Genomic DNA, 115,343 nt, shown 5'->3' on the forward strand with positions numbered 1-115,343 from the left:
GGCCCGGCCGAGCGCGGCGAGGGCCTCCCGGATCCGGCCGGCGCTGCGGTACGCGTACCCGAGCCACACCTCGCCGAGCTTGCTGGGCTCGGCGCGTACGCCGCGGGCGGCCCAGGTGACGGCGAGGGCGGCCTCGCCGAGGCGCCGGGCCAGCGCCGACGCCGCGCCCAGCAGCAGCGGGTGGCCGGGATGCACGGTGACCGCGTTGCGCGCGAGGGTGAGGTACGGCCGCAACGGGTCGCGCAGCCGGCGCGGAACCGGGTCGGGCACCGCCGCGCACAGCTGCATGAGGATCCGGGCGGTGCGTTCGGGTTCGAGCCGTTCGGGCAGCTCGGGGGAGGTCACCCAGGGCACGCCGGCCCAGTCGGCCGTAGGCGCGTAGCCGGTGGCCGCGGCTAGCAGGTCGAGTCCCTCGGCGGGGTGCCCCGCGGCGGCGAGCAGATGGGCGCGGGCCACCACCGCGCCGACGTAGGCGTGGTGGCTGAGCGGAAAGAGCTCCAGATCGCCGCCGCTGGCCGCGGCCACCCGGGCGAGCGCCTCGTGCACCTCGGGCAGCGTCGGGGCCTGGACGAGGGCGGCGGCGACGTGTCCGGCGGCGTGCGGCAGGTCCCCCTCGGCCAGCGCCAGCCGGGCCAGCGCAAGCTCCTCCGCCGCAGAGAGCGCGGGGTCGTCCTCGGGCACGTCGTCCTTTCGATGGTCGGTCGGGCAAGCCTAGGGGATCATCGGCTCAGCCGCCGATCCACTGCGTACTACTGTTCGTTCCGTTGCTTGTGGAGGTCGAAAGGTGCAAGACTGAGCACCGATCGCGCGGCGATCGCGCAGGAGGGGGTCTTTCGTGACGCGTCCAGGGGCCGGCATGGCCGCCGACATCGCGGAGCAGCCGGCCGGCTACGACCGCCTGCTCTCCGCCGAGCACGCCGGGGCGATCGCCCGGGTCGCGGCGGTGATCGCCGAGCGCCGGCCCCGCCACGTGGTGTTCACCGCCCGGGGCACCTCCGACCACGCGGCGCTCTACGCGGCGTACCTGACCGAGATCCGGCTCGGCCTCTCCGCCGGCCTCGCCTCGCCGAGCACCGTCACCGTCTTCAACGCCCGGCCCGACCTCTCCGGCGCCCTCGTGGTCGGCGTCAGCCAGAGCGGCGGCTCGCCCGACCTGGCCGAGGTGCTGCGGGTGGCCCGCGCCTCCGGCGCGCTCACCCTCGCCGTCACCAACACCCCCGACTCGCCGCTGGCACACACCGCCGAGCTGAGCGTCGACATCGCCGCCGGGCCCGAGCGGGCGGTCGCCGCCACCAAGACGTACACCGCCGAGCTGCTCGCGTTGCTGCTGCTCGTGGAGGGGATACGCGCCGGGGACGGCGAGCTGCCCGCCGAGGAACGGGCCGCCCTCGCCCGCATGCCCGAGCTGGCCGAACGCACCCTGTCCGACGACACCCCGGCACAGCTCGCCCCGCGTTACCGGTTCGCCACCCGACTCGTCACCACCGGCCGGGGGTACGCGTACCCGACCGCCCGGGAGGCGGCGCTGAAGCTGATGGAGACGTCGTACCTGCCGGCGCTCGCCTTCTCCGGCGCTGACCTGCTGCACGGCCCGCTCGCCATGACCGACCCGGACGTCCCGGTGCTCGCCGTGGTCGGGTCCGGCCCCGGTGGGCAGTCGATGCGCGAGGTGCTGCCCCGGCTCGGCGAGCGCCGCGCCGACGTCGTGGTGGTGGGCTCCGCCGAGGTCGAGGCGGCCGCCCGGATGGCCGTCCCCGAGGTGGACGAGCGGTACGCCCCGCTGCTGGACATCCTCCCGCTCCAGCGACTCGCGCTCGCCCTGGCGCTGGCCCGAGGCGAGGACCCGGACGCCCCGCGCGGTTTGAAGAAGGTCACGGCGACGATGTGACGTTCGGCGTGGCACTCTGTTCAGCGTGTCCACGCTGCGCGACCTCGCCGAGGAGCACACCCAGCTCCGGCCGGCCGACATCGACCACCTGCATCGGATCGCCGGCGACTGGCAGATGCTCTCCGACCTGTCCTTCGCCGACCTGCTGCTCTGGGTGCCGGTGGACGGCGAGGGCACGTTCGTCTGCGTGGCCCAGGCGCGCCCGACGACCGCGCCGACCGCGTACCTCGACGACCAGGTCGGCCGGATCGTCGGCGGGCCGGAGGTGGCGCATCTGGAGGTGGCCCACCGGCAGGGCCGGATCTGGCGGGAGGGCGACCCGGTCTGGTATGGCGACGTGCCCGCCCGGCACGAGGCGATCCCGGTGCGGCTACGCACCGCCGACGGGGAGGCCGGCGAGATCATCGCCGTGGTCGGCCGGGACACCAACCTCTCCACCGCGCGGACGCCCAGCCAGCTCGAACTGAACTACCTGACCACCGCCGACGACCTGGCCCAGATGGTCGCCGACGGCACCTTTCCGCCGCCCCGCCACCCGGGCGAGACCACCTCGGCGCCCCGGGTCGGCGACGGTCTCGTGCGGCTCGACGCCAACGGCACGGTCACCTACGCCAGCCCGAACGCGCAGTCCGCGTACCGGCGGTTGGGCTACGCCTCACATCTGGTGGGGGAGGACCTGGCCAAGCTGCACCGACGGCTGGCCAGCGACCCGCTCGAAGGCACCGACGCGGGCAACGCGGTGCTGGCCGCGCTGCGCGGCGAGGCCCCACCCCGGCGGGAGATCGATGCCCGCGGTGCCACCATGCTCACCCGGGCGCTGCCGCTGATGCCGGCCGGTGTGCCGATCGGCGCGCTGGTGCTGGTCCGCGACATCACCGAGGTACGCCGGCGCGACCGGGCCCTGATCACCAAGGACGCCACCATCCGGGAGATCCACCACCGGGTGAAGAACAACCTTCAGACGGTCGCCGCGCTGCTGCGCCTCCAGGCCCGCCGGGTCTCGATGCCGGAGGCCCGGGTCGCCCTGGAGGAGTCCGTACGCCGGGTCGCCTCGATCGCGCTGGTCCACGAGACCCTCTCCATGTCCAGTGACGAGGTGGTCGAGTTCGACGGCATCGTCGACCGGGTGGCCAGCGCGGCGACCGAGGTCGCGGCCACCGAGGTGACGGTCGGCATGCGCCGGCAGGGCAGCTTCGGCGTACTGCCCGCCGAGATCGCCACCTCGCTGGTGATGGTCCTCAACGAGCTGTTGCTCAACGCCGTCGAGCATGGCTTCCCGCTGGACGCCGAGGAGGGCGCGGCCCGTCCGGACGGCGCGGCGAAGCCCGAGGTGGTGGTCTCCGCGCACCGGTTCCGCAAGCAGCTGCACGTCTCCGTGGCGGACAACGGCCGGGGCCTGCCCGAGCAGTTCGACGCCGAACGCGGTGGCAACCTCGGCCTGCAGATCGTCCGGGCCCTGATCACCGGCGAGCTGCGCGGCACCATCGAGCTGCGTAACGGCGCCACCGGCGGCACCGAGGCCGTGCTGGTCGTCCCGCTCGCCCGCGGCACCGCCGACCGCCTGACCCCCTAATGGGCGCCGGCAGGCCCCGGGGCTACTGGGTCAGCCACTGTCGAGCACTCTGTGGGGGAATCGCGAAGAACGTCGCGTTGGTCCAACGGATCGTCTGTCCGGGCTTGTCGATCGGCTCAATCATCCAGCTGTCGACAACGCGCCTGCCGTCGATGTTCACATTGTCGCCCCCTTGGCCGTCCGCGAATTCGATGCCGCGTAGCCATCCGACGCCGTCCGCGTCGCCGCGTTGCCCGGCGGAGAACTCGACGACCAGGTCACCGACGCGCGGTCGCTTCATCCGCTCGCGTAGCTCCACGGTCAGCCGGGGAGCGTTGGGGGTGAGGGTCGAGCACCAGAGCTCGTTACCGAGTACAGCGATCAGTTGCGTCTTGCGGAGGGGCACGGCCGCAAGTATCCCACGTGGGGTATCAGCGCAGGAAAGGGTCTCGCTCCGGCCGGCGTTCGATCTGCGTCTGGGGCGTTGCAGCGAGGGCGAGCGAGATGTCGCGAATATCCGGTCACGACGACTGCGTCGAGGGAACCACGGCCGGCCCGTCGGGCGCCTCGCGCTTGTGGATCACGACGTCGCCGAGGTACCGCTCGACCAGATCATCCCGGACCTGTTGAGTGTGCGGATCGTCCGCCGCGATCGCGCTGCCGTCCGCGTTCGCGATGAGGCAGTACATCAAGTAGTGGCCGCGCGCGTCCCAGGCCAGGTTCGCCGCAGCTCGATCGATGAGATTCGACGTGCCGCCCGCGACCATGCCACTGAACCGGCCCTTGCCCGCGTCGACCGCCGTCTTGATTTCGGCCGACGCCTTGGCGGCCTTCTCGTCGGTTTCGAGGTTGAAGATCCCAGCCGTGATGACCAGGGCGCCGTCGGGCGACATCAGCGTGGCCCGGACCACCTGCGTGCAGCCAGCCGTCGTCAGCGCCTTGACGATGGCACCGCCGGCCGCGGTGTCGCAGTCGGCGGACGCTTGCGTCTTGAGGACCTTGTACGCCCCGTCGCCTGTCGCAGCGGGAATCGTCGCGGAGCCGAACACCTCGGTCGCGGTCAGCGGGGCGGGGTCGACCGTCTGGTCCGCGACCCTGCGTTCCTGCTCGGTAGGAGGCAGATTGGCCGAGCCCCGCAGGTAATACCAGCCGGCACCGCCGCCGATCACCAGTATCACGAGGATGATCGTGAAGACGAGAGGCTTGCGGGACCGGCGCGCGGCCTTCGGCCCTGCGTCCGCCCTTCGGGGCTCGTCGAAGGTCGCTTGGGACTGGTAGTGAGCCGCTCCGTACTGCTCCGCCCCACGATTCGGACCGGCGGCCGGTTCGTCGTACTGGCCGTCGTACATGGCAGCGGTGCCGCTCTGGCTCGGATAGCGGCCGTACTGCCCCGGAACGTCGTGGTCGCCGGGCGTGCCGTACGGGCCGGCGTTGCCGTGCTGGTTGAGGGTGCGGTGCTCGCCGCTTCGATACGGACCGGTCCGCTGCGCCGCGTCACCGCGCACCGCCGGGTGCTGTCGCGGCGTTCTGAAGCCGGTCGCCGGGTGCGCCTGGCCCCCTTGCGGCGTCCGTGGTTCGCCATAACCCGCGGGGTACGGGCGGCTGCCGTACTGGCCCTCGCCGGCTCGTTGCGGATGCGGCTCGTACGAGGGCTGCTGCGGCCAAGCGTTGCTGGGCGGGGCAGCCTCAACGTCAGCCGGATCGTTACGCTGATCCCAGAACTGACCCTGACCACGTGGGGGTGCGCCCTCGCCGTAGTCGTAGGTCATGGCGCACACGCTAGCGGAAGTGCGCGGGAAAGAGGACACCAGGGCCTCGCCGAGGGTCCCTCCATTGTGGGCTGACCAGGGGCAGCGCCGGCCCGTCGCCTACGTGTACGATGTCGCGGGCTGCCACGGGCGACCAACCCCATGACGAAAGCTAGGTTCGTGTGCCTTCCCACTTCGGGTTGTTCGAAATACTCCTCGCCGCGTTCTCCGTCGTGGCGATCTTCGCGTTGGGCGTGCGCCTCTTCTGGCGACGCGGGATGAGGCCGTGACGAAGGCCGCCAAAACCGCACGGTGGGTTCCCGGCCGAGCCCTCCCTGCCGTGGTCCTCATGCTCGGCGTCTCGTCGCTGTGGCTCTACCGTCACGTGACCCGGTTTGAGGACTTTGACGCTGGCGTGTCCGCGTTTGAGGTAGTTTACGCGTTCGCCTTCCTCATGTACTTCATGCACCTGCTTCTCGCGACCTTCGATCGCCCCAGGCGGACCACTCCCCGGCGGGCTGCGGCGTTGGCGAAATTGCGGGTGGTGGCGGTCATCCCGCTGTACAACGAGGACGTCGATGCGGTAATCGCGACCATTCGTGGCCTTCTCGGGCAGACCCGCCTTCCGGACGTGATCTTCGTCCGCGATGACGGATCGAACAAGGTGGACTACCTGCCCACCGAGCTGTGGGCGATCGAAGCCGCGAACGCGGTGGGCGTTCCGCTGGTGTGGGTGCGCGACCGGAATCGGGGCAAGCGAGCCACTCACATCGCCGCGTCCCTGCGCTTCGCCGGCTGGGCCGACGCCTACCTCACGATCGACTCCGACTCGGCGCTCGCGCCGGACGCGCTCGAGAACCTGATGAAGCCGCTCGCCGACCCCAAGGTCATGTCGGTCGCCGGAGTGTTCCTGACCTACAACTTGAACGGACCGGTCGCCCGGGCGGTGGATCTGATCACCACGGCGTCGCAGTTGACCGACAGATCCGCCACGTCGGCGCTGGGGTCGGTGCTCGTCAACTCGGGCGGGATTTCGCTCTACCGCGCAAGCGTCATCGACGAGTGCCGCCATGGTTACGCGAATGAGGAGTTCTTCGGGCGTCGCGTCGAATTCTCCGACGACTCCTACCTGACGCTTCAGGCGCTGCTCCGGGGCAAGACCGTCCAGCAGCCGAATGCCTTTGCGTTCTGTGTCATGCCGGAACGCCTCTCAAACCACCGGCGGCAGTTCATGCGCTGGTTGCGTGGATCATTTATCCGCTCCTTCTGGCGTTTCAAGTACCTGCCGCTGTACCGGATCGCCTACTGGCTGCACCTGCTGAAGTGGGTGCAGGCCGTCGCGGCGACCATCGTGGTGTCCTGGCTGGTCGTGATAAAGCCGGTGCTTGATGCCGTCACCTGGCTGCGCGGCGGGGGGAGCGATGCGTTGGTAACGGACGCGAAGCTGCTTCCGCTGACGCTTGGGATGCTGGTCGTGTTCGGCTACGTCCAACTGTTGCGGGTCTTCACGGTTCGACGTTCCGACCAGACGCTCCTGGCACAAATAGGTTGGTTCCTTCTCCTTGCGCCGGTCGCGACCCTGTGGCAGTGGTCGGTACTGCGGGTGTGGCGGCTCTGGGCCATTGCCTCCTGCATGCGCTTCAAGTGGGGCACCCGGCAGCAAATTGAGGTTGCGATTGGAGGTGACCATGAAGAAGTACTTGCTGGTGCTTCCGCTGCTGCTACTGGCTGGATGCGCGATGAAACCGTCATCTTCTTTCCAGGGCCGGCAGTCCGCGGTGAGCGCGACAGATCCGACTTTACGCGCTAACGCGATTCATGCCACCGTCTCCATGCTCCGGGCGGACAAGCCTGTCTTTGGCATCACGTCGGAGAAGGACGCCGCGAAAGACTCTGATCAGACTGCGAAAGAGACCGGATGCCGGCCGATGTGGCGAGGCGTCTACGCGTCCCTTGGCGGCGCGTTCGAGTTGTCGAGACTGACCGATACCGCAGGTATCCCGTTCCTGACGTTGCAGCCGAAAGACCTGGGCTCGGTCGTGGAACAGAAGTCCTGGTCGCTCTCGGCGACCATCGCGGGCAAACACGATTCCCGGCTGCGTGCCGTCGCGGACATCGTTGTGGAATACGGCGACCTGGTAGTGATCCGGTATGCGCCCGAGATGAATGGGAACTGGTCGCCGTGGGCGGCCGACGTCAACGGCAATACCCCAGCCCAGTACGTCAAGGCCTGGCAGCACGTGGTGACTCTCTTCCGAGAGGCGGGCGCGACCAACGTCCTGTGGCTCTGGGCGCCGAACATTTCTCGCGGTGCGACCGTGCGGGGCATCTCCCAGTTCTGGCCGGGCGACAGTTGGGTCGATCTGGTCGGCTTCACCGGTTACGGGGTCGGGAGTTCCATCTACGGTTTCGAGTCGTCGGCGGGCCAGACCTTCGATCCCACCATGAAGCTTCTCGCCCCATACTCGAAGAAGCCGGTTGTCCTTGCCGAGACCGGCGTGGCCGGGATCTACAAGTCCCAATGGATCACTAGTTTGGGGCCCTGGTTGCGCGCCCACCCGAACGTCATCGGGCTGATCTGGACCGGTGCGCCGCCGCCGTACTCCAACGCGGACTGGCGTTTCAACGACACTCCCCGCAACCTCAGCGCCTTCAAGAAGTCGCTCGTCCCGTACCTGGCCTGCGCTCCTGGCGGCTAGGTCGGATCGGGTCGCGGGCGTTGTGCTGAGCGCCCCGCGACTCTGCGGCAGTAGTTGGATTTGGTACGACCATTCTCGGCTCGGGCGTAATCGCTCGAGACCCGGCTGGGCATACGGGGCCTAGTCACCCAGCAAAGGAGCGAGCGACCGTGGCTGTCGACGTAGTCATTCTTGGACTCGGATACGTGGGGCTTCCGCTTGCCCGCGAAGCGACGTTGGCGGGCATGTCCGTGATCGGCTTCGACGTGAACACGGCGTTGGTGAAGTCTCTCAACGCCGGCCGGTCCCATGTCGATGATCTTTCCGACAGCGACATCGCCAACATGACAGCGCGTGGTTTCCGGGCAACGTCTGACGAACGCGAGATCGCCGCGGCCAAGGCGGCAATCATCTGCGTCCCGACGCCGCTGTTCGAGGAGGGCGGCCCCGATCTCGGTGCGGTCCAGTCGGCCACGGAGGCCGTCGCGCGTCATCTCCACCCCGGGATGCTCGTCGTCCTCGAATCAACCACGTATCCCGGCACCACCGACGAGCTGGTGCGTCCCATCCTGGAGGCCGGTGGCCTCATCGCCGGCAAGGACTTCCACCTGGCGTTCTCGCCGGAACGCATCGATCCGGGCAACAAGGATTTCGGCCCCCGCAACACGCCCAAGGTCGTCGGCGGCCACACGCCGGCCTGCACAGAAGCCGCGGCGGCCCTGTACGGGCGTTTCATCGACACGGTGGTGCGTACCAAGGGCACCAGGGAGGCCGAGACGGCCAAGCTGCTCGAGAACACCTACCGGCACGTCAACATCGCGCTCGTCAACGAGATGGCCAAGTTCTGCCACCGGCTCGGGATTGACCTGTGGGACGTCATCCGCGCCGCGTCGAGCAAGCCCTTCGGGTTCCAGGCCTTCTACCCGGGGCCGGGCGTAGGCGGTCACTGCATTCCGATCGACCCGAACTACCTGAGCCACAACGTGCGCGTACGACTGGGCTATCCGTTCCGGTTCGTCGAACTGGCGGAGGAGATCAACGCCACGATGCCGGCCTATGTGGCCAGGCGGGCCCAGAACATCCTCAACGAAGCCGGACTGGCGACAACCGGCGCGAACATCCTGCTGCTGGGCGTCACGTACAAGGCGAACATCGCAGATGAGCGCGAGTCTCCGGCCGTCCCGCTGGCCCGTGACCTGAACAGTCTCGGTGCGAAGATCAGCTATCACGATCCGTTCGTCGAGGAGTGGCAGCCGGGCGTCGGTGTCCTGCGGGTTGACGATCTGGAGGCCGCGGTGGCGTCGGCCGACCTCGTGATCCTCGTCCAGAACCATCGTGAGTACGACGCTGACCTGCTTGCCGGGGCCGCGAAGCGCTTCTTCGACACGCGCGGCGTCACGCGCACTGACGACGCGATTCGCCTTTAACGAGGCTTCCCACTCGCGGAGATCACGGCTCGCCGTGCGCGGGCGTCAGCGGGCGAGGAGGGCGACGGTGATGCCGGCGCGCGGCCAGACCTGTTGAACGGTGAAGCCGTCCCGCAGGGCCATGCCCTTCACGCCGGGCACGCCGGCCGGCGGGTCGCTCCGCCGGCCGGCGACCACCAGCCAGAGCCGCTCCACCCCGACCAGACAGTCCGCGGGGTGGGCGCACTCGCTCGCCCAGAGGTCGGAGCGCTGCCGCTCGTCCCGGACCATCAGCACGTCGCGCGGCTTCCGCGACCCCAGTTGGTACGCGACGCCGAGGTCGAGGAAGAGCCAGCTGTCCCTGGGGGAATAGCCGATCGCGTCGCCCGGCTGCTGGTGCTCGGCGATGATCTCAGCCGCGCCCCGGTAGTCGACCGGGGCGGTACGCGGCCACTCGTGGGTGCGGCGCAGCGCCGCCTGGTCGGGCCCGCCGAGCACCCCGGCCAGCACCACCACGGCGAGCGCCGGCGCCAGGCGTACGCCGGCCAGCGCTGCCCCGGCCAGCAGGCAGGCGAACGGCACGGTGAAGACCAGATAGCGGGTCACCCAGAGCGGCACGACCGTCCCGGCGGCGAAGAGCAGCAGTACGGGTAGAACGACGGCGGCACCGGGCAGCAGCGACTGCCGGCCGAGCCGCCCCGCGCCGAGCGCGGCGAGGCCGACCAGCAGCCCGCCGACCACCCCGCTCTGGGCCACCCCGCCGGGCAGCGCCGCCAGATCCGCCGGGCGTGCGAGGTGCACCCAGTCGAGCTGCCGGGACCGCTGCGACCCGGCGAGCAGCACCAGCGGTGTGACCAGCAGCGCGGCCGGCAGCAGTGCGACCAGCCACCGCCAGACCAGCCCGGCACCCGATCCGCCGGCCGCCCGGCCGCCCACCCCGCCGATCGCCCGGTCACCGGTGGCGGTGAGTAGCACCACGAGCCCGTGCGCGGCGAGCAGGGTGAGGGCGATCAGGTGAGCCAGGCCGAGGGCGGCGACGGCCAGGGCGTACCCGGTCCAGCGTCGCCACGTCGGCCGGCGCAGCACCCCAGTCAGCAGCAGGGTGGCGAGCATGGCGAACAGCGTGGCCAGGGCGTACGGGCGGGCCTCCTGGCCGTACCGGGAGGTGCTCGGGAGGACGGCGAAGAGCAGCCCGGTGAGCAGCCCGACCCGGGGGGTGACCAGCCGTCCGCCGAGCTGGGCGGTGAGCGCGGCGGCCACGGCCATGGCGAGCGCGGACGGCAGCCGCAGCGCGGTCGGTGAGGTCCCGGCCAACGCGGTCCAGCCGTGCATCAGGAGGTAGTACGGCCCGGTCGCGGCATCGATGGTGCAGGCCAGCCGGATCAGGTCACCGACCGGGCGGGTGGCGGCGCTCCAGGTCGCCAGCTCGTCCCGCCACGGCTGCGCGTGCCCGATCCCGATGAGGGTGACCACCAGCGTGAGCAGTGCCGGCGGGGACCAGAACCGCCAGCCCGAACGGGCACCGGTCCTCCCGGCCGGTCCGGGTTCCAAGGCTGCGGTCACAACCCGCAGCGTCACACAGCGCCACCGCCCGGACGAGCCGGTCCGCGGATCCGGCGGGGTGGACCGGCCCGAGCATCGCGGGGTGATGGGTCACCGTCGATGGACGTGGGTGGCTCGTGATGTGGGATCACGGCTCGCCTTGGTGGTCAGCACCCGATCGGTGTGGGAGCATATGCCCATGACCGCCGCTGTCGTCCGCCGCTTCGTGGCCCGTCGCCACGTCGATTACGGCCGCATGCGCAGCGCGCTCTGTCCGGCTCACTGACGCCGCCCGACCCATCGTCTCGGGCGCGCTCCGCGCCGGCCGTCATCGACATCGCCGTCCGCGGCCCTCCCCCAGGGCCGGCCGTCGCGTCCGCGTACCCGTGGCACAGCAGACAACGGAGGACGCCGCGATGGCGGTCAGCAGCACACCCACCCGGTCCGAGAACCCGCCCGCCGCACGGGCGCCCCGCCGTCCCCGCGGCGAGGGTCAGTGGGCGCTCGGGCATCGCGAGCCGCTCAACGCCAACGAGCGGATCAAGAAGGACGACGATCCGCTGAACGTGCGCGCCCGGATCGAAACCATCTACGCCCATCGGGGTTTCGCCTCCATCGACCCGCAGGACCTGCGCGGCCGGTTCCGCTGGTGGGGGCTCTACACCCAGCGCAAGGCGGGTATCGACGGCGGCCGGACGGCCGTGCTGGAGCCGCACGAGCTGGAGGACGAGTTCTTCATGCTCCGGGTCCGGGTGGACGGTGGCCAGCTCAACCTGACCCAGCTCCGGGTCATCGCGGAGATCTCCCGGGAGTTCGCCCGGGACACCGCCGACATCACCGACCGGCAGAACATCCAGTTCCATTGGATCCGGGTCGAGGACGTGCCGGAGATCTGGCGCCGGCTGGAGGAGGTCGGCCTGCAGACCACCGAGGCGTGCGGCGACTGCCCCCGGATCGTGCTCGGCAGCCCGGTCGCCGGAGTGGCCCGGGACGAGGTGGTCGACCCGACTCCGGCGATCGACGAGATCGTCCGCCGGTACGTCGGTGACAAGAGCTTCTCCAACCTGCCCCGCAAGTTCAAGACCTCGATCTCCTGGCTGGTGGACACCCCGTACGAGGCGAACGACATCGCCTTCCTCGGCGTCGAGCATCCGGAGCACGGCCCGGGCTTCGACCTCTGGGTCGGCGGCGGCCTGTCGACCAACCCGATGCTGGCCAAGCGTCTCGGCGTCTGGGTGCCGCTGCACGAGGTGCCGGACGTCTGGGCCGGTGTGGTCGGCATCTTCCGCGACTACGGCTACCGCCGCCTGCGTAACCGGGCTCGGTTGAAGTTCCTGGTCGCCGACTGGGGCGTGGAGCGCTTCCGCGAGGTGCTGGAGAAGGAATACCTGGGGCGCACGCTGCTCGACGGCCCGTCCCCGCAGCTGCCGAGCAGGCCGATCGACCACATCGGCGTGCACCCGCAGCGCGACGGCCGCAACTACGTCGGTGCCGCCCCGGTGGTGGGCCGGGTCTCCGGTGCGCAGCTCGCCCGGCTCGCCGACGTGGTCGAGGCGCACGGCAGCGACCGGGTGCGGCTCACCCCCTACCAGAAGCTGCTGGTGCCGGATGTGGCACCGGAGCGGACCGACTCGCTGGTGGCGGCGCTGCGCCGGATCGGCCTGGAGGCCCAGCCGTCGGCCTGGCGGCGCGGCACCATGGCCTGCACCGGCATCGAGTTCTGCAAGCTGGCCATCGTCGAGACCAAGCGGCGCGGCGAGGAGCTGGTGGCCCGGCTGGAGGAGCGGCTGCGTGACTTCGACGCCGACATCTCCATCCACCTCAACGGCTGCCCGAACGCCTGCGCCCGTACCCAGGTCGCCGACATCGGGCTCAAGGGCCAGTTGGTGGTCGGCCCGGACGGCCGGCAGGTGGAGGGCTTCCAGGTGCACCTCGGCGGCGGCCTCGGCATGGCGCAGGGGCAGACCGCCGGCTTCGGCCGCAAGCTGCGCGGCCTGAAGACCACCGCCGAGGAGCTTCCGGCGTACGTGGAGCGCGTGGTCCGCCGCTATCTGGCCGGCCGGACCGGGGACGAGACCTTCGCCAACTGGGTGATCAGGGCCGACGAGGAGGAACTCCGATGAGCGAGCGTAGCGAGCGAATCAGCCAGCTCAGTGCGTTGGTGCCTCATCGTGGCGCCGAGCGTAGCGAGGTGACGCGATGAGCGAGACCCGGTCCGCGCCGCTGTACTGCCCGTACTGCGGCGAGGAGGACCTGCGACCGAGCGAGGCCGGGCACGGCGCCTGGGAGTGCCACGCCTGCGCGCGGGTCTTCACCGTGAAGTTCACCGGTCTGCTCGGCCGGGCGGTGGCGCGATGAACCTGGCTTCCGCCGCCGACCTGGGCCTGGTAGGGGTCGGCGGACCGGTCCCCGCCGACCCGGTGCGGCGCGACCCGCAGGAACTGCGCGCGCTTGCCGAGGAGGCCGGCCGGAAGCTGGCGGACGCTCCCGCGCTGGAGATCGCCCGCTGGGCCGCCGAGACCTTCGGTGACCGGTTCTGCGTGACGAGCTCGATGGCCGACGGGTTGCTGGCCCACCTGGTCTCCCGAGTCGCGCCGGGCGTCGACGTGATCTTCCTGGACACCGGGCTGCATTTTCCGGAGACGCTGCGGGTGCGGGACGAGGTGGCCCGGCGGCTGCCGGTGAACGTGCGGTCGATCCGGCCCCGGATGACCGTCGGGCAGCAGGACGGCCAGTACGGCCCCCGCCTGTTCAACAGGTCCCCGGACGACTGCTGCCAGCTGCGCAAGGTCGAGCCGCTGGAGCGGGCGCTGACCGGGTACGACGCCTGGGCCGCCGGGCTGCGCCGGGACGAGTCGCCGACCCGGGCCAACACCCCGGTGGTGGCCTTCGACGCCCGGCGCGGGAAGGTCAAGGTGAACCCGATCGCCGCCTGGACCCAGCGGGACGTGGACGCCTACATCGCCCGCCACGACATTCCGGTCAACGAGCTGTTCGGCCGCGGCTACGGGTCGATCGGCTGCTGGCCCTGTACCCGCCGGACGAGGGCGGGGGAGGACCCGCGGGCGGGCCGGTGGGCCATGTTTGAGAAGACCGAGTGCGGTCTGCACACCTGACCCAGGGGCCGCCGGTGGTGCTGGTCGCGCACGGCAGTCGCGATCCGCGGGCGGCCGAGGCGACCCGGGCGCTGGCCCGGGCCGTGGCGGCCGTCCGCCCCGGCGCCACCGTGCTGCCGAGCTGGCTGGACCACACCGACCCCGGGCCGACCGTCGTGCTGCGAGAGCTCGCCGCCGCCGGTCACCGCCGGGCGGTGCTGGTGCCGCTGCTGCTGACCGCCGCGTACCACCGGCGGGTCGACATCCCCGCGGCCGTGGCCGCCGCCGCCGAGGGTGGGCCGTCGATCGAGGTACGGATCGCCGACGTGCTCGGGCCGGCCGACGGGGCGGTGGATGGCGCGCTGCTGGCCGGGTTGCGCCGTCGACTGGCCGAGGCGGCACCCGACGGGTACGACGCCCTGGTGCTGGCCGCGGCGGGCACCAGGGATCCCCGGGCGCGCGGCTCGGTGGGCCGGGTCGCGGCGGCGCTCGGCACCGAACTGGGTGTGCCCTGCCGGGTGTCGTACGCCTCGGCGGCGCCTCCGGCAGCCGGCGTCGCGGTGGCGAAGCTGCGTGCTCGCGGGGCGCGCCGGGTGGCGGTGGCCGCCTACTTCCTGGCTCCGGGCCTGTTCCACGACGCCGTGCGCGCCGCCGCCCGGGACGCCGGTGCGGTGGCGGTCGCCGCGCCGCTCACGGACGCCCCCGACCTGGCCGACCTGGTCCTCCGCCGCGCCACCCACCCCACCCCCGCCCCAGCCCGGTGATCATGAGGTTGGCGGCGGTCGGCGCGATCCACATCGCCGCCAACCTCATGATCGACGCCGAGCGGCTGGGGTAGCCGGGGGCGGACAGCAGCACGCCCCGGCGGGTGGACCGGCCGGGGCGTGCAGTTAGCTGTGGTGCGATCAGGCGGAGTGAGCGCGCAGCACCCGGAGACCGCCGCGGCGCTTCACCGCGCGGCGCTCCTCCTCGCTCATCCCGCCCCAGACGCCGGCGTCCTGACCGGACTCCAGCGCCCACTGCAGGCAGTGGTCGGTCACCGGGCAGCGCCGGCAGACGGCCTTGGCCTGCTCCACCTGCAGGAGGGCCGGGCCGGACGTCCCGATCGGGAAGAACAGCTCCGGGTCCTCGTCGCGGCAGACGGCATCGTGGCGCCAGTCCATGGCGGCAACACTCCTCATTCTTTAGTGGGTGACCAGATAACGCTTCGTTGCTTTTCCGTATGCATCCGCATTGCCGATCAGTGACGGTCAGCATCCATCAATTCGGCGCTGCGTGAGCAGGCTGCAGGCCTCGGGGCCTGCTGGAACAGCTCAACCTGCCGAGCATATCCAGACATTGTCCCGGTAACGCGAGTTCGCTTGTGAATACTTTCACGAACTGTCGCAATGTCAAGGGTGACGCTCGGAAAAACTCCGAGCAGTGAGCGGACTCACCACCCTTTTGTCCGGAATCCAGAGCGCTCTGGTTACCCGGCGTGCCACAGTCGGGGATCAATATAGTACGGTCTGCGTGACGTTGCTGACATTTCCGGCATCCTTTCGTCGGTGTGGCTCCGACACGCCGCGACCTGGAGCCGTCGCCCACCGCTGGGGGGCGGTGGATCGCGCGTCAACCGACGGGAGTACCCGAGACCTAGCAGATTACTCTCAGTGCAGCCGGAACGGATGCAAATCTGACTTTCTCCCGCTCGCCCAGGTAGTCCCCGTCGAGTTGGAAGCCGAGCGGACGGGCCGAGAGCAGGGTGAACTCCGACACGTCGTGCAGCCGGAGCACCTGCCGGCCGTGCGGATCGGGCTGGCTGGAGAAGAACTGCGTCACCGTACGCGTCGTGCTGCCCACCCGGAGTTGCCGCATCGCGAGCACGTCCAGCCCGAGGTCGAACGAGGCCTCCGGGTTCGGGTTGATCTCCCGCTCACCGAGGTAGGTCCAGGGCGCGGTGTTCTGAATGATGACGGTGGCCAGTTCGGCCTCCGCGACCTCGCCCGGGCGCTCGATCGAGATCGAGGGGTGCCGACGGTCCGAGGCGAGGAAGTACTGGCTCACCGTCGACCGCAGGTAGAGCGCCGGTGTGGAGACCCGGCCCTGCCTGCGGGCCTGCTCGACCCGGTGGATCACCGCGGCGTCGATGCCGAAGCCGGCGCAGAAGGTGAAGTAGCGGTCGTCCGCCCGCCCCAGGCCGATGGTGCGGGACCGGCCCAGGCGCAGCCCCTCAAGGATCATGCTGGTCCCGTCGGGCCACTCCCGCGGCAGGCCGAGCGCCCGGGCGAAGACATTGGTCGAGCCCCCGGGAACGGTGGCCAGCGCCGGTAGCCGCTCCGCCGGGCTCTCCCCGGTGCGGAAGGTCGGCGGCTCGGCGGTCATCAGACCGTTGACCACCTCGTTGACCGTGCCGTCGCCACCCAGGGTGACCACCAGGTCGACGCCCTCCTCGGCGGCCTCCCGGGCCAGGTCCGTGGCGTGGCCCCGCCGGCGGGTGTACCGCACCGACAGGTCGACTTCGCTACGCAGCGCCCGGACCAGGACGTCCCGGCTGCGTTCGCTGGTGGTGGTGGCCTTCGGATTGACCACCAGGACGGCCCGCATGGGCGGCACTGTACCGCGCCTACCCACGGGTATCGTGGCGCCCGTGACGATCGACTCCGACCCGGTTCCCGCCCCGCTCCGTTGGGCGGTCTGGCTGCTGCGCGCCGAGGCGGTGGCGCTCGGCCTGGTCGCGGCTTGGCTGATCTGGTCCGACCTGACCACGCACAGCACCGACCTGACGTCGGCGCTGCTGGTGACCGCGTTCGCGGTGGCCGGGGCGGCGGCGCTCTGGGCCCTCAGCGGTGCGCTGCTGCGCCGTCGGTCGGGTGCCCGGGCGCCGGCCATCGTGCTGGAACTCATGCTGCTGCCGGTCGGCTGGTACATGATCCAGGGCGGGCTGAGCTGGCTGGGACTCCCGCTGATGGCGCTCGGCCTCGGGGTCAGCGGGCTGCTGGTCAGTTCGCCGACCAACCGCGCGCTCGGCTTCGACTGACCGGGCCGCCCCCGGGCACCGGCCGCGGACGCCTAACGGCGGCTACGTCAGTAGCCGGAGGCGCGGCGGGTGAGCAGGGAGATGGTGGCCCGTCCGTCGGCGGCCCGGGCTGACGCCGCGGTGGTCAGCGCGGTGAGCACCTTCCACGCGAAGGACGACTCGGCGGGCAGGGTGGCCCCCCGGACGGTCGGCACGGTCACCTCCACGGTGAGCGCGTCCTCGGTGACTTGGAACCGGCAGTCCAACTCGGCGTTACGGGTGGCGATCGCGAGCAGCATCGCGCACGCCTCGTCGACCGCGATGCGCAGGTCCTCGATCTCGTCGAGGGCGAACTGGAGCCGGGCCGCGAGGCCGGCCGTGGCGGTGCGGAGCACGCCGAGGTAGCCGCCGTCGGCCGGCACGGTGAGGTGCACGACATCGTCGTCGATCGTCGGCTGGCCTGTTAGTTGAGTCACGCCTCATCCCCCCGGTGCGGGACTCTACCCGCTCAGGCGTCCGGGTGCCCGGGCGCGGCGGACGCCCGCGCCGCGAGGTCGTGCAGGGCCGCCCCGCTGAGCCGGTACGGCACCCACTCGTCCATCGGCTTCGCCCCGATGGTCGCGTAGAAGCGGGCCGCCGGGTTCCAGTCGATCATCCACCACTCCAGCCGCCGGTAGCCGCGTTCGACGCAGATCGCGGCCAGGGTGGCGAGCAGCCGGCGGCCCACGCCGGTGCCCCGGGCGGCCGGGCGGACGTAGAGGTCCTCCAGGTAGATGCCGTGCACGCCCTCCCAGGTGGAGAAGTTGAGGAACCAGAGGGCGAAGGCCAGCGGCTGGTCCGTCGCGTCCACCGCGACGTGCCCGAAGAGCGCGGGCGCGGGACTCCGACTACTCCAGCTCGGCGCGTCTGACGCCGCGCCGCGACCTGGAGCAGTCGTGAACAGCGCGGCGGCGAGTTGTTCCTCGGTGAGGTGGCACTGCTCGGGGGCCCGCTCGTAGTCGGCGAGTTCGTGCACCATCGCAACGACGGCCGGCACGTCCTCGGGACGCGCCGGCCGGATCGTCGGTGCCGGTTCGAACCGGGTCACGCCTGCTTGGTCTCCCAGAAGATCTTCGAGATCTCGTCGATCTTGGAGAGCAGCTCGTCGGCCTTGGCCGGGTCGGTGGCGCCCTTGGCGCCGGCGGCGCCGGCCATCTTGGTGGCCTCGTTGAAGAGCTGGTGCAGGTGCGGGTACTTCTCGAAGTGGGCCGGCTTGAAGTAGTCGGTCCAGAGCACCCAGAGGTGGTGCTTGACCAGCTCGGCGCGCTGCTCCTTGATCAGGATGGCCCGGGTGCGGAACTCCGGGTCGGTGTTCGCCTGGTACTTCTCGCAGATCATTTTGACCGACTCGGCCTCGATCCGGGCCTGTGCCGGGTCATAAACGCCGCACGGCAGGTCGCAGTGGGCGCTTACGGTCACCCGGGGCGTGAGGATGCGGGGAAGGCGCATCAGGATCCTCCATGGGATGTTTGCAATGATCCAGGCCGACATTACTCCTGGACATGCTCCCTGGCGGGCGGGAGGTGAAACCCGGTGGGTATCCCGGACGGTTCCCCGGCACCCGTGCTGCGCGGTCCGCTGGCGGCCGTGCTGGTCACCGGCCCCTCCATGGCCCCGACGTTGCGGCACGGGGACGCGGTGCTGGTGCTTACCGGGGGTCGGCCGGTACGCCCGGGCGACGTGGTGGTCGCGGTCTTCCGCAGCCGCCCCGACCTGCTCGTGGTCAAGCGGGCGGTCCGTCCGCAGGCCGGCGGTTGGTGGGTACGCGGCGACAACGACCTGGTCACCGACGACTCCCGGGCCTACGGGGTGGCCGACGTGCGGGGCCGGGTGGTGGCCCGGTACTGGCCGCGCCCGGGGCTGGTCACGGGTCGACGGCGCCGGATATGACCCCGGTCACACCCGAGTGACGGGTGCCTGACTATGCTCGGGAGTGCCCGGGTGACCCCCCGCACCGCCGCCCCGCTGGCCGCTGACCATCGCGCGCCGAGCCGGCCGGTCCGTCTGCACGACAGATCCTGGAGTCACCATGCCTACGTCCACCCCGGACCCTGCTGATCCCGTCTTCCGGCTGCACGCCGGCGGCAAGATGGCCGTCGCCTCGACCGTTCCGCTCGCCAGCCGGGAGGACCTCTCCCTCGCGTACACCCCGGGGGTGGCCCGGGTGTGCGAGGCGATCGCCGCCGATCCCGACCTCGCCGACGACTACACCTGGGTGTCGCACACCGTCGCCGTGGTCACCGACGGCTCCGCCGTGCTCGGCCTGGGCAACATCGGCCCGCGCGCGGCGCTGCCGGTGATGGAGGGCAAGGCGGTGCTGTTCAAGCAGTTCGCGGGCGTGGACGCGGTACCGATCTGCCTGGACACGCAGGACGTGGACGAGATCGTCGCAGCGGTCCGGGCGCTCGCCCCCTCGTTCGGCGGGATCAACCTGGAGGACATCAGCGCCCCGCGCTGCTTCGAGGTGGAACGTCGGCTGGACGAGGCGCTGCCGATCCCGGTCTTCCACGACGACCAGCACGGCACGGCGATCGTGGTGCTGGCCGCGCTGCGTAACGCGGCGACCCTGCTCAACCGCAAGCTCGGAGATCTGCGGGTGACGGTCAGCGGGGCCGGCGCGGCCGGTGTCGCGGTGACGAAGATGCTGATCGCCGGGGGAGTGAACCCGGACCAGGTGGTCGTCTGCGACTCCAAGGGCATCATCGGTCGGCACCGCGAGCTGACCGGCGCCAAGGCCGAACTGGCGGAGACCACCAACGCCGACGGCCGGCAGGGCGACGTCACCGAGGCGCTGCGCGGCGCGGACGTGCTGGTCGGCGTCTCCGGCGGGCAGATCCCCGAGGAGGCGGTGGCCGGGATGGCCCCGGGCGGCATCGTCTTCGCGCTGGCCAACCCCACCCCCGAGGTGCATCCCGAGGTGGCTGCCCGGCACGTCGCGGTGGTCGCCACCGGGCGCAGCGACTACCCCAACCAGATCAACAACGTGCTCGCCTTCCCCGGTGTGTTCCGCGGCGCGCTGGACGCCGGGGCCACCCGGATCACCGACGGGATGAAGGTGGCCGCGGCCGACGCCATCGCCAACGTCGTCGCCGAGTCGCTCACCGCCGAGGCGATCGTCCCCTCGCCGCTCGACCCGCGGGTCGCCCCGGCGGTCGCCGAGGCTGTCGCCGAGGCCGCCCGCCGCGAAGGGGTCGCCCGCCGCTGAGGTGTAAGGAAGGGCCCCTTCTTATCGCATTTCGCATGGGCGGGGCCCCTTCTTAACGCCTGCTCGGCTTGTTACGGTGCGGATCATGCGTGCCGCCTATGCCTCCGCCCTGGACGCCGACAACCCGCTCACCGCGCTGACCGTCGGCGACCGCCCCGAGCCGACCCATCCCGATCCGGACTGGGTCACCGTGCAGGTGCGGGCGAGCTCGCTCAACCACCACGACCTCTGGTCGCTGCGCGGGGTGGGGCTCACCGGCGACCAGCTCCCGATGATCCTCGGCTGCGACGCGGTCGGCACCGACCCGGACGGCAACGAGGTGGTCATCTACCCGGTGGTGCCCACCCCGGGCGACCCGCGCGGGGTCTCCATCCTCTCCGAGCACTTCTCTGGCACCTTTGCCGAGCGGGTGGCCGTACCCCGGATGAACCTGCTGCCGCTGCCGGACGGCCTGTCGGCGACCGACGCGGCCTGCCTGCCCACGGCCTGGCTCACCGCGTGGCGGATGCTCACCACCAAGGGCCGGGTGGCCGAGGGCGAGTCGGTGCTGGTGCAGGGAGCCGGCGGGGGCGTGGCCACCGCGGCCGTCGCGCTGGGTGTCGCGCTCGGCAAGCGGGTGTACGCGACCAGCCGGGACGCGGCGAAGCGGGAACGGATCGCCGAGCTGGGCGCGACCGCGCTGGCACCGGGCGCCCGGCTGCCCGAGCGGGTCGACGTGGTGATCGAGACGGTCGGGGCGGCCACCTTCGATCACTCGCTGAAGTCGGCGGCGCCGATGGCCCGGATCGTGGTCTCCGGCGCCACCACCGGTCACGAGCCCAAGGTCAACCTGCGCCGGGTCTTCGCCATGCAGCTGGAGATCCTCGGCACCTCGATGGGCACCCCGGGCGAGCTGACCGAGCTGCTCGCGTTCTGTGCCGAGCACCGGGTGCGCCCGGTGCTCGACAGCGTGGTGCCGTTCAGCCGGATCGAGGACGCGTTCGCCCGGCTCGCCTCGGGCGACGTCTTCGGCAAGGTCGTCATCGACCACACCGCCTGACGCCCCAAGATCCCGCCGCGTACCCACCTGGTCAGGGGGGAAGGCGGTTGGTGAGGGTGGTGACGCCGGGAAGTTGGGCGTCGGCGGGGAGGCGGTGCAGGGCGGCCCGGTCGTCGTAGAGGGTCCACCGGAGGAAGTCGGTGGTGGTGGCGAGGATCTGGGCGAAGCCGGAATGGCCGGGCGTCAGGTACGCGCCGTGGTTCTGGCCGGTCAGGCTCAGGAAGGCGGCCGGTCCGGGCGCGTGGGCGTACGCGGCGCGGCCGACCGACTCCGGCACGGTCGGGTCGGCGCTGCCGTGCACGAACAGCAGCGGCGCCACCGGGCCGGCGAAGCTGCCGGGCAGCTCACCGCCGGCGAGCACGATCCCGGAGCGCAGCCGGGCCGAGTGCCCCGAGGTGAACATGCCGGCCGTGGTGTAGCCACCAGCGGAGTGACCGGCCGCGGCGATCCGGTCTACGTCCAGATGCCCGGCGAGCGGGTCGCCCCGGTGGGCGTCGAGGCGTACCAGCTCGCGGATCAGCCGCCAGCAGTCGGCGGGCTGGTTGCGGACGTCATCCCGGGTGAAGTCCCGGGCCCGCAGGTTGGTACGCGGAAACGTCGGCGCGGCCACCACAAAGCCGGCGGCGGCCCAGCGGGTGATCAGCGGCGCGTGCATCTCGGGAAGAGCGCGCAGCCCGTGGCTGTAGATCACCACCGGGAACCGCCCGGCGGCCACCGGCGCGCCCGGCCGGACGACGGGCGCGTCCTGAGCGGCCGGCGGGGCCGTGGACGCCGCCGGCGGGGTGGCCGGGACGGGTGCCGTCGCCGGCGCGGGCAGCGTGGCGGGCACGACGGCCGGATACCAGACGGTGACCGGTAGCGGTCGGGGGCCGTCCGGGTCGACGACGAAGTGCTGCACGCCGACGGGGTACGCCCGCTGCGGGGTGTGCCGGACGGCGGACGGGTCCGGATCGCCGGTCGTGACGGTGGCCGGCCCACAACCCGCCAGCAGCGCCGTCACCAGCGCGGCGACCAGCCGCTGAACCTTCACGTCTTCACCGTAGGCGGCCAGCCGGTCGGTGCGGCCCGGACGTCCGGACCAGGCGCCGCCACCACCTGGCCGACGTGCCTGGGCCGTGCGGACCGTTGTTGTCGGCACCGGCACGGCGGGACACCGTCCGGGCGGACGACCTTCGCTAAGGTCACGCACATGGCTGAGAACTACACCGACCAGAGCGGCAACACGGCCCAGTTTCGCGCCTTCGTCGATTCACCCGACGCGACGGCGACGGCGGAGGCTCCGTCCCGGCTGCCGTTGATCGCCGGCCTCGGCGTCGTCGTCGTGGTGATCGCCATCGTCGCCTGGTTGGCGCTCAGCTGATCCCCCGGCCGGCAAGCCGGCGGCTCAGCCGCGCGAGGCGAGCACCTTCCGGGTCTCCCGGGCGATTTCGCGCTCCTCGTCCGTGTTGACCACGCAGACCGCGACCTCGGCGCCGTCCGGGGAGATCACCCGGTCGCCGCTGCCGTCGTTGCGGACCGGGTCGACGGAGATCCCGAGCCGCTCCAGGCCGGCCAGCGACGCGGCCCGGACCGGCGCGGCGTGCTCGCCGACGCCGGCGGTGAAGGTGACCGCGTCGAGCCGCCCGAGCAGGGCGTAGTACGCGCCCACGTACCCGGTGATCCGGCGGCGGTAGACGTCGAAGGCGAGCGCGGCAGCCGGGTCGCCGGCGTCCCGCCGGGCCAGCACCTCGCGCATGTCGTTGACCCCGGTCAGGCCGAGCAGGCCGCTGCGGTGGTTGAGCAGGTCGTCGATCTCGTCCACCCCCATCCCGGCCTCGCGCCGCAGGTGGAAGATGACCGTCGGATCCAGGTCGCCGCTGCGGGTGCCCATGACCAGGCCCTCCAGCGGGGACATGCCCATCGAGGTAGCCACGCTCCGCCCACCGCGGACCGCGCAGGCGCTCGCCCCGTTGCCCAGGTGCAGGGTGATCGTGTTCAGCTCCGCGTACGGCCGGTCCAGCAGCTCTGCGGTGCGGCGCGAGACGTACGCGTGCGACGTGCCGTGGAAGCCGTACCGGCGGATGCCCCACCGCTCGGCGGTGTCCCGGTCGATCGCGTAGGTGGCGGCGGCCTCGGGCAGCGTGTGGTGGAACGCCGTGTCGAAGACGGCGGTCTGTGGGATGCCCGGCAGCGCTTCCCGGGCCACCCGGATGCCGGCCAGGTTCGCCGGGTTGTGCAGCGGCGCGAGCGGCACCAGGTCCTCGATCGCGGCGATGACGGCGTCGTCGATCAACACCGGCTCGCTGAACTTGCGCCCGCCGTGCACCACCCGGTGCCCGACCCCGGTCAGCCCGCCGAGGTCGAGCCGGTCGATGATCTCCCGTACCGCGCTCTCGTGGTCGACCGGCCCGCCGCCCGGCTCGCCGATCCGTTCGACGGTGCCCTTGTCGCGGACCTCCTCCCCGTCGTAGAGCCGGTATTTGACCGACGACGAACCGCAGTTGAGGACCAGGATTCGGTCGCTCACGGGGCCTCCTTAAGACGACGTGGCGGCCTGGATGGCGGTGATCGCCACCGTGTTGACGATGTCCGGCACGGTGGCACCCCGGGACAGGTCGTTGACCGGGCGCCGCAGGCCCTGCATGACCGGGCCGACCGCCACCGCGCCGGCCGAGCGCTGCACCGCCTTGTACGTGTTGTTGCCGGTGTTCAAATCCGGAAAGATGAACACGGTCGCCCGCCCCGCCACCGGGCTGGCGGGCAGTTTGGTGGCCGCGACCTGCGGGTCGATCGCCGCGTCGTACTGGATCGGGCCCTCCACCAGCAGCTCAGGCCGGCGCTGGCGGACCAGCTTGGTGGCCGCCGCGACCCGCTCCACGTCCGCGCCGAAGCCGGAGTCGCCGGTCGAGTACGACAGCATCGCCACCCGCGGCTCAATGCCGAACCGGGCCGCCGTGTCGGCCGACGAGATGGCGATGTCGGCGAGCTGGGCGGCGTCCGGGTCCGGGTTGACCGCGCAGTCGCCGTAGACCAGCACCCGGTCGGCGAGCAGCATGAAGAAGACGCTGGAGGCGACGGAGACGCCCGGCACGGTCCGGATGATCTCGAAGGCCGGCCGGATCGTGGCCGCGGTGGTGTGCGTGGCGCCCGACACCATGCCGTCGGCCCGCCCGCAGTGCACCATCATCGTGCCGAAGTAGTTGGGCTGCGCCACCATGTCGTGCGCCAACTCGACCGTGACGCCCCGGTGCGCGCGGAGCTTGGCGTACTCGGCGGCGAACTCGTCCCGCCACTCGCTGCCGGCCGGGTCGACCACCTGCGCGTCGCTGATGTCCACGCCCAGCTCCCGGGTACGCCGGGCGACCTCCGCCGGTCGCCCCAGCAGGGTGAGGTCGGCGACGCCCCGGCGCAGCAGGATCTCCGCCGCGCGCAGGATGCGCTCCTCCGCGCCCTCCGGCAGCACGAGCCGCCGGCGCCGCGCCCGGGCCCGGTCGATCAGGTCGTTCTCGAACATCAGCGGGGTGACCCGCCCGGAACGGCTGACCCGCAGCCGGCCGGCCAGGTCGACGGTGTCCACGCAGCGTTCGAAGGCGCCGAGCGCCGCCTCCACCTTGCGTGGGTTCGCCGTGCTGGGGCGACCCTCGATCCGGCTGGACGCCGAGACCGTGTCGTAGCTGTCGCTGGGCACCGAGAGCACGGCCAGCCCGGTGTTCAGCCGCTCGACCAGCCGCATCGCCCGCGGGTCGGGCTGTTCGCCGAGGGTGAGCACCAGGCCGGCCAGGGAGACCTGCCCGGCCACGTGCGCGGCGCCGGCCGCCACCAGCAGGTCGGCCCGGTCACCGGGGGTGATCATCAACGCCCCGTCGGTGAGGTGGTCGAGCAGGGTGGGCACGTGCGCCGCGCCCACCACGTAGTCGAGCACGTCCCGCTCCAGCGCGGTGTCGTCACCGGAGAGCAGGGTGGCGCCGAGCGCCGCAGCCACCTCGGCCACCGTCGGCGCCGACACGGCCGGCACCTCCGGGATGGCGTACGCGGGCACGGGCAGCTCGGGCAGGGTCATCGGCCCGGGTACCCGGTTGGCCACCACGGCCACCACGGTCGCGCCCAGGTCCTCCAGATCGTGGTACGCCCCGCGTACCGCCGCCGCGATCGCCTCGGGCTGCTGGCCGAACCCGTCGACCACCGGCACCACCACGCTGCCGAACTCGGTGGCCAGCCGAGCGTTGAAGGCCAGTTCGCGGGGGCCGGCGCCGTCCCCGTCGGCGAAGTCGCTGCCCACCACGACCACCGCCGGGCAGCGCCGTTCGACCTCGCGGTAGCGGGCGACGATCCGGGAGATCAGCTCCTCCCGCCGGCCGTCGGCGACCAGCGCGGTGGCCTCCGCGTACGTCGAGCCGTGCAGCTCGGAAACCGGCAGCTCCACGCGGTAGCGCTCGGTGAGCAGGGCGAGGATGTGATCGGGGCCGGTGCCGGGCACCAGCGGCCGGAACGCGCCGATCCGCTCGACCTGCCGGGACAGCAGCTCGGCCAGCCCGAGGGCGACCATCGACTTGCCACCGCCCGACCCCACGCCGGTCAGGTACACGCTGCGCGCCACGACCTCACGCTACAAGATCGCGCGGCCCCTCGCCCGGGTCCTTGTGCCCGTCGGCCGTCGGCCCGCTCCAGCGTCAGGGCGTCGTCGGCGCGACCGGCCGAGGGTCCGGGCCCGCGCCGACCTCGTCGACCGACTCCGCGGCCCGCAACAGCGCGTCGCTCTTCGCCACCCAGCCCGCCCCGAACGCGAACACGGCGACCGCCTCGCACCACAGCAGCGGCCTGAGCGTCCGCTGTACGTCCGCGGGGAGTTGCGTGCTCACCAGCGCGAGCGCGACCGCCGCCAGGATGAGCCCGCCGCAGACGCGGTAGAACCGGACGGCCGACCGGGAAGGCGGCACCCCGACCCGGTCGGGGCGGGTGAAGAGAACGAGGCAGAAGGCCGCGAGGAGCACGAAGAGCGCCGCGGCGGCGACCTGGTGCACCATGCCGACCATCCGGTCGTCGTGGCTGGTGACACCCGCCGGCCCGCTCGCCGTGGTGGGGAAGAGGGCCACCGTGATCGCCAGCAACCCGGCGACGGTGCCCAGCGCGTCGTCCGGCCGGCGGTACCGGTAGGCGATCAGGAACACCCCGATGGCGCACAGCGAGCCGACGAACACGTTGCGCATCTCGGTGTAGTAGTAGGCGCTGAGCGAGTCGAGCAGGGTGAGCCGGCGGACCGCGACCAGGTGACCGACCACCAGCACGACCGGCAGTGCGATGCCCACGGATCCGATGCCGAGGCGCAGGTGGCGTACCGTCACCGCGTCCTGCGGCGGCTTGTGGGGTTCAGGATTCATCTCCGCCTCCCTGGCGTCGGGCGGCGTGTGGTCCGGCGCGTCCTCGTCGGACCCTGGACGCTGCCTTCCAGTTGACGCCAGGGAACGGCCCGCCGTCAACCCGTCACGTTCAGTCCTCGTCCTCGTCGTCGAGGCGGGCCAGCCAGGTGGCGAAGCGCTCGATCGGGGTCTCGAACTCGGGGTTGAGGTCGACGAAGTCGCGCAGCCGCTCGCCCAGCCACTCCAGGCTGACCTGCTCGTCGCCCCGGCGCTCGACCAGCTCCTCGATGCCACGGTCGGTGAAGTACATGTGCGTCCTCTCGGAAAGGGAAGGGCCGCCACGCGAGCGGGGCAGCGGCCGTCGTACGGTCGCTGCCCCGGTGCTCGCGGTGCGGTCAGGTCACGGGCGGGGGAGGGCCGCCTCGATCAGCGCCGACTGCTCGACCTCGTGCATCTTCGCCGAGCCGACCGCCGGAGCGGCGGCGGCCGGGCGGGAGATGCGCCGCAGCCGGACGTCGCTCAGGTGCTCCAGCAGGTTGAGCGCGACGAACGACCAGGCACCCTGGTTGGCCGGCTCCTCCTGGACCCAGGCGAAGTCCTCGGCGTTCGGGTACTGCGCCAGGGCGGCCCGGATCTCCTCGACGGGCAGCGGGTAGAGCTGCTCCATCCGGATGATCGCGGTGTCCGTGACGCCGCGCTCCTGTCGGGCCTGGAACAGGTCGTAGTAGACCTTGCCCGAGCAGAGCAGCACCCGCTTGACCTGCTCCGGGGCCGGGGAGGCGGGGTCCAGCAGGACCGGCTGGAAGGTGCCCGAGGTGAAGTCCTCCACCGGCGACACGCAGAGCTTGTGCCGCAGCAGCGACTTCGGCGTGAACACCACCAGCGGCTTGCGCTTCGGCGACAGGGCCTGGCGACGCAGCAGGTGGAAGTAGTTCGCCGGGGTGGTCGGAATGGACACCCGCATGTTGTCCTCGGCGCAGAGCTGGAGGAACCGCTCCGGGCGGCCGGAGGTGTGGTCCGGACCCTGGCCCTCGTGGCCGTGCGGCAGCAGCAGGGTGACCGCGGAGCGCTGGCCCCACTTCACCTCGCCGGAGGAGATGAACTCGTCGATCACCGACTGCGCGCCGTTGACGAAGTCACCGAACTGGGCCTCCCAGCAGACCAGCGCGTTGACGTTCTCCACCGAGTAGCCGTACTCGAAGCCCATCGCGGCGTACTCGGACAGCAGCGAGTCGTGCACGAAGAAGCGGGACCGCTCGCCGTCGCCGGTGAGCGAGTTCAGCGGGACGTGGTCCTCGCCCGTCTTCGAGTCGACGATCGAGGCGTGCCGCTGGACGAAGGTGCCCCGGCGGGAGTCCTGCCCGGCGAGCCGGACGGTGACCCCGTCGTGCAGCAGCGCGCCGAACGCGATGATCTCGCCGAAGCCCCAGTCGATGCCGCCCTCGACCGACATCTTCGCCCGCCGGTCCAGCAGCTGCTGGATCCGCTTGTGCGGGTTGAAGCCCTCCGGCAGGTTGACGTGGGCCTCGCCGATCGCCTTGACGACGGCGGCGTCGGTCGCGGTGTCGACCTGCGGCTCCGGCTCCTCCTCGCGGTGCGGCCGGCTGAGCTGGCGCGGCGTGGTGGCCGCGTCCCGGGTGGCCTTGAACACCCGCTCCAGCTGCGCCTGGTAGTCGCGCAGCAGCTCCTCCGCGTCCTCCACGGTGATGTCGCCCCGCCCGATGAGCTCCTCGGTGTAGAGCTTCCGGACCGACCGCTTCGAGTCGATGATCTTGTACATCTGCGGGTTGGACATCGACGGGTCGTCGCCCTCGTTGTGCCCGCGCCGGCGGTAGCAGACCATGTCGATCACGACGTCCTTGTTGAACGTCCGCCGGTATTCGAAGGCCAGCCGGGCCACCCGGACGACGGCCTCCGGGTCGTCGCCGTTGACGTGGAAGATCGGCGCCTGGATCATCCGGGCCACGTCGGTGCTGTAGAGGCTGGAGCGGCTGTATTCCGGGGCGGTGGTGAAGCCGACCTGGTTGTTGACCACCACATGCACCGTGCCGCCGGTGCGGTAGCCGCGCAGCTGGGAGAGGTTGAGCGTCTCGGCGACCACGCCCTGACCGGCGAAGGCGGCGTCACCGTGCACCGCCAGCGGCAGCACGGTGTAGCCCTCCAGCTTGAGGTCTATGCGGTCCTGCTTGGCGCGGACTATGCCCTCCAGCACCGGGTCCACGGCCTCCAGGTGGGACGGGTTCGCCACCACCGAGACCTTGACCGCGTGGTCGCCGCTCGGCGTGGTGAACTTGCCGTTCTGGCCGAGGTGGTACTTCACGTCGCCCGAGCCCTGCGTGGAGCGCGGGTCGAGGTGACCCTCGAACTCGGAGAAGATCTTCTCGTACGGCTTGCCGACGATGTTGGCCAGCACGTTGAGCCGGCCGCGGTGGGCCATGCCGATCACTACCTCGTCCAGCCCGGCCTCGGCCGAGCACTCCAGCACCTCGCCGAGGAGCGGGATCAGCGACTCGCCGCCCTCCAGCGAGAAGCGCTTCTGGCCGACATACTTGGTCTGCAGGAAGGTCTCGAACGCCTCGGCGGCGTTGAGCCGGTTGAGCACGTGCTTCTGCTCGTCCGGGGACGGCTTCTCGTACCTGCGCTCGATCCGCTCCTGGATCCAGCGTCGCTCCTCCGGATCCTGGACGTGCATGTACTCGATGCCGACCCGGCGGCAGTACGAGTCGCGCAGCACGCCGAGGATCTGGCGCAGCTTCATCCGCTGCTTGCCGGCGAAGCCGTTGACCGGGAAGACCCGGTCCAGGTCCCACAGGGTCAGCCCGTGCTGGAGGACGTCCAGGTCCGGGTGCTTGCGGATTTTGAATTCCAGCGGGTCGGTGTCGGCCATCAGGTGGCCGCGCACCCGGTACGCGTGGATCAGCTCGTGCACCCGCGCGGTCTTGTTGATCTGGCCCTCGGAGTTGACGGCCACGTCCTGCACCCAGCGCACCGGCTCGTACGGGATGCGCAGCGAGGTGAAGACCTGGTCGTAGAAGCCGTGCTCGCCGAGCAGCAGCTCGTGCATCACCTTGAGGAACTCGCCGGACTGCGCGCCCTGGATGATCCGGTGGTCGTACGTGCTGGTCAGCGTGATGACCTTGCTGACCGCCAGCTCGGCCAGGGTGGCCTCGCTCATGCCCTGGTACGGCGCCGGGTATTCCATCGCGCCGACGCCGATGATGGCGCTCTGGCCCTGCATCAGGCGCGGGATCGAGTGGACCGTGCCGATGCCGCCCGGGTTGGTCAGCGAGATGGTGGTGCCGGAGTAGTCATCCATGGTCAGCTCGTTGCGGCGGGCGCGCCGGACCACGTCCTCGTACGCCTGCCAGAACTGCCGGAAGTCCATCTGCTCGCACGCCTTGATGGACGGGACCACCAGGGCGCGGGTGCCGTCCGGCTTGGCCAGGTCGATGGCGATGCCCAGGTTGACGTGCTCCGGGCGGACCAGCGCTGGCTTGCCGTCGACCTCGGCGTAGGAGTTGTTCATCTCCGGGTGCTCGACCAGCGCCCGGACCATCGCATAGCCGATGAGGTGGGTGAAGCTCACCTTGCCGCCGCGACCGCGGGCGAGGTGGTTGTTGATGACGATGCGGTTGTCCACCAGCAGCTTCGCGGGGACCGCGCGGACGCTCGTCGCGGTCGGCACGGCAAGCGAGGCGTCCATGTTCTGCACGATCTTGGCGGCGACCCCGCGCAGCGGGGTGGTGCCGGCAGCGGTCGCGGTCGGGGCCTTGGCAACCGGCTTCGGCGCGGCAGCCGGCTTGGCGGCCGGCTTCGGGGGGGCGGGCTTGGCGGCGGGGGCCGGCGGCTGGGCCACGCGGGCCACGGCCTCCTGCTGCTCACCCGGCTCCGGCCGGGCGGCCGGCGTGGCCTTGCCTTCGGGGCGCGGGGTGGCCGCGCCCGGGGCCGGCCGGTAGTCGGCGAAGAAGTCGTGCCACGCCGGGTCCACGCTCGAGGGGTCGGTGAGGTAACGCTGGTACATCTCCTCGACGATCCACTCGTTCGGGCCGAAACCCGCCAGTGGGTTGTCCTGCGAAGTTTGCTGGGTCGACACGGCCGCTGATCGCCTCTTTCACGCCGGTTCGTTTGCACGCGGTGTCCGCCGGTGCCCGCAAATGGGCGCACGGACGGCTCCCAGGCTACGCCGTACGAATCGCGGGGGCATTTCCGCCTCCGGCTGGTGGCGGGTTTCACAGAAGATGGCAGAAGTTCGGCAAACGCTGCGTGTTCCGCCGACTCCTGTTAAGGCGGACGGCCCGGCAGGCGGCATGGTCGCCGCCCGCCGGGCCGGTTCAGGGTTCGTTCAGGAGATGTCGCGACGCCGGATGGTCATTACGCCGATCACGCCGGCCACGATGGCGTACCCGATCAACACCGCGGCTCCCGCCCAGCGTGGCGGGTTGCCCGGGATCTCGGCCCCGCTCACCATCAGGCCCGACGCCAGAGAGGGGACCAGCAACTGGAGTTTGTTGATCCAGTCGCCGAACCGCTGCGCTAGCAGGCCGATGGCGATGATGCCGCCGATGGTGCCACCCAGGTAGAGCAGGATGCTGGTCACCGTGGCACCGATCTGGCTCCGGATCAGCACGCCGATCCCGACCCCCAGCATCGACCAGAGTAGGTACGCCAGCCCGTTGAGGGCCACCGCCCGCCAGACGGCGTCGTTGCCGAACTGGGAGCCGACGCCCACCCCGTTCAGCACCAGTGGGGCGACGACCAGGTTGAGCAGGGTGGTGCCCAGCCAGAACAGCAGCGCCAGCACGCTCGCCGCGGCCAGCTTGGCCAGCATCACCGCGGTGCGGTGCGGCGCGGTAAGGAAGGTGGTGGTCACCGTCTGGTGGAAGAACTCGCTGGTCACCACGACGATGCCGAGCAGCATCACGATGAGCAGGCCGAAGAATTGGCCGCTGGTGTAGAGGTTGGCGGCCAGGCTGTCCACGCTGGCGACCGCCTGCACCTGGTCGGCCTGGTCGGCCGGCACGTCGCCGATGTTTCCGCTGGTCAGGGCGTCGGCCTGCAACCAGTTGAAGAACACGGCGAGGGCCCAGAGCGGCAGGGTGATCAGCCCGAAGATCCACCAGGTGCTGGTGGTACGGATCTTGAGCAGCTCGGATCGGACCAGGTTCATCGGATGCCTGCCTTTCCGGCCGTCAGTTCCAGGAACACGCCCTCCAGGTCGGGCCGTTCCGTGGTCAGTTCGTGCAGCTCCACCTTGGCTGCGAGCGCGATCCGGCCGACCGTCGGGGCGTCCACCCCGCTGACCACCAGCGCGCCGTGCTCGTCGGTGTCGACGGTGGCCGCCTCCTCGCGCAGCGCGGCGACCAACTCGTTCGCCTGGGGGGTGCGGACCCGTACCCGCGTGCCGTGCGCCATCGAGCCGATCACCTGGTCCACCGGCCCCTGCCGGACCAGCCGGCCGGCCGCGATGATCACCACGTCGTCGGCGAGCAGCTGCATCTCGGAGAGGAGGTGGCTGGAGACCAGCACGGTACGTCCCTCGGCGGCCAGCCCCTTGAGGAAGCCGCGCATCCAGCGGATGCCCTCCGGGTCGAGGCCGTTGGCCGGCTCGTCGAGGATCAGCACCTGCGGGTTGCCGAGCATCGCCGCCGCGATGCCGAGCCGCTGCTTCATGCCCAGCGAGTAGCCCTTGAACTTGCGCTTCGCCGCCGGGGTCAACCCCACCAGCTCGAGCGCCTCGTCGGCCCGCTCGCGGGGCAGGCCGGCCGCCGCGCAGATCACCCGGAGGTGGTTGATGCCGGTACGGCCCTTGTGCGCGCTGGACGCCTCCAGCACCGCACCCACCGAGCGCAGCGGATCGGCCAGGTCGGCGTACCGGTGGCCGCCGATGCTCGCCTGGCCGGCGGTCGGGGTGACCAGGTTGAGCAGCATGCGCAGGGTGGTCGTCTTGCCGGCGCCGTTCGGGCCGAGGAAGCCGGTCACCCGGCCCGGCTCGACGGTGAAGGACAGGTTGTCGACCGCCCGGACGTTCTTGTACTGCTTGGTGAGTCCGGACACCACGATCTGGCCGGTCCCGGCGCTGGGCCTTGACTGCCCGTCAGACATCATTCTCCTCTCCTGACACGGCGCGCGGACGCGCCGGTGGGGCGCGGTTGCGGGAAGCGCCGTGGCACAGCCTGGCAACCTCACGCAACCGGGTCAATCAGGCGCGATGCGTACCACCTCCCTCCGTCGCGGGCAGGAGGTGATCATCCTCAGGGATGACAGGTCAGGTCGACGGCAGTGCGATCCAGGTGGCCCGGGCGTAGCCGAGGAGGGCGCCGTCGGGGCCGTAGAGGCTGGAGTGCACCTCGGCCTTGCGCCCCTCGCCGCCGACCATCGCGCCGGTCACCACGCACTCGTCGCCGGGACGCGGCAGCGCCGCGACCACCGCGGCGATCCGACCCAGGACGTACGGGCGGCCGGGCGCGATCACCGCCCAGCCGCCGGGGCAGTCCAGGGCCGCCCAGACCGTCGCCGGCACCACGTCGGCCGGGGCGCGGAACGGTGCGGCGGTCCGCCCGTCCGGCAGCCGGCCCGGGAAGATCCGCAGTCCGTCCGGACTCTCCGGGCCGCACACGTAGCAGCCGGGGAAGGGATGGGCGGTCAGCCCCGGGTACGCCTTGGCGGCGGCTTCGGCCGTCGGCCGGTCCACCGGCGGGACCACGGCGGTGAACTCCTCGACCCGGCGTACCTGCGCGATCACGTGGCCGTCCGGGTCGCGTACCTCGCCGTCGGCGGCGGTCAGCGGGGTCTCCAGCGGGGGCGGCTTGCGCAGGGTGACCTCCACCGGCCCCCGATCATCGATCGCCGCCGCGAAGATGCCGGCGCTCCAGCCGCCGTTGCCCGAGCCGAAGGGTCCGTGAAACCGGGACTCAATGATCATGTACGTCCTCCGACGTGCTCCGGGCCGCCTGTTCCGCCCGCCCCGCCCCGCAGCCTCCCACGCGGCGGGGTCACGGGCGGGATCGGACCGCCCGCCGGCGTTCACCGGGTCGACACCCCGTGCCCCTGCGGCCGGCAACCCGAGACATCTACACAGATACCCATGGCTGTTCTACACGCCGCTGGCACACCCCTCACGACCAGCGGCTACACCCTGCTGATCGCCGACGACCCGGCGCTGGTCGCGGCCGCGCAACGCCTGCGCCACGAGGTGTTCGCCACCGAACTCGGCGCGACCCTGCACCTGGGGGCCGCCGGGATCGACACCGACGAGTTCGACGCCCACTGTGATCACCTCATTGTGCTGCGGGAGGGCACCGACGAGGTGGTCGGCACGTACCGGCTGCTTCCGCCGGGGCGTACCGCTCGCTGGTACGCCGAGGGCGAGTTCGAGCTGACCCCGCTGGCTCCGCTCCGGGACGACCTGGTCGAGGCGGGCCGCTCCTGCGTGCACCCGGACCACCGCTCCGGCGCGGTGATCAATTTGATGTGGGCTGGGATCTGCCGCTACCTGCACCTGCGCGGCTCGCGCTGGCTCGGCGGCTGCGCCTCCGTGCCGGTGGCCGACGGCGGCGCCGCGGCCGCCGAGGTCTGGGGGCAGGTCACCGCCCGGCACCTCGCCCCACCGCCGCTGCGGGTCACGCCCCACCGCCCGTGGTTCGCCGAGGCGCCCCCCGCCATCGATCCCGACCTCCTGCTCGGTGATACCAGGTCGCGGCGCGGCGGCCGCGCCGAGCGGGAGTTGCCGGCGGCCGAGCGTCGGGCGCTGGTCCCTCCGCTGCTCCGCGGCTACCTGCGGCTTGGCGCGTGGGTCTGCGGGGAGCCGGCGTACGACCCGGATTTCGGCTGCGCCGACTTCTACGTGCTGTTCTCGCTGGACCGGATGAACCCGCGCTACCTGCGGCACTTCCTCGGCGGGGAACCGTCGTGACCACCGACGAACTGTGGCGGCCCACCTCGGGCTGCGGGCCGTGCTGCCTGCCGGCCGAAACCGGGTCGGCCGTGTCGCTGCCGCGTCGGGTGGGGCGGCTGCTGGGCATGGCCGGGATGCTGCTGGCCGGGATCGGGCTGGTCGTACTGCTGCCGCTGCTACCCGCGCGGCACCGGCGGGCGGCGCTGCGCGGCTGGGCCCGGGGCACCCTGCGTGCCGTGGGCGTGCGGCTGGTGGTCCGGGGCCGGCTGCCGCGCCGGCCTGCTCTGCTGGTCGCCAACCACGTCTCCTGGCTGGACATTCTCGCGGTGCTCGCGGTCGGGCCGGCCCGGCTGGTCGCCAAGCGGGAGGTCCGGGCGTGGCCCGTGGTGGGGCCGCTGGCCGCCGCCGTCGGCACGGTCTTCGTGGACCGGTCCCGGCCGCGTGACCTGCCGACAACGGTCGGCCGGGTGAGCGCCGCGCTGCGTGCCGGGCACTCGGTGGCGGTCTTCCCCGAGGGCACGACCTGGTGTGGCGCGGCGGCCGACTGCCGGCCCGGCCGGGGGTTCCGGCCGGCCGTGTTCCAGGCCGCGGTGGACGCCGGGGCGCCGGCCGTGCCGCTGCGCCTCACCTACCGGTACGCGGGCGTCCCGACCACGCTGGCCGCCTTCCTCGGTGCGGAGACGCTCTGGGCGTCGCTGCGTCGGGTGCTGGCAGCCGGGGACCTGACCGTGTCGGTGGTGGTGGCCGCCGCGCTGCACCCGGACGGGGACGCGGACCGGCGGCTGCTGGCCCGGGCCGCCGAGTCGGCGATCCACCTGATCCCGGTCCGCCCGGTGCCCGCCGGTCGGCCCGCCCCGGTGCGGGCCCTTCCCGCGGACGGCCCCGTTCCCGCCGTGGCGATCGACCGGGAGGCGGTGCTGGAGCTGGCCGCCTGACGCCCACGCGACATATCTCGCGACAGTCTTGTTCAGTCGCGATGTATCGCGTTATGCTTCGCCCATCGCTCGACGCGCCGCCGGCGCGCGTCACCGAGGGGAGGAAGCCATGGCCAGCTGGACGGTCGACAGCCCGCAGCAGATCACCCTGGATGAGCCGGTCACCCGGCTCGACGTCCGGCTGATCAGCGGCCGGCTCAACGTGGTCGCCACCGACGGCCCGGCCCGGGTCGACGTCACCCGGGTCAGCCGCCGCCCGATCCGCGTCGAGCTGCGCGACGGCCGGCTGAGCGTCGGCCACGAACGGCCCCCACGTTGGCCCGGGGTGTTCTGGTGGCTGGGTCAGCTCGGCCGTAATTTCCGGGCCGAGGTCTCCATCGCCGTACCGGCCCACGTGCTGGCCGACCTGCACCTGGTGTCCGGTTCGCTGGTCGCCTCCGGCCTGCGCCGAGACACCCGGGTCGACGTCACCTCCGGCCAGGTCACCCTGATGGGGCTGCGCGGTAGCACCACCGCCAAGGTCACCTCGGGTCCGGTGGAGGCGCTCGGCGTGGGCGGCGACCTCAACCTGGAGACGGTCTCCGGCGAGCTGATCCTCGCCGACAGCGCGCCCGAGCGGGTGCGTGCCCACGCCGTCTCCGGGTCGATCACCTGCGACCTGGACAATCCTCGCGGCAGCGACATCCGGCTCAGCGCCATCTCCGGCAGCATCACCGTGCGGGTCCGCGAGGACAGCGACCTCACCGTCCACCTGCACACCACCTCCGGCCGGATCACCAGCGGCTTTGCTCAGGTGTCCGGCGCCCCGGGGTTCGGCTCGGTGAAGGACAGCCACGGGGTGCTCGGCGCGGGCGAGGGTAAGCTCTGGGCTTCCGCGACGTCCGGCAGCATCGCCCTGCTCGCCCGGCCCGTCGAGGACGCCGACGACGTGGAGGAGCTGCCGTGACCGCCGTGTTCAGTCACGGGCGGCTCCGGCTCTATCTGCTGAAGCTCCTCGACGACGGCCCGAAGCACGGCTACGAGCTGATCCGGCTGCTGGAGGACCGCTTCCTCGGCCTGTACGCGCCGAGCGCCGGCACCATCTACCCCCGGCTGCAGCGCCTGGAGGTCGAGGGGCTGGTCATCCACACCGCGGCCGGCGGTCGCAAGGTCTACGAGATCACCGAGGCGGGCCGCGCGGAGCTGCGGCAGCGCGCCGATGAGCTGGCCACCCTGGAATCGGACATCACCGCCTCCGTCGAGGACCTCTCCGCGCTGGCGAGCGAGATCCGCACCGAGGTACGCGGCTCGGTGCGTGACCTCAAGCGGGAACTGCGCGAGGCGGCCCGGCAGACCCGGCGGGGCCACTGGGAGCCGCCGCCGGTCCGGCCCGCAGCCAACGGTGGCCCGACAGCGCACGCCGAGTCGCCCCTGCTCGCCGAGTTCGACCAGCGGCTGGCTGCGTTCAACGTCGAGGTGGGCGCGCTGGTACGCGCCGGCCGGCTCACCGACACCCAGCTGCGTACGGCCATCCGGCTGCTCGACGGCGCGCTGGACGGGCTGCGTCGACTGCTCCGCTGAGGGCCGGGCGCCCGTCGCCCGGCTCACAGCTTGTTTCCAGGATTCACCCAGCGTGGCCGCAGGCGAGGCGCGGATGATGGGTGACATGGTGGCTACCCAGACCGAGGCTCGCCTGCTCGTCGTCGAGGACGACCCGAACATCCTCGAACTGCTCTCCGCGAGCCTGCGCTTCGCGGGCTTCGACGTCGCCACCGCGACCAGCGGCAGCGCGGCCCTCGCCGCAGCCAAGGACCATCGTCCCGACCTGGTCGTGCTGGACGTGATGCTGCCCGACCTCGACGGCTTCGAGGTCATCCGGATGCTCCGGGAGGGCGGTACGCGTACCCCGGTGGTCTTCCTGACCGCCCGCGACGCCACCGACGACAAGATCCGCGGGCTGACCCTGGGCGGCGACGACTACGTCACCAAGCCGTTCAGCCTGGAGGAGCTGACCGCCCGGATCCGGGCGGTGCTGCGGCGTACCGCCACCGGCGAGCAGTCCCCCTCCCGGCTCACCTTCGCCGACCTGGAGCTGGACGAGGAGACCCACGAGGTGCACCGGGCCGGCCAGCGGGTACAGCTGTCGCCGACCGAGTTCAAGCTGCTGCGCTACCTGATGCTCAACGCCAACCGGGTGCTCTCCAAGGCGCAGATCCTCGACCACGTCTGGAACTACGACTTCCGGGGCGACGACAACATCGTCGAGTCCTACATCTCCTACCTGCGGCGCAAGGTCGACAACACTCAGCCCCGGCTGATCCACACCCTGCGCGGGGTCGGGTACGTGCTGCGTAAGCCGGCGGCGTGAGCGCCGTCCACGACGCGAAGGGCTGGCTGCGCGGGGTCCCGCTACGGGTGAAGCTGGTCGCCGCCGTCCTGGCCCTCGTCACGGCGGCGCTGCTGGTGATCAGCGCAGGGACCACGTACTTCCTGCGCAACTATCTGATCGGCCAGGTGGACGATGAACTGCACGCCGCTAGCGCATACCTTGGCAAGGTGGTCCCGGAGCTAGAGGCCGGGAGGGCGCAATCGGCCAGCTTGCCCACCGACTACGTGGTCGCGCTCGCCGACGATCAGCAGGCCGCCATCATCGGGTACGACCGTAACCTCCGAAGGGACGACCTGCCGCCCATCCCGAGCGACCTGGCGGGCTTCCGCGACCGGGAAGGTGCCCCGTTCACCGTCCGCGCCGAGGACGGTCGACGGTGGCGGATGCTCTACCAGGAACAGCCGGACGGCCGGGTCCTGGCGGTTGGACAGCACATCAACGCCGTGGACCAGGCGGTCAGGCAGCTGATCTGGATTGACCTGCTGGTCGGCGGTTCGGTGCTGATCATTCTGGCGTCGGTGGGCGCGGGGATCGTGCGTACCAGTCTCAAGCCGCTCGTCGAGATAGAGCGGACCGCGGCGGCGATCGCCGGCGGCGACCTCACCCGGCGGGTGCCCGACCCGGAGGAGGGAGTGCCGGTGCCGACCTCCGAGCTGGGCCGGCTCTCCCGGGCATTGAACGCGATGCTCGCCCAGATCGAGGCGGCCTTCACCGCGCGGGCGACGTCCGAGGCGGCGGCCCGCAGCGCGGAGGCCGGCGCCCGGGACGCGGCCGCGCAGGCGCAGGCGTCCGAGGCGCGGGCCCGCCGCTCCGAGGAGCGGATGCGGCAGTTCATCGCGGACGCCTCGCACGAGCTGCGGACCCCGCTGACCACCATCCGGGGCTTCGCGGAGCTCTACCGGCAGGGCGCGGCCCGGCAGCCCGAGCAGACCGCTGGCCTGCTGCGTCGGATCGAGGACGAGGCGGCCCGGATGGGGCTGCTGGTGGAGGACCTGCTGCTGCTCGCCCGGATGGACCGGGAACGGCCGATCGCGTTGGCCCCGGTGGAGCTGCCGGTGCTTGCTTCCGACGCGGTGCAGGCGGCCCGGGCGGTCGACCCGGAGCGCCGGATCGAGCTGGACATCGAGCCCGGTGCCGGGCCGCTGGTGGTGCTTGGCGACGACGCCCGGCTGCGGCAGGTGATCGGCAACCTGATGACCAACGCGCTCACCCACACCCCCTCGGACACGTCGGTGACCCTGCGGCTGCGGTTCGAGCCCGGCGACCTGGCCGTGATCGAGGTGGCGGACACCGGCCCGGGTCTCACGCCGGAGCAGGCCGAGCGGGTCTTCGAGCGGTTCTACCGGGTGGACGCGGCGCGGACCCGGCGGGCCGGCGGGCCGACCAGCACCGGGCTGGGGCTGGCCATCGTGGCCGCGCTGGTGGCGGCGCACCACGGCACGGTCGAGGTGGGCGAAACGCCGGGCGGCGGGGCCACCTTCCGGGTGAAACTGCCGCTGTTGCCCCAGTCACCCGAGCCGGGCGACTGACTTTCAGAAAACATTCAGGCGTATTCCAGGCTGATTGCAGTGCCAGCGGAGAAGGTGGAACCATGACCGACCACGAGACCGACCCCCAGCGGTCGCCGGCTCCAGCCGACGCCGAGCCGTCGCACCCCACCGCCGAGCTGCCCCGCACCGGGAGCGTGCCCTCGGACGCCATCTTCACCCCGGCCGCCGCGCCGGTTCCGGCCGACTCCCCGGCCGCCGGGACCGCCGACGAGGCCGCCTCCGCCGGCCGCACCGAAGCACCGGCCGGCACCGACTTCGGCCGTTCCGAGGCCCCGGCGGGCACCGGCTTCGGCTACGCCGAGGCGCCGGCGGGCACCGGCTTCGGCTACGGCGAGGCCCCGGCGGGTTACGACGCCGGCCGTGCCGAGACGGCGCAGCCGGTCAGCCCGTACGCCCGGCCGACGGAGACCCCGTCCGCGCCGTCGTACCCGGTCTCCGGGCAGCCGCAGCAGCCCGGCTCGTGGTACGGGGGGCAGCAGTCGGGCGGCTGGGCCGCCGACACCACCCACCACGGCGCCGGCGCGCACCACGCCGCTGGCGCGTACCACGGCGCGGGCTACCCGACGGCGGCCGGTGGGCCGGTCCCGCCGTACCAGCAGCACCAGCCCTATCCCGGCGCGCTGCCGCACCAGCCCGGCCAGGCGGTCTCGCCCTGGGGCCCGCCGCAGCCGGCGCGGCCGAGCCGGGCGGGGAAGTTCATCGGTGTGGGGGTGCTGGCCCTGGCGCTGATGCTCGGCTCCGGGGTGGCCGGCGGTGCCCTCGCGCTCGCGGTCGGCGGGCACACCACCATCACCCGTACCTACTCGGCGGCTCCGGTGATCAACAGCGCCGACCTGCCGAAGATCGCGGCCTCCGTCCAGGACAGCATCGTCACGATCATGACGGACAGCGGTGAGGGCTCCGGGGTGATCCTCAGCGCCGACGGGTACGTGCTGACCAACAACCACGTGGTCGCCTCCGCCAGCGGCGACACGGTGAAGGTGGTCTTCGCCGACGGCAAGACCGCCCAGGCGAAGATCATCGGCACCGACCCGAAGACCGACCTCGCGGTGGTCCAGGCCGACGGGGTGAGCGGCTTGAAGGCGGCAACCCTGGGCGACAGCGACGCGATGCAGGTCGGCGACACGGTGCTCGCCCTGGGCAGCCCGCTCGGCCTGCAGGGCTCGGTCACGTCCGGCATCATCAGCGCCCGCGACCGCACCATCCAGGCCGGCGAAGGCGGCCAGCAGATGGACCAGCGGCAGGGGGTCAGCTCGATCTCCGGCCTGCTCCAGACCGACGCCCCGATCAACCCGGGCAACTCCGGTGGCGCGCTGGTCAACACCCGCGGTGAGGTGATCGGCATCAACACCGCCATCGCCACTGCCGGACAGGGCAGCAACGGCAACATCGGCGTCGGCTTCGCCATCCCGAGCAACAAGGCCAAGGACGTCGCCGGGAAGCTCCAGCGCGGCGAGAAGATCAGCCACCCGTCGCTCGGAGTGCAGGTGACGGCCGCCGAGGACGGTGGCGCGATGATCGCCGCGGTCACCCCGGGCAGTGCCGCGGAGAAGGCCGGGCTGCAGCGGGGCGACGTGGTGACCCGGTTCGGCGACAAGGTGATCAAGGACTCGAACGACCTGGTCGGCGCCGTCCAGTCGGGCAAGGTCGGCGACCGGATCGACGTACAGTACAAGCGGAACGGATCGGCCCAGACGGCAACCGTGACGCTCGCCGAGACGGCGTAACGACAAAGACCTGCCTCCTCCCGGGCGGCGGGTGACGGAGCCAAGGGGGTTGGCTCCGTCACCCGCCGCCCCCTTTCGTTTCCACCCGGTTCGGGTGAGCCCGGCTAACCCCGTCCGGCGGGACCCTCGACTCACCGTCGAACCGCACGGGAGGGGCCGCCATGACCACCGCCGCCGTCCGTACCGATCCGGAGATCCAGCGGGAAGTGCTCGCCGAGCTGGACTGGGACGCGCAGACCCGACCGACCGACATCGGGGTGACCGTCGCCGACGGCGTGGTGACGCTCACCGGCCAGGTGGACAGCTACGCCCGGCGCTGGGCGGCCGAGCGCTGCGCGCACCGGGTACGCGGGGTCCGCGCCGTCGCAAGCGATCTCGAGGTACGTCTGCCCGCCACCGAGGAGCGCACCGACGCCGACATCGCGATCGCGGCCAGTCGGGCGCTGGAGTGGGACAGTTTCGTCCCGGCCGAGCGGCTGGACGTGACCGTCGCCGACGGCTGGATCATGCTCCGTGGCGAGGTGGAGTACGGGTTCCAGCGGCGTACGGCCGAGCGGGAGCTGCGCCGCCTGCGCGGCGTACGCGGGGTCACCAACCTGGTCGAGGTCCGGCCACCCGCCCCCTCCACGGACGAACAGACCCGCCATGACCTGCACCGGGTCCTGCTACGGCGGACCGGCACGGACCGGATCCGGGTGGGGGTCAACGGGGACACCGTGGTGCTCGACGGGGTGGTCCGTTCGTGGTGGCAGCGGGAGGAGGCGGAACGGTCCGCCTGGGCCACCCCCGGAATCCGCGAGGTGCACGACCGGATCATGGTGGCCGGCTGAGCCGTCGCACCCCTGCGCCCGTTTACCCCCGGCCAGGCCGGGAAGGCGTCGCCGATCAGCCACGCCGGGACCATCGGGGAGGACTCGTGAAGCACCAGCCGTCGGACCGTACGCGGGACCGGCCGTTGCGGGTCGCCATGGTGGTGCCGCCGTGGCTGTCGGTGCCGCCGCCCGGCTACGGCGGCCTCGAACAGGTGGTGGCCGGGCTGGTGGACGCCCTGGTCGACCGCGGCAACGCGGTGACCGTCTTCGGCGCCGGGCGGGAACACGGCACCAGCGCCGACTTCGTGTCCACCGGTGCGGAACTTCAGTACCCCCGGCTCGGCGAGTCCCTGCCCGAACTGGCCCACCTGGCGCGGGTCAACCATCTGGTCGGGCCCGCCGACTTCGACGTGATCCACGACCACACCACCATCGGGCCGCTGGTCGCCGGCCGTCGGGCGGTGCCCACGGTGGCCACCGTGCACGGCAACCCGGTGGGGGAGTACGGCACGGTGCTCAGCGACACCGACCACGGGGTGGGGCTGGTGGCGATCTCGCACGCCCAGCGCCGGGCGAACCCGGGCCTGCCCTGGGTGGGGACGGTGCACAACGCGATGCCGCTGCGGGGTTTCCCGCGTAAGCGGGCGCCGGGGCACGGGCCGGTGCTCTGGCTCGCCCGATTCAGTCCGGACAAGGGGCCCGACGTGGCGATCCGCGCCTGTCGCCGGGCCGGCCTGCCGCTCACCCTCGCCGGCAAGTGCAACGAGCCGGCCGAACGCCGATACTTCGAGCAGGTGGTCGAGCCGCTGCTCGACGAGGACGTGACCCTGGTGTTGAACGCCGACCGGGAGTCGAGCCTGCGGCTGCTGGTCGACGCCCGGTGCCTGATCATGCCGATCCAGTGGGAGGAACCGTTCGGCATCGTGATGTTGGAGGCGATGGCGACCGGCACGCCGGTGGTGGCGCTGCGTCGGGGCGCTGTGCCGGAGCTGGTCCGCCCCGGGGTGACCGGACTGATCTGCGACCACCCCGGCGAACTCCCGGGGGCGTTGCTCGAGTCGTCCCGCCTGAACCCGGCCGACTGCGTGGCGCACGTCGCGCAGAACTTCTCCGCGGAGCGGATGGCCTACGACTACGAGTCGGTCTACCGCAGCTTCCTCACCACCGGCGCGGCCCGCCCGGGGCGGCGGGAACCCGCGCCGGTCACCCGTTGAGCGATCCGGACCGGGCCGCGGCGAGCTGGGCGGCGGCCGCGTCGAGCCGGGTGGCGTACGCCGAGCTGATGCTGCCCTCGCGCTGCCGCTCACCGATCTTCACGCGGAGCCGCTCCACCGCGCTGCTCAGCGCGTCCTCGCCGGTCGCGTCGGCCACGTGGCGCAGCAGGTTGCGCAGGTCGACGCCGACGTCGTCACGGATCTGGCCGGCCGCCAGCCCCGCCTCGATGAGCCCGTCCACCCGGCTGGCCGCCTCGACCAGGCCGCCGGCAGGCGGCACCGGCACGGCGCTGCTGGTCGCCGGGGCCGGTCGAGTCGGGCTGGGCGGCGGCTCCGTCCGCGCCGGGTCGGGGCTGGACGGCGCAGCGGAGGGGACCACCGCCGGCGCGGTGGTCGGCAGCGCCCCGGGCGACGGCTGCCGCTCCGGAAGCAGGGTGGGTGCCAGCAGCGCGGTGCCGCCGCCGACCACCACGACCACACCGACCACCGCCAGCGGCAGCGACCGCCGGCGTCCGTTCCGCCGCGGCCCGGCCGTCCCCGGTACGTCGCCGTCCGGCCGAGGGGCCGCCGACGCCCCGGCGCCGTCCGCCGTGGCCCCGGCGGCCCCGGCGGCGGCTCCGGCCTTCCCGGCAGCCCCGGCGGCCTCGGCGGCGGGCCGGTGGGCCGAGGCCGGTGGCTCCGGAGGGGTCAGCGCCGGCAGGGTCATCGTCGGGGTAAGCACGGTGGCCGCGCGCGGGTCGGCGGGCAGGAGTTGGTCGCGCAGCGCGACGGCCACCTGGTGCGCGGTGGGCCGCCGCCGTGGGTCGCGGGCCAGGCAGCGCAGGCAGACGTCCGCGACCGGCGGCGGCAGGCCGGGTACGTCCAGCGTCGGCAGCCCGGTCTCGGCGAGCGTCACGCTGAGCTGCTCCCAGGTGTCCGCCGGGTACGGCGGCTGGCCGGTCAGCGTCTCGAAAAGCAGCACGCCCAGCGAGTAGACGTCGGTGGCGGGCTGGGCCGGCGCGCCGTCCAGCCGCTCCGGCGCGACGTACGCCGGGGTGCCGAACGTGCCGCCGTCCTCGTCCTCGTCGGGTGCGCCGACCCGGGTGGCGATGCCGAAGTCGAGCACCTTGGCGCCGACCCGGGTCATCATCACGTTCGCCGGGGTGATGTCCCGGTGCACGATGCCGAGCCGGTGGGCGGCGGCCAGCGCCTCGGCGACCTGGGCCCCGATCTCCACCGCCTCCGACCAGGGCAGCGGACCGTCGATCAGCCGGTGCTCCAACTCCTCGCCGCTGAGCAGCTCCATCACCACGAACGAGGTGATGCTGCCGTCCGGTGCCAGCGCCTCGCCGTAGTCGTGCACGGCGGTGACGTGCGGGTGCACCAGTTGCGCGGCGGAACGGGCCTCCGCGCGCACCATGTCCCGGAACCGGGCGTCGGCGGCGAGCGAGGGGGCGAGCACCTTCAGCGCCACGACCCGGTCCAGCACCTCGTCCCGGGCACGCCAGATCACCGACATGCCGCCGGCCCCGATCTGGTCGATGAGCCGGTACCTGCGGGCCAGCAGCCTGCTGGCGTGCAGTGAGGCCTTCACGTCGCACCTGCCTGGGCTTGGGGGAGGTATCAGGTTGCGGGAATGTGTCCGAGCTGTCAACGGCTGTCCGGTCCTCGGTTGCAAGGTGCACTTCGACAATTGCGCCGGGTGACCGCGAGTGTCGGGCCGGTCGGCTCCGGCGGGCCGTGCTCGGGGTGCGTGCCAGGATGAATGGCATGGCAGGCGGTCCCGTGGCGTTCGTGCTCGGCGGTGGAGGCGTGCTCGGCGCGGTCGAGGTGGGCATGCTCCGCGCCCTGTTCCGGGCCCGGATCCGGCCCGACATGGTGCTCGGGACCTCGATCGGCGCGGTCAACGGCGCCCTGGTCGCCGCCGACCCGACCGAGGCGGTCACCGACCGGCTGGTCCGGCTCTGGGCCTCGCCGGAGGCGAGCGAGGTGTACGGCGACTCGGTCGCCCGGCAACTACGCCGCTTCGCCGCCCGTACCCACCTGCACTCGCCCCGGCCGCTGCGTCGGCTGCTGGAGAACGAGCTGGGCGAGGAGACCACCTTCGCCGACCTGAAGGTGCCGTTCCGCTGCTGCGCCGCGAACATCCAGCGCGCCGCCGAGCACTGGTTCCACAGCGGACGGGTGGTGCCCGCGGTGCTCGCCTCCGCCTCGGTGCCGGGGCTGCTGCCGCCGGCCGAGATCGACGGCCAGCACTACATCGACGGTGGGGTGGTCAACTCCATCCCGGTCGGGGAAGCCGTCGCCGCCGGGGCCACGCAGATCTTCGTCCTTCAGGTGGGGCGGATCGAGCGCGAGCTGAGCCCGCCGCAGCGCCCCTGGGAGATCGCCCAGGTGGCCTTCGAAATCGCGCGGCGGCACCGGTTCGCCCGGGAGATGGCGGCCCTGCCCGACGGGGTGGAGGTGCACGTGCTACCCACCGGGGGGCTGGAGCCGCGCGATGACAGCCCGTGGGCGTACCGCGACCTGGCCGCCGTAGGGCGCCGGATCAGCCGCGCGTACACCGCCTCCCGCCGCTACCTGGACGCCCGGCTGGAGCGCTGATGCCGCTGCCGCCCCGGTGGGCACGCCGGTTAGTGCTGGCCCCGGGCGTGGTGCTGCTCGCGTTCGCCGTGGCGATCACGCTGCCGGTGTGGGCGTTGCTGGCGCTGGCCGCCTCGCCGCTGGTGCCGGGACGGCTGCGACCGCTGCGGGTGCTCTGGATCGGCACGGTCTACCTGGTCTGGGACGCCGCCGCGCTGCTCGCCCTCTTCGCGCTCTGGGTGGCCTCCGGCTTCGGCGCGCGCAAGCGGTCACCGGCGTTCCAACGGGCGCACTACCTGCTCGCCGGCTGGTTCCTTCGGGTGTTGTTCTGGCAGGCCCGCTGGGCGCTGCGGCTGCATATCGACGTGACTGGCACCGATCCGGACGTCGCCCTGCCGGGCCGCCCCGGGTTGGTGATCTGCCGGCACGCCGGGCCCGGCAACTCGTTCATCCTGATCCACGCCCTGGTGAACTGGTTTCACCGGGAACCACGGATCGTGCTCAAGGAGAGCCTCCAGTGGGACCCGGCGATCGACGTCCTGCTCAACCGGCTGCCCAACCGGTTCATCGCGTCCGGGCCGGACGGTCGGGAGACGGTGATCGCGCAGATCGGCCACCTCGCGAGGGAGCTGGACGGCGACGCCGCGTTCGTGATCTTTCCAGAGGGTGGCAACTTCACCCCCAAGCGGCGGCTGCGGGCGATCGCCCGGCTGCGCGCGCTCGGGCTGGACCGGATGGCGTCCCGTGCCGAGCGGATGCGGCACGTGCTCGCCCCGCAACCGGGCGGGCTGCTGGCCGCCCTGGACGCCGCGCCGGAGGCCGGGGCCGTCTTCGTCGCCCACACCGGACTGGATCGGATGCTCACCGTCGCCGACGTGTGGCGGGAGTTGCCGATGGACAAGCGGATCGTGATGCGGTTCTGGTCGGTGCCGCCGGAGGACATCCCCGCCGGGCGGCAGGAGCGAATCGACTGGCTTTTCGACTGGTGGGCGCGGATCGACCACTGGGTCGCGGCGAACCGGGACGAGGCCGCCCCCGACTGACCTCAAAGGGGCCAGCGGACTACCAGGAATTCCACGTATCGTGCGCTCCGTGGAGCAGATCTGCGTGGTGACGACGGTGGTGGACGCCCGCCGGGTCGCGGACGTGCTGGCGGCCGCGGCCGTCGCGGGACGCCTGGCGGCGTGCGCCCAGGTCGGTGGTCAGGTGGACAGCACCTACTGGTGGCAGTCCGCGATCCAGACCACGGGCGAGTGGTCGGTGCAGTTCAAGACCACGCCGGATCGGGTGGACGCCCTCGTCGACCAGATCCGGCTCAACCACCCGTACGAGGTGCCGGAGATCCTGGTGACCCGGGTGGAGTGCGGCAACGCCGACTACGCGTCCTGGGTGCGCGAGCAGACCCGTTCCTAGGTACGGCTACTCTGTGCGGCCGGCCCGCCGGCCACGATGATGGCCGAGTGGAGAACACCGGCTACCCCTGTCCCGGCTGCGGTGCCCCCGCCGATCTCGTCTCCGGCTGCCCCGGCTGCGGTCGCCCGCCGTATCCGCCGGCCGCCGAGGTGATCCGGCTGGACCGGGAGATCGCCACGCTGACCCCGCAGGTCGAGCGCGCCCGGGTCACGTACCAGGAGCTGACGGCCCGACTCGGCGCGGCCCGGCAGCGCCGGACGGAGTTGGCGGCGCGGATCCGGCTGGAGATTCCCGCGCCGCGCCCGCTCGGCTCGATGCCGCCGGCGCATCCGGTCGGATCGCCGCCGCACCCGGTGCCGGCCGCCGCCCCGCAGCCCGGTGGCGCGGAGACCTCGACCCGGACCGTGCAGAGCCTCCTCTTCGTGCTCGGCGGGCTGCTGCTCGGCACCGCGGCGGTGGTCTTTACTGCGGTGGCCTGGGCCGCCTTCGGGGTCGGCGGTCGGGCGCTGATCCTGCTCGGCTTCACCGCGCTCGCTCTCGCCGGGCCGCTGGTCGCGCGCCGGCGCGGACTGCGCGGCACCGCCGAGACGTTCGCCGCGGTGGGGCTGCTGCTCGTGCTCCTCGACGGGTACGCCGCCTGGTCGGTGGACCTGTTCGGGGTGGCCGGCTGGCCGGGAAGCCGGTACGCCGCGCTGGTCGGGGGGGCCAGCGCGGCGGTCGCCGCCGGGTACGGGCGCCTCAGCCGGCTCACCGTGCCGTGGTTCGCGGCGCTGCTGGCCGCGCAGCCCGTGCTGCCGCTGGCCGCAGGCGAGGCGGAGCCGTCGGCCGCCGGATGGGCGCTGGTCCTCACCGGCCTGGCCCTGGGCGACCTCGCGGTGGTGGTGCTCCTGCGCAGCCGGGCCGGTGGCGGGTCGACGGTGTCCGCCGGGCGGGTGCTGGGCTGGGTCGGGCACGGCGTGGCGCTCGCCGCCGCGGCCGGCTGCGCGCTGGTGCCCCTCGTGCTCGGCCGGGCGGCCGGCACCGCGCTGCTGGCCGGTGGTCCGCTGCTGCTCGTGACGCTGGCCCTGTTCGCCGGGGCGCTGGCCGCCGGCGGCCGGGCCTACCGGGCGGTCGCCGCCGGGCTGCTGGTGCCGGTGCTGGCCACCGCGCTGATCCGGCCGGTCGCCGCGCTGCGCCCGGGGTTGCTGCTGCTGGCGGCCGGGCTGGTCGTGGCCGGGTCGGCCGGCGCCGTGCGGACGCTGCCGGCGCGGTTTCGGATCGGGCCGCGGGTGGGCGCGTTCGTGGTGGCGGCCGGGCTGGGCCAGGTCGTCACGATCCTCACCGTGATCGTCGCCGGGGCGGGCGCCCTCGCCGCGTTCCCGGCCTGGCAGGGCGGCAGGACGGTGCCGACCCCGTCCTGGGGCTGGCAGCTGCCGGTCGCCGTGCTGCTCACCGCCGGGGCGGTGGCGTTGCTGCTACCCCGGGCCGCCCGGCTGCTCGTCGGGGTGATCGGTGGGGCGCTGGCCGTGCTGGCCGCGCCGGCCGTCGCGGCCACCCCGTGGCCGCTGGTGTTGACGATCGACCTGGTGGCGGCCAACGCGCTGCTGGTCGGCGCCGTGTTCCGCCCGGCCCGGCGACTGCCGGACGTGCTGGCCTGCGCCCTGGCCGCGGCGGTCCTCTTCGGCCACGCCCTGCTGGTCGGCTGCGCCGAGCCGGCCGGGGCGGCTGCCGCGCTGGCCGTGCTCGCAGCCCTCGGCCCCGCCGTGGCGGCGCGCGGTCGCCGGGGCGAGGGCGAGCAGCGGGGTGTCGCCGGCGTGGCGCTGGCGGCGGCGCTGCTCGCCGTGCCGGCGGGGGTGGCGGTCGCGCTGATCGGGTTCGGCGCGCCGCCCTGGTGGCAGTTGCGCGGCGCGGCCGTCGCCGTCGCGCTGCTGACGGTCGCCGTGCCCGCCGTCCGTCGGCACTGGCCCGACCTGCACGGGTACGCCTCGGCCGGCTTCGCCGTCGTGCTCGCCTCCGTCGGGGTCGCCCCGCTGGTCGTACCCGGCGCGGAACCGGTGTCGCTCTACGCCGCGGCGGGTGTGCTGCTGGCCCTCGCCGCCGGCACGGCGGTTCGGCCCGGTGCCGCGTCGCGGGTGGTCGGTGCCGGGCTGGCCGGGCTGGCGCTGCTCGCCGCCGCCCCGGCGACCCTGCGGGTGCTGGTGGAGCTGCCCGTACCGGTCTGGTCCGGGGTGCCGGCCGTGGCGCCCGTGTCGGGCGCGGCCCGGGCCGCGCTGGCGCTGCTGCTGCTCGGGGTCGCCGCCGGGTCGTACGCCCGGATCGCGACGGCTCCCGGTCGTGGCGCGGTGCCAGGCGCGTCGAGTTGGAGTAGTCGAAGCGGCTGGTGGCTGCCGGCGCTGGCCGCGCTGCCGTTCGGCGCGGTCGCCCTGCCGGTGCTGCTGGCGGCGGTCGGCGCGCCGTGGCCGGTGGTGCCCGCGGTGGCGTACGCGACCGGGCTGGCCGTGCTGCTGGTGGCCGCGCTCGCCGCGCCGCGTCCGCTGCTGGCACCGGTCGCCCTGCCGCTCGGGCTGGTGCTGGGTCTCGCCGGGTTGGGCGGGATGCTTGCCACCCGGGCCGGGACGCTTGCCGGGCTGGGTGCGGTGGTCGTCGCGGCGGCCGTGGCCGGTGTGGCCGGGCGGCACGCGGGCACCCGGCTCGCCGGCTGGCTGCTGGCCCTGGCCGCGGCCACCGGCTTCGCGGTGACCGCGTCGCTGGCCGGTGGGCTGCCGCTGCGTACCGCCGCTTTCACGGTGTTGGCCGTGGCGGTGCCGGTGCTGCACGCCGTGCCGCTGCTGCGGGCCCGGGCGGCCGGTGCGGTGGCGCTGGAGGTGGCTGTGCAGGTGGTCGCCCTGCTGGCGCTGCTGCTCGCCGGCGGCGCGTTGCGGCACGCGGCGGCAATCTGCGCGCTGTGGGGCGCGGCCGTGGCGGTGCGGGTGGTGCGCCGGGGCGAACCGTTGGCCCGGCGCTGGATCTTCGCCGGTGTCGCGGGCGGCAGCGAACTGCTCGGCGGCTGGCTGCTGCTGGCCGCCGGCGGGGTGGCCGTGCTGGAGGCGTACACCGTGCCGGCGGCGGCGCTCGCCCTCGGCGCCGGCCTGCTGGCGCTGCGCACCCGGCCCGGCCTGAACAGTTGGCTGGCGCTCGGACCGGGGCTCGTCGCGGCGCTGCTGCCCAGCCTGGTGTCGGTCCTGGTGGCGGCGGACCCCCAGCCGGGCCGCCGGCTGGCGCTCGGCGTGGCGGCGCTGAGCGCGGTGCTCGGCGGGGCGGCCCGACGCTGGCAGGCGCCCGTCCTGCTGGGCGCGGCCACGCTGGTCCCGCTGGCACTGCACGAGCTGGCCCGGGGCTGGGACCTGCTGCCCCGCTGGATCTTCCTCGGCCTGGGTGGGCTGGCGCTGATCGCGCTCGCCGCCACCTACGAGCGGCGGCGGCGCGACCTGGCCCGGCTGCGCACCATGGTCGGGCGACTGGGGTAGGGAGAACCCCACCCGCAGCTGGGGTGCTGTCTGGATTACCCAGCGCAGCCGATCAAGGCATGCTTGGTTACGGAGAGTTGCGCCGCTGGTGTGACGACCGACCGAGGGGACAGGTATCGGCATGACCTCATCGACGCTGACGGCGCCACCGAACCGGCGGGGCAGCGATTACGCGCGGCTGTCCCGCCAGGTCGCCGAGGCCGGGCTGCTCGCCCGCCGACCGGGCTGGTACGCGGCCCGGATCGGGCTCACCCTCGGCGCCTTCCTGGCCGGTTGGGCGGTGGTGGTCGCGGTCGGCGACTCCTGGACGCAGGTGCTGCTGGCGGCCGCGATGGCGGTGGCCACCACCCAGGTGGCGTTCCTCGGGCACGATGCCGGCCACCGGCAGATGTTCCGTCGACGCGGCCCCAGCGAGCTGGCCGGCCTGGTCGCCGGCAACCTCGCCGTCGGGCTCAGCTACGGCTGGTGGGTGGACAAGCACAACCGGCACCACGCCAACCCGAACCACACCGACGAGGACCCGGACGTCGGGGCGGGCGCGCTCGTCTGGACGTACGAGCAGGCGGCGGCGACCCGGGGGATGGGCCGGTGGCTGGCCCGGCGGCAGGCGTGGTTCTTCTTCCCGCTGCTCCTGCTGGAGGGGCTGGCGCTGCACGTGGCGAGCGTGCAGGCGCTGGCCGGCCGGGAGGGCGGGCGGTGGCGCACCCCGGTACGGCACCGGGCGGTCGAGGCGGTGCTGCTCGTCGCGCACACCGTCGGCTACCTCGGCCTGCTGTTCGCGGTGATGTCGCCCGGGAAGGCCCTGCTCTTCGTCGCCGTCCACCAGGGGCTCTGGGGGCTCTACATGGGCTGCGCGTTCGCCCCGAACCACAAGGGCATGCCGATGCCGACCGGCGACGACGACCTGGACTTCCTGCGCAAGCAGGTGCTCACCTCGCGAAACGTGCGGGGCGGCCGGTTCGTGGACGTGGCGCTGGGCGCGCTGAACTACCAGATCGAGCACCACCTCTTCCCGAACATGCCCCGGGCCAACCTGCGCCGGGCCCGGCCGATCGTCCGGGCGTACTGCGCCGAGCAGGGCATCCCGTACGCGGAGACCGGGCTGGTCGAGTCGTACCGGCAGGCCCTCGCACACTTGCACGAGGTCGGCCGCCCGCTGCGGGCCGGATGACCGACGGCGGCCCCCGGGCCTGTCCGGGCGTGTGCCGGGGCCGGGCCGCGGAAAGCCCGCCCGGTAGGGTCGGCGCATGGCAGACGTGCTGACCGCCGTGGCGGTGCGGGACGCGTCGGGTCGACCGACCCCGACCCGGCGGATCGACGACATCGTCCGGAGCGCCGCATGAGATTCGAGATCAGCAAGGTGCTCGACGCCATCGAGGGACGGGTCTCCACCGACCCCTCGATGGCGCGGGCCGTGGTGGACCTGGCCGAGGTGATCCGCTGGCAGGACCTGGACGGCGGGCGGCCCGCCAGCCTGCTGCGGCTCGGCATGGTGATCGACGCCCTGTCCCGGGAGGTCGAGGAAGACAGTGTCCCGGTCTACGCGATCGTGCACCGGGCGCTGCTCTCCGACGCCGACCTGACCTCCAACGAGCGGATGGTGGTCCGGCGCTGGGCCGACGACGGCCTGGTCGAGGTGCTGGACCACCCGGGCGACCGGATGCTGGAGGTGGCCGACCTGCTCGGGCTGCCGGTGCTCAGCCGGGTCCGCTTCGACGGGCTGGGCGGGCGCTACCCGTGGCTCGGCCAGGCCGGTCGGGTGCTCGCCCCGGTGCCCGGCGCCGGCGGCCCGGTGTTCATCGCGCACGTCGGCGGCGGGCAGAGCCCGGCCTCCGGCAGCCGTTCGCCGGTCGGCGCGAAGCTGCTGGCCCGACAGTGGCGCTGCCCCGAGTCCGGGTGCGCGCTCTTCGGCGGCGGGGGCGGTGGCGCCTTCGCCGACCTGGCCAGGGTGGACCGCGCCCCGGCCGGCCAGCCGCCGCCCTCCCTGCGTAACGGCGTGCCGACCTGCCCACGGCACGGCACCCGGCTCGGCGACGCCGGGCCGCGTCCGCGTACCGAGGTGCTGGCGGTCCGGATCGGCGGGCTGGTCCGGCGGCGGTTCGTGCTGACCGAGGCCCAGCCGGTGCTGGTCGGGCGGGCACCGGACCCCTCGGGCGGGATCGTGCTCGGCCAGTGGCTCAACGACGAGACGCGGCGTTGGATCAGCCGCAGCCACGTCCGGTTCGAGCTGCGGGCGGGTGAGGTCATCGTCACCGACACCAGCACCAACGGCTCGGGCGTGCGGCCCGGCGGCTCGATGGCCGAGCCGGACCGGATCGCGCTGGCCCCGCAGCAGTCCCGGGTGCTGGGCCAGGCCGACATCGTCGAGCTCTACCCGGGTGTGCAGGTCGCCCGCGCCGACGACCTGCACAGCGACGCGAGGTTCAGCCCCAACTCGGTCATGGCCGAGGCCCCCACCATGGCCATGCGCCTGCCGCGTCCCTGACGCCAACGCCCGAGGGCGCCGGGACCGTTGTGGTCCCGGCGCCCTTTACGCGTACGGGGTCAGCCCGCCAGCACGGCGGCGAGCTGGGCCACCGCGTGGTCGATCTCCTCCTCGGTGATCACCAGCGGCGGGGCGAGCCGGATGGTCGAGCCGTGGGTGTCCTTGGCCAGGACGCCGCGCTCCATCAGCCGCTCGCAGGCCTGCCGACCGGTCATCAGCGCCGGGTCGATGTCCAGGCCGGCCCAGAGGCCGCGGCCCCGGACGGCAAGCAGGCCCTTGCCGATCAGGCCGCGCAGGCCGGCGTGCAGCCGCTCGCCCAGCTCGGCCGAGCGCTGCTGGAACTCGCCGGTGGCCAGCAGCCGGACCACCTCGGTGGCGACGGCGCAGGCCAGCGGGTTGCCGCCGAACGTCGAGCCGTGCTGACCCGGCTTGAGCACGCCGAGCACGTCGGCGTTCGCGGCCACCGCGGAGACCGGCACGATGCCGCCGCCGAGCGCCTTGCCCAGCAGGTACATGTCCGGGACGACGCCCTCGTGCTCGCAGGCGAAGGTCGCGCCGGTCCGCCCCAGACCCGACTGGATCTCGTCGGCGATGAAGAGCACGTTCCGCTCGGTGCAGACCCGGCGGACGCCCGGCAGGTAGCCCTCCGGGGGCACCACGACACCCTGCTCGCCCTGGATCGGCTCCAGCAGCACGGCGACGGTGTTCTCGTCGATCGCGGCGGTCAGCGCGTCCAGGTCGCCGTATGGCACGACCGTGAAGCCCGGGGTGTACGGCCCGAAGTCGGCGCGAGCGTCCTCGTCGGTGGAGAAGCTGACGATGGTGGTGGTCCGGCCGTGGAAGTTGCCCTCGGCGACCACGATGTTCGCCTGGCCCGGGGCCACGCCCTTGACCTGGTAGCCCCACTTGCGGGCGACCTTGACGCCGGTCTCCACCGCCTCGGCGCCGGTGTTCATCGGCAGTACCAGGTCCTTGCCGCACAGCTCGGCCAGCTCACGGCAGAAGTCGGCAAACTGGTCGTGGATGAACGCGCGGCTGGTCAGGGTGAGCCGGTCGAGCTGCGCGTGCGCGGCCTCGATCAGCTTCGGGTGCCGGTGACCGAAGTTCAGCGCCGAGTAGCCGGCCAGGCAGTCCAGGTAGCGGCGGCCATCCACGTCGGTCACCCAGGAGCCCTCGGCGGACGAGACCACCACGGGCAGCGGGTGGTAGTTGTGCGCCGTGTGGCGCTCTGCGTCCCGTACCGCGGACGGCGTGCGCAGCATGTCGTCGATGATCACTTGACTGCCTTTCCCTGACGGAGTCGCAACGTGCAGCACTTCGGTCCGCCGCCGGCCTTGCGCAGCTCGGACAGGTCGATCCCGATGGTCTGGTAGCCCCGGTCGCGCAGCTTGGCGGCGAGGTCGGTGGCCTGGGCGGGCAGCACCACGTGGTTGCCGTCGCTGACCGCGTTCAGCCCCAGTACCTCGGCGTCGGCCATGGTCGCGTGGACCGCGTCCGGGAAGAGCCGGCGCAGCACCGCCTGGCTGCCGGGCGAGAACGCCTCCGGCAGGTAGGCCACGGTCCGCTCGTCGAGCACGGTGAGCGCGGTGTCCAGGTGGTAGAAGCGCGGATCCACCAGCTGCATGGTGATCACCGGGTAGCCGAAGACCTCCTGCAACTGCGCGTGCGAGGCGTGCGCGGTGCGGAACCCGGTGCCGGCGAGCAGGTAGTCGCCGACCAGCAGGACGTCGCCCTCGCCCTCGTTGACGTGCTTCGGGTCGTACATCTCGAAGCCGGCCGCCTCGAACCAGTCGCGGTAGGCGGGGGCCTCGTCGGCGCGCTCCGGGTCGCGGAACTGCACCGCCATCGCCTTGCCGTCGATCACCGTGCCGCCGTTGGCAGCGAACACCATGTCCGGCAGCCCGGCGACCGGGTCGATCAGCTCGACCTCGTGGCCCAGGTCGACGTACGTCTGGCGGAGCTGCTCCCACTGCCGGATCGCCAGGTCGGCGTCGACCGACGCGGTGGGGTCCATCCAGGGGTTGATCGCGTAGTCGACGGCGAAGTACGTCGGCCGGCACATCAGGTAGCGCTGGCGGGTGGCCATCGTCATTGTCGTGCTCCCAGGGGTCGGGCGCGCCCGGCCACCGTCGGCCCACGGGCTGGCGCCGTGGTCCAACGGTATGCGGCTCGGGTCGACGACATCCACCGTGAGAAGTTGCGTCCAGCGCTAGATCGTTGCGTCTGAGGCGCTTCCTACGGTGGATCGTTGCGTAGACGCGGGACCGGTCGCTGGAAACACTTCGGGGGCGGCGAACCGCCGCCCCCGACAGAGAGGGTGCCCGGCTGGTGAACCACCAGAGCTGATCGGGCGGGCCGGCGCTGCGCCGGCGAGCGGGACAGTGCCCGTCAGGCCGGACCGGCAAACTGTGAATCAAGCCACCCCCGGAACCGGCCGACCCACTCGCCGTCGGTGGTCGGCCAGTCGAACTGGCCGGTCATCGCCACGACGCCGAGCACCACCGCGGCGAGGCCGACCACCATGCCGATCAGCGCGTCGGTCTTGCCGGCCACGTGCCGGCGGCGGGTGGCGATCAGGCCGAGCACGGCGAGGACCGCGCCGACCGCGCCGAGCCCGATGCCGTACCCGGCGAGCGTGCCGGTCAGCACGAACAGCGCGCCGACCACCGACACGATCAGGCCGAGGGTGGCCAGCAGGCTGGCCCGGGGCTTCGGGCCGAGCGCCATCGGGGCCGTGCGCCCGTCGAGATCGGCGCGGTCCAGCGGCCGGTCCGGCCGGCCGTCCCGGTCCACGTCAACGGTGCGCTCCAGGCTCGGATCCGGGTCGACCGTGGCGCGGTCGCTCCGAGCCTCCGTGCCCGGTGGCCGGTCGGCGACAGCCCTCGCCGCCGCCCGCCGCCGCACGTCGGCCCGGTCCGCCGTTCGGGGGCCGGCCGTGCGGTCCGGCGTACGCGGGTCGGCGTCGGCGCGTGCGACGCCGACCCGGACGTGGCCGCGGTCGTCGTCGATGCCGTCGCCGTTCACGTCCTCATTTCGCGCCGGGCCACTCCGGCGGGACAAGATCTTCATTTCGACACCTCCTGACTTGCTGCGTGGAGGCCGGGGGAGAGCAGTGGCAGCCACGCGTGAAACCCAGGAGGTACCCGGTCACCGGGAAGTCGACACTTATCGACGGCCGCCCGCACTACCGGCGGCCAGCGCAGGACCGCCTTGAGATCTTGGAAGCTTTCGGCCCCTCCAGGGGCCGTTTCGCGCCAAGATCTCAAAGCGATGGGTGCACCGTGTCAGCCGTGGCCACGATCGACAGGGCTGGCCGGGCTACTGCTCAGCGACGAAGGTGCCGCGTGCGTGAACGGTGACGACGAGGCTCCGGTTCCGTAGCTCCTGCGGCACCGGCTGGCCCACCTGCTCGACGCAGCCAGGGCCACCCGCAACGACGCGCGCTGGCGGTAAGGATGTATGCCCGCTCCGCACACCACTGAGAGCGGCTGACTACCCTTGACGTCCGTGCCAGAGGGACACACCATCCATCGCCTCGCGGCCCAACACGCCGAGCTGTTCGCCGGCGACAAGGTGCACGCCGCCAGCCCGCAGGGGCGGTTCGCCGCGGGCGCGGCCCGGCTCAGCGGCAGCGTCCTGGACGGCGCCGAGGCGTACGGCAAGCACCTGCTGCACCACTACGCCGACGAGCTGACCCTGCACGTGCACCTCGGGCTTTACGGCAAGTTCGCCGACGGGCCCGGCGAGCCGCCACCCCCGGTGGGGCAGGTGCGGCTCCGGCTGTGGTCCGACCGGCACTGGCTCGACCTGCGCGGCCCGACCGCGTGCGAGCTGCTCACCCCGCCCGAGGTGGCGGCGCTGCGCGACCGGCTCGGCCCGGACCCGCTGCGCGCCGACGCCGACCCGGACCGGGCGTACGCGCGGATCCGCCGTAGCGGCACCCCGCTGGCGGCGCTGCTGCTGGACCAGTCCGTGGTGGCCGGGACCGGCCTGATCTTCGTGACCGAGGCGCTGTTCCGGGCCGGGCTGCCGCCCACCCTGCCCGGCCGGGAGCTGACCCCGGCCGGCTGGGCGGAGCTCTGGGCGGACCTGGTCGCGCTGATGACCCTCGCCGTGGAGCGCGGCAGGATCGACACCGTACGCCCGGCCCACCTGCCGGAGGCGATGGGCCGCGCGCCCCGGGTCGACCGACACGGCGGCGAGGTGTACGTCTATCGCCGCCCCGGCGCGCCCTGCCACGTCTGCGGCACCGAGATCAGCCGAGGTGACCTGGCCGGCCGCAACCTCTACTGGTGCTCCCGCTGCCAGGGCTCGGGGTGAGCAGCCAGCGGACCACGTCGACGTTTCCGGGGAAAATCTGATCCCCGCCGATGCTCCACGCCACGGTGTGCACGATCGTCCAGCCCCGCACCCGTTCCCGGTCGAGGCCCAGCTCGGCGCTGAGCCGGTCCAGCCGGTAGCGCACCGCCTGCGGCGAGTGCCCCAGCTCCGCGCCGCGCACCAGCGGCACCGGCGCGAACTCCCGCTCGCCGACCAGCGGCTTCGGGTCGATGGCCAGCCACGGCTCCCGGCTCGCCCGGAGCACGTTGCCCGCGTGCAGGTCCTGGTTGACCAGCACCTGCTCGCCCTGGCTGGGCACCAGGTCGGCGATCAGCCCGAGCGCGGTGTCCAGCAGCCGCCGCTCGTACGGCCGGTTGGCCCGTTCCCAGTTGGCCGGGATCCGCTCGGCCCAGCCGGCCGCCTCCTCGGCCAGCGAGGTGAACGGCGAACCGGCCGGCACACCGAGCCGGGGGAGCAGCTCGACCGCCACGTCCAGCGCCGCGTCCAGCGGCAGTTCGTGCAGCGGAGTCCCGGGTACACAGCGTTCGACCAGCAGCGCCCGGCTCGGCGGGTCGTGGGCCAGCAGCCGGATCGCGCCCCGGCCGCCCCATCGGTCGAGCGCGGTCGCCTCGTGCCGGCTGTCGTCGTCCGGGTACTGGATCTTCAGCACCGCCGGGGTGCCGTCCGGCAGCTCGGCCGGCACCGCCAGCGACGCGAACGCGTACGGGTAGGGCGGGCCGACCCGCAGCCCCCACCGCTGCACGCAGTCGGTCAGCCGGTGCGGCAGCTCGGCCAGCCAGTCCCGGCCCGCCGGCATCCGCCGAACCCAACCCAACCCCTCGGGGATCTCCATCCGGCTCAGCGCAGCCGGCGAATGTCGCCGTACGCCCGGTAGAAGCCGCCCCGGCCGGACTCCCGGAGCTCGGTGACCAGGTAGCGGGCGCCCGGTTCCCGGATGCCCTTGGGGAACTGCACCGACCAGTCCCGCTGGTAGCCGTCGGAGAGGACCTGGATGCGCAGCCGACCGCCCTGCTCGACGCACTGCACCACCACGCCGGAGCGGTCGTCGGTGGTCACCTCCACCGTGGTCCAGGCGGCCGGCTCGGGCAGCCGGGCCGGAGCCTTGACGTCCACCACCGCCGGCACGCTGCCCGCCTCGGCGGCCCGGATCGCCGGCTCGCTGGCGTCGATGCAGGCCAGGTGGCCGCTGGTGGTGACCACGTAGAGCCGCTCTTCGTGATACTGCATCGAGTACGCCGAGCCGCAGCCCGTGCCGAGCTTCCACAGCCGGTTGCCGGCCGCGTCGAAGCAGTAGATCGAGGACGCGCTGTCCCCGGCGAAGACATACCGGCCGCCCTCGGCCGTGGCGCACGAGAAGACCGGGGCGTCGCAGCGGTACGTCTGCTCGGCTCGCCCGTCCTTGCGCAGCCGCACCACCTCCCGGGTGCCGGTGCCCGCGAACACGCTGTCCCGCTCCTGCCAACCGAAGAGCACCGCCCCGGTCCGGGTGTGCCACAGCTCCCGCCCGGTACGCCAGTCGTAACCGGTGACCCCTGCGGAGTGGCCGTGGTAGAGAGCGTCGGTGTCGCAGCGCACCATCCAGGCGGAGCGGCCCCGTCCCGGCCGGCGCCAGAGGAACTCGTCCTCGTGGTCGACCGCGGCGATGCCGCCCTCGCCGTCGGAGACGCCCAGCACGCCGTCGTAGATGTCCAGCCAGTAGATGTCGATGTCCGGGGCGATCGTGTACGCCACCCGGGGGACCTTGCCGGAGAGGTCGTAGACGTTGCCGTCGTCGCAGCCGGCGTAGATCCAGGCGTCGTCGGCGACGATGCACTTCACCCCGTCGGGGAGCCGGACCTGGTTGAGCACCCGGGCGTCGTGCCCCAGGGTGGTGATCACCCCGTGCTCGTTGCCGACCATGCAGGTCTGCCCGTCGATGAAGATGCCGAACGCGGGCGCGCCCGAGTCGTACCGCCAGAGGACCGGGGCGGTGCGGGCGGTGGAGCGGCTGCTGACGATCTGCCGGCGGGACACCGACCGCTTCTGGCGTACGCCGCGTACCGCCGGGGCGTACCCCTTGCGGACCTTCTCGCCGATCTTCTTCGCGGCGGCGGCCCGGGCGCGGGCGTTGTCCGGATAGCTGGTCGTCTTCGCCTGGCCCGGGTCGCCGATCCGGCCGTAGCGCACGGTCATCGCGGTGTCCGCCACCACGACCTCGTAGAACTTGTGCGCACCATCCACTTCGGACAGTTCGAGATAGGTCGTCTCCTGCGACATGGTGATGCCTCCGAGGGGAAGGGGGCCGGAGATCGGCACCGCGACAGCGCGCACACGCTAACCCCGCCCCCCGACAAAGAGCGCCCTACCGGCCGGAGTGGGCGAGGGCGTCGACGGCCTTGCGGGCGGCGATCAGCACCGGATCCCAGACCGGGGCGTACGGCGGGGCGTAGCCGAGGTCCAGCGAGGTCATCTCGTCCACCGTCATGCCGTTCCACAGCGCCACGGCCAGCGCGTCGATCCGCTTGGCCGCCTCGGACCAGCCGACGATCTGCGCCCCGAGCAGCCGGCCGCTGGGCCGCTCGGCGATCAGCTTGACCGTCATCGGCCGCGCGCCGGGGTAGTAGCCGGCCCGGCTGGTCGACTCGGCGACCACGGAGACGAACTCGAAGCCGACGGCGCGGGCGTCCTGTTCCCGCAGGCCGGTCCGCCCCACCTCCAGGTCGCAGACCTTGGTCACCGCGGTGCCGATCACCCCGGGAAACGTCGCGTACCCGCCGCCGATGTTGATCCCGGCGACCCGGCCCTGCTTGTTGGCGTGGGTACCCAGGGGAATGTGCACCGGCATGCCGCTGACCCGGTGCAGGGTCTCCACGCAGTCGCCGGCCGCCCAGACCCCGGCCACCCCGGGCACCCGCATCCGCCGATCGGTGCGGACCCCGCCGGTGGGACCGAGCGGCAGGCCGGCGGCCTCGGCGAGCGCGGTGTTCGGGCGTACGCCGAGGCCGAGCACCACGACGTCGGTGGGGATCGGCCCCTCCGGGGTGACCACCGCGGCGACCCGGCCGTCCCGCTCCCGCAGACCGGTGACCGACAGGCCGGTACGGATCCCGACGCCGATCCGGCGCAGCGCGTCGAGGGCCAGCTCGGCCATGTCCGGGTCCATCGTGGGCAACGGCCGGTCGGCCTGCTCGACCAGGTCGACCGAGAGCCCGCGCTGCAGCAGCGCCTCGGCCATCTCCACGCCGATGTAGCCGCCGCCGACCACCACCGCGCGGCGGGGCCGGGGTTCGTGGTCCAGCCAGTTCAGCAGGGCCGAGCCGTCGTCGAGGGTCTGCACGCCGAACACCCCGGCGATGCCGTCGGTCCCCCACTTGGGCCGCACCGGCGTCGCGCCCGTGGCGTACACCAGGGTGTCGTAGCGCTCGCGGACCTGGCCGCCGCCGGCCAGGTCGCGGGCGACCACCTCGCGGCGGTCCGGGTCGATCGCGGTGACCTCGTGCCGCAGCCGGACGTCGATGTCGAATTTCTCCCGGAAGGTGGCCGGGTCGCGGGCGATGAGCTGCTCCCGCTCGGACACCACCCCGCTGACCCAGTACGGGATGCCGCAGGCGGAGTATGAGGTGAAGTGGCCCCGTTCGAAGGCGACGATCTCCAGCTCGGCACGGTCACGGCGGCGCCGGGCCTGGGACGCCGCCGCCATCCCGGCCGCGTCCCCGCCGATGACGACCAGCCGCTCCGCCATGAGGCCCATCCTGGCACGTGGAGATCGACCCTGGGGTCGCTCCCGCCGGACGTGTCCAGGTGGCGCCGACGGGCCTACGATGAGGCCGGTCGACGCCCGTGCGTCGTCGTCGCCGGCAGGCAGGGAGGTTCCATTGACTCCGAGCAGCACGTCGCGGACGGTGACCGAGCCCCGGCGAACCGGCCGGGGCTGGCGACGGCAGGTGCCGCGAGGCTTCGCCACCCTGCTCTGGGCGGTCACGGCCCTCTCCACGGTGGCGGCGCTGAGCAGCGCCCTGCGCACCGGCGTCCAGCCGCTGCGCACCGCGATCGACGCCCTGCTGCTGCCCGCGCCGGCCAACCTGGCGTACGCGGTCTTCCTCGGCACCCTGGCCTCGGCGGTGCTGCGGCGCAAGCGGCTGGCGTACTGGGTGCTGGTGGTGTATTTCAGCCTCACCCTCGTGGTCGGCGTGGTGGCCGGGGTGGTGCTGCTGCTGTTCGGCAGCAACCAGCTCAACGCCGCCGCCGGGCAGCGGCTCTTCACCACGCTGGAGACGGTCGGGGTGTGGGTCGGCATCGCCTTCGCCGCCGGCGCGCTGGCCCTGCTGCTCGCCGCCCGGCGGGAGTTCTACGCCCGGGTACGCAGCGGCAGCTTCTGGCGGGCACTCGGCGTCTTCTTCGGCCTTGCGGCGGTCTCGGTCGGGCTCGGCTACCTGCTGCTGATCTTCGAGCCGGGCAGCCTGCACAGCTGGTCGGACCGGCTCGGGTACGCGGCCGAGAAGGTGTTCGGTGGCGCGATCACGCTCGACGTGACCCGTCGAGGTCAGGCGCCCGGCTGGGTCAACCTGCTGCTCGGCTTCTTCGGCGCGGTCGCCTTCGTCTCCGGTCTGTTCACCCTGGTCCGCTCCCAGCGGGCGAACGCGGTGCTGCACCCCGGCGAGGAGCAGCGGATCCGCGAGCTGCTCGCCCGGCACGGCGAACGGGACTCCCTCGGCTACTTCGCCACCCGGCGGGACAAGGCGGCCGTCTTCTCGCCCAGCGGCAAGGCGGCGATCACCTACCGGGTGGTCAACGGGGTCAGCCTGGCCAGCGGTGACCCGGTCGGCGACCCGGAGGCGTGGGGCCCGGCCATCGAGGCGTGGCTCGGGCAGGCCCGCGCGTACGCCTGGATCCCGGCGGTGATGGGCACCGGCGAGGCCGCGGCCCGGGCGTACCAGCGGTACGGGTTGAAGGTGCTGCACCTGGGCGACGAGGCGGTCCTGCTGACCCGCGAGTTCGACCTGGACGGCCGGGACATGCGGCCGGTGCGCCAGGCGGTGCACCGGGTGGAACGCGGCGGCTACACCGCCCGGGTGCGGCGACACGCCGAGATCCCGCCGGAGGAGATGTCCCGGCTGGCCGAGCTGGCCAGCGCCTGGCGGGACACCGACAACGAGCGGGGCTTCTCGATGGCGCTGGGCCGGCTCGGCGACCCGGCCGACGGCGACTGCGTGCTGGTCGAGGCCCGGGACGCCGAGGGCCGGGTGCGGGCGTTGCTGTCGTTGAGCCCGTGGGGCGCGAACGGGCTGTCGCTGGACCTGATGCGCCGGGACCGAACGGCCGAGAACGGGATCATCGAGTTCATGGTGGCCGCGCTGCTCGGCGCCGCGTCCCGGCTCGGCGTCGAACGGGTGTCGCTGAACTTCGCGGTGTTCCGTTCGGTCTTCGAGCAGGGCGCGCGGATCGGCGCCGGCCCGCTCATCCGGCTCTGGCGGCACGCCCTGCTCTTCTTCTCCCGCTGGTGGCAGCTTGAGTCGCTCTACCTGTCCAACGCGAAATACCAGCCGCACTGGATGCCCCGCTACCTCTGCTTCGCGGAGCGCCGGGAGTTGGCCCGGGTGGGCATCGCGGCGGCGATCGCCGAGGGTTTCCTCGCCCTGCCGGGCGGCCGGCCCACCCCGCTGTACGGGGTGCCGCCGCCCGGTGGCGGGGTGCGCTTCGTCCCGCCGGCCGCCGCGACGGTCCGGGCCGTGCCCCCGGAGCCGACCGAGATCGAGCGGCCGGAGCAGATCCGGATCCGCCTGGCGAAGCTCGACCGGCTCCGCGCCGAGGGGGTCGACCCGTACCCGGTGGGCTATCCGCGCAACGCCGGCTGTGCTTCGGTGCGGGAGCGGCACGCCGGGCTGGCCCCGGACACCGGGACCGGGGAGACGGTAGCGGTCGCCGGCCGGGTGCTGCTGGTCCGGGACCACGGCGGGGTGCTGTTCGCCACCGTCCGGGACGGCACCGGCGACCTTCAGCTGATGCTGGAACACGACCTGGACCGGTGGCGGGCCGGCGTCGACATCGGCGACCACCTCGGCGCCACCGGCGAGGTGTACGCCACGAGGCGCGGCGAGGTGTCGGTCCGGGTCGCCGACTGGCGGCTCACCGCCAAGTGCCTGCGCCCGCTGCCGGACAAGCACCACGGGCTGGCCGACCCGGAGGCCCGGGTCCGGCAGCGCTACCTGGATCTGATCATCAACGCCGACGCGCGGGAGCTGCTGGCGGCGCGCGGGGCGGCCCTGCACAGCCTGCGCTCCTCGCTCGTCGGGCGGGGCTTCCTGGAGGTGGAGACGCCGATCCTGCAGCGGGTGCACGGCGGTGCCAACGCCCGCCCGTTCGTCACCCACAGCAACGCCTACGACCTGCGGCTCAGCCTGCGGATCGCGCCGGAGCTCTACCTCAAGCGGCTGGCCGTGGGCGGGATCGAGCGGGTGTACGAGCTGGGCCGGGCGTTCCGCAACGAGGGCGTCGACAACCGCCACAACCCGGAGTTCACCGTGCTGGAGGCGTATCAGGCGTACGCCGACTACCACGACATGCGGGCGCTGGCCCGGGAGCTGATCGTGGCGGTGGCGGTGGCGGTGCACGGCACGCCGGCGGCCCGTCGCCCCGGCGGCGACCTGGTCGACATCGGCGGCGAGTGGCCGGTGCGGACGGTCAACGAGGCGATCTCCGTCGCGCTGGGTGAGGAGGTCACGGCCGACACCGAGCTGGACACCCTGCGTAAGTTCTGCGACTCGACCGGGGTGCCGTACGACCCGGGCTGGGGGCGCGGCGCGGTGCTGCTGGAGCTGTACGAGCGGCTGGTCGAGGCGCGAACCGAGGAGCCCACGTTCTACCTGGACTTCCCGACCGAGGTGTCCCCGCTGACCCGCCAGCACCGGCAGGACCCGCGGCTGGCCGAGCGGTGGGACCTGGTGGCGTTCGGGATGGAGCTGGGCACCGCGTACACCGAGCTGGTCGACCCGACCGAGCAGCGGCGCCGGCTCACCGAACAGTCGCTGCGGGCGGCCGGCGGTGACCCGGAGGCGATGGAGCTGGACGAGGACTTCCTCACCGCGCTGGAGTACGCGATGCCGCCCACCGGCGGCCTCGGTCTCGGCGTGGACCGGCTGCTGATGCTCCTGACCGGCCGATCCATCCGGGAGACCCTGCCGTTCCCCCTGGTCCGCGAGTCCTGAGCCGGCCGCGAGCGACGGAAGACATCGATAAGCGTTGACAAGTGTGGAGGTGGGGCGTACAAATCGGACTTAGAGCGCGCTCTCTCGCCCCGTCCCCGCAGAGAGGCATCCCGATGAACCCTGTCCCGGCGGCATCCGCCGCCCCGTCCGCCGTGCGCCCGTCGCGCCGGCGGCTCGCCCTGGCGGCGGCCGTGGTCGCCACCACCACCGCACTGGCCGCTGTCTCGATGACCGCCCAGGCCGCCGTCCCACCGCCCCCGTCCGGCTGGAGCCTGGTCTGGAGCGACGACTTCACCGGCGCGGCCGGCACCCTGCCCTCGTCCGCCAACTGGATCATCGACACCGGCACCAGCTATCCGGGAGGCCCGGCCAACTGGGGCACCGGCGAGATCCAGACGTACACCTCAAGCACCGCCAACGTCAGCCAGGACGGCGCCGGCAACCTCCGGATCACCCCGGTGCGTGACGGTTCCGGCCGGTGGACCTCGGCCCGGATCGAGACCGTCCGGACCGACTTCAAGCCACCGGCCGGGGGAGTCCTCGCGCTGGAGGGGCGGATCCAGATGCCGAACGTCACCGGCGCACAGGCGGCCGGCTACTGGCCGGCGTTCTGGGCCCTCGGCTCGCCGTACCGGGGCAACTACCAGAACTGGCCGGGCGTCGGCGAGTTCGACATCATGGAGAACGTCAACGGGATCAACTCGGTCTGGGGGGTGCTGCACTGCGGCGTCGCCCCCGGTGGGCCGTGCAACGAGTTCAACGGCATCGGCAACTCCCGGGCCTGCCCGGGCAGCACCTGCCAGTCGGCGTTCCACACCTACCGCTTCGAGTGGGACGCCTCGGTCAACCCGCAGCAGCTCCGCTGGTACGTCGACGGTCAGCTCTTCCACACCGTGAGCCAGAGTCAGGTCGGCTCGTACTGGGGGCAGATGACCAACCACGGCGGCTACTTTCTGCTGCTCAACGTGGCGATGGGTGGCAGCTTCCCGAACGGGGTGGCCGGCACCGGCACGCCGACCTCCGCCACGGTCTCCGGCCAGCCGATGCTGGTCGACTACGTGGCCGCCTACACCCGGGGCGGCGGCAACCCGCCACCGACCACCGCGCCGCCGACCACCCCACCGCCGGGCGGCGTGGTCGACGCGTACTCGACGATCCAGGCCGAGGCGTTCAACGCCCAGAGCGGGGTTCAGGTGGAGGCGTGCTCCGAGGGCGGCCAGGACATCGGCTCGCTGAGCAACGGTGACTGGGCCCGCTACGACAACGTGGACTTCGGCAGCAGCCCGCCGCGGGACTTCCTGGCCCGGGTCGCCTCCGGCGCGGCGGCCGGGGTGAGCGGGCTGGTCGAGGTCCGGGTGGACAGCCTGAGCAACTCACCGATCGGCAGCTTCGCGATCGCCAACACCGGCGGCTGGCAGAGCTGGCGCTCGGTGCCCGGCAACGTCAACGCGGTGACCGGCCGGCACACCGTCTACCTGACCTTCTCCAGCGGCCAGGGTGCCGACTTCGTCAACGTCAACTGGTTCACCTTCCGCCACTGACCCTGAGCAGGGGCCCCTTCTTAACGCCTGGCGGATAGGAAGGGGCCCCTCCTGACACCCGGATCCCTCTGGACAGAAACAGTTAACAGTCTTAATAATAGGCGCTGACGTCGACGGTCATGAATACCTCCACGCCGGCTCGCGCGGGCCGGCATCCCACCACCGCAACGGTCCCTGGAGGACGCCGTGAGACTCCGCTCCCGCCGCGTGGCGACGTTCGCCGCCGCGCTCGCCGCCGCCCTGGTCGCGGCCACCGTCGTGGCCGCGCCACCCGCCTCCGCCGCCACCGCCGCCTTCGTCCGAGTCAGCACCTGGGACACCGGCTACGAGGGCAAGTTCACCGTCACCAACAACACCTCGGCCAGCATCTCCTCGTGGAACGTCCAGTTCGACCTGCCCGCCGGCAGCAGCCTCGGCGTGTTCTGGGACGCCGTGCTGACCGCCTCCGGCCAGCACGTCACCGCGGTCAACCAGTCCTGGAACGGCAACCTGGGCCCCGGGGCCAGCACCACCTTCGGCTTCAACGTCAACGGCAAGGGCGACCCGACCAACTGCACCGTCAACGGCGGCTCGTGCACCGGCGGCGGCAGTCCGGGAGCGCCCGCCACCCCGGGCAACCTGCGGGTCACCGGCACCGCCAACACCTCGGTCTCGCTCGCCTGGAACGCCGTCTCCGGCACGGTCACCGGCTACCGGGTCTACGAGGGCAACACCGTGAAGGCCACCGTCACCGGCACCTCGACGACCATCTCCGGGCTGGCCGCCTGCTCGACGTACAACTACACGGTGACCGCGTACAACTCCTCAGGCGAGTCGGCGAAGTCGGCGGCCGTGCCGGCCACCACCACCGGCTGCACCGGCGGCGGGACCGGCGCGATGGCCGCCGCGCCCTACCTCTACCCGGGCTGGGGCGACCCGCCCGCGCCGTCGACCGTGATGAACGCGACCGGGGTCAAGTGGTTCACCATCGCGTTCATGCTCTCCGGCGGCGGCTGCACGCCGGCCTGGGACGGCAACGGACCGCTCAGCGGCGGCGCGCACGCCAACACCATCGCCGCGATCCGGGCGGCCGGCGGCGACGTGATCCCGTCCTTCGGCGGCTGGAGCGGCAACAAGCTCGGCCCGAACTGCTCCTCGGCCAGCGCCCTCGCCGGGGCCTACCAGCAGGTCATCAACGCGTACGGGCTGAAGGCCATCGACATCGACATCGAGAACTCCGACGAGTTCGAGAACGAGGTGGTGCAGGACCGGATCCTCGGTGCCCTGAAGATCGTCAAGCAGAACAACCCGAGCATCAAGACGATCGTCACCATCGGTACGTCGACCACCGGCCCGAGCTGGTGGGGCACTCGCCTGATCAACCAGGCCGCCGCGCTGGGCGCCAACGTCGACGTCTTCACCATCATGCCGTTCGACTTCGGCGGCGGCGCGAACATGTACCAGAACACGGTCAACGCGGCCGAGGGGCTGAAGAACGCGCTCAAGTCCGCGTTCGGCTGGTCCGGCGCCACCGCGTACGCGCACATGGGCATCTCCGGCATGAACGGTCTCTCCGACCAGCAGGAGCTGACCACCACGGCCATCTGGACCCAGATCCGGGACTGGGCCAAGGCGCGCGGGCTGGCCCGGTTCACCTTCTGGTCGGTCAACCGGGACCGGTCCTGCCCGAACGGGGGCGTGGTCTCCAACTGCTCCGGCATCGCCCAGAACGCCTGGGAGTTCACCTCGATCACCGCAAAGTACTGAGGCGGCGTCGCGGTCAGCGACCGGCGGTCATCCACCGCCGGTCGCGCCGCGCGTGGTCCCATCGGCCTCAGTCCCCTGGATGCAGCGCGGCGTCGGCCGGCCCGCGCCGCCAGCCGATGAACCGGACCACCAAACCGCTACGGCTGGGCGAGCAGCAGTACGGCCCGGCCGACGCCTCGGCCGTCGGAGCCAGCGGGGCCAGCCGGACCAGCCGCCACGGCTCGCCGTCCACCCGGGCCCGTACGGTCAGCGCGTCCCCGGCCCGGCTGACCCGGACGGTCACCTCCCGCCCCGACCACTCCGGCACCGGGGCGACCGACCAGTCCGACAACTCGTCGGTGACCACCGCGCCGACCTGCGGGTGCCCGTCGCTGACCTCCACCCCCGCCTTGGTCCACCGGCGGTCGTCCACCCGGACCAGCACCCCGGCCTGGTCGAACTGCGCGGCGTAGTCGAGCCGGAAACCGACCTCCACCGCACTGTCCACCGGGAATGGTGCCAGCAGCGCAGAGCCGTCGTCGTGCACGAAGCCGTAACTGGTCCGGCGCCAGAAGTCGCTGCCCCCGCGCGGCTCCACCAGCAGCCCGTCGCCGGACTTCTCGGCGCGTTCCGGCGGGTTGAGCCAGGTGCCGGCGGACCAGTCGACGGGCTGGGTGTCGGGGCTCATGCCGGCACCGTACCGGCCCGGAGGCGGCGCGGGGGGAGCGCCGCAGGTCCGGAGCCGGTGATCGGCCAGGTCGGCCCCGCGTACGCCTGGGTTAAGCTCCTTCGATCGAGCCCAAGTTACCGGGAGGTAATCATGTCGGAGGAGCCCCGCGTCGCCATCGTGACCGGAGCCGCGCGCGGCATCGGCGCGGCCACCGCCCGGCGGCTGGCCGCCGACGGCATGGCCGTCGCCGTGGTCGACATCGAGGAGGCGGCGACCAAGGAGACCGTGGACGCCATCGCCGCCAGCGGCGGCCGGGCGCTCGGGGTCGGCGCCGACGTCTCCGACCGGGCCCAGGTGGAGGCCGCCGTCGAGCGGGTCGCCGCCGAGCTGGGCGCGCCGACCGTGCTGGTCAACAACGCCGGCGTGCTCCGGGACAACCTGCTGTTCAAGATGACCGACGCCGACTGGGACACGGTGATGGGCGTGCACCTGCGCGGCTCCTTCCTGTTCAGCCAGGCCGCACAGCGGCACATGGTCGAGCGGAAGTGGGGCCGGATCATCAACCTCTCCAGCACCTCCGCGCTGGGCAACCGGGGACAGGCGAACTACGCCGCCGCCAAGGCGGGCCTGCAGGGCTTCACCAAGACCCTCGCCATCGAGCTGGGCCCGTTCGGGGTGACCGTCAACGCGGTCGCGCCGGGCTTCATCGTCACCGACATGACCGCGGCCACCGCCGCCCGGATGAAGGTCGACTTCGAGGCCCTCCAGCAGCACGCCGCCGCGGAGATCCCGGTCCGCCGCACCGGCCGCCCGGCGGACGTCGCGCACACCATCTCGTTCCTGGCCAGCGAGGGCGCGTCCTTCGTCTCCGGCCAGGTCATCTACGTCGCCGGCGGCCCCAAGGACTGACCGTGCCGCCGTCCCGCCCGGTCGCCGCCGGGCGGGCCGGCCGTTCGGGCCGGGTGGGATGGTCGCTCCCGCCGAGCGCCGACGGCCTCAGGCGGGGTCGTGCCGGGTGCGCCAGAGCCAGAAGAGGCCGAGCACCGGCAGGACCAGCGGGATGTAGCCGTAGCCGCTGCCGAACCCGGACCAGACCGTCGCGTGCGGGAAGAGCGCCTTGTCGGCCACGCTGAGGATGCCGACCGCGACCACCCCGACCAGCTCCACGGAGCAGCAGGCCAGGGCCACGTTGCGGCCGGCGTGCCCGGCCCGGGCCAGCCCGACCGCCGCCACGATGTAGATCAGCGCGGCCACGGCGGAGAGCAGGTACGCCACCGGTGCCTCGTCGAACTTGGTGGCGATCTGCAGGCCCGCCCGCGAGGTCGCGGCGATGGCGAAGAGGATGTAGACCGCGATCAGCAGCCGACCCGGCCCCCGGTTCGTCGTCCGCGGCTCAGCCACCGACGACCTCCCAGGTCTGCTGCAGCCGGACCACCACGACCGGGGTGACCAGGCAGATCGCGCAGATGATGGCCGAGCCCCAGCGGGTCGGCTCCATCCGGGCCAGCACCCAGGCCAACGGCGGCAGACACACCAACGTCACCAGGTAGCCGAAGAAGGCACCCGGCTCGCCCGGCCGCTCACCGCCGCCGAGCGCGACCAGGGCCAGCGCGGCGAGCGCGAGCAGCGCCGCCTCCAGCACGGCCAGCCCGGCGAACTGGAGCCGGTCCGGCGACCGGTGGCGTACCGCAGCCACCAGGGCCCAGATCGCGAGTACGAGCGACAGCACGATCGCGGCCGTCGCGAGGATCCCGTCCACCGGCGAGCCGGCCGCTGCGGCGCTGGTCATCGACGCCGCCGGCGAAACAGTCGCGTTCACCGGCACAGCCTACTAAGCGGTGTAGTAGCCACCGTTGCCCGGCTCGCCCGCCGCGTCGGGGCCGCGCGGCGCGGCCCCGACGACTAGCGTGAATCACGACCACGGGCGTACGCCGTGGCGGACGACGACGGCAGGGGGACTCGTGCTGCGGTTCGGCTTGTTCGGCACCGGTCACTGGGCGGCGGAGACGCACGCCGCGGCCATCGACGCCCACCCGCAGGCCGAGCTGGCCGGGGTCTGGGGTCGGGATCCGGAGAAGGTCGGCGCGCTGGCCGCCCGGCACGGCGTGCCGGCCTTCGGCGACGTGGACGAGCTGCTCGCCGCCGTCGACGCGATCGCGGTCGCGCTGCCGCCGGACGTGCAGGCCGACATCGCCGTCCGGGCCGCCGCCGCCGGGCGGCACCTGCTGCTGGACAAGCCGCTGGCGCTGAGCCTCGCCGAAGCCGACCGGGTGGTCACCGCCGCCCAGGCGTCCGGGGTGGCCTCGGTCGTCTTCTTCACCCAGCGTTTCCACCCGAGCGTCACGGGCTTCCTCGCCTCGACCGCGGCGGCCGGCGGCTGGCAGCACGCCCGAGCGACCATGTTCGCCTCCATCTACCAGCCCGGAAACCCGTACGGGAACTCGCCGTGGCGGCGGGAGCGGGGCGCGCTCTGGGACGTCGGCCCGCACGCGCTGTCGCTGATCCTGCCCGTACTCGGCCGGGTCACCCGGGTGGCCGCGATGGACGGCCCGAGCGGGCTGGTGCACCTGCTGCTCACCCACGACGGGGGCGCCACCAGCAGCCTCTCGCTCACCCTGGACGCGCCGGCCGAGGCGGTCACCCAGGATTTCGTCTTCTTCGGCGAGAACGGCGTCGAGACCGTTCCGCCCGGCGACGGCAGTGTGCTCCAGGCGTTCGGCACGGCCATCGACCAGTTGCTGGAGGAGGTCGAAGCGGGCACCCGGGACCACCGCTGCGACGTCCGGTTCGGCCGGGAGGTGGTGGCGGTGCTCGATGCCGCCGAGACCGCCCGCACCCAGGGCCGCACGATCGACCTGTGAACACCGGCGGGCGCCGAAATCGGTCGCCCGGCGTCGGGTGTGGCACTAACCTGGCCGGCATGTGCACGCATGCCCTGATCGACGTGGCCGTCACGCCGGCCGCGCGGGGCCTCCTCCTGGTCCCCCGTCCGCGAGTCCGGCGTCCGGCCCTGGCCGGCCGGGACGCCCACCGCGCCTGACCTGACCGTCCGCACCGCCGGCCCGTGACCGGGCCCGCTGCTGCGCGCCGCCTTTCGCGTTCCGCCGATTTCCAGGGTCGTCCGAGTCCCGATTCCGCTCGGACAGGCCCCGCTCAGCGCTGCCTGTCTGTCGCCGTCCGGCGACAGACAGGACGAACCCGTGGCGCCCCGCCGATTCCGCACCACCGCACGCGACCGGTCCCGTCGCGTACTGTCCCAGAACTTCCTAGCCGACCCGGCCGCCGTCGCACGGATGGTCCGGGCGGCCCGCCCCGGCCCGGACGACCTGCTGCTGGAGGTGGGCGCCGGGGACGGCCGGCTGACCCGGCCGCTGGCCGCCCGCTGCGGTCGGTTGATCGCGTACGAGGTCGAACCGGCCGTCCTGACGCGGCTGGCCGCGGCCTGCGTGGACCTGCCGCAGGTCCGGGTCCGGCCGGCCGACTTCCTCGCCGCAGCCCCGCCCGACGAGCCGTTCGCCGTGGTCGGCAACATTCCGTGGTCACTGACCGCCGGCGTGGTCCGCTGGTGTCTCGCCGCGCCCGGCCTGCGGTCCGCGACCCTGCTCACCCAGCTCGCGTACGCCCGAAAGCGGACCGGGGAGCACGGCCGGTGGAGCCGGCTCACCGTGCTCACCTGGCCCGAGCACCACTGGCGGCTGGCCGGCCGGGTGCCGCGTACCGCGTTCCGCCCGGTGCCCGCCGTGGACGGGGGCATCCTCCGCATCGAACGCCGCCCGGAGCCGCTGCTGCCCCGGACGGCGCTGCCCGCGTACCGGAGGATGGTGGAGCTCGGCTTCGGCGGCGTCGGTGGCTCGCTCGCGGCCTCGCTGCGCACCGCACACCCGCGCCGCCGGGTCGAGGGTGCGCTGCGAGCCGCCCGGCTCGATCCGGACGTCCCGGTCGGTCTGGTCTGGCCCGAGCAGTGGCTGGTGCTGTGCCGCTTGCTGCACGCGGTCGACCCGGGGCTCAGGCCAGCGCGTTGAGCGCTACGGCCAGCTCGGCGGGGGAGGTGAACTCCTCCGCCGGCAGCGCCTTGAGCAGCTGGAGCACTTCGGTGCTGCCGCCGTTCTCCTGGCACCAGCGGATCAGATCCTCGCGGGAGACCGGGTAGTCGAGCCCGGCGAGGAACTCCTGGAACTGCACCCCGGTGACCGCCATACCGGCCGGCTACCCGCTCCACCCGCCGCTAAGCAGGGGCCCCTGCTTGCGCCCCCTCCTTGCGCCTCTCCCTGCGCTCGGCGGCCGGTTTGCCCGGGCGGGTCCAGGGGTAGCCGCGGACATGCTGGTACAGCGACTCGGCGCGCCGAGCGATTTCGACCCGCTGCTGGAACGCGTACGGGACGCCCGGATCGTGATGATCGGGGAGGCAACGCACGGCAGCTACGACTACTACCGGCTCCGTGAACAACTGACCCGACGGCTCATCGCCGAGCAGGGCTTCGGGTTCGTCGCGGTGGAGGGGGACTGGCCGGACTGCGACCGGGTGCACCGCAGCGTGGTGGGCGCACCGGGTGGGCTGGCCGATCCGCTGGTCGCACTGGAGCGCTTCGAGCGCTGGCCCACCTGGATGTGGGCGAACGTCGAGGTGGCCCGGTTCAGCCGCTGGCTGCGGGCCTGGAACCTGGAACGCCCTGAGCAGGAGCGGGCCGGCTTCCACGGGCTGGACGTCTACAGCCTGTGGGAGTCGATGCAGGCCATCTTCGACTACCTGGGCGAGGAGGATCCGGCCTCGCTGGAGGCGGTGCAGGAGGCGTACCGCTGCTTCGAGCCGTACGGCAAGCGGCCCGAGGAGTACGGCATGGCCAGCCGCTTCGTCTCGGCCCGGTGCGAGGAGGAGGTTGTCCGGCTGCTGACGCGTACCCGGGAACGAGCCGCCGCGGACGGCCCGGACCGCTTCTCGGCCTGGCAGAACGCCGAAGTCGTGGCCGGCGCGGAGCGCTACTACCGGGTGATGGTCGGCGGCGGGCCGGAGTCCTGGAACGTTCGGGACATCCACATGGCCGACACCCTGGACCGGCTGCTCGATCACTACGGCCCGGAGTCACGGGGCATCGTCTGGGCGCACAACACGCATGTCGGCGACGCCCGCGCCACCGACATGACGGCGGACGGCATGATCAACATCGGTCAGCTCGCCCGGGAGCGGCACGGGCCGGACGCGGTGGCGCTGGTCGGCTTCGGCAGCTACCGGGGCACGGTGGTCGCCGCGCCGCGCTGGGGGTCGCCGGCCGAGGCCATGGTGGTGCCGCCGGCCCGGGAAGGCTCGGTGGAGCGGCGGCTGCACGAGTTGATGCCGGAGCGGGCGGTGCTGGTCTTCGGCGGCCCGGACCAGCCCGAGTGGGTCACCGGGGAAGCCGACCACCGGGCCATCGGAGTGGTCTACGACCCGAGCTTCGAGTCCTGGGGCAACTACGTGCCCACCCGACTCGGTGAGCGCTACGACGCGTTCATCTGGTGTGACGAGGCGACCGCTCTGCACCCGCTGCCGGCGCGCACCACCCCCGGCGAGATGGAGACCTACCCGGCCGGCGTCTGACCGGCCGTCCGCCGGTAAGGAGGGCCCCTTGTTAACAAGGGGCCCTCCTTTCACACGCCGGCGGGCTCGCGTTCGGCGAGGTGGGCGCGCAGGCCCTCGCCCTCGACGTCCACGTTGGGCAGGATCCGGTCCAGCCGGCGGGGGATCCACCAGGCGGCGTTGTTCAACAGGGACATCACCGCCGGGACAATGGCCATCCGGACCACGAAGGCGTCGATGGCGACGCCGACCGCGAGCGCGAAGCCCATCGACTTGATCACCGGGTCGTCGAGGAAGACGAAGCCGCCGAACACCGAGATCATGATGAGCGCGGCGGCGGTGACCACTCGGGCCCCGTGCCCCATCCCGTTGATCGTGGCCTGCCGGGCGGTGTCGCCGTGTACGAAGTCCTCCCGCATCCGGGAGACGAGGAAGACCTCGTAGTCCATGGCCAGGCCGAACAGGATGCCGATGAGCAGGATCGGCAGGAAGCTGATCAGCGGCCCCGGGGTGCTCAGCCCGACCAGGTCGGCCAGGTGGCCCTGCTGGAAGACCGCCACCGTGATGCCGAAGGTGGCCGCCACCGTGAGCAGGAAGCCCAGCGCCGCCTTCACCGGCACCAGCACCGAGCGGAACACCAGCATCAGCAGCAGAACCGACAGGCCGACGACCAGCAGCAGGTAGATCGGGAGCGCGGCGGAGAGCTTCTCCGACACGTCGATGCCGATCGCGGTCGCGCCGGTCAGCAGCACGTCGGCGTCCCGGAAGCCGCCGACGTGGTCGCGGATGTCGTGCACCAGCGCCTCGGTGGCCGCGTCGGTCGGGCCGGTCTTCGGGATGACCCCGAGCAGCGCGGTCCGGCCGGACGGGTCGAGCTGCGGCGGGGCCACGGCGAGCACCCCGTCCGTCTTCTGTACCAGCGCGGTGACCTGCGGTACGGCGGCCTGGGTGGCCTGCGGCGAGTCGGCGGTGACGACCACCGCGAGCCGGCCGGTGAAGCCGGCGCCGAAGCCCTCCCGGATCAGGTCGTTGTTGACCCGGGCCGGGGTGCCCTCGGCCGCGGTGGCGGCGTCCGGCAGGGACAGGCGCATGTGCTGGGCGGGGAGCGCGAGCAGGCCGAGGCCGATCAGGCCGACGAGGATGACCGGGATGCGCAGCTTCGTAACCCAGTGCGCCCAGCGGAACCCGAAGCCCGAGCGGTCCTCCGCGCCGGCACTGGAGGTGACCGCCTTTCGGCGGCGCAGCCGGCGGGGGAGCACCTTCCGGCCGGCGAAGCCGAGCAGCGCGGGGGCCAGGGTGATCGCCACCAGGACCGCCACGGTCACCGTGCCGGCGGCGGCCAGACCCATCACGGTGAGGAACGGGATGTTCACCACCGCCAGGCCGGCGAGTGCGATGACGACGGTGGCGCCGGCGAAGACCACGGCGGAGCCGGCGGTGCCGACCGCCCGGCCCACGGCCTCCTCCGGAGAGAGCCCGTCGAGCAGGTTCTGCCGGTGCCGGGAGGTGATGAAGAGCGAGTAGTCGATGCCGACCGCCAGGCCGAGCATCAGGGCCAGGATCGGCGCGGTGCTGGTCAGCTCGACCGCGCCGCTGAGCGCGTACAGGCCGGTCATGCCGACGCCGACCCCGATAAGCGCGTTCAGCATGGTCATCCCGGCCGCGACCAGTGAACCGAAGGTGACGACCAGGACGATCGCGGCGACCAGCACACCCAGCGCCTCGGTCGAGCCGACCTCCGGCTCGGCGTTGAGCACCTCGCCGCCGGGTGCGATCCGCCACCCCTGGGCCTCCGCCGCCGCGCCGACCTTCTCGTACGCGGCGCGCTGGGCGTCGGTCACCTCGTCCGCGCGCCCGGCGAACTGCACCTGGATCAGTGCGTACCGGCCGTCCTGGCTGAGCGCCTGCGCCTGGTACGGGTCGACCGCGCCGACCACGCCGGGCAGGGCGGCCGCCTCCTGGGTGACCTGCCCGACCACCGCCTGCCCCTCGGGCGTGCCGAGCTGCCCCGCCTGGGGTGCCTTGACCGCGATCGTGCCGGTGGCCCCGCTGGCCGTCGGGAACCGCTCGGCGAGCAGGTCGATCGCGCGCTGCGACTCGGTGCCCGGCATGGTGAAGTTGCTGGCCGTCGGGCCCTTCAGGGTGAGCGCGGCGGCGCCCAGGCCGACGAGTACGACGAGCCAGACGACGGCGACGAGTCGCCGCCGGCGAAACGATGCCCGGCCGAGCCGGTACAGCAGGGTCGCCATGAAGCTTCCTTTGTCCTCAGGGTCGCAAACTGGGATCAGGTGGTGGGTTCGAGGGCCCGCCGGACTACGGCCAGCAACGCGGGCCGCAGTTCCTCGTCGGGGATGTCGATGAACTCGGCGCAGGTTTCGGCGATCCCGGCCAGCACGACCAGCGCGGCGATCCGTGCGGACGGACGGTCCGAGTGGCCGGCGAACGCCCCGATGAGCCGTTCGGAGATCTGTTGGATGTGCGCGAAGGCGGGCTGCTGGAGCAGGTCGGGAAACTCGCCGCGGAGCAGCGCGATCTCCCGGCGGAAACGCACCGCCAGGTCGACGAAGCCCTCGGCGGCGACCCGCTGCGCGTCGGCGCCGGCGTGCCCGGCGATCCGTGCGTCGAGCGCCTCGAGCACCGCGATGGCGGGTGCCATCAGCTCGGTGAGCAGGGCTTCCTTGTTGGCGAAGTGGTAGAGCACGGTTGCCTTGGAACAGCCCACCTCGCCGGCGATGTCCTGTAGCGAGGTGCCCTTGTAGCCGGTGACGGCGAAGCGCCGCGCCGCGGCGGCGAGGATCTCGTCGTGGGTCTCCGGAACTGACCGTGCCATGCCCTCCAGCATGCCTGACCGATCGGTCAGCACCTGACCGATCGGTCAGACTGGTGGCGTGGTCTTCGCCACAGCGGTCACTCGGCGCGGCCCGCGCCGGGACCTGCGCACGGCCGGCGTGGACCAGGTCGCGGCCCGCGCCGGCCGCAGCCGCGTCTGCGCCCGCAGTGCCGGCCGAGGAGTCCGCCACGCGGGTGCTGGCCGCGCCCCGGGACGGTACCGCCGGGCTCGGGGATCGGGGCACCACCTCCGCCCGCCCCCGGGCGAGCTCTCCTCGGCTCGCTACGAACCTGAGGTCGTAAACGAATCGGTGGCTCGGTCGTCCGCCGACGCGGCGCCCGTGAATCGCTTACGACATCAGGTCCACAGTGTGTGCGGACCTGGGTCGTTCCCGGCCGGATCGCCGGCGCGCCGCTCGGGGTCCGGTTCGGGCGGCACCGAGAGACCGGGTGTCGGGGTTGCCGAGGCGTCCCCGGACCGGGAAGGTGAACGGATGGGCGCCGCTGACGAGACCCGAGCCGGGGTGTCGCTGACCAACCTGGACCAGCCGCTGTTCGACGGGGCCGGGGCGACCAAGCGCGACCTGGTCGACTACCTGGACGTCGTCCACGAACGGATCCTGCCGGGGCTACGTGACCGGCCGCTGTCGGTGCTCCGGGTGCGGCCCGGGCAGGACCCGTTCATGCAGAAGAACGTGCCGAAGTACACCCCGGACTGGGTACGCCGTACCTCGGTCTGGGCGGAGGCGTCCCGCCGGCGGATCTCGTACGCCCTCTGCGACGACCGGCGGACCCTGCTCTGGTTCGCCAACCAGCGGGCGGTGGAGTACCACCCGACGCTGGGTCTGGCCGGCCGTCCGGAGCACCCCACTCACCTGGTGCTCGACCTGGACCCGCCGCCGGGGGACTCGTTCGGCCTGGCCGTCCGGGCCGCGCTGCTGGTCCGGGAGGCGCTCGCCGACGCCGGGCTGGCCGGGGCGGTGAAGACCAGCGGCGCCAAGGGGGTGCACGTGATCGTGCCGGTGGCCGCCGGGACCACCGCCGAGGAGGCCGCCGCCGCGACCCGGGCCGTCGCCGTCCACGCCGAGCGGCTCGACCCGGCGCTGGCCACCACCGCGTTCATCGTCGAGGACCGGGGCGGACGGGTCTTCGTCGACTCGACCCGGGCGTACGGGGCGACGGTGGTGGCGGCTTACAGCCCCCGGGTGCGCCCCGGGGCGCCGGTGTCGTACCCGGTCGGCTGGGAGGATCTGGAGTCGGTGACGCCCGCCGACTTCACGGTGCGGACGGTGCCGGCGCTGGTTGCCGAGCGGGACCCCTGGGCGGCGGCGCTACCCGAGCCGCAGCGGCTCCCGGCCGATCTGGTCGCCGAGGGGCGGACCATCCCGGTGGCCCGGGTGCAGGCGATGCACGAGGGCAAGCGCCGCGCGAAGGCCCGCCGCGAGGCCGCCGGCTGACCCGGACATGCGAAGAAGCCCGAGCCGGCGGCCCGGGCTTCTGGTGTCCGTGCCGCGTCGCGCTGCCCCCCGATCATGGGAGCCAGTTGAAGTGGCTCCCGAGCAGCGCTACGGCGCCTGTCGTACCTGTGGTGCAGGTTGCCTGACTGCCTACCAATCCTGGCCGGTGAAGCGTTTGCCGTACAGCGATCGGCGAGTCGCCCTTGGGCCGCATTGATAACCTGCTCTTTATGGTTGACGGCGACACCAGTGGGCGGCGGCCAGCTCGGACCCGCCCCGCCTCCCACGAGCCCAGCGTTCATCAGCTACGGCTGTTTCTGGTGTTGGCCGAAGAGCTGCACTTTGGCCGCGCAGCAAAGCGCCTGTTCCTGACGCAGCCCGCACTCAGCCAGCAGATCCGCGCGCTGGAGGACCGGCTGGGCGTTGACCTGGTACGACGCTCCTCCCGCCAGGCGGATCTCACCGAGGCCGGTCGCTCTCTGGTGCCCGAAGCGCGCGATCTCGTCGCTGCCATGGACCGTCTTCGAGGGGTCGCCGCCACCTTTTCCCGGCAGGTGCGGGGCCACTTGAAAATCGGAGCCATCGGCGGCGAGGCCTTCATGCCCTACGCGACCGCCATCCTCGCCGAGCTGTCCACCCGACATCCTGGGATCACCGTCGAGATCTGCTCCGTCAACTTCGTCGAGCAGGTCTTCGCCCTGCCCCGCGGAGAGGTCGACGCCGCGTTCCTGCGGCCCCCGCTGCCGCCCGGCTTGCGAAGCCTGCACCTGGCGACGGAGCCGCGCGTCGCCTGCCTGCCCGCCGACGACCCGCTGGTGGGTCAGGCGCCGCTGACCCTGGCCCAACTGTCCGACCGCGTGGTGGTCGACGTCCCCATCCCAGAGCTGCGAGAGTGGTGGGACTACTGGACGGTCAACCCCCGCCCCGACGGCAGCGTCGTACGTTACGGTCCCGTGGTCGGGGACATGGATGCGCTGCTGTCGGCCGTTGCCCGCGGCCAAGCCATCGCATTCCTGCCCGCCGAGGCCCGTCACGACTACTCTCGCCGTGGCGTCGCCTATGTCGACGTCACGGATCTACCTCTCTCCACAGCGGCTTTGGCCTGGCTGCCTCAGCACCGGGACAACCCCGCCCTCACCGCCCTGCTCCAGGTGGCACAGTGGGTTGCCGCGCGGTGAACCCCCAAGTATTCGGCACGGAAGCCGCCAAGGGCCACTGACGGCCGGAGCCACACGATGAAGGCCGCTGACCGGGTTTCCCTGGTCAGCGGCGTTCTCGTGCTGATTCCACTAGGCCGGTGAAGGAGAGGCGGAACCGAAACAGCTCAGTGAGTCGACTTCTATGGGTAGATGTTCCAGCGCTGGTTCCAGTTGCCGCTGCTGCAGCTCCAGACCTGCAGTGGCGCCCCGTTGCCGTAGCTGGCGTCCCGGACATCGAGACAACGGCCGTCAGCGCCATTCTTCAACAGGACCCACTTGCTGGTGCCGACCGTGACCGGCCACCAGGCCTGGTTCGTCAATCCGTTGCAGTCGTAAATCTGCACGACGTTGCCGTTTCCGAGCCCCAAATCAGCCCGGCGGTCGAGGCACTTGGGGTTGCTAGAAACCTTGCTGCGGATCTCGTAACCCCAATTGCCGTTCCCGTCTTGCCACTTCCCCCACAAGAACCACTGTTGGTTCAGGGGGTACGCCCCGCTGGGGTGTGCCCACAGCTGCACCGGAGTCATGTTGGCCGCCGACCCGTTCTTCACGTCCAGCACCATCGTGGCACTTCCGCCGTTCGCAGGCTTGAGCACGCTGATGAAGTCGACAGCCCACCCCGGCTCGGCCTAGGCCGCCGGCGGGGCGATCGCCACGGCGAGTACCACCGCCGCGCAGGTTGCCACCTGCGCCGCGAAGGCCTTCTTGATACGCATCAAATCTCCTTCGGTACGTCCATCCCGAGGGCCCGCCCGGGGTCGGACACGTGACTATGACTGCCCACCAATCCTGGCCAGAGAAGCGTTTGCCGTACCGCGATCGACGAGTCGCTGTTGGGCTCTGCTCGCCGAAGAGGTGCACTTCGGGCGGCGCCTTATGCGGGATCGGTCACGACCACTGCGTCGGCCATTCACCCATGATGTTGCGCACCTTGTAGTGCCACATCTTGTCCGGGCCGTACACCCGGACCGCCACGCCGCTGCCGCTGTCGAGGTGGTAGCAGTGGACGCCCATGCCGTCGGCGATAAGGCCGCCGATGTCGTTCTGGAAGCCCGTCCAGTCCCCGGCCGGCGTCTTTTGCCGGATGTGGTTGACGTCCTTCCCCTTGGCCTTGACGAAGATCTCCAGCGTCCCGGCCGGGTTGCGCAGCCCGCAGAAGCTGTCGTAGATCAGTCCGCCCAGTGACTGGGGCGCCGACCATGTGTCGTTGGCGTTATACCACTGGTGGTACAGCGCGCCGGGATTCGTGTACGTGGTGGCGGTGCCGATCCAGAACAGCTCGACCCTGCCGTTCTGGTTGTACAGGGCGAGGGTGTGGCCCGGGTCCACCGTGTAGGGGGTGTAGCCGGCGTCGGTGACCCAGTACGGGGCGTCCTTGCCCGGGGTGCCGGTGCCTGCCTGTGCCGCGGCGGCGGGCGTCAGCAGCCCGACGAGCGCGGCTGCGGTGGCGATGGCTGCGAACCTCCGGAGCAGTCGCAAGTTTGTTCCCTCCCTGATCCGCTGTGGTGCAGGTTGCCTGACTGCCCACCAATCCTGACCAGAGAAGCGTTTGCCGCATAGCGTTCGGCGAATCGTCCTTGGGCGATATTGATAACCTGCTACTTATCGTCGGGGACGACACCGGTAGGCGGCGGTCAGATCGGACCGGCCCGCCACCACGAGCTGAGGCTGTGCCGAACATCGGCACGCATTTTGCACAGACGCCCGCCGAGGGCCGCTGCATGGCCGGACACACAATGAAGGCCGCCAACCGGGTTTCCCTGGTCAGCGGCCTTCATTGTGCTGCTTCTGTGCCCCCGGCAGGATTCGAACCTGCGCCCCCGCCTCCGGAGGGCGGTGCTCTATCCCCTGAGCTACGGGGGCTCAGCGACCTGAGTAGAGTAGCAAACCCCCTCCCGGATCACCCAATCGACACCCCCGCGCGTCGCCCGCCTCCGCCGCTTGCCGCTGATCATGAGGTTGACGGCGACCGGGGAGATCATCATCGCCGCCAACCTCATGATCGCCGGATAGTGCGGTCGGGGGTCAGGCGGCGGCTAGGGGGCGGCCGCAGCTGGGGAGTGGGTGCAGGACGATGCGCCGGGGGAGGCGGCGCGGCCACTCGTTGCGCGGCCACGAGCCGTCGACGATCAGGTGCACCGTGCGCTCCTCGACGCCGCTGAGCCGCAGCACGAAGTCGCGGGGGAGCGGCGGGTCCACCGAGGGTGTGGTGATCATGAAACGCACCCGGCCCCGGGACGAGACCGCCGAGATCACGTCGGCCGCCGGCATGGTGCCGCGCAGGCGGACCCGACCGATCCAGTAGACCTCCGCGGCATGCTCCTGAGCGGCCCGGGTGATCGACGGGTACTCGCCGCGCACCCAGTGCTCGACCGCGCTCACGCACAGCCCGCAGGCTCGCTCTCGGGGCTCCCGCGGACCCAACCCCCAGGCCCGCAGGTACGCCCCGACCATGCCGGCGTCCATCGCCAGGCCGAACCGGCGCTGGATGAGGGTGGTCAGGCTCTGTCGCGTCCAGAGCTCCTCGTCCAGGCCGAACTCGTCGGGGTGGACGCCCCGCAACACGTCGATCAGTTCGAGTTCCTGTTCACGGCTGAGCGCTCCCGACTCGCCCGGCCGCTGTCCGCGACGGACGGCTGCGACCGCCCCGTCACCGCCGATGGTGTGGCGTCGGCACCAGCTGGTCACCGACCGCCCTGCGTCTCTGAGTGCAACCCCCACGTCCTGCGCAACGAGCCCGAATCGCAACTGGTCACGATATGTATGGAGAAAAGTCGCCAAGCAGTGCAATGGGTCGTATGCCCGTAAAGGCGTCATAAGCTGGCATAGCGGACAGGACGCGGCCCGGGCATGCGGAGGGGCCCGCGTCGGGTGACGCGGGCCCCTCGAAAGCAGGTGCTACGCCGCCTCAGCCGCCCAGTCGCTTGAGCGCGGCGTTGAGGTTGGCCAGGTCGGTCTGCTGGGTGTTCTTCATGGTCTGCGCGACCGCCAGCACGTCCTTGTCGTGCCCCTCGTCGAGGACCCCCTGGATCATGTGGACCCCGCCGAGGTGGTGCTGGATCATCAGCCGGAGGAAGAGCAGGTCGAACTCGCGCCCCGTCGTGGCCCGCAGCTGCTTCATCTCCTCCGGCGTGGCCATCCCCGGCATCAGGCCCTCCTTGACCAGGCCCGCGCCGTCCGACATCCAGGCCATCGGCGGATCGTCGCCGGTCGGCCCCAGCTTCCACAGCCGCAGCCAGGTCTGCATGGTGCCGATCTCGCCCTGCTGGCCGGTGGCGATGTCGCCGCCGATCTGGCGTACCTCGGAGTCCTGGCCCTGCTGGAAGGCCAACAGCCCCATCTCCACCGCCTGGGCGTGGTGGGTGGTCATGTCCCGGGCGAAGCCGGCCTCCACCGAGTGCTCGCCGGGGCGGGTGAAGGTCGGGGTGAGCAGGCCGCCCGCGTACCCGAGCAGCAGGCCGACCACGACGGCGGCGGCCAGGGCGAGGGTGCCGAAGCGGTGCCCTGCCCGCCGGCCACCGTCATCGGTGGCCGGAACCTCGTCCAGGTCGGTGTCCGTCGTCACGGGAGCGGTCATCACGTCGTCCTTACTGCTGGACCGGTTCGTCCATCTGGTTGCCCGCGTCGCGGGGGGTGGTGCCGGTGGCGGTGATGCCCTGGCCGCAGTTGGCGTTCGGGCCCTCGACGGAGGCGTTCACCCGCAGCACCTTGATGAACTCGTCGATCCGGCTGTCGTCGGCGTTGTCGACCTTGAGCTGGAAGCCCCAGGCCTGCAGCGAGATGGGCTTGTCCAGCCCTTCGAACGGGCTCAGCATCAGCTTCTCCTTGCCCTGCACCCGGGCCTTGAGCTTCGCCACCTGGTCGGCCGGCAGGTCCGGGCGGTAGGTGATCCAGACGGTGCCGTGCTCCAGGCTGTGCACCGCGTGCTCGTTGGCGATCGGGGCGTCGTAGACGTCGCCCATGCAATTCTGCCAGGACGGATTGTGCGGGCCGGCCACCGGCGGAAGGACGTCGTACGTGATCGAGCCCTGCTGGTGCTTGCCGCCGACGACGAGGTCCTTGTCCTTCTTGTAGAAGTCGACGACGCCCTTGATCGAGTCGGCCCGCTTCTGCCACGGCTGGGACCCCTGAACGGCGGCGTACGCGCCGTAGCCGATGATGCCGGCGGCGAGCACGCCGACCGCGACGAAGAGCGCGATCGGACCCCACGGCCGGCCCTGGCTCACCTTCACCGGCGCGATGGGCTTGCGGCCCTTGCCGCCGGCGCCGGCGCTCGGCCTCGGGCCCTTGGCGGCCGCCGTCTTGCCGTCGGCGGGCTTGTCGCCGGCGGCCGGTCGGCCGGCTGCCGGCTTCTTGCCGGTGCTGACCACGGTCGGGCGGCGCTCCGGGCCGCCCGGGGTGCTGATGCTCATCGTGCCTCGTCAGGTCGGTCGGTCAGGGGTGCCGCGGCCAGGTTCATATGCTGGTTGCTGCCGCGGTGCCCGAGTCTAACCCCGATACCATGGATCGGTGACTCCCGCAGAACTCGCCGAGGTCGTCCTCTCCGCAGCCCACGCCGTCTTCGCCGACCGGGGCCTGGACCGCTCCGCGCTGCCCGCGCAGACCACCGTCGAGCGACCCCGTAATCCCGAGCACGGCGACTACGCCTCGACGCTGGCGCTGCAGCTCAGCAAGAAGGTGGGCGTACCCCCGCGGGAGCTGGCCGTGGCCCTGGCCGAGCAGCTCGGGCGGGCGCCGGGGATCAAGTCGGTGGAGATCGCTGGCCCGGGCTTCCTGAACATCCGGCTCGACGCGGCCGCCGCCGGCCAGCTCGCCAAGGTCATCGTCGAGGCCGGTCCGGAGTACGGCCGCAGCGACACCCTCGCCGGGCAGAAGATCAACCTGGAGTTCGTCTCGGCGAACCCGACCGGGCCGGTGCACATCGGTGGGGTCCGCTGGGCGGCCGTCGGTGACGCGCTCAGCCGGCTGCTTCGCGCCACCGGCGCCGAGGTCGGCACGGAATACTACTTCAACGACGCCGGCTCGCAGATCGACCGGTTCGCCCGCTCGCTGCTGGCCGCCGCCAAGGGCGAGCCGGCCCCCGAGGACGGCTACGGCGGCGCGTACATCGCGGAGATCGCGACCGAGGTGGTCCTGCGCCGGCCGGAGGTGCGCCAGCTGGACGACGCCGCCGCCCAGGAGGTGTTCCGGGTCGAGGGCGTCGAGCTGATGTTCGCCGAGATCAAGTCGTCGCTGCGCGACTTCGGCGTGGAGTTCGACACCTACTTCAACGAGAAGGACCTGCACGCCCGCGGCGAGCTGGACCAGGCCCTCGCGCGGCTGCGCGAGCAGGGGCACATCTTCGAGTCCGAGGGCGCGACCTGGCTGCGCACCACCGACTTCGGCGACGACAAGGACCGGGTGCTGCGCAAGTCCAACGGCGAGTGGACCTACTTCGCCGCCGACTGCGCGTACTACCTCGACAAGCGCGAGCGCGGCTTCGAGCGCGTGGTGATCATGCTGGGCGCCGACCATCACGGCTACATCGGCCGGATGAAGGCGATGGCCGCCTGCTTCGGCGACGACCCGGAGCGCAACCTGGAAATCCTCATCGGCCAGCTGGTCAACCTGGTCCGCGACGGCGCCCCGGTGCGGATGAGCAAGCGGGCCGGCACCGTGGTCACCCTGGAGGACCTGGTCGACGCGATCGGCGTGGACGCCTCCCGCTACGCGCTGGCCCGCTACTCCAGCGACTCCCCGATCGACATCGACGTGGAGCTGTGGACCCGGGCCACCCGCGACAACCCGGTCTACTACGTGCAGTACGTCGCCGCCCGCACCGCCAGCGTCGGGCGCAACGCCGCCGACGCCGGGCTGACCCGGGGCGACGCCGCCGATTTCCACGCCGAACTGCTCTCCCACGACAAGGAGAACGAGCTGCTCAAGGCGCTCGCCGAGTTCCCCGCCGTGGTCTCCTCGGCGGCCGAGCTGCGCGGGCCGCACCTGGTCGCCCGCTATCTGGAGCGGCTGGCCGGTGCGTACCACCGGTTCTACGACAACTGCCGGATCCTGCCGCGCGGCGACGAGGAGGTCACCGACCTGCACCGGGCCCGGCTCTGGCTCAACGACGCGACGCGGGTGGTCATCGCCAACGGCCTGCACCTGCTCGGCGTCTCCGCCCCGGAAAGGATGTAGCGCCCGATGCGTGCGCACGAGGCCGGTGCTCTGCACGGCGAGATCGGCCACCGGGGGCCCGCCTGGCTGCGTACCCCGGTCGACGTCAACGCTCTGGTGCCGCAGCTGTGGCCGCGGCACGTGACGCGCGCCGCCGACGGCGCGTTGGAGGTCGCGGGCCTGGGCGTCCGCGACCTGGCCGCCGAGTTCGGCACCCCGGCGTACGTGCTGGACGAGGACGACCTGCGCGCCCGCTGCCGCGAGTTCCGGGCCGCCTTCCCGGACGCCGACGTCTACTACGCCGGCAAGGCGTTCCTCTGCCGCGCGGTGGTTCGCATGATCGCCGAGGAGGGCCTGTTCCTCGACGTCTGCACCGGCGGCGAGCTGGCCACCGCGCTGTCGGCGGGGATGGAGCCTGCGCGGATCGGCTTCCACGGCAACAACAAGTCGGTGGCCGAGCTGACCCGGGCGGTCGACGTCGGGGTGGGCCGGATCATCGTCGACTCGTTCGCCGAGATCGACCGGCTCACGGCGCTCGCCCGCGAGCGCGGGGTCCGCCCCCGGGTGCTGGTCCGGGTCACCGTCGGCGTGGAGGCGCACACCCACGAGTTCATCGCCACCGCGCACGAGGACCAGAAGTTCGGCTTCTCCCTCGCCGGCGGGGCGGCCGCGGCGGCGGCCTTCAAGATCCTCGACGAGGGCGTGCTGGAGCTGCGCGGGCTGCACTCGCACATCGGCTCGCAGATCTTCGACGCCAGCGGCTTCGAGGTCTCCGCCCGCAGGGTGCTCGGCCTGCAGGCGCAGATCCGCGACGCGCGCGGGGTGGAGCTGCCCGAGCTGGACCTGGGCGGTGGGTTCGGCATCGCGTACACCACGCAGGACGACCCGGCCGCGCCGCACGAGCTGGCCAAGCGGCTGCGCAAGATCGTCGACGGGGAGTGTGCCGTCGAGAAGCTTGCCGTGCCGCACCTGTCCATCGAGCCGGGGCGGGCCATCGTCGGCCCCACCGTGTTCACCCTCTACGAGGTCGGCACGGTCAAAGACGTCGATGGCCTGCGGACGTACGTCAGCGTCGACGGTGGGATGAGCGACAACATCCGCACCGCGCTCTACGACGCGTCGTACTCGGCGACGGTGGCCAACCGGGCCTCGACGGCGGAGCCGCTGCTCGCCCGCGTGGTGGGAAAGCATTGTGAGTCCGGGGACATCGTGGTGAAGGATGAATTCCTGCCCGCTGACGTGCAGCCCGGAGATCTTGTCGCGGTGCCCGGCACCGGGGCGTACTGCCGGAGCATGGCCAGCAACTACAACCACGTCCCACGGCCCCCGGTCGTCGCCGTCCGCGACGGTCGGGCCCGGCTGATCGTCCGCCGGGAGACCGAAGCGGACCTGCTCGCATTGGATGTCGGATGACCTCACCCGTTCGCTTGGCGCTGCTCGGCTGCGGCACGGTCGGCAGCGATGTGGTGCGGCTGCTGCACGAGCAGTCGGCCGACCTCGCCGCCCGGATCGGCGCACCGCTGGAGATCGCCGGGATCGCCGTACGCCGGCTCGGCCGCGACCGCGGCGACCTGCCGGTCGACCCGGCCCTGTTCACCACCGACCCGCTCGGGCTGATCAAGCGGGACGACGTGGACGTCGTGGTGGAGGTGGTCGGCGGCATCGAGCCGGCCCGCGGCTGGCTGGTCGAGGCGCTGCGCGCGGGCAAGAGCGTGGTCACCGCCAACAAGGCGCTGCTCGCCGAGGACGGCGCGACGCTGCACGACGCCGCCGCCGAGGGCGGCGCCGACCTCTACTACGAGGCGAGCGTCGCCGGGGCCATCCCACTGCTGCGCCCGCTGCGCGAGTCGCTGCACGGCGACCGGATCAACCGGGTCACCGGCATCGTCAACGGCACCACCAACTTCATCCTCTCCGCGATGGACGCCACCGGTGCCGGCTTCGCCGAGGCCCTGGAGGAGGCCACCGAGCTGGGATACGCGGAGGCCGACCCGACGGCCGACGTGGAGGGCTTCGACGCGGCCGCCAAGGCCGCCATCCTCGCCTCCCTGGCGTTCCACACCCGGGTCACCGCCGCCGACGTGTACCGCGAGGGCATTACCGAGGTGACTGCGGCCGACGTGGCCAGCGCCAAGGCGATGGGCTGCACCATCAAGCTGCTCTGCATCGCCGCCCGGGGCGTCGACGCGACGGGCCGCGAGACGGTCAGCGTGCGGGTGCACCCGGCGATGATCCCGCGAACCCACCCCCTGGCCAGCGTCGGCGACGCGTTCAACGCGGTCTTCGTCGAGGCAGAGGCGGCCGGGCAGCTCATGTTCTACGGCCGGGGCGCGGGTGGCGCGCCGACCGCCAGCGCGGTGCTCGGTGACGTGGTGGCGGTGGCCCGCAACCGTCTCGCCGGGGTGCACGCGGCCAGCGAGTCGGCGTACGCGGACCTGTCGGTGCGACCGATGGGGGAGGCGCTCACCCGTTACCACATCAGCCTGGACGTAGCCGACCGGCCGGGCGTGCTGGCGGCGGTGGCCGGGGTCTTCGCCCGGCACGAGGTCTCCATCGCCACCGTGCGGCAGGGCCCGGCGAACGGTGGCCCGGCCGGCCGGGGCGAGGACGCCGAGTTGGTCATCGTCACCCACGTGGCGCCGGATGCCGCGCTCGCGGCCACCGTCCGGGAGCTGCGCGGGCTGGCTATCGTCCGCTCGGTGACCAGTGTGCTGCGGGTCGAGGGCGAGGCGTAGCCGGGCGTCCCGCCTGGTGGTTGAGAAAGAGCGTGCCGGCGGCCGGTCCGAGCGGTCGGCCCATCCTGGTAGGGGCCCTGACGTGAGGCGGGGCGGTCAAGGCGAGGAGAGCGACATGTGGCGGGGCCTGATCGAGACGTACCGGGACCGGCTGCCGGTGACCGAGGCCACCCCGGTGATCACGCTGCACGAGGGGAACACCCCGCTGCTACCGGCGCCGGTGCTCTCCGCCCGGCTCGGCGCGGACGTGTGGCTGAAGGTGGAGGGGGCCAACCCGACCGGTTCGTTCAAGGACCGGGGCATGACGGTCGCCGTATCCAAGGCCGTCGAGGCCGGTGACAAGGCGATCATCTGCGCCTCCACCGGCAACACCAGCGCCTCCGCCGCCGCGTACGCGGCCCGCGCCGGGATCGCCTGCGCGGTGCTGGTGCCGCAGGGCAAGATCGCGCTGGGCAAACTGGCCCAGGCGCTGGTGCACGGCGCCAAGCTGCTGCAGGTGCAGGGCAACTTCGACGACTGCCTGGCGCTCGCCGGCAAGCTCGCGCAGGACTACCCGGTCGCCCTGGTCAACTCGGTCAACATCGACCGGCTGCACGGGCAGAAGACCGCCGCCTTCGAGATCGTTGAGGCGCTCGGGGACGCCCCCGACATCCACTGCCTGCCGGTCGGCAACGCCGGCAACGTGTCGGCGTACTGGATGGGCTACTCCGAGGACCTGCGCGCGGGCCGGGCCACGAAGGCCCCGAAGATGTACGGCTTCCAGGCGGCCGGCGCGGCTCCCCTGGTCAGCGGGCTGGCGGTGTTGGAGCCGTCCACCATCGCCACGGCCATCCGGATCGGCAACCCGGCGAGCTGGACCAAGGCGATCGACGCCCGGGACGCTTCGGGCGGTCTGATCGCGGCGGTCACCGACCGGGAGATCCTGGCGGCGTACCGCCTGCTGGCCCGCGAGGTGGGCGTCTTCGTCGAACTGGGCAGCGCGGCCAGCGTGGCCGGCCTCCTCCAGCAGGCCGACGCCGGCCAGGTGCCCGCCGGGGCCACGGTGGTCTGCACGGTCACCGGTCACGGCCTCAAGGACCCCGAGTGGGCCATCTCCACCGCCCCCGCCCCGGTGACCATCGCCAACGACCCCCTCTCCGCCGCCCGCTCCCTAGACCTGGCCTGACCCCCCACCCCCGTTGATCATGAGGTTGGCGGCGGGTGGGAACGCTCCCGCTGCCGCTGACCTCATGATCAACTGCTGGGGGCGGAGGGGTGGGTGGGTGCGGGGCGGGGAAGCGGGTGGGGGAGACTCTGTGGACACCCGTCGACCCCTTCATCCGGGAGTGTGAGTCACGCCGATGTCGCTGCTTGCCAGATTCAGCCTCGCCAACCGAGGGCTTGTCGCCCTCATCGCGCTGGTTACCGCGGCGTTCGGGGCGTTCGCCGTGCCGTCGCTGAAGCAGCAGCTCCTGCCGTCGCTGGAGTTCCCCGCCGCGTTCATCGTGGCGGCCTATCCGGGTGCCGCGCCGGAGATCGTCGAGTCCCAGGTAACCGAGCCGATCGAGAACAGCCTCCAGGGCATTCCGGGGCTGGAGAAGGTCACCTCCACCTCTCGTGAGGGCTCCACCACCGTCCAGGTGCAGTACGCGTTCGGCACCAACCTGGACGACGTGGTCAACAAGATGCAGGCTGCGCTGAGCCGCATCGGCGGGCAGCTGCCCGAAGGGGTCAACCCGCAGGTCATCGCCGGCAGCACCGACGACCTGCCCGTCGTGGTGGTCGCCGCGGCCGGCGGCGACGACGAGCAGGCCCTGGCGGAGAAGCTGCGCCGCGCCGTCGTACCCGAGCTTGAGGGCCTGGACGGGGTGCGCACCGTAGCGGTGACCGGCACCCGCGACCCGGTCGTGCTGATCACCCCCGACCCGGCGAAGCTGGCCGCGGCCCGGCTGGCCCCCACCGCGATCGGCCAGGCGCTGCGGACCAACGGTGTCGTGGTGCCGGCGGGCGCGGTGGCCGACGACGGCCGGTCGCTCCCGGTGCAGGTGGGCACCCCGATCCGGACCCTGGACGAGCTGCGCGACATCGTGCTCTCCACCGCCCCCGCCGCCCCGGTACGCCTCGGCGAGGTGGCCCAGGTGGAGCAGCAGCTCTCCCCGGCCACCGGCTTCACCCGGACCAACGGCAAGCCCAGCCTGGGCATCTCCGTCACCGCCACGCCGGACGGCAACGCGGTTCGCATCTCGCATGACATCCGGGACCGGCTCGACGCGCTGAAGGTCGCCTCCGGTGCGGAACTGACCGTGGTCTTCGACCAGGCGCCGTTCGTCGAGCGCTCCATCGAGAGCCTGACCACCGAGGGCCTGCTCGGCCTGCTGATGGCGGTCGTGGTGATCCTGGTCTTCCTGCTCTCGATCCGCTCCACCGTGGTCACCGCGGTCTCCATTCCGCTGTCGGTGCTGGTCGCGCTGATCGTGCTCTGGGCCGACGGTCACTCGCTCAACCTGCTCACCCTCGGCGCGCTGACCATCGCCGTCGGCCGGGTCGTCGACGACTCCATCGTGGTGCTGGAGAACATCAAGCGGCACCTGGAGTACGGCGAACCGCAGCGCGACGCCATCCTCGGCGCGGTCCGCGAGGTGGCCGGTGCGGTCACCGCCTCCACGCTCACCACGGTCGCCGTCTTCGCGCCGATCGCGCTGGTCGGCGGCTTCGTCGGGCAGATCTTCGCGCCGTTCGCGATCACCGTGACGGTGGCCCTGCTCGCCTCGCTGCTGGTGTCGCTGACCGTGATCCCGGTGCTCGCGTACTGGTTCCTCAAGCCGGGCCGCGGTGGCGCGGACGAGGCCGGGGCCCGGCGCGCCGCCGAGGAGCGGGAGCTGCGCAGCCGGTTGCAGCGGACGTACCTGCCGGTCATCGGCTTCGCCACCCGGTCCCGGGGCACCCGCTGGGCCACCGTGGGGCTGGGCCTGCTGCTGCTGCTCGGCACGTTCGGCCTGGCGCAGAAGCTGGACACCAACTTCCTGGACGACTCCGGCCAGGACACCCTGACCATCCGCCAGGAGCTGCCGGCGGGCACCGGGCTGGCCGCCACCGACCAGGCCGCCGCCCGGGTCGAGGAGGTGCTCCGGCGTACGCCGGGGGTGAAGACCTACCAGGTCACGGCCGGTGGTGGCAGCAATCCGTGGGCGGGCGGGGGTGGCGGCAACACCGCCTCCTTCTCGGTCGCGCTCAACAACGACACCGACGCCGCGGCAATCCGCCAGAGCCTGCGTACGGGGTTCGACGCGCTCGGCTCCGAGGTGGGCGAGCTGAGCTTCGGCGCCGGGCAGAGAGGTGGCTCCAGCAACCAGCTCGAGGTGGTCGTGCGGGCCGCCGACCCGGACACGCTGACCCGGGCCGCCGAGGCCGCCCGGAACGCGGTGGCCGGCACGCCGGGCGTCGAGGACGTCGCCACCAGCCTCGCCACCCGGGTGCCCCGGGTCGAGGTGACCGTGGACCGGGTCGCCGCGGCGAAGGCCGGGCTCACCGAGGCGGCCGTTGGGCAGCTCGTCGGGCAGGCGTACCGGGGGACCCCGGTGGGGCAGGTCACCCTGGACGGCACGGCGCAGAACGTGGTGCTCAACGCCGGGGCCCGGCCCCCGCTGACCATGGACGAGCTGCGGGCGATGCCGGTGGGCCCGGTCAAGCTGGGCGACATCGCCGCGGTCAACCAGGTCGAGGGCCCGCAGCAGGTGAGCCGGATCGACGGCGAGCGCAGCGTCTCGGTCACCGGCACGGCCACCGGCTCGGACCTCGGCACCACCACTCAGGAGCTGCAGAAGCGGCTGGACGCGCTGAACGTGCCGGGCGCGACGTTCAGCGTCGGCGGCGTGAGCGCCGACCAGAAGGACGCCTTCGCCGACCTGGGGCTGGCCGTGCTGGCCGCGATCGCGATCGTCTTCCTGATCATGGTCGGCACGTTCCGCAGCCTGACCCAGGCGCTGATCCTGCTGATCTCCGTACCGTTCGCGGCGACCGGCGCGATCGCGCTGCTGCTGGCCACCGGGACGCCGCTGGGCGTGCCGGCGCTGATCGGCGTGCTCATGCTGGTCGGCATCGTGGTGACGAACGCGATCGTGCTGCTCGACCTGATCAACCAGTACCGGGCACAGGGGATGGGCGTCGCCGAGGCGGTGGTCGAGGGTGGCCGCCGGCGGCTGCGGCCGATCCTGATGACTGCGGTCGCCACCGTGTTCGCCCTGCTGCCGATGGCGTTCGGGCTCACCGGCCAGGGCGGCTTCATCTCCCGACCGCTGGCGATCGTGGTGATCGGCGGCCTGATCAGCTCGACGCTGCTGACGCTGATCCTGGTGCCGACCCTCTACACGATGGTGGAGCGCACCAAGGAGTCGCTGCGGGAGCGCCGGATCCGCCGCCGGGGTACGCCGGAACCGGTGGCGCCACCGGCTTCGGAGCCGGTGCCGGTGACCGTCGGCGGCGGTGCCTCTCCGGCCGAGGCCACCGCGCCGTCGGTCCAGCCGGGCCCGTCGGCCGCGCTCCTCGACGGTACGGACCAGTTCGAGGTGCTGCGCCTGCCGAAGAGCCGCCGCTCCCCCCTGCCGCCCACCGACTGACCCGCCCCGCGCCGGGTGGCGTGGCCCGGCGTCGGGCTGCGTCGCCCGGCGCCGGGTCGTTTATGGCCGCCTCCCGGGCTGCGCCACGCCATCGTCGGGTGCCCGGCCCGGTAGGGTTCCGACGTGTCACCCACCCTCTCGGTCGTCGTCCGCAACCGTGACTTCCGCAATCTCTTCCTCGCCGAACTGGTGGTCTTCGGCGCGGACTGGTTCGTCATGGTGCCGCTGCTGGTGCTCTTGAAGGAGCTGACCGGCAGCGGGGTGTGGGGCGGGCTGGTGCTCGCCGTGGACACCGGCATCACGGCGCTGCTGCTGCCGTACGCCGGGACCATCGCCGACCGGGTCGACCGGCGGAAGATCATGATGGCGGCGAACCTGGCCGCCCTGGCCGGCATCCTGCTGCTGCTCGGGGTGGGGAGCGCCGGCACGGCGTGGCTCGCGCTGGTGTCGATCGGGGCCGTGGCGGTGGCGAAGGCGTTCTACTCGCCGGCGGCGCAGGCCGCCCTGCCCAATGTGCTCGACCCGGCGGACCTGGCTGCCGGCAATGCCGTCGCGGGCTCCGCCTGGGGCACGATGACCGTCGTCGGCGCGTCGCTCGGTGGCATGCTCGGCGCCGTCGCCGGCCCGTACGTCAGCTTCTGGGTGGCGGCGGGCGGTCTGGCCGTGGCCGCCGGCCTCGCCGCGCGGATCCGCCGGCCGTTGCAGGCGCCCCGCGACCCGGAGGTGGCGGCCCCGCGCACCTGGCCGGCGATCCTCGAGGCGCTGCGCTACATCGCGCACCGGCCGCGGGTGCTGGCACTGGTCACCGTCAAGTCGGCGGTCGGCCTCGGCAACGGTGTGCTCACCGTCTTTCCGTTGCTCGCCGCGGTGTACGGGGCGGGTTCCGTCGGCACCGGCCTGCTCTTCGCCTTCCGGGGCGCGGGCGCGCTGGTCGGCCCGATCCTGATGAGACGGGTGCTCACCAACCGGGCCTGGCTGCTCACCGGCCTCGCCCTGTCCATGTCCCTCTACGGCCTGGCCTACGTCGGCGCGTCGGTGGTGGGCTGGTTCCCGCTGGTGCTGGTGCTGGTCCTGCTGGCGCATCTCGGCGGCGGCAGCAACTGGGTGCTGTCCAACTACGCCCTGCAGGGCGAGGTGCCGGACCGGTTGCGGGGCCGGGTGTTCGCCACCGACATGATGCTGGCGACGCTGGCCATCTCGGTCAGCCAGCTCGTGGTGGCGCTGCTGGTGGACCAGGTGAACGAGCGGACCGTGCTGGCCGGCTGCGGCCTGGTCACCGTCGTCTACGCGGTGGGCTGGCGGCTCGCCACCCGGCGGCTCTCGCTCACCGACCCGGTGCCGGAGGCGCAGGCGGAGCCAACCCGTACGCCCTGACCGGTCCCACCGTTCCCACCTACCGCGGGCGGACCGGCGCGCTGTCGGTGTCGGGTCATAGCATGAGCCGGTGCCGATGACATTCGCCGCCGGTCCGATGCGGGTCCGGGTGCCCGCCACGAGCGCCAATCTTGGCCCCGGCTTCGACGCGCTCGGGTTGGCCCTGGGGCTGTACGACGACGTGGCGGCCGAGGTGACCGCCGGAGGCGTCCGGGTGACGGTGACCGGCGAGGGCGCCGGGGAGTTGCCGGAGGACGACCGGCACCTGGTGGTGACGTCCATGCGCGCCGCCTTCGACGTGCTCGGTGCGCAGCCGCCCGGGCTGGCCGTGGAGTGCGTCAACCGGATTCCGCAGGCCCGGGGCCTCGGTTCGTCCTCGGCGGCCATCGTCGCCGGGGTGCTGCTGGCCCGCGCGCTGGTCGACGACGGCGCGACGCGACTGGACGACGCCGCCGCACTCCGGCTGGCCGCCGAGATCGAGGGCCACCCGGACAACGTCGCGCCCTGCCTGCTCGGCGGCTTCACGGTCGCCTGGACGGAGCCCGCAGGGGCCCGCGCGGTCTCGCTGGCCGTCGCGGAGACCGTCCGCCCCACCGTCTTCGTGCCCGGCGAGCGGGGCCTGACCGCCACCGCCCGGGCCGCGTTGCCCGGCACCGTGCCGCACGCCGACGCGGCGCTGACCGCCGGTCGGGCGGCGCTGCTGGTGCACGCGCTGACCGCCGACCCGGCGCTGCTGCTGCCGGCCACCGTCGACCGGCTGCATCAGGACTACCGGGCCGAGGGGATGCCGGGGACGGCGGCCCTGGTCGGCGCACTGCGTGAGGCTGGTGTGGCCGCCGTGGTCAGTGGGGCGGGCCCCACCGTGCTGGCGTTGACCGAGGTACCCGTGGGATTCCCCGAGGGAACAGATTGGCAGCGCTGGGAGTTGCCGATAGATGTCAGCGGAGCCCGGGTTGCCCGGGGTAGACTTGGACACGCCGAGCGGGACCCTGTTGCCGCAGGTCGGAAGAGTTGATTACGCTCTAGACTCAGCACAGCCGCGAAGCATGCGATCTTCCTGCGGGGCGGCGTACCCCCGAAGCTCTCGGCGGTCAGCCCGTCACCCCTGCCAAAGGCCTACGCCGTACCGCAGTTTCCGCAGGTCGCCGCAGACGGCAAGGCCTGCTCACCGACGCTGGTGGGTCGGAAACCGACCGGCTGCTGTGTCACAGACTCCCGCGAAGCGTCCAAGCGAGGCGGGTGCACCGAGGCCGCCCGGCCACCTCGTTTCGACTCCGGGCAGTCCCGGCCTATCGAGGGAAGGAATCCATTGAGCGACACCACCGACGTGACGTCGGATGTTTCCAACGTCGCTGGCGAAGCCACCACCGCCGCCGCCCCCACGCGCCGCCGGCGCAGCGGTACCGGCCTGTCGGCGATGCTGCTGCCAGAGCTGCAGAGCCTGGCCGCGTCGCTCGGTATCTCCGGCACGGCTCGCATGCGTAAGGGCGAGCTGATCACCGCGATCACCGAGCGGCAGGGCGGCGCCGCCGCCGGGACCCCTCGACCACGAGCCGAGGTCGCGGCCGCGGCCACGCCCGCCCGGGAAGCCGAGGCACGCGAGGAGCGGGCCGAGACCCGGCCCGCCGAGCAGGCGCCCGCCGAGCCGGCCGAGGGCCGTACCCGGAGCCGACGTGGCCGGGCCGCCGCTGCGGCCACGGCGACCGAAGCCCGGCCGGCTGAGACGCGTACCGAGGAGGCCCCCGCCGAGGCCGGCGAGCGGCCCGAGCGTGGTGCCGAGCGGGCCGAGCGTGGTGCCGAGCGGGCCGAGCGTGGTGCCGAGCGGGCCGAGCGCGGTGCCGAGCGGGCCGAGCGCGGCGAGGGCCGGGGCCGGGAGCGCGCCGAGCGGGCCGAGCGTGGTGCCGAGCGCGGCGAGCGCGGTGCCGAGCGTGCTGAGCGCGGCGAGCGTGGTGCCGACCGTGGCGAGCGTGGTGCTGAGCGCGGCGAGCGTGGCGAGCGTGGTGCCGAGCGCGGCGAGCGCGGTCAGCGGGCCGAGCGTGATCAGCGGGCCGAGCGTGACCAGCGCGCCGAGCGCGACCACGACGGGGAAGATGACGGCGAGGGCGGCGGCCGGCGGGGCCGGCGCAGCCGGTTCCGGGATCGCCGGCGTGGTCGCGGCGAGCGGGTCGAGGGCAGCGAGGGCGGCGGCCGCGAGCCGCAGGTCGGCGAGGACGACGTGCTCGTTCCGGTCGCCGGCATCATCGACGTGCTCGACAACTACGCCTTCGTTCGGACCACCGGCTACCTGGCCGGCCCGAACGACGTGTACGTCTCGATGTCGCAGATCAAGAAGTACGGCCTGCGCCGCGGTGACGCGATCACCGGTGCCGTGCGGGCCGCTCGCGAGGGCGAGCAGCGGCGCGACAAGTACAACCCGCTGGTCCGGCTCGACACCATCAACGGGATGGAGCCGGACGAGGCGAAGCGCCGGCCGGAGTTCTACAAGCTCACTCCGCTGTACCCGCAGGAGCGGCTGCGGCTGGAGACCGAGCCGCACATCCTGACCACCCGGGTGATCGACCTGGTGATGCCGATCGGCAAGGGCCAGCGGGCGCTGATCGTCTCGCCGCCGAAGGCGGGTAAGACGATGGTGCTGCAGGCGATCGCGAACGCGATCACCCGCAACAACCCGGAGTGCCACCTGATGGTGGTGCTGGTGGACGAGCGGCCGGAAGAGGTCACCGACATGCAGCGGTCGGTGAAGGGCGAGGTCATCGCGGCCACGTTCGACCGTCCGCCGCAGGACCACACGACGGTGGCGGAGCTGGCGATCGAGCGGGCGAAGCGCCTGGTCGAGTTGGGGCACGACGTGGTCGTGCTGCTCGACTCGGTGACCCGGCTCGGTCGGTCGTACAACCTGGCGGCGCCGGCCAGCGGCCGGATCATGTCGGGTGGTATCGACTCCACCGCGCTCTACCCGCCGAAGCGCTTCCTGGGCGCGGCGCGCAACATCGAGAATGGCGGCTCCCTGACCATCCTCGCCACCGCGCTGGTGGAGACCGGGTCCATGGCGGACACGGTCATCTTCGAAGAGTTCAAGGGCACCGGTAACGCGGAGCTGAAGCTGGACCGGAAGATCGCCGACAAGCGGGTCTTCCCGGCGATCGACATCAACCCCTCCGGTACGCGTAAGGAGGAGGTCCTGCTCGCGCCGGAGGAGTTGGCCATCGTCCACAAGCTCCGGAAGGTGCTGCACTCGCTGGACTCGCAGGCGGCGCTCGACCTCCTGCTGGACCGGCTCAAGCAGTCCCGCACGAACATCGAGTTCCTGATGCAGATCGCGAAGTCGACGCCGGGCGAATGACCCGATAGGAGCGACATGGGTGAGGGGCACGGCCTTCGGGTCGTGCCCCTCTTTCACTCAGAAGTCGCCGTCGGCCACTTGGAAGACGGTGAGGCCGAGGGAACGCCACATGCGGACCACCTGCTGCCGGTCGTCGAAGACGCCGACCACCCGGTACCGGTCCCGGATCTCCCGTTCGTAGATCTCCTGCTTGACCACGGCGTCCTTGCGGTGGTCGCCGACCGCCCGCAGGTGCAGCGCCAGGTAGGGGACCTTGACGTGCCGGTCCAACCAGGCCACGGTGTCGATCCGGGCCGAGGCGTCCCGGCCCGAGCAGAAGACCACCCCGTGCCCGGCCGCGTGCATCGCCCGGACCGCCGCGATCACCGCCTCGTTCGGCACGTCCTCCCCGACCCGGGTCATGTCGTACGGGCTGCGCGACACGTTCAGCGCGACCGTGCCGTCGATGTCGACCAGCACGATGTCCGGCCGCTCGGTCCGCGCCTCGTGGATCCGGGCCGGTCCGCCGGTCCGCACGGTCGGGACCGGCAGCGGCAGCGGACGGTTGGCCAGGTAGCGCTCGTGCAGCCGGCGGATCGCCGCCTCGCCGACCCGGTCCACCTCCGGCCGGGCGGCGTCCCGGCGCAGGCACTCCTCCAGCGGGACGTCGGTGAAGTCGTGCACCTCGAACGCGGCGCCGAACCGCTCGGCGAGTTCCGCCCAGTCGCGCAGGGTGCGGGAGCGCAGGTTGGTGTCGTCCACGCAGACGCTCACCCGGGCCGCCAGCAGCGCCGTCACCTGCGCCCGTTGGACCTTGGTGACCTGTCCCTCGGCCCACTGGGTGAAGAGCCGCTCGCCGTGCATCATCCGGCGTAGGTCGTCCCGGTTGACCCGGACCACGTCGGGCTGGAGCCGGCGGGCGAAGGTGGTCTTGCCGGAGGCGGGCAGCCCACGGGTCGCGATCAAGCAGAACATCCCGTACCTCCCGTTCGTCCCGGCCCATCCCGGCACCGGTTGACGAATGCCCGCGAGCCGCGCGGGAATGCGTACGTGGATGGCGAGCGTTGCGCCTGTCGGACCCGCTGTACGGCCCGCTCGTCGGGTCGGCGCGCGGGCATGGCACACTGGTCAATCGGCCACCGGTTCCGGTTCACGCCCGAGCCCGTCGCGAACGACGGGGCACCTGACGGCGACCCGGCGACCACCCAAGAAAGGACCGAGGCGACATGAAGCCCAACATCCACCCGGAGTACGTGACCACCGAGGTCCGCTGCTCCTGCGGTAACACCTTCGCGACCCGCAGCACCGCCAAGGGCGGTCAGATCAGCGTCGAGACCTGCAGCGCCTGCCACCCGTTCTACACCGGCAAGCAGCGCGTCCTCGACACCGCCGGTCGGGTCGCGAAGTTCCAGCAGAAGTACGCCAAGGTTCAGGCCAAGAAGGCCAAGTAGCTGCTCCGACGACGCCCGTGTCCGGCTCACGCCGGGCGCGGGCGTTCGTCCGTTTCCGCCTAGTTAGCCCCGCCTGCCGTCTGGTTTCGTCGCCGTCGAAGGAGCACCCGCAGCATGAGCAGTGAGCGCCTGGCCACCCTCCTCGACGAGTACGCCGAATTGGAGAAGCGGCTGGCCGACCCCGCCATCCACGCCGACCAGGGCACCGCCCGCCGGGTCGGCCGGCGCTTCGCGGAGCTGGTCCCGCTGCACAAGGCCGCTGGCGAGCTGGAGCAGGCCCGGGCCGACCTGGCCGCCGCCCGTGAGCTGGCCGCCGAGGACCCGGCGTTTGCCGCCGAGGCGGAGGCGATCGCCGCGTCCCTGCCGGCGCTGGAGGGGCGGCTGGCGGAGCTGCTGATCCCGCGCGACCCGCACGACGCCAAGGACGTCATCGTCGAGATCAAGGCCGGCGAGGGCGGCGAGGAGTCGGCGCTCTTCGCCGGTGACCTGCTCCGGATGTACACCCGGTACGCCGAGCGGCACGGCTGGACCACCGAGGTGATCGACTCGCAGGAGTCCGACCTCGGCGGGGTCAAGGACGTCTCCCTGGCGATCAAGAGCAAGGGCGTGCCGGAGGGCGGCAACGGGGTCTGGTCCCGGCTCAAGTGGGAGGGCGGCGTGCACCGGGTGCAGCGCGTCCCGGTCACCGAGTCGCAGGGCCGGATCCACACCAGCGCGGCCGGCGTGCTGGTGCTGCCGGAGGCCGAGGACGTCGATGTCACCATCGACCCGAACGAGCTGCGGATCGACGTGTTCCGCTCGTCCGGGCCCGGCGGACAGTCGGTCAACACCACCGACTCGGCGGTCCGGATCACCCACCTGCCGACCGGGATCGTGGTCTCCTGCCAGAACGAGAAGTCGCAGCTGCAGAACCGGGAGCAGGCCATGCGAATCCTGCGCGCCCGGCTGCTGGCCGCCGCCCAGGAGCAGGCCGACGCGGCCGCCTCGGACGCCCGCAAGGCGCAGGTCCGCACGGTGGACCGGTCGGAGCGGATCCGCACGTACAACTTCCCGCAGAACCGGATCACCGACCACCGGATCGGCTACACCGCGTACAACCTGGACCTGGCCCTGGCCGGTGAGCTGGACGGGGTCCTGGGCGCCCTCACCGAGGCCGACCGCGCCGCCCGCCTGGCCGGCGAGACGGAGCTGTCCCGCCGCTGACCCGGCGGGGTGGCAGCGACGTCAGGAGGCGCGGAGGCGGTCCTTGGCGCGGAGCATCTCCCGGTCGGCGAGCTCGAACGCGGTGCCCAGCGCCTCCCGGATGCTCACCCCGGAGCCGCCGGTGACCTCGGCGAAGCCGATGCTCACCCCGACCGGGGTGCCGGGGACCAGGGTCTCCCAGTCTTCGGTGCGTACGGCGGCCTGGATCCGGCGGGCCACCTCGGCCGCCTCGGCCATCTCCGTCTCGGGCAGCACCACCACGAACTCGTCACCGCCGTAGCGGGACACGAAGTCACCCCGCCGCATGACCCGGTTGATCACCCCGGCGATGCGTTGCAGCACCAGGTCGCCGGAGTGGTGGCCGTGCCGGGTGTTCACCGCCTTGAAGCCGTCCAGGTCGCAGACGCCGATCACCACCCGCTCGCCCCGGGCCACCACCGCCCCGATGTAGCGCTCCAACCGGCGCCGGTTGGGCAGCCCGGTCAGCGGGTCGGTGAGCGCCTCGCCCTCGTAGCGGGCGGCCTCGCGGCGCATCTCCTCGTGGTCGATCCGAGCGGCGATGCCGTCGATGTAGACGTCCCGCAGTCGGTCGCTGCGCTGCGCCGCCAGCCGGAACGCGTGCCGGTCGGCCTGGTGCGCGCCGGCGTGGTCACCGGCCCGGGTGAGCGCGATGCTGCACAGCCGGGGCGGCTCGGCCGCGCCCAGCGTCTCGTTGGAGACCCGGGTGGTGTCCAGCCGGGCCACCGCCTCGATCGGCCGGCCGTCGGCGACGGCCAGGCATACCTGGCCGAGCTGGCGCAGGTCGCGGGCGCGGGCGCTGTCCCCGCCGTGGCCGAGCAACCGGGCGGGATCCTCGTCGCCGCCGGACTCCACCCGGTCACCGAGCGCGGCCCGCCGCGCGGCGGCGTATCCGTACGCGGCCAGGCTGCTCGGCCGGATGTTGCCGGCCCGCCCCTGCCGGAGGAAGCGGCTGAAGTCGCCGGCCACGTCGCGCAGCACCCGCAGGCACCCGTCGCTGTCGCCGTGGTGGTCCAGTGCGACCGCGTTGCGCAGCCGGATGCCGGGGGCGGCGAAGGTCTCCTCCGGGATGCCGGCGGTGAGCCCCACCTGGCGGGCCCGCTCGATCGCGCCGAGCGCGTGGCCGTGGAAGCTGAGGTAGGAGTAGGCCATCGCCAGGTCGTGCCAGCCCCAGGCGGTGTCCCGGTCCGGGTCGTCGTCGGCGGTCAGCGCCCGGGCCGCCTTCACCAGATGGGTCACGCAGCGGTCCAGCGCCCCCTGATGGTGCGCGGCGAGCGCCGCCAGGGCGTTGAGGTGCCCGTGCAGATACGGCTCGGCCAGGTCACGGACGGCGGCGGACGCCTCCTCGATGGCGCGGGTGAACTCGGCCGTCCGACCGAGATTGATCAATGCGGACAGGCGCTGGACCAGCGCGTCGGCTCGCGCGTACGGGTCGGTGGTGGTGCGGATCACCCGGTCGAGGAGGGCACAGGCCTCCGCCGAGCGGCTCACCTCCTGCAACGCCCGTGCGCGCCGGAGGGCGTCAACCTGGTCGTCGACCCGGTCGAGCCAGCCCACTCGGACCTCCTGTCAATGGCGTCCGGGCGCACCCCGCTCGTGCGGCGGCCCGTGACGCATCATGATTATGTCGTGACCTCCATCCCGCAACACCCGTCCGAAGGGACAGAACGCGAGCGTCCGTCACTGGCGGTCGCCCGGGCGGCCCGGGCCCTGGCCGTGGCCGGAATCGAGGCGTCGCGCGCGGAGGCCGAGCAGCTCGCCGCGTACGTGCTGGACGTGCCGCGCGGCCGGCTGGCGCTGGCCGACGGGTTCACCCCGGAGCAGCGCGACCGCCTGGACGCGTTGGTGGCTCGGCGAGTGGCCCGGGAACCCCTCCAGCACCTCACCGGCGTCGCCGGTTTCCGGCACCTGGAGCTGGCGGTCGGCCCGGGGGTGTTCGTGCCCCGTCCGGAGACCGAGCTGCTCGCCGGCTGGGGTGTCGAGCAGGGGCGGCGGCAGAGGTCCCCGCTGGTGGTGGACCTCTGCAGCGGCTCCGGCGCGATCGCTCTGGCGGTGGCCCAGGAGCTGCCCGAGGCCCGGGTGGTGGCGGTGGAACGCTCCCCGGCGGCGTTGACCTGGCTGCGCCGCAACGCCGCGGACCGGGCCGCCGCGGGGGACACCCCGGTGGAGGTGGTGGCGGCCGACGTCACCGACCCGCAGCTCCTCGCCGACCTGGTCGGCCGGGTCGACGTGCTGCTCTGCAACCCGCCGTACGTGCCGCGGTCGGTGGCCGTGTCGCCCGAGGTGGCCGGGTACGACCCGGACGAGGCGGTCTTCGGTGGCGCGGACGGGCTGGACGTGGTCCGGCCGGTGGTCGCCCGGGCCGCCGTGCTGCTGCGGCCCGGTGGCGCGTTCGGTGTCGAGCACGACGACACCCACGGCGCGGCGGTGCCCGCGCTGCTCGCCGGCGACGGCCGGTACGAGCGGGTCGAGGAGCACCACGACCTGGTCGGGCGTCCCCGGGTCGCCACCGCGTCCCGACGGGCGGACGGCCAGCACGCCGAGTCCGACCCGGCGTGGCAGACTGGCTCCTCGTGATGCTCTACGACTGTCGGTCGACTGCCGACCGGGACCGCGGCATCGCCGCTGCCATCGAGGCGGTCAAGAACGGGGAGCTCGTCGTCCTGCCGACCGACACGGTCTACGGCATCGGCGCCGACGCCTTCACCTCGTACGCGGTGCGGGCCCTCGCGGACGCCAAGGGTTCCCAGCAGCCGCCCCCGGTGTTGATCGGATCCCGGCACACCCTTGACGGCCTGGTCTTCTCGCTGCCCCGCGCGGCCCGCGACCTGGTCGAGGCGTTCTGGCCGGGCGCGCTGACCATCGTGGTGGAGCACTCGCCGAGCCTCGCGTGGGACCTGGGCGACACCGGCGGCACGGTGGCGGTGCGGATGCCGTTGCACCCGGTGGCGCTGGAGGTGCTGCGGGAGACCGGCCCGATGGCGGTGGCCTCGGCCAACAAGGTCGGGCAGCCGGCCGCGCTCACCGCCGAGGAGGCGCGCGAGCAGCTCGGCTACGGCGTCCGCGCCTACCTGGAGGCCGGGCCGGCGCTGGATCCGCTGCCCAGCACCATCGTCGACCTGACCGGTGAGGTGCCCCGGGTGCTGCGCCAGGGTGCCGTGTCGCTGGACAAGCTGCGCGACGTGGTGCCGGACATCCTCGACGAGCGGGGGGTCTGAGTGCCGCCGTTCACCGTCCTGCACGTCTGCATGGGCAACATCTGCCGGTCGCCGATGGCCGAGCGCCTGCTGGCGCTCGCCGTCCGGGAGCGGCTGCGCCGCCTCGGCGTCGACCCGGCCGCCGTCGACGAGCTGGTGCACAGCCACAGCGCCGGTACCGGCGGCTGGCACGCCGGCGAGGAGATGAACCCGCCGGCCGCCCGGCAGGTCGTCTCGCGCGGCGGTGACGTGGCGGGCTTCGCCGCCCGCAAACTGCGCTCCGACCTCATCGACGCCGCCGATCTGGTCCTCACCGCCACCGCCGACCAGCAGGAGTACGTGGTGGCGCTGCGGCCGGACGCCGCCGCCCGCACGTTCGTGCTCGGCGAGTTCGGCCGGCTGCTGGGCGGGGTGGACCGGTCCGGGCTGCCACCGGTCGAGGCCACTCCGGCGGCGGTGTACGCCCGGGGCGTGGCCCTGGTGGCCGCGGTGGACGCGGCCCGGCAGGGCGTCGCGTCGCTGCCCTCCGACGATCTCGACGATCCGTGGGGCCGGGGCGACCAGTGCTTCACCCGGGTGGCCGACGAGATCGAGGAGAGGGTGCACCCGCTGGCCGCCGCGCTACTGCCCTGAGTCCCGGCCGGCCCGACATCTGGTGCGTTCTGTCCAACTTCATCCGTTCTCGCGAAATTCCTGCGCGTTTCGGAGAAGGTGGCGGCTAAATCGCCGATTCGCGTCATTCTGAACGGGTCTCGTAAAGCTGGCTCCTGCGGGGAGAGCTGATGAACCGGGCCCATCTCGACAAGCTGTTCACCGTCCTGCTCGCCGGCGTGCTCGCCGGACTGGTCCTGGCCGCTGCCGCGCTGCCGATCGCGCTGGTGTTCGGACGCGGCTTCACGGGGCTGATGCCCTACGCCGAACTGCCGGAGGCGATGCGTACGTCGCAGCCGGCCCAGCGCTCCAACCTCTACGCCAACGACGGCCGCACCCTGATCACCTCGTTCTACGTCGAGGACCGGGTGGACGTGCCGGTCAGCGAGGTGGCGCCGGTGATGCGCCAGGCCATTGTGGCCGCCGAGGACGTCCGCTTCTATCAGCACCACGGCGTCGACATCCGCGGCGTGCTGCGGGCCCTCACCGTCAACCAGCGGGGGGGCGAGACCCGGCAGGGCGCCTCCACGCTGACCATGCAGTACGTGCGCAACGCGCTGGCCAGCGACCCCCAGCTGACCGAGGAGGAGCGGGCCAAGGCGACCGAGATCAGCGCGAGCCGCAAGATCCGCGAGATGCGGTACGCGCTGTCCCTGGAACGGGAGCTGAGCAAGGACGAGATCCTCAGCCGCTACCTGAACATCGCGTACTTCGGTGCCGGGGCGTACGGCGTCGCCGCGGCCAGCAAGCGCTACTTCTCCACCACCCCGGCGCGGCTGACCCTGCCCCAGGCGGCGTTGCTGGCCGGGCTGGTCCGCTCGCCGAACAGCGACGACCCGATCAACGGCAACGCCGACGCGGCCCTGACCCGCCGCGCGTACGTGCTGGACCGGCTGGTGGAGACCGGGCAGGCGGACGCCGCGGACGCCGCGCGGGCCAAGACCGAGGGCCTGAACCTGCGGCCCAGCGCCACGCCCAACGACTGCGCCGCGGTGCCGGCCGACCACAACGACTGGGGCTTCTTCTGCGACTGGTTCACCCAGTGGTGGGACGGCCAGTCCGCCTTCGGCAACTCGCCGGAGGAGCGGCAGCGGATGCTGCGCCGGGGCGGCTTGTCGATCGTCTCCTCGCTGGACCCCGACGTGCAGAGCAAGACCATCGAACAGGTGCTCGGGATCTACGCCTTGACCAACGAACGGGCCGCGCCGACCGCGGTGGTGCAGCCGGGCACCGGCCGGGTGCTGGCCATGGCGGTGAACCGGAACTACAGCGTCGCCGCGAACCCGAAGGGACAGCAGAACTATCCGAACACCGTCAACCAGCTCATCGCCGGGGGCGGCGGCATCGTCGGCTACCAGGCCGGCTCGACCTTCAAGCTCTTCGCGATGCTGGCCGCGCTGGAGTCCGGGCTGCCGCTGGACACCCAGTTCAACGCCCCGGCCGTGTTCGTCACCAACTACGCGACCGGCGCCGGGCCGGCCAGCTGCGGCGGCCGCTGGTGTCCGGAGAACGCCAGCCCGAGCTGGATGGACGGCCCCCGCACCATGTGGAGCGCGTTCGGTCGGTCGGTGAACACCTATTTCGCCTGGCTGACCCAGCGGGTGGGCGCGGACCGGGTGGTGGAGATGGCCGAGCGGCTGGGCATCGTGCTGCGCTCGCCCGACGACGCCCGGCTGGCCCACGAGGGGGCGAGGAGCTGGGGTCCGTTCACCCTCGGCGTCGTCGACACCACCCCGCTCGACCTGGCCGGGGCGTACGCGACGGTGGCCGCCGAGGGAGTCTGGTGCCGCCCCACCCCGGTGACCTCCATCACCGACTCCTCGGGCCGCAAGATCGCCGCCGGCAGTCCGGACTGCCGGCAGGTGCTCGACACCGACGTGGCCCGGGCGGCGGCCGATGCGGCCCGCTGCCCGGTCGGCGACCAGTCGATGTACCGCCGCTGCGACGGCGGCACCGCCGAGGACCTGCAGCCCGGGCTCCGTCGCCCACTGGCCGGCAAGACCGGCAGCTCGGACGGGAACGCGACGGAGACCCTGGTCGCCTTCACCCCACAGCTCACCGTCGCCACCATCGCCGCGAACCCGGACAACCCCCAGGACGCCGTCGGCGGCGGCGTGCAGGCCCGGCAGATCACCGCCGTGGGCCGGCTGTTGGCGTACGCGTTGCGCGACCAGCCGGTGCTCGACTTCGTGCCGCCCAGCCAGACCGTCGCCTTCGACCGCACCGCCCCCCGTACCGCCGACTGAGGGTGACCAGGCATCGCACGGCTTTCCGGGCGCGGCTTTCGTAGACTCCTTCGCTGTGGAGAACACGAGGGACACCTTCTGGGGGCCGGACTTCCAGCAGCTCAGCACCGTCGACCCGGAGATCGCCGAGGTGGTGCTGGGGGAGTTGGCGCGGCTGCGTGGCGGTCTGCAACTGATCGCCAGTGAGAACCTGACCTCCCCGGCGGTGCTGGCCGCCCTCGGCTCCACGCTGACCAACAAGTACGCCGAGGGCTACCCGGGCCGGCGATACTACGGCGGCTGCGCCGAGGTGGACCGGGCCGAGGAGATCGGCATCGCCCGGGCGAAGGAACTCTTCGGGGCCGAGCACGCCAACCTTCAGCCGCATTCGGGCGCCAGCGCCAACCTGGCCGCGTACGCCGCCCTGCTGCAGCCGGGCGACTCCGTGCTGGCGATGGACCTGCCGCACGGCGGCCACCTCACCCACGGCAGCCGGGTGAACTTCTCCGGCAAGTGGTTCCACGCCGTCGGCTACCAGGTCCGGCCGGACACCGAGCTGATCGACTACGACGAGGTACGCGACCTGGCCCGGGCGCACCGGCCCAAGATGATCATCTGTGGCGCGACGGCGTACCCGCGCCTGATCGACTTCGCCCGGTTCCGGGAGATCGCCGACGAGGTCGACGCGTACCTGATGGTGGATGCCGCGCACTTCATCGGCCTGGTCGCCGGCCGGGCGATCCCGTCTCCGGTGCCGTACGCCGACGTGGTCTGCGCCACCACCCACAAGGTGCTGCGCGGCCCGCGCGGCGGCATGATCCTCTGCCGGGAGTCGCTGGCCGCCCGGATCGACAAGGCGGTCTTCCCGTTCACCCAGGGCGGCCCGCTGATGCACGCCGTCGCGGCCAAGGCGGTCGCGCTGCGCGAGGCCGCCCAGCCCGACTTCCGCGCGTACGCTGCCCAGGTGATCAGCAACGCACAGGCGCTCGCCGAGGGACTGGCCGCCGAGGACATGCGCCCGGTCTCCGGCGGCACCGACACCCACCTGGCCCTGATCGACCTGCGCGCCCTCGGGGTGACCGGGGCGGACGCGGAGGCGCGCTGCGACGCCGCGCGCATCACGCTCAACAAGAACGCCATCCCGTACGACCCGCAGAAGCCGATGGTCGCCTCCGGTCTGCGGGTGGGCACGCCGAGCGTCACCACCCAGGGCATGTGGGAGGGCGAGATGCGCACGATCGCCGCGCTCATCGCCCGCGCCGTCCGCACCGACCCGGGGGCTCCCGGGGGCGCCGACGAGCTGACCCGGATCGCCGCCGACGTGACCGAGCTGGTCACCGCCTTCCCGGCGTACCCCCGTGGCTGAGCCCGGGGCGCGCGCGGCGGAGGCGACCGCGGACCGTGGCTGGCGGCTGCGCCATCTGCCGGTGCTGCTGATCGCGTCGGCGGTGCTGGGCGCGGCGGCGGCGGTGGTCGGCGGGGTGACCCGGGGCGCGGACGGCGCGCTCGGGGCGGCGGCCGGGGTCGGCGTCACCGCGCTCAGCTACACGCTCACCACCGTCGTGCTGGCCTGGGCCGACGCCCGCGACCCGCAACTGGTGCTGCCCTTCGGGATCGGCGTGTACGCCGCCAAGATGACCCTGCTCGGGGCGGTGATGGTGCTGGTGGCCGCGACCGGCTGGCCAGGGCTGATCCCGCTCTGCCTGGGCATCGCGGCGGGCGTCGCGGTCTGGACCGGGGTGCACATCTGGTGGCTGACCACCGTCCACGCCCGGCGATCCCGCGACTGACCTGCGCACCTCCGGCGTGCCGTCCCACGCTTCGGGCGGCACGCCGATGTGTCCGCGATCGGTCATTCTCTCAACGGCGGGAGGAGAGTAGGTTTCCTCCAGACGACTTCGCCCACCCGTGTCCCGCACAACCAGGTTGTGCGGGGGGTGTGGCACAGCCTTGTCTTCTCGACTGATATCGTTCGCCCCGTCATGGCCGATGACCAGAAACCCCCCAGCGCTGGCGGCCCGGGCGACGTTCCGTCCGGTGCCGGTCAGGGCTGGACCGCGCTCAGCTATCTGATCGCGGGCATGCTCGTGTGGGGCTTCATCGGCTGGCTGGTCGACCGTTGGCTCGATACCAGTGGCATCGCCACCGGTATCGGGATTGTGCTCGGCATGGCCGGGGGCATCGTCCTGGTCATCCGTAAGCTCGGCACGCCTGAATAGGAAGGGACGCGGTGTTCGGACAGGTGAACGTCCTTGCACAGGGCCAGGCAAATTTCCCACCCAGCGTGGAGGACTTCTACCTGCCCAGCATCGCACCCTGGGGTGCGCATAACTCCTACTGGTTCACCAAGATCACCTTCATGGTCTGGCTGGCGGTCGGGATCCTGATCCTGTTCTTCCTGCTCAGCTACCGCAACCCGCAGCTGGTGCCGACCAAGAAGCAGTGGTTCGCCGAGTCGATCTACGGCTTCGTGCGGAACAACATCGCGGTCGACATGATCGGCCACCAGGGCGTCCGGTTCGCGCCGTACTTCACGACGCTCTTCTGCTTCGTCCTGCTGACGAACTTCTTCGCGATCGTCCCGTTCTTCCAGATCTCGCCGAACTCGCACATCGCCTTCCCGGCGTTCCTCGCGATCATCAGCTACCTGCTGTTCAACTACGTGGGTATCAAGAAGCACGGGTTCGGCAAATACTTCAAGAACGCGCTGATTCCGCCCGCGCCGTGGTACATCCTGCCGCTGCTGATCCCGATCGAGGCGTTCTCGACGTTCCTGGTCCGGCCCTTCTCGCTGGCCGTCCGTCTGTTCGCCAACATGTTCGCCGGTCACATGCTCCTGCTGGTCTTCACGCTCGGCGGCTTCGCGATGCTCAACGCCACCGCGCTGCTGGCCCCGGTCTCGGTGCTCTCCTGGGTGATGACCATCGCGCTGACCTTCCTCGAGTTCCTGGTGATCTGTCTGCAGGCCTACGTCTTCACCGTGCTGACCGCCAGCTACGTGCAGGGCGCGCTCGCCGAGGAACACTGATCCACTTCGCACCAACCGTTGTCGTCCCGCGTGACAGTCACGCGTGATAACCAGGAGGAACACACCAATGGACGTTCTCGCCGCGGTATCGGGCAGCACCGCCGCCATCGGCTACGGTCTGGCCGCCATCGGCCCGGGCATCGGCGTTGGCCTGGTCTTCTCGGCCTACATCCAGTCGACCGCCCGCCAGCCGGAGTCGTCCCGGATGACCCTGCCGTACGTCTGGATCGGCTTCGCCGTCATCGAGGCGCTGGCCCTGCTGGGCGTCGCCTTCGGCTTCGTCTGGGCCAAGTAATCCCGTCCCTTCGATCGGGAGGCCTTCCATGTACTTCCTAGCCGAGCCTGCTGATCACAACCCGATCCTGCCGATCTGGCAGGAGATCGTGGTCGGTGGCATCGCCTTCATCGTGCTGTGCTTCGTGCTGATGAAGTTCGTCTTCCCGCGCATGGAGCAGACGTTCCAGGCCCGGGTCGACGCGATCGAGGGCGGCATCAAGCGCGCCGAGGCCGCTCAGGCCGAGGCCAACCAACTGCTCGAGCAGTACCGGGCGCAGCTCGCCGAGGCGCGGACCGACGCCGCCAAGATCCGCGACGACGCCCGGGCCGACGCCGAGGGCATCCGCCAGGACATCCTCGTCAAGGCGCGCGAGGAGTCCGACCGGATCATCGCGGCGGGCAAGGAGCAGCTCTCCGCCGAGCGGGCCACCATCGTGCGCGAGCTGCGCACCGAGGTCGGCACCCTCGCGGTGGACCTGGCCAGCAAGATCGTCGGCGAGTCGCTCGCCGACGAGGCGCGTCGCACGGGCACCGTCGACCGGTTCCTGAGCGGTCTTGAGAGCACGGGGGCCCGCTGATGCAGGCCGCCAGCCGGGAGTCGTACAAGGTCGCGGCCGAGCGCCTCGACGCGTACGTCCGCGGCGCGGAGCCGTCGGCGGTGGCTGCCACCGCCGACGACATCCTCTCCGTCGCCGCTCTGCTGCGGCGCGAGCCGCGGCTGCGCCGGGCGTTGTCGGACCCGGCCCGTTCGGGTGACGACCGCAGTGGGCTGCTCACGGGCATCCTGACCGGCAAGGTCGGCGCCGCCGCGCTCGACCTGCTCGCCGCGCTGGTCTCCGGCCGCTGGTCGGCGCCGTCGGAACTGCTCGACGGCACCGAGCGGCTGGGCGTCGAGGCGCTCCTCGCGGGCGCCGACAAGGCCGGCGAGCTGGGCGAGGTCGAGGACGAGCTGTTCCGCTTCGGGCAGGTCGTCTCCGGTTCCGCGGACCTGTCCAACGCGCTCTCCGACCCGATCGCCCCGGCCGAGCAGCGGGCCGGCCTGGCCCGCGAGCTGCTCGCCGGCAAGGCCCGGCCGGTCACTGTCCGCCTCGTCGAGGCCGCGCTGGCCGGTTTCGGGGGACGCTCCTTCATCGGGGCGGTCGCCCGGCTGGTCGAGCTGGCCGCCGACCGGCGGGACCGTCAGGTCGCGTACGTGACCGTGGCGGCCCCGCTGAGTGACGAGGAGGAGCGACGCCTCGGTGCCCGCCTCTCCGCCATGTACGGTCGAGAGGTTTCCGTCAAGCAGACGGTCAACCCCGAGGTGCTCGGTGGGGTGAGCGTGCGGGTCGGCTCCGACCTGTACGACGGCACCGTCCTGCGCCGCCTCAACGAGACTCGCAACGCGCTCGCGAAGCGCTGACCAGCGTCTCCGCAGCCCCTGATTCGACGCCATCGGACCGGTCGGTACTAGGTATCCCGGGCCCCTGATACTTAAGGAAGCAGAGGATGGCCGAGCTGACCATCTCGACGGAGGAGATCCGTGGCGCCCTCGAGCGCTACGTCTCCTCCTACACGGCCGACGTCTCCCGTGAGGAGGTCGGCACCGTCGCCGACGCCGGCGACGGCATCGCCCACGTCGAGGGTCTCCCCTCGACCATGACCAACGAGCTCCTGGAGTTCGAGGACGGCACGCTGGGCGTGGCGCTGAACCTCGACGTCCGGGAGATCGGTGTCGTCGTCCTCGGTGACTTCGCCGGTATCGAGGAGGGGCAGCGCGTCAAGCGCACCGGCCGGGTGCTCTCCGTCCCGGTCGGCGACGCCTTCCTCGGCCGCGTGGTCGACGCGCTCGGCCAGCCGATCGACGGCCTGGGCGACCTCCCGAACGAGGGCTACCGCGAGCTGGAGCTTCAGGCCCCGAACGTGATGTCCCGCAAGTCGGTCGACGAGCCGCTGCAGAGCGGTCTGAAGGCCGTCGACGCGATGACTCCGATCGGTCGCGGCCAGCGTCAGCTGATCATCGGTGACCGGAAGACCGGCAAGACCACGGTCGCCCTGGACACCATCCTCAACCAGCGGGACAACTGGCGCTCCGGCGACCCGACGAAGCAGGTCCGCTGCATCTACGTCGCCGTTGGCCAGAAGGCCTCCACCATCGCCTCCATCAAGGGGACGCTGGAGGAGGCGGGTGCGATGGAGTACACCACCATCGTGGCCTCCCCGGCCTCCGACCCGGCCGGCTTCAAGTACCTCGCCCCGTACACCGGCTCGTCCATCGGCCAGCACTGGATGTACGGCGGCAAGCACGTTCTGATCGTCTTCGACGACCTGAGCAAGCAGGCCGAGGCGTACCGTGCCGTGTCGCTGCTGCTGCGCCGTCCGCCGGGCCGCGAGGCGTACCCGGGTGACGTCTTCTACCTGCACTCCCGGCTGCTGGAGCGCTGCGCCAAGCTCTCCGACGAGCTGGGTGGCGGCTCGATGACCGGTCTGCCGATCATCGAGACCAAGGCGAACGACATCTCGGCGTTCATCCCGACCAACGTCATCTCCATCACCGACGGCCAGATCTTCCTGGAGACCGACCTGTTCAACCAGGGCGTCCGGCCGGCCATCAACGTCGGCACCTCGGTCTCCCGGGTCGGTGGCGCCGCGCAGGTGAAGCCGATGAAGAAGGTCGCCGGTTCGCTCCGGCTCAACCTGGCCCAGTACCGCGAGCTGGAGGCGTTCGCCGCCTTCGCCTCCGACCTGGACAAGGCCTCCCGCGCCCAGCTCGACCGCGGCGCCCGCCTGGTCGAGCTGCTCAAGCAGTCGAACTACGCGCCGTTCCCGGTGCAGGAGCAGGTCGTCTCGGTCTGGGCCGGCACCGAGGGCAAGCTGGACGACATCCCGGTCGGCGAGATCCGCCGCTTCGAGTCGGAGTTCCTGCAGTACCTCCGCCACAAGCACGCGGGCGTCCTGGCCGGGATCGCGGACAACAAGTGGAACGACGACATCATCGCCTCGCTGGACTCGGCCATCACCGAGTTCAAGCAGGTCTTCCTGGGCAAGGAGGACGAGGTGCGGATCAACGAGGCCGAAGCCAAGCCGATGGAGGGCGAGGAGAACCGCGAGACGGTGACCCGCTTCCGCGACAGCGCGGCCGACCGCCCGGCTGAGAGCTGACGATGGCCGCCCAGGTGCGCGTTCTTCGTCAACGGATCCGCTCGGCGAAGTCGATGAAGAAGATCACCAAGGCGATGGAGCTCGTCGCGACGAGCCGGATCGCCAAGGCCCAGGCCCGGGTGGCGGCGTCCCTGCCGTACGCCCAGGCCATCACCGGGGTCCTCACGGCGCTGGCCTCCAACGCGCGGATCGACCACCCGCTGCTCACCCCGCGCGAGCGGGTGCGGCGGGCGGGCGTCCTGCTGGTCACCAGTGACCGGGGCCTGGCCGGCGGCTACAGCTCCAACGCGATCAGGACCGCCGAGTCGCTGATCGCCCGGCTGCGGGCCGACGGCAAGGAGCCGGTGCTCTACATCATCGGCCGCAAGGGTGTGACGTTCTACCGGTTCCGCAACCGACCGATCGAGGCGAACTGGACGGGCTTCTCGGAGCAGCCGTCCTTCGCCGACGCTCGGGCGGTGGGCGAGACGCTGATCAAGGCGTTCGTGGGCGGTGCGGACGACGTCGACGGTGGCCCCGGCGCGGACGGGGTGCTCGGCATCGACGAGTTGCACATCGTCTACACCGAGTTCAAGTCGCTGATGACCCAGACGCCGGTGACCAGGATCATTGGGCCGATGCAGGTCGAGGAGCGGCCGCGGTCGGAGGCTCCGCAGGGCCTGCTCCCGGCGTACGAGTTCGAGCCGGAGGCGGAGGCACTGCTCGACGCGCTGCTGCCGAAGTACATCAACACGCGGATCTACGCGGCGTTGTTGGAGTCGGCGGCGAGCGAGTCGGCGGCCCGGCGGCGGGCGATGAAGAGCGCCACCGACAACGCCGAAGAGATGATCGACAAGTACACGCGTGAGATGAACTCGGCCCGCCAGGCCGGGATCACCCAGGAGATCAGTGAGATCGTCGGCGGCGCCAACGCGCTGGCCGCGTCGGGAAGTGAAGTGTGATGACTGCCCCAGTAGAGACCAAGACGGCCACCGGTCGCGTGGTCCGGGTCATCGGCCCGGTCGTCGACGCCGAGTTCCCGCGCGACGGCATGCCGGACCTGTTCAACGCCCTGCACGTCAACGTGACGCTCTCCGGCGGCGAGAAGACGCTGACCCTGGAGGTCGCCCAGCACCTGGGTGACAACCTGGTCCGCGCCATCTCGATGCAGCCGACCGACGGCCTGGTCCGCGGCGCCGAGGTGCGCGACACCGGCTCGCCGATCAGCGTGCCGGTGGGCGACGCGGTCAAGGGCCACGTGTTCAACGCGATCGGCGAGTGCCTCAACCTCACCGAGGGCGAGACGCTCAACCCGGACGACCACTGGGGGATCCACCGCAAGGCCCCGGCCTTCGCGGACCTGGAGCCGAAGACCGAGATGCTGGAGACCGGCATCAAGGTCATCGACCTGCTCGCCCCGTACGTCAAGGGCGGCAAGATCGGCCTGTTCGGCGGTGCCGGCGTGGGCAAGACGGTGCTCATCCAGGAGATGATCACCCGCGTTGCCCGGAACTTCGGTGGTACGTCGGTCTTCGCCGGCGTGGGTGAGCGCACCCGTGAGGGCAACGACCTCATCGCCGAAATGACCGAGTCCGGCGTCATCGACAAGACCGCGCTGGTCTACGGCCAGATGGACGAGCCGCCGGGCACCCGGCTGCGCGTCGCCCTCTCCGCGCTGACCATGGCGGAGTACTTCCGCGACGTGCAGAAGCAGGAGGTGCTGCTCTTCATCGACAACATCTTCCGCTTCACCCAGGCCGGTTCCGAGGTCTCCACGCTGCTCGGCCGCATGCCGAGCGCGGTGGGTTACCAGCCGACCCTGGCCGATGAGATGGGCGAGCTCCAGGAGCGGATCACCTCCGTCCGGGGCCAGGCCATCACCTCGATGCAGGCGATCTACGTGCCCGCCGACGACTACACCGACCCGGCGCCGGCCACCACGTTCGCCCACCTGGACGCGACCACCAACCTGGAGCGGTCGATCTCCGACAAGGGCATCTACCCGGCCGTGGACCCGCTGGCGTCCTCGTCCCGGATTCTCGCCCCGGAGTTCGTCGGCCCGGAGCACTTCCAGGTCGCCACCGAGGTGAAGCGGATCCTGCAGCGCTACAAGGACCTGCAGGACATCATCGCCATCCTCGGTATCGAGGAGCTCTCCGAGGAAGACAAGATCACCGTGCAGCGGGCCCGGCGGATCGAGCGCTTCCTGTCGCAGAACACCTACGCCGCCGAGCAGTTCACCGGCGTGCCGGGTTCGACGGTCCCGATCAAGGAGACCATCGAGGCGTTCAAGAAGATCAGCGAGGGCGAGTACGACCACTTCCCCGAGCAGGCCTTCTTCATGTGCGGCGGCCTGGAGGACCTTGAGGCCAAGGCCAAGGAGCTGATGGAGGGCTGAGACCCTCGCTGCATCCACAAAGGCCGCCCCGACCGAGTCGGGGCGGCCTTTGCCTGTTCCGGCGCGTTGTACCAGATGTCCGGTTTGCGGGCAAGCGGTTCCGCCGACGGCGCGCTACCGTTCGGGGCG

Annotated in this window: 101 protein-coding genes and 1 tRNA gene (1 of these 102 only partly in view); 63 read left to right on the top strand and 39 right to left on the bottom strand. The window is 72.3% G+C overall.

Translation table 11 applies throughout. The features are described from left to right. Positions 1-681, bottom strand: the 5' portion of a protein-coding gene (locus AB0C02_RS05960; protein WP_357541616.1) for a tetratricopeptide repeat protein. Its footprint begins 948 nt before the window's first position; only the first 681 of its 1,629 coding nucleotides appear in the window; the start codon lies at positions 679-681; the stop codon falls past the left edge of the window. A 175-nt stretch (positions 682-856) separates the two neighbouring features. On the opposite strand from AB0C02_RS05960, the gene AB0C02_RS05965 reads away from it, so the two are divergent. Together AB0C02_RS05965 and AB0C02_RS05970 are read left to right on the top strand one after the other, a co-directional pair. Beyond that, entirely contained in the window at positions 857-1,888 is a 1,032-nt protein-coding gene (locus tag AB0C02_RS05965) for an SIS domain-containing protein (protein WP_357541822.1), read from the top strand. Positions 1,889-1,913: 25 nt separating this feature from the next. Next, positions 1,914-3,461 (top strand): histidine kinase N-terminal domain-containing protein, encoded by a 1,548-nt coding sequence (locus AB0C02_RS05970; protein WP_357541618.1) that lies wholly within the window; start codon positions 1,914-1,916, stop codon positions 3,459-3,461. 22 nt (positions 3,462-3,483) lie between these two features. Here the strand turns inward: AB0C02_RS05970 and AB0C02_RS05975 are convergent, their stop codons facing one another. Both AB0C02_RS05975 and AB0C02_RS05980 read right to left on the bottom strand, forming a co-directional pair. Next, positions 3,484-3,846, bottom strand: coding sequence for a hypothetical protein (locus tag AB0C02_RS05975; protein WP_357541620.1), 363 nt, complete (start codon positions 3,844-3,846; stop codon positions 3,484-3,486). Between the two features lie 115 nt (positions 3,847-3,961). Further along, positions 3,962-5,209 (bottom strand): hypothetical protein, encoded by a 1,248-nt coding sequence (locus tag AB0C02_RS05980; RefSeq protein ID WP_357541622.1) that lies wholly within the window; start codon positions 5,207-5,209, stop codon positions 3,962-3,964. A 265-nt stretch (positions 5,210-5,474) separates the two neighbouring features. On the opposite strand from AB0C02_RS05980, the gene AB0C02_RS05985 reads away from it, so the two are divergent. The 3 genes from AB0C02_RS05985 (at position 5,475) to AB0C02_RS05995 (ending at position 9,293) form a co-directional block, all read left to right on the top strand. After that, entirely contained in the window at positions 5,475-6,998 is a 1,524-nt protein-coding gene (locus AB0C02_RS05985) for a glycosyltransferase family 2 protein (protein WP_357541623.1), read from the top strand. Further along, entirely contained in the window at positions 6,967-7,887 is a 921-nt protein-coding gene (locus tag AB0C02_RS05990) for a glycosyl hydrolase (protein WP_357541625.1), read from the top strand. The genes AB0C02_RS05985 and AB0C02_RS05990 overlap by 32 nt, the downstream gene beginning before the upstream one ends. Before the next feature lie 149 nt (positions 7,888-8,036). Beyond that, positions 8,037-9,293 carry a nucleotide sugar dehydrogenase gene (locus AB0C02_RS05995; protein ID WP_357541627.1) on the top strand — a complete coding sequence of 419 codons (1,257 nt, stop codon included), beginning with the start codon at positions 8,037-8,039 and terminating at the stop codon, positions 9,291-9,293. Between the two features lie 45 nt (positions 9,294-9,338). On the opposite strand, the gene AB0C02_RS06000 is transcribed toward AB0C02_RS05995, so the two are convergent. Beyond that, complete coding sequence (locus AB0C02_RS06000) at positions 9,339-10,823, bottom strand: glycosyltransferase family 39 protein (RefSeq protein WP_357541824.1); 1,485 nt, start codon at positions 10,821-10,823, stop codon at positions 9,339-9,341. Between the two features lie 407 nt (positions 10,824-11,230). Between AB0C02_RS06000 and AB0C02_RS06005 the strand changes: the two genes are divergently transcribed. The 4 genes from AB0C02_RS06005 (at position 11,231) to AB0C02_RS06020 (ending at position 14,673) form a co-directional block, all read left to right on the top strand. Next, positions 11,231-12,937 (top strand): nitrite/sulfite reductase, encoded by a 1,707-nt coding sequence (locus tag AB0C02_RS06005; RefSeq protein ID WP_357541826.1) that lies wholly within the window; start codon positions 11,231-11,233, stop codon positions 12,935-12,937. 76 nt (positions 12,938-13,013) lie between these two features. Continuing rightward, positions 13,014-13,172, top strand: a complete 159-nt coding sequence (locus AB0C02_RS06010; protein ID WP_121399684.1) for an IS1 family transposase — start codon at positions 13,014-13,016, stop codon at positions 13,170-13,172. Then, complete coding sequence (locus AB0C02_RS06015) at positions 13,169-13,930, top strand: phosphoadenylyl-sulfate reductase (protein ID WP_357541629.1); 762 nt, start codon at positions 13,169-13,171, stop codon at positions 13,928-13,930. The genes AB0C02_RS06010 and AB0C02_RS06015 overlap by 4 nt, the downstream gene beginning before the upstream one ends. Continuing rightward, positions 13,912-14,673, top strand: coding sequence for a CbiX/SirB N-terminal domain-containing protein (locus tag AB0C02_RS06020; RefSeq protein ID WP_357541631.1), 762 nt, complete (start codon positions 13,912-13,914; stop codon positions 14,671-14,673). Before AB0C02_RS06015 ends, AB0C02_RS06020 begins: the two co-directional genes overlap by 19 nt. A 141-nt stretch (positions 14,674-14,814) precedes the next feature. Here AB0C02_RS06020 and AB0C02_RS06025 read toward each other — a convergent pair whose 3' ends face one another. Together AB0C02_RS06025 and AB0C02_RS06030 are read right to left on the bottom strand one after the other, a co-directional pair. Beyond that, positions 14,815-15,072: a WhiB family transcriptional regulator gene (locus tag AB0C02_RS06025; protein ID WP_088975879.1), complete on the bottom strand. Its 258-nt coding sequence runs from the start codon at positions 15,070-15,072 to the stop codon at positions 14,815-14,817. Positions 15,073-15,544: 472 nt separating this feature from the next. Next, a complete protein-coding gene (locus AB0C02_RS06030; RefSeq protein ID WP_357541633.1) occupies positions 15,545-16,495 on the bottom strand; it encodes a diacylglycerol kinase family protein in 951 nt (316 codons plus the stop codon). Positions 16,496-16,538: 43 nt separating this feature from the next. Here AB0C02_RS06030 and AB0C02_RS06035 point away from each other — a divergent pair, with 43 nt between their 5' ends. Beyond that, positions 16,539-16,928 carry a hypothetical protein gene (locus AB0C02_RS06035; protein WP_357541635.1) on the top strand — a complete coding sequence of 130 codons (390 nt, stop codon included), beginning with the start codon at positions 16,539-16,541 and terminating at the stop codon, positions 16,926-16,928. 47 nt (positions 16,929-16,975) lie between these two features. Here the strand turns inward: AB0C02_RS06035 and AB0C02_RS06040 are convergent, their stop codons facing one another. The 3 genes from AB0C02_RS06040 to sodN form a co-directional block, all read right to left on the bottom strand. Further along, positions 16,976-17,383, bottom strand: coding sequence for an ATP-binding protein (locus AB0C02_RS06040; RefSeq protein ID WP_357541637.1), 408 nt, complete (start codon positions 17,381-17,383; stop codon positions 16,976-16,978). A 32-nt stretch (positions 17,384-17,415) separates the two neighbouring features. Continuing rightward, on the bottom strand, positions 17,416-17,925 hold the full coding sequence (locus tag AB0C02_RS06045) for a GNAT family N-acetyltransferase (protein WP_357541828.1): 510 nt from the start codon (positions 17,923-17,925) through the stop codon (positions 17,416-17,418). Between the two features lie 65 nt (positions 17,926-17,990). After that, positions 17,991-18,395, bottom strand: a complete 405-nt coding sequence (gene sodN, locus AB0C02_RS06050; protein ID WP_091197712.1) for a superoxide dismutase, Ni — start codon at positions 18,393-18,395, stop codon at positions 17,991-17,993. Between the two features lie 84 nt (positions 18,396-18,479). Here sodN and AB0C02_RS06055 point away from each other — a divergent pair, with 84 nt between their 5' ends. The 3 genes from AB0C02_RS06055 (at position 18,480) to AB0C02_RS06065 (ending at position 21,190) form a co-directional block, all read left to right on the top strand. Beyond that, positions 18,480-18,836, top strand: a complete 357-nt coding sequence (locus AB0C02_RS06055) for a S24/S26 family peptidase (RefSeq protein ID WP_357541639.1) — start codon at positions 18,480-18,482, stop codon at positions 18,834-18,836. A gap of 139 nt (positions 18,837-18,975) precedes the next feature. After that, positions 18,976-20,151 carry an NADP-dependent malic enzyme gene (locus AB0C02_RS06060; RefSeq protein ID WP_357541641.1) on the top strand — a complete coding sequence of 392 codons (1,176 nt, stop codon included), beginning with the start codon at positions 18,976-18,978 and terminating at the stop codon, positions 20,149-20,151. Between the two features lie 76 nt (positions 20,152-20,227). Continuing rightward, positions 20,228-21,190, top strand: a complete 963-nt coding sequence (locus tag AB0C02_RS06065; protein WP_357541643.1) for a zinc-binding dehydrogenase — start codon at positions 20,228-20,230, stop codon at positions 21,188-21,190. A gap of 31 nt (positions 21,191-21,221) precedes the next feature. Here AB0C02_RS06065 and AB0C02_RS06070 read toward each other — a convergent pair whose 3' ends face one another. Further along, positions 21,222-22,220 carry an alpha/beta hydrolase gene (locus tag AB0C02_RS06070; RefSeq protein ID WP_357541645.1) on the bottom strand — a complete coding sequence of 333 codons (999 nt, stop codon included), beginning with the start codon at positions 22,218-22,220 and terminating at the stop codon, positions 21,222-21,224. A gap of 159 nt (positions 22,221-22,379) precedes the next feature. Between AB0C02_RS06070 and AB0C02_RS06075 the strand changes: the two genes are divergently transcribed. Next, a complete protein-coding gene (locus tag AB0C02_RS06075; protein ID WP_357541647.1) occupies positions 22,380-22,550 on the top strand; it encodes a hypothetical protein in 171 nt (56 codons plus the stop codon). A gap of 24 nt (positions 22,551-22,574) precedes the next feature. Here the strand turns inward: AB0C02_RS06075 and AB0C02_RS06080 are convergent, their stop codons facing one another. The 8 genes from AB0C02_RS06080 to AB0C02_RS06115 all read right to left on the bottom strand — a co-directional run bounded on the left by AB0C02_RS06080 (position 22,575) and on the right by AB0C02_RS06115 (position 33,448). After that, the gene (locus AB0C02_RS06080) at positions 22,575-23,696 is read right to left on the bottom strand and encodes an acetate kinase (RefSeq protein ID WP_357541649.1); all 1,122 of its coding nucleotides are present in this window, start codon (positions 23,694-23,696) and stop codon (positions 22,575-22,577) included. Positions 23,697-23,705: 9 nt separating this feature from the next. Next, positions 23,706-25,766 (bottom strand): phosphate acetyltransferase, encoded by a 2,061-nt coding sequence (pta, locus tag AB0C02_RS06085; RefSeq protein ID WP_357541651.1) that lies wholly within the window; start codon positions 25,764-25,766, stop codon positions 23,706-23,708. Between the two features lie 73 nt (positions 25,767-25,839). Next, positions 25,840-26,547, bottom strand: coding sequence for a DUF998 domain-containing protein (locus AB0C02_RS06090; RefSeq protein WP_357541653.1), 708 nt, complete (start codon positions 26,545-26,547; stop codon positions 25,840-25,842). Between the two features lie 109 nt (positions 26,548-26,656). Next, positions 26,657-26,836 carry a DUF6104 family protein gene (locus tag AB0C02_RS06095; RefSeq protein WP_091570976.1) on the bottom strand — a complete coding sequence of 60 codons (180 nt, stop codon included), beginning with the start codon at positions 26,834-26,836 and terminating at the stop codon, positions 26,657-26,659. Positions 26,837-26,926: 90 nt separating this feature from the next. Continuing rightward, the gene (locus AB0C02_RS06100; protein WP_357541655.1) at positions 26,927-30,619 is read right to left on the bottom strand and encodes a multifunctional oxoglutarate decarboxylase/oxoglutarate dehydrogenase thiamine pyrophosphate-binding subunit/dihydrolipoyllysine-residue succinyltransferase subunit; all 3,693 of its coding nucleotides are present in this window, start codon (positions 30,617-30,619) and stop codon (positions 26,927-26,929) included. Between the two features lie 249 nt (positions 30,620-30,868). Continuing rightward, positions 30,869-31,693, bottom strand: coding sequence for an ABC transporter permease (locus AB0C02_RS06105; RefSeq protein ID WP_357541657.1), 825 nt, complete (start codon positions 31,691-31,693; stop codon positions 30,869-30,871). Then, entirely contained in the window at positions 31,690-32,628 is a 939-nt protein-coding gene (locus AB0C02_RS06110) for an ABC transporter ATP-binding protein (protein ID WP_357541659.1), read from the bottom strand. Before AB0C02_RS06110 ends, AB0C02_RS06105 begins: the two co-directional genes overlap by 4 nt. Positions 32,629-32,791: 163 nt before the next feature. Further along, positions 32,792-33,448, bottom strand: a complete 657-nt coding sequence (locus AB0C02_RS06115; protein WP_357541661.1) for a hypothetical protein — start codon at positions 33,446-33,448, stop codon at positions 32,792-32,794. Positions 33,449-33,610: 162 nt separating this feature from the next. On the opposite strand from AB0C02_RS06115, the gene AB0C02_RS06120 reads away from it, so the two are divergent. The 9 genes from AB0C02_RS06120 to AB0C02_RS06160 all read left to right on the top strand — a co-directional run bounded on the left by AB0C02_RS06120 (position 33,611) and on the right by AB0C02_RS06160 (position 43,026). Continuing rightward, positions 33,611-34,438, top strand: a complete 828-nt coding sequence (locus tag AB0C02_RS06120) for a GNAT family N-acyltransferase (RefSeq protein ID WP_357541663.1) — start codon at positions 33,611-33,613, stop codon at positions 34,436-34,438. Then, entirely contained in the window at positions 34,435-35,355 is a 921-nt protein-coding gene (locus tag AB0C02_RS06125; RefSeq protein ID WP_357541665.1) for a lysophospholipid acyltransferase family protein, read from the top strand. Before AB0C02_RS06120 ends, AB0C02_RS06125 begins: the two co-directional genes overlap by 4 nt. Before the next feature lie 109 nt (positions 35,356-35,464). Continuing rightward, a complete protein-coding gene (locus AB0C02_RS06130) occupies positions 35,465-36,301 on the top strand; it encodes a DUF4097 family beta strand repeat-containing protein (protein WP_357541667.1) in 837 nt (278 codons plus the stop codon). After that, entirely contained in the window at positions 36,298-36,915 is a 618-nt protein-coding gene (locus AB0C02_RS06135) for a PadR family transcriptional regulator (RefSeq protein ID WP_357541669.1), read from the top strand. Before AB0C02_RS06130 ends, AB0C02_RS06135 begins: the two co-directional genes overlap by 4 nt. A gap of 85 nt (positions 36,916-37,000) precedes the next feature. Continuing rightward, positions 37,001-37,702: a response regulator transcription factor gene (locus AB0C02_RS06140; RefSeq protein WP_357541671.1), complete on the top strand. Its 702-nt coding sequence runs from the start codon at positions 37,001-37,003 to the stop codon at positions 37,700-37,702. Next, positions 37,699-39,252 carry an ATP-binding protein gene (locus AB0C02_RS06145; protein WP_357541673.1) on the top strand — a complete coding sequence of 518 codons (1,554 nt, stop codon included), beginning with the start codon at positions 37,699-37,701 and terminating at the stop codon, positions 39,250-39,252. The genes AB0C02_RS06140 and AB0C02_RS06145 overlap by 4 nt, the downstream gene beginning before the upstream one ends. Before the next feature lie 62 nt (positions 39,253-39,314). After that, positions 39,315-41,000 (top strand): trypsin-like peptidase domain-containing protein, encoded by a 1,686-nt coding sequence (locus AB0C02_RS06150; RefSeq protein ID WP_357541675.1) that lies wholly within the window; start codon positions 39,315-39,317, stop codon positions 40,998-41,000. Between the two features lie 161 nt (positions 41,001-41,161). Beyond that, positions 41,162-41,830 (top strand): BON domain-containing protein, encoded by a 669-nt coding sequence (locus tag AB0C02_RS06155; RefSeq protein ID WP_357541677.1) that lies wholly within the window; start codon positions 41,162-41,164, stop codon positions 41,828-41,830. 137 nt (positions 41,831-41,967) lie between these two features. After that, a complete protein-coding gene (locus AB0C02_RS06160) occupies positions 41,968-43,026 on the top strand; it encodes a glycosyltransferase family 4 protein (RefSeq protein WP_357541830.1) in 1,059 nt (352 codons plus the stop codon). Here the strand turns inward: AB0C02_RS06160 and AB0C02_RS06165 are convergent. Continuing rightward, entirely contained in the window at positions 43,016-44,599 is a 1,584-nt protein-coding gene (locus AB0C02_RS06165) for a protein kinase (RefSeq protein WP_357541679.1), read from the bottom strand. The two genes, AB0C02_RS06160 and AB0C02_RS06165, sit on opposite strands and share 11 nt — an antisense overlap. Before the next feature lie 176 nt (positions 44,600-44,775). On the opposite strand from AB0C02_RS06165, the gene AB0C02_RS06170 reads away from it, so the two are divergent. The 6 genes from AB0C02_RS06170 to AB0C02_RS06195 all read left to right on the top strand — a co-directional run bounded on the left by AB0C02_RS06170 (position 44,776) and on the right by AB0C02_RS06195 (position 52,971). Beyond that, positions 44,776-45,609, top strand: coding sequence for a patatin-like phospholipase family protein (locus AB0C02_RS06170; protein ID WP_357541681.1), 834 nt, complete (start codon positions 44,776-44,778; stop codon positions 45,607-45,609). Beyond that, a complete protein-coding gene (locus tag AB0C02_RS06175; RefSeq protein ID WP_357541683.1) occupies positions 45,609-46,631 on the top strand; it encodes a 1-acyl-sn-glycerol-3-phosphate acyltransferase in 1,023 nt (340 codons plus the stop codon). Before AB0C02_RS06170 ends, AB0C02_RS06175 begins: the two co-directional genes overlap by 1 nt. 49 nt (positions 46,632-46,680) lie before the next feature. Then, positions 46,681-47,001 (top strand): divalent-cation tolerance protein CutA, encoded by a 321-nt coding sequence (gene cutA, locus AB0C02_RS06180; RefSeq protein ID WP_357541686.1) that lies wholly within the window; start codon positions 46,681-46,683, stop codon positions 46,999-47,001. Between the two features lie 47 nt (positions 47,002-47,048). Then, the gene (locus tag AB0C02_RS06185; RefSeq protein ID WP_357541688.1) at positions 47,049-50,486 is read left to right on the top strand and encodes a hypothetical protein; all 3,438 of its coding nucleotides are present in this window, start codon (positions 47,049-47,051) and stop codon (positions 50,484-50,486) included. A gap of 121 nt (positions 50,487-50,607) precedes the next feature. Then, positions 50,608-51,657 (top strand): acyl-CoA desaturase, encoded by a 1,050-nt coding sequence (locus tag AB0C02_RS06190; protein WP_357541690.1) that lies wholly within the window; start codon positions 50,608-50,610, stop codon positions 51,655-51,657. A gap of 168 nt (positions 51,658-51,825) precedes the next feature. Beyond that, entirely contained in the window at positions 51,826-52,971 is a 1,146-nt protein-coding gene (locus AB0C02_RS06195; protein ID WP_357541692.1) for an FHA domain-containing protein, read from the top strand. Positions 52,972-53,030: 59 nt separating this feature from the next. Here the strand turns inward: AB0C02_RS06195 and rocD are convergent, their stop codons facing one another. From rocD to AB0C02_RS06210, 3 genes are all read right to left on the bottom strand, one after another. Further along, positions 53,031-54,245, bottom strand: a complete 1,215-nt coding sequence (gene rocD, locus AB0C02_RS06200; protein ID WP_357541832.1) for an ornithine--oxo-acid transaminase — start codon at positions 54,243-54,245, stop codon at positions 53,031-53,033. Further along, complete coding sequence (gene ddaH, locus AB0C02_RS06205; protein ID WP_357541694.1) at positions 54,245-55,063, bottom strand: dimethylargininase; 819 nt, start codon at positions 55,061-55,063, stop codon at positions 54,245-54,247. The genes rocD and ddaH overlap by 1 nt, the downstream gene beginning before the upstream one ends. A gap of 296 nt (positions 55,064-55,359) precedes the next feature. Then, positions 55,360-56,040: a DUF4190 domain-containing protein gene (locus tag AB0C02_RS06210; protein WP_357541696.1), complete on the bottom strand. Its 681-nt coding sequence runs from the start codon at positions 56,038-56,040 to the stop codon at positions 55,360-55,362. Between the two features lie 438 nt (positions 56,041-56,478). Here AB0C02_RS06210 and AB0C02_RS06215 point away from each other — a divergent pair, with 438 nt between their 5' ends. Continuing rightward, a complete protein-coding gene (locus AB0C02_RS06215; protein WP_357541698.1) occupies positions 56,479-57,291 on the top strand; it encodes a DNA-formamidopyrimidine glycosylase family protein in 813 nt (270 codons plus the stop codon). On the opposite strand, the gene AB0C02_RS06220 is transcribed toward AB0C02_RS06215, so the two are convergent. From AB0C02_RS06220 to AB0C02_RS06230, 3 genes are all read right to left on the bottom strand, one after another. Then, positions 57,227-58,144, bottom strand: coding sequence for an aminoglycoside phosphotransferase family protein (locus AB0C02_RS06220; protein ID WP_357541700.1), 918 nt, complete (start codon positions 58,142-58,144; stop codon positions 57,227-57,229). The genes AB0C02_RS06215 and AB0C02_RS06220 overlap by 65 nt on opposite strands. A gap of 5 nt (positions 58,145-58,149) precedes the next feature. Beyond that, positions 58,150-59,568: a WGR domain-containing protein gene (locus tag AB0C02_RS06225; RefSeq protein ID WP_357541702.1), complete on the bottom strand. Its 1,419-nt coding sequence runs from the start codon at positions 59,566-59,568 to the stop codon at positions 58,150-58,152. An 85-nt stretch (positions 59,569-59,653) separates the two neighbouring features. Continuing rightward, positions 59,654-61,033 carry an FAD-dependent oxidoreductase gene (locus AB0C02_RS06230; RefSeq protein ID WP_357541704.1) on the bottom strand — a complete coding sequence of 460 codons (1,380 nt, stop codon included), beginning with the start codon at positions 61,031-61,033 and terminating at the stop codon, positions 59,654-59,656. Positions 61,034-61,166: 133 nt separating this feature from the next. Between AB0C02_RS06230 and lysX the strand changes: the two genes are divergently transcribed. The 3 genes from lysX (at position 61,167) to AB0C02_RS06245 (ending at position 67,783) form a co-directional block, all read left to right on the top strand. Continuing rightward, on the top strand, positions 61,167-64,496 hold the full coding sequence (lysX, locus tag AB0C02_RS06235) for a bifunctional lysylphosphatidylglycerol synthetase/lysine--tRNA ligase LysX (protein ID WP_357541706.1): 3,330 nt from the start codon (positions 61,167-61,169) through the stop codon (positions 64,494-64,496). A gap of 113 nt (positions 64,497-64,609) precedes the next feature. Beyond that, entirely contained in the window at positions 64,610-66,037 is a 1,428-nt protein-coding gene (locus AB0C02_RS06240) for a carbohydrate-binding protein (RefSeq protein ID WP_357541708.1), read from the top strand. Positions 66,038-66,223: 186 nt separating this feature from the next. Beyond that, positions 66,224-67,783: a cellulose binding domain-containing protein gene (locus AB0C02_RS06245; RefSeq protein WP_357541710.1), complete on the top strand. Its 1,560-nt coding sequence runs from the start codon at positions 66,224-66,226 to the stop codon at positions 67,781-67,783. Positions 67,784-67,850: 67 nt separating this feature from the next. On the opposite strand, the gene AB0C02_RS06250 is transcribed toward AB0C02_RS06245, so the two are convergent. Continuing rightward, positions 67,851-68,450 (bottom strand): DUF1349 domain-containing protein, encoded by a 600-nt coding sequence (locus tag AB0C02_RS06250; protein WP_357541712.1) that lies wholly within the window; start codon positions 68,448-68,450, stop codon positions 67,851-67,853. Between the two features lie 132 nt (positions 68,451-68,582). On the opposite strand from AB0C02_RS06250, the gene fabG reads away from it, so the two are divergent. Next, positions 68,583-69,341, top strand: coding sequence for a 3-oxoacyl-ACP reductase FabG (gene fabG / locus AB0C02_RS06255; protein WP_357541713.1), 759 nt, complete (start codon positions 68,583-68,585; stop codon positions 69,339-69,341). A gap of 87 nt (positions 69,342-69,428) precedes the next feature. On the opposite strand, the gene AB0C02_RS06260 is transcribed toward fabG, so the two are convergent. Continuing rightward, entirely contained in the window at positions 69,429-69,833 is a 405-nt protein-coding gene (locus AB0C02_RS06260) for a hypothetical protein (RefSeq protein ID WP_357541715.1), read from the bottom strand. After that, on the bottom strand, positions 69,826-70,221 hold the full coding sequence (locus tag AB0C02_RS06265; protein ID WP_357541834.1) for a hypothetical protein: 396 nt from the start codon (positions 70,219-70,221) through the stop codon (positions 69,826-69,828). Before AB0C02_RS06265 ends, AB0C02_RS06260 begins: the two co-directional genes overlap by 8 nt. A 172-nt stretch (positions 70,222-70,393) precedes the next feature. Here AB0C02_RS06265 and AB0C02_RS06270 point away from each other — a divergent pair, with 172 nt between their 5' ends. Both AB0C02_RS06270 and erm read left to right on the top strand, forming a co-directional pair. Next, positions 70,394-71,293 carry a Gfo/Idh/MocA family oxidoreductase gene (locus AB0C02_RS06270; protein WP_357541836.1) on the top strand — a complete coding sequence of 300 codons (900 nt, stop codon included), beginning with the start codon at positions 70,394-70,396 and terminating at the stop codon, positions 71,291-71,293. A 339-nt stretch (positions 71,294-71,632) separates the two neighbouring features. Then, positions 71,633-72,454 (top strand): ErmE/ErmH/ErmO/ErmR family 23S rRNA (adenine(2058)-N(6))-methyltransferase, encoded by an 822-nt coding sequence (gene erm / locus AB0C02_RS06275; RefSeq protein WP_357541717.1) that lies wholly within the window; start codon positions 71,633-71,635, stop codon positions 72,452-72,454. Here erm and AB0C02_RS06280 read toward each other — a convergent pair. Continuing rightward, positions 72,438-72,629 carry a DUF2795 domain-containing protein gene (locus tag AB0C02_RS06280; protein ID WP_357541719.1) on the bottom strand — a complete coding sequence of 64 codons (192 nt, stop codon included), beginning with the start codon at positions 72,627-72,629 and terminating at the stop codon, positions 72,438-72,440. The two genes, erm and AB0C02_RS06280, sit on opposite strands and share 17 nt — an antisense overlap. Before the next feature lie 121 nt (positions 72,630-72,750). On the opposite strand from AB0C02_RS06280, the gene AB0C02_RS06285 reads away from it, so the two are divergent. After that, positions 72,751-74,007, top strand: coding sequence for an erythromycin esterase family protein (locus tag AB0C02_RS06285; protein WP_357541721.1), 1,257 nt, complete (start codon positions 72,751-72,753; stop codon positions 74,005-74,007). A 50-nt stretch (positions 74,008-74,057) separates the two neighbouring features. On the opposite strand, the gene AB0C02_RS06290 is transcribed toward AB0C02_RS06285, so the two are convergent. Together AB0C02_RS06290 and AB0C02_RS06295 are read right to left on the bottom strand one after the other, a co-directional pair. Beyond that, complete coding sequence (locus AB0C02_RS06290) at positions 74,058-76,235, bottom strand: MMPL family transporter (RefSeq protein WP_357541723.1); 2,178 nt, start codon at positions 76,233-76,235, stop codon at positions 74,058-74,060. Positions 76,236-76,270: 35 nt separating this feature from the next. Continuing rightward, positions 76,271-76,816 (bottom strand): TetR family transcriptional regulator, encoded by a 546-nt coding sequence (locus AB0C02_RS06295; protein ID WP_357541725.1) that lies wholly within the window; start codon positions 76,814-76,816, stop codon positions 76,271-76,273. Between the two features lie 493 nt (positions 76,817-77,309). Here AB0C02_RS06295 and AB0C02_RS06300 point away from each other — a divergent pair, with 493 nt between their 5' ends. Together AB0C02_RS06300 and AB0C02_RS06305 are read left to right on the top strand one after the other, a co-directional pair. After that, entirely contained in the window at positions 77,310-78,272 is a 963-nt protein-coding gene (locus tag AB0C02_RS06300) for an ATP-dependent DNA ligase (RefSeq protein ID WP_357541727.1), read from the top strand. Positions 78,273-78,502: 230 nt separating this feature from the next. Continuing rightward, on the top strand, positions 78,503-79,450 hold the full coding sequence (locus AB0C02_RS06305) for a LysR family transcriptional regulator (protein ID WP_357541729.1): 948 nt from the start codon (positions 78,503-78,505) through the stop codon (positions 79,448-79,450). Between the two features lie 161 nt (positions 79,451-79,611). On the opposite strand, the gene AB0C02_RS06310 is transcribed toward AB0C02_RS06305, so the two are convergent. The 6 genes from AB0C02_RS06310 to AB0C02_RS06335 all read right to left on the bottom strand — a co-directional run bounded on the left by AB0C02_RS06310 (position 79,612) and on the right by AB0C02_RS06335 (position 83,883). Continuing rightward, positions 79,612-80,034: an RICIN domain-containing protein gene (locus tag AB0C02_RS06310; protein ID WP_357541731.1), complete on the bottom strand. Its 423-nt coding sequence runs from the start codon at positions 80,032-80,034 to the stop codon at positions 79,612-79,614. A 325-nt stretch (positions 80,035-80,359) separates the two neighbouring features. After that, a complete protein-coding gene (locus tag AB0C02_RS06315) occupies positions 80,360-80,950 on the bottom strand; it encodes a hypothetical protein (protein ID WP_357541733.1) in 591 nt (196 codons plus the stop codon). 312 nt (positions 80,951-81,262) lie between these two features. Continuing rightward, positions 81,263-81,334 (bottom strand) — tRNA-Arg (locus tag AB0C02_RS06320). Between the two features lie 162 nt (positions 81,335-81,496). Continuing rightward, the gene (locus AB0C02_RS06325; protein ID WP_357541838.1) at positions 81,497-82,192 is read right to left on the bottom strand and encodes a winged helix-turn-helix domain-containing protein; all 696 of its coding nucleotides are present in this window, start codon (positions 82,190-82,192) and stop codon (positions 81,497-81,499) included. Positions 82,193-82,379: 187 nt separating this feature from the next. Then, positions 82,380-83,048: a DUF305 domain-containing protein gene (locus tag AB0C02_RS06330; RefSeq protein WP_357541735.1), complete on the bottom strand. Its 669-nt coding sequence runs from the start codon at positions 83,046-83,048 to the stop codon at positions 82,380-82,382. A gap of 10 nt (positions 83,049-83,058) precedes the next feature. Next, the gene (locus AB0C02_RS06335) at positions 83,059-83,883 is read right to left on the bottom strand and encodes a DUF3105 domain-containing protein (protein WP_357541737.1); all 825 of its coding nucleotides are present in this window, start codon (positions 83,881-83,883) and stop codon (positions 83,059-83,061) included. 97 nt (positions 83,884-83,980) lie between these two features. Between AB0C02_RS06335 and argS the strand changes: the two genes are divergently transcribed. The 8 genes from argS (at position 83,981) to rho (ending at position 97,671) form a co-directional block, all read left to right on the top strand. After that, entirely contained in the window at positions 83,981-85,645 is a 1,665-nt protein-coding gene (gene argS / locus AB0C02_RS06340; RefSeq protein ID WP_357541739.1) for an arginine--tRNA ligase, read from the top strand. A 6-nt stretch (positions 85,646-85,651) separates the two neighbouring features. Further along, positions 85,652-87,037, top strand: a complete 1,386-nt coding sequence (gene lysA / locus AB0C02_RS06345; protein WP_357541741.1) for a diaminopimelate decarboxylase — start codon at positions 85,652-85,654, stop codon at positions 87,035-87,037. Next, a complete protein-coding gene (locus tag AB0C02_RS06350; RefSeq protein ID WP_357541743.1) occupies positions 87,034-88,359 on the top strand; it encodes a homoserine dehydrogenase in 1,326 nt (441 codons plus the stop codon). The genes lysA and AB0C02_RS06350 overlap by 4 nt, the downstream gene beginning before the upstream one ends. A 115-nt stretch (positions 88,360-88,474) precedes the next feature. Then, on the top strand, positions 88,475-89,524 hold the full coding sequence (gene thrC / locus AB0C02_RS06355; protein WP_357541745.1) for a threonine synthase: 1,050 nt from the start codon (positions 88,475-88,477) through the stop codon (positions 89,522-89,524). A 175-nt stretch (positions 89,525-89,699) separates the two neighbouring features. After that, positions 89,700-92,954, top strand: a complete 3,255-nt coding sequence (locus AB0C02_RS06360; RefSeq protein ID WP_357541748.1) for an efflux RND transporter permease subunit — start codon at positions 89,700-89,702, stop codon at positions 92,952-92,954. A 123-nt stretch (positions 92,955-93,077) separates the two neighbouring features. Continuing rightward, positions 93,078-94,328: an MFS transporter gene (locus AB0C02_RS06365; RefSeq protein WP_357541750.1), complete on the top strand. Its 1,251-nt coding sequence runs from the start codon at positions 93,078-93,080 to the stop codon at positions 94,326-94,328. 76 nt (positions 94,329-94,404) lie between these two features. Continuing rightward, a complete protein-coding gene (gene thrB / locus AB0C02_RS06370; protein ID WP_357541840.1) occupies positions 94,405-95,343 on the top strand; it encodes a homoserine kinase in 939 nt (312 codons plus the stop codon). 294 nt (positions 95,344-95,637) lie between these two features. Then, positions 95,638-97,671: a transcription termination factor Rho gene (gene rho, locus AB0C02_RS06375; RefSeq protein WP_357541752.1), complete on the top strand. Its 2,034-nt coding sequence runs from the start codon at positions 95,638-95,640 to the stop codon at positions 97,669-97,671. Positions 97,672-97,728: 57 nt separating this feature from the next. Here the strand turns inward: rho and AB0C02_RS06380 are convergent, their stop codons facing one another. Next, positions 97,729-98,625: an AAA family ATPase gene (locus AB0C02_RS06380; protein ID WP_357541754.1), complete on the bottom strand. Its 897-nt coding sequence runs from the start codon at positions 98,623-98,625 to the stop codon at positions 97,729-97,731. Positions 98,626-98,876: 251 nt separating this feature from the next. On the opposite strand from AB0C02_RS06380, the gene rpmE reads away from it, so the two are divergent. Then, complete coding sequence (rpmE, locus tag AB0C02_RS06385) at positions 98,877-99,101, top strand: 50S ribosomal protein L31 (RefSeq protein WP_357541756.1); 225 nt, start codon at positions 98,877-98,879, stop codon at positions 99,099-99,101. Positions 99,102-99,215: 114 nt separating this feature from the next. Next, positions 99,216-100,304 carry a peptide chain release factor 1 gene (gene prfA, locus AB0C02_RS06390; protein ID WP_357541758.1) on the top strand — a complete coding sequence of 363 codons (1,089 nt, stop codon included), beginning with the start codon at positions 99,216-99,218 and terminating at the stop codon, positions 100,302-100,304. Positions 100,305-100,325: 21 nt separating this feature from the next. On the opposite strand, the gene AB0C02_RS06395 is transcribed toward prfA, so the two are convergent. Next, on the bottom strand, positions 100,326-101,879 hold the full coding sequence (locus AB0C02_RS06395; protein ID WP_357541760.1) for a GGDEF domain-containing protein: 1,554 nt from the start codon (positions 101,877-101,879) through the stop codon (positions 100,326-100,328). 72 nt (positions 101,880-101,951) lie between these two features. Here AB0C02_RS06395 and prmC point away from each other — a divergent pair, with 72 nt between their 5' ends. The 14 genes from prmC (at position 101,952) to atpD (ending at position 115,214) form a co-directional block, all read left to right on the top strand. Beyond that, positions 101,952-102,899: a peptide chain release factor N(5)-glutamine methyltransferase gene (prmC, locus tag AB0C02_RS06400; protein WP_357541762.1), complete on the top strand. Its 948-nt coding sequence runs from the start codon at positions 101,952-101,954 to the stop codon at positions 102,897-102,899. Further along, positions 102,899-103,540 (top strand): L-threonylcarbamoyladenylate synthase, encoded by a 642-nt coding sequence (locus AB0C02_RS06405; RefSeq protein WP_357541842.1) that lies wholly within the window; start codon positions 102,899-102,901, stop codon positions 103,538-103,540. The genes prmC and AB0C02_RS06405 overlap by 1 nt, the downstream gene beginning before the upstream one ends. After that, positions 103,541-104,152, top strand: coding sequence for a phosphotyrosine protein phosphatase (locus tag AB0C02_RS06410; protein ID WP_357541764.1), 612 nt, complete (start codon positions 103,541-103,543; stop codon positions 104,150-104,152). A 149-nt stretch (positions 104,153-104,301) separates the two neighbouring features. Continuing rightward, on the top strand, positions 104,302-106,416 hold the full coding sequence (locus AB0C02_RS06415) for a transglycosylase domain-containing protein (protein WP_357541765.1): 2,115 nt from the start codon (positions 104,302-104,304) through the stop codon (positions 106,414-106,416). Between the two features lie 55 nt (positions 106,417-106,471). Continuing rightward, positions 106,472-107,761, top strand: coding sequence for a serine hydroxymethyltransferase (gene glyA / locus AB0C02_RS06420; protein ID WP_357541767.1), 1,290 nt, complete (start codon positions 106,472-106,474; stop codon positions 107,759-107,761). Then, positions 107,754-108,185, top strand: coding sequence for a hypothetical protein (locus tag AB0C02_RS06425; protein WP_357541769.1), 432 nt, complete (start codon positions 107,754-107,756; stop codon positions 108,183-108,185). Before glyA ends, AB0C02_RS06425 begins: the two co-directional genes overlap by 8 nt. A 192-nt stretch (positions 108,186-108,377) precedes the next feature. Then, positions 108,378-108,614, top strand: a complete 237-nt coding sequence (locus AB0C02_RS06430) for an AtpZ/AtpI family protein (protein WP_357541770.1) — start codon at positions 108,378-108,380, stop codon at positions 108,612-108,614. Between the two features lie 11 nt (positions 108,615-108,625). Further along, positions 108,626-109,423: a F0F1 ATP synthase subunit A gene (atpB, locus tag AB0C02_RS06435; protein ID WP_357541772.1), complete on the top strand. Its 798-nt coding sequence runs from the start codon at positions 108,626-108,628 to the stop codon at positions 109,421-109,423. Positions 109,424-109,490: 67 nt separating this feature from the next. Further along, positions 109,491-109,718: an ATP synthase F0 subunit C gene (locus AB0C02_RS06440; RefSeq protein ID WP_091197508.1), complete on the top strand. Its 228-nt coding sequence runs from the start codon at positions 109,491-109,493 to the stop codon at positions 109,716-109,718. Positions 109,719-109,746: 28 nt separating this feature from the next. After that, a complete protein-coding gene (locus AB0C02_RS06445) occupies positions 109,747-110,277 on the top strand; it encodes a F0F1 ATP synthase subunit B (RefSeq protein WP_357541775.1) in 531 nt (176 codons plus the stop codon). Then, entirely contained in the window at positions 110,277-111,098 is an 822-nt protein-coding gene (locus tag AB0C02_RS06450) for a F0F1 ATP synthase subunit delta (protein WP_357541777.1), read from the top strand. Before AB0C02_RS06445 ends, AB0C02_RS06450 begins: the two co-directional genes overlap by 1 nt. Positions 111,099-111,184: 86 nt before the next feature. Next, positions 111,185-112,837 (top strand): F0F1 ATP synthase subunit alpha, encoded by a 1,653-nt coding sequence (gene atpA, locus AB0C02_RS06455; protein WP_357541779.1) that lies wholly within the window; start codon positions 111,185-111,187, stop codon positions 112,835-112,837. A 2-nt stretch (positions 112,838-112,839) separates the two neighbouring features. After that, on the top strand, positions 112,840-113,778 hold the full coding sequence (locus AB0C02_RS06460; RefSeq protein WP_357541781.1) for a F0F1 ATP synthase subunit gamma: 939 nt from the start codon (positions 112,840-112,842) through the stop codon (positions 113,776-113,778). Beyond that, on the top strand, positions 113,778-115,214 hold the full coding sequence (gene atpD, locus AB0C02_RS06465; RefSeq protein WP_357541783.1) for a F0F1 ATP synthase subunit beta: 1,437 nt from the start codon (positions 113,778-113,780) through the stop codon (positions 115,212-115,214). The genes AB0C02_RS06460 and atpD overlap by 1 nt, the downstream gene beginning before the upstream one ends. Positions 115,215-115,343: the final 129 nt, after the last annotated feature.

The organism is Micromonospora sp. NPDC048999 (genome assembly GCF_040649295.1).
Taxonomy (GTDB): domain Bacteria; phylum Actinomycetota; class Actinomycetes; order Mycobacteriales; family Micromonosporaceae; genus Micromonospora.

Bases quoted from the DNA above. Each gene is read 5' to 3' on its own strand.
- AB0C02_RS05965 (WP_357541822.1), top strand. From the start codon at position 857: ATGGCCGCCGACATCGCGGAGCAGCCGGCCGGCTACGACCGCCTGCTC.
- AB0C02_RS05980 (WP_357541622.1), bottom strand. From the start codon at position 5,209: ATGACCTACGACTACGGCGAGGGCGCACCCCCACGTGGTCAGGGTCAG.
- AB0C02_RS06005 (WP_357541826.1), top strand. From the start codon at position 11,231: ATGGCGGTCAGCAGCACACCCACCCGGTCCGAGAACCCGCCCGCCGCA.
- AB0C02_RS06010 (WP_121399684.1), top strand. From the start codon at position 13,014: ATGAGCGAGACCCGGTCCGCGCCGCTGTACTGCCCGTACTGCGGCGAG.
- AB0C02_RS06015 (WP_357541629.1), top strand. From the start codon at position 13,169: ATGAACCTGGCTTCCGCCGCCGACCTGGGCCTGGTAGGGGTCGGCGGA.
- AB0C02_RS06025 (WP_088975879.1), bottom strand. From the start codon at position 15,072: ATGGACTGGCGCCACGATGCCGTCTGCCGCGACGAGGACCCGGAGCTG.
- AB0C02_RS06030 (WP_357541633.1), bottom strand. From the start codon at position 16,495: ATGCGGGCCGTCCTGGTGGTCAATCCGAAGGCCACCACCACCAGCGAA.
- AB0C02_RS06045 (WP_357541828.1), bottom strand. From the start codon at position 17,925: ATGGTGCACGAACTCGCCGACTACGAGCGGGCCCCCGAGCAGTGCCAC.
- sodN (WP_091197712.1), bottom strand. From the start codon at position 18,395: ATGCGCCTTCCCCGCATCCTCACGCCCCGGGTGACCGTAAGCGCCCAC.
- AB0C02_RS06060 (WP_357541641.1), top strand. From the start codon at position 18,976: ATGCCTACGTCCACCCCGGACCCTGCTGATCCCGTCTTCCGGCTGCAC.
- AB0C02_RS06075 (WP_357541647.1), top strand. From the start codon at position 22,380: ATGGCTGAGAACTACACCGACCAGAGCGGCAACACGGCCCAGTTTCGC.
- AB0C02_RS06090 (WP_357541653.1), bottom strand. From the start codon at position 26,547: ATGAATCCTGAACCCCACAAGCCGCCGCAGGACGCGGTGACGGTACGC.
- AB0C02_RS06095 (WP_091570976.1), bottom strand. From the start codon at position 26,836: ATGTACTTCACCGACCGTGGCATCGAGGAGCTGGTCGAGCGCCGGGGC.
- AB0C02_RS06105 (WP_357541657.1), bottom strand. From the start codon at position 31,693: ATGAACCTGGTCCGATCCGAGCTGCTCAAGATCCGTACCACCAGCACC.
- AB0C02_RS06110 (WP_357541659.1), bottom strand. From the start codon at position 32,628: ATGTCTGACGGGCAGTCAAGGCCCAGCGCCGGGACCGGCCAGATCGTG.
- AB0C02_RS06115 (WP_357541661.1), bottom strand. From the start codon at position 33,448: ATGATCATTGAGTCCCGGTTTCACGGACCCTTCGGCTCGGGCAACGGC.
- AB0C02_RS06120 (WP_357541663.1), top strand. From the start codon at position 33,611: ATGGCTGTTCTACACGCCGCTGGCACACCCCTCACGACCAGCGGCTAC.
- AB0C02_RS06130 (WP_357541667.1), top strand. From the start codon at position 35,465: ATGGCCAGCTGGACGGTCGACAGCCCGCAGCAGATCACCCTGGATGAG.
- AB0C02_RS06140 (WP_357541671.1), top strand. From the start codon at position 37,001: ATGGTGGCTACCCAGACCGAGGCTCGCCTGCTCGTCGTCGAGGACGAC.
- AB0C02_RS06150 (WP_357541675.1), top strand. From the start codon at position 39,315: ATGACCGACCACGAGACCGACCCCCAGCGGTCGCCGGCTCCAGCCGAC.
- AB0C02_RS06155 (WP_357541677.1), top strand. From the start codon at position 41,162: ATGACCACCGCCGCCGTCCGTACCGATCCGGAGATCCAGCGGGAAGTG.
- AB0C02_RS06160 (WP_357541830.1), top strand. From the start codon at position 41,968: ATGGTGGTGCCGCCGTGGCTGTCGGTGCCGCCGCCCGGCTACGGCGGC.
- AB0C02_RS06170 (WP_357541681.1), top strand. From the start codon at position 44,776: ATGGCAGGCGGTCCCGTGGCGTTCGTGCTCGGCGGTGGAGGCGTGCTC.
- AB0C02_RS06175 (WP_357541683.1), top strand. From the start codon at position 45,609: ATGCCGCTGCCGCCCCGGTGGGCACGCCGGTTAGTGCTGGCCCCGGGC.
- AB0C02_RS06190 (WP_357541690.1), top strand. From the start codon at position 50,608: ATGACCTCATCGACGCTGACGGCGCCACCGAACCGGCGGGGCAGCGAT.
- AB0C02_RS06195 (WP_357541692.1), top strand. From the start codon at position 51,826: ATGAGATTCGAGATCAGCAAGGTGCTCGACGCCATCGAGGGACGGGTC.
- ddaH (WP_357541694.1), bottom strand. From the start codon at position 55,063: ATGACGATGGCCACCCGCCAGCGCTACCTGATGTGCCGGCCGACGTAC.
- AB0C02_RS06210 (WP_357541696.1), bottom strand. From the start codon at position 56,040: ATGAAGATCTTGTCCCGCCGGAGTGGCCCGGCGCGAAATGAGGACGTG.
- AB0C02_RS06220 (WP_357541700.1), bottom strand. From the start codon at position 58,144: ATGGAGATCCCCGAGGGGTTGGGTTGGGTTCGGCGGATGCCGGCGGGC.
- AB0C02_RS06225 (WP_357541702.1), bottom strand. From the start codon at position 59,568: ATGTCGCAGGAGACGACCTATCTCGAACTGTCCGAAGTGGATGGTGCG.
- AB0C02_RS06230 (WP_357541704.1), bottom strand. From the start codon at position 61,033: ATGGCGGAGCGGCTGGTCGTCATCGGCGGGGACGCGGCCGGGATGGCG.
- AB0C02_RS06240 (WP_357541708.1), top strand. From the start codon at position 64,610: ATGAACCCTGTCCCGGCGGCATCCGCCGCCCCGTCCGCCGTGCGCCCG.
- AB0C02_RS06250 (WP_357541712.1), bottom strand. From the start codon at position 68,450: ATGAGCCCCGACACCCAGCCCGTCGACTGGTCCGCCGGCACCTGGCTC.
- fabG (WP_357541713.1), top strand. From the start codon at position 68,583: ATGTCGGAGGAGCCCCGCGTCGCCATCGTGACCGGAGCCGCGCGCGGC.
- AB0C02_RS06265 (WP_357541834.1), bottom strand. From the start codon at position 70,221: ATGACCAGCGCCGCAGCGGCCGGCTCGCCGGTGGACGGGATCCTCGCG.
- AB0C02_RS06280 (WP_357541719.1), bottom strand. From the start codon at position 72,629: ATGGCGGTCACCGGGGTGCAGTTCCAGGAGTTCCTCGCCGGGCTCGAC.
- AB0C02_RS06285 (WP_357541721.1), top strand. From the start codon at position 72,751: ATGCTGGTACAGCGACTCGGCGCGCCGAGCGATTTCGACCCGCTGCTG.
- AB0C02_RS06290 (WP_357541723.1), bottom strand. From the start codon at position 76,235: ATGGCGACCCTGCTGTACCGGCTCGGCCGGGCATCGTTTCGCCGGCGG.
- AB0C02_RS06295 (WP_357541725.1), bottom strand. From the start codon at position 76,816: ATGGCACGGTCAGTTCCGGAGACCCACGACGAGATCCTCGCCGCCGCG.
- AB0C02_RS06300 (WP_357541727.1), top strand. From the start codon at position 77,310: ATGGGCGCCGCTGACGAGACCCGAGCCGGGGTGTCGCTGACCAACCTG.
- AB0C02_RS06305 (WP_357541729.1), top strand. From the start codon at position 78,503: ATGGTTGACGGCGACACCAGTGGGCGGCGGCCAGCTCGGACCCGCCCC.
- AB0C02_RS06310 (WP_357541731.1), bottom strand. From the start codon at position 80,034: ATGGTGCTGGACGTGAAGAACGGGTCGGCGGCCAACATGACTCCGGTG.
- AB0C02_RS06330 (WP_357541735.1), bottom strand. From the start codon at position 83,048: ATGACCGCTCCCGTGACGACGGACACCGACCTGGACGAGGTTCCGGCC.
- AB0C02_RS06335 (WP_357541737.1), bottom strand. From the start codon at position 83,883: ATGAGCATCAGCACCCCGGGCGGCCCGGAGCGCCGCCCGACCGTGGTC.
- lysA (WP_357541741.1), top strand. From the start codon at position 85,652: ATGCGTGCGCACGAGGCCGGTGCTCTGCACGGCGAGATCGGCCACCGG.
- AB0C02_RS06350 (WP_357541743.1), top strand. From the start codon at position 87,034: ATGACCTCACCCGTTCGCTTGGCGCTGCTCGGCTGCGGCACGGTCGGC.
- thrC (WP_357541745.1), top strand. From the start codon at position 88,475: ATGTGGCGGGGCCTGATCGAGACGTACCGGGACCGGCTGCCGGTGACC.
- AB0C02_RS06360 (WP_357541748.1), top strand. From the start codon at position 89,700: ATGTCGCTGCTTGCCAGATTCAGCCTCGCCAACCGAGGGCTTGTCGCC.
- thrB (WP_357541840.1), top strand. From the start codon at position 94,405: ATGACATTCGCCGCCGGTCCGATGCGGGTCCGGGTGCCCGCCACGAGC.
- AB0C02_RS06380 (WP_357541754.1), bottom strand. From the start codon at position 98,625: ATGTTCTGCTTGATCGCGACCCGTGGGCTGCCCGCCTCCGGCAAGACC.
- rpmE (WP_357541756.1), top strand. From the start codon at position 98,877: ATGAAGCCCAACATCCACCCGGAGTACGTGACCACCGAGGTCCGCTGC.
- prfA (WP_357541758.1), top strand. From the start codon at position 99,216: ATGAGCAGTGAGCGCCTGGCCACCCTCCTCGACGAGTACGCCGAATTG.
- AB0C02_RS06405 (WP_357541842.1), top strand. From the start codon at position 102,899: ATGCTCTACGACTGTCGGTCGACTGCCGACCGGGACCGCGGCATCGCC.
- AB0C02_RS06415 (WP_357541765.1), top strand. From the start codon at position 104,302: ATGAACCGGGCCCATCTCGACAAGCTGTTCACCGTCCTGCTCGCCGGC.
- AB0C02_RS06430 (WP_357541770.1), top strand. From the start codon at position 108,378: ATGGCCGATGACCAGAAACCCCCCAGCGCTGGCGGCCCGGGCGACGTT.
- AB0C02_RS06440 (WP_091197508.1), top strand. From the start codon at position 109,491: ATGGACGTTCTCGCCGCGGTATCGGGCAGCACCGCCGCCATCGGCTAC.
- AB0C02_RS06445 (WP_357541775.1), top strand. From the start codon at position 109,747: ATGTACTTCCTAGCCGAGCCTGCTGATCACAACCCGATCCTGCCGATC.
- AB0C02_RS06450 (WP_357541777.1), top strand. From the start codon at position 110,277: ATGCAGGCCGCCAGCCGGGAGTCGTACAAGGTCGCGGCCGAGCGCCTC.
- atpA (WP_357541779.1), top strand. From the start codon at position 111,185: ATGGCCGAGCTGACCATCTCGACGGAGGAGATCCGTGGCGCCCTCGAG.
- AB0C02_RS06460 (WP_357541781.1), top strand. From the start codon at position 112,840: ATGGCCGCCCAGGTGCGCGTTCTTCGTCAACGGATCCGCTCGGCGAAG.
- atpD (WP_357541783.1), top strand. From the start codon at position 113,778: ATGACTGCCCCAGTAGAGACCAAGACGGCCACCGGTCGCGTGGTCCGG.